At 56.6% G+C, this 115343-nt stretch carries 89 protein-coding genes (2 of these 89 running past the window's edge); 44 read left to right on the top strand and 45 right to left on the bottom strand.

Going from position 1 to position 115343, the window contains the following annotated elements; all coding sequences use genetic code 11:
- Window positions 1-275, top strand: partial view of a type I restriction enzyme endonuclease domain-containing protein gene (locus GGR28_RS15710; RefSeq protein WP_183496772.1) — the 3' portion only. 1600 nt of this gene lie to the left of the window's left edge; 275 of the gene's 1875 nt are visible here — the last part of the coding sequence; its start codon lies beyond the left edge, outside the window; it ends in the stop codon at window positions 273-275.
- Between the two features lie 279 nt (window positions 276-554).
- Here the strand turns inward: GGR28_RS15710 and GGR28_RS15705 are convergent, their stop codons facing one another.
- From GGR28_RS15705 to uvrA, 7 genes are all read right to left on the bottom strand, one after another.
- Window positions 555-1781, bottom strand: a complete 1227-nt coding sequence (locus tag GGR28_RS15705) for a hypothetical protein (RefSeq protein ID WP_183496771.1) — start codon at window positions 1779-1781, stop codon at window positions 555-557.
- Between the two features lie 1731 nt (window positions 1782-3512).
- Entirely contained in the window at window positions 3513-4712 is a 1200-nt protein-coding gene (locus GGR28_RS15700; protein ID WP_183496770.1) for a hypothetical protein, read from the bottom strand.
- A gap of 150 nt (window positions 4713-4862) precedes the next feature.
- Window positions 4863-5357, bottom strand: a complete 495-nt coding sequence (locus GGR28_RS15695) for a hypothetical protein (protein WP_183496769.1) — start codon at window positions 5355-5357, stop codon at window positions 4863-4865.
- A gap of 212 nt (window positions 5358-5569) precedes the next feature.
- The gene (locus GGR28_RS15690) at window positions 5570-6328 is read right to left on the bottom strand and encodes a helix-turn-helix transcriptional regulator (protein WP_183496768.1); all 759 of its coding nucleotides are present in this window, start codon (window positions 6326-6328) and stop codon (window positions 5570-5572) included.
- A gap of 669 nt (window positions 6329-6997) precedes the next feature.
- Window positions 6998-9019 carry an adenylate/guanylate cyclase domain-containing protein gene (locus GGR28_RS15685; RefSeq protein WP_183496767.1) on the bottom strand — a complete coding sequence of 674 codons (2022 nt, stop codon included), beginning with the start codon at window positions 9017-9019 and terminating at the stop codon, window positions 6998-7000.
- A 4-nt stretch (window positions 9020-9023) separates the two neighbouring features.
- Window positions 9024-14153: an MBG domain-containing protein gene (locus GGR28_RS15680; RefSeq protein ID WP_183496766.1), complete on the bottom strand. Its 5130-nt coding sequence runs from the start codon at window positions 14151-14153 to the stop codon at window positions 9024-9026.
- A gap of 816 nt (window positions 14154-14969) precedes the next feature.
- Window positions 14970-17792 carry an excinuclease ABC subunit UvrA gene (gene uvrA / locus GGR28_RS15675; RefSeq protein ID WP_183496794.1) on the bottom strand — a complete coding sequence of 941 codons (2823 nt, stop codon included), beginning with the start codon at window positions 17790-17792 and terminating at the stop codon, window positions 14970-14972.
- Window positions 17793-17932: 140 nt separating this feature from the next.
- On the opposite strand from uvrA, the gene GGR28_RS15670 reads away from it, so the two are divergent.
- Genes GGR28_RS15670 through GGR28_RS15650 form a run of 5 tightly spaced genes read left to right on the top strand, consistent with a single transcriptional unit; the run spans window position 17933 to window position 23610 of the window.
- Window positions 17933-18955: a zinc-dependent alcohol dehydrogenase gene (locus GGR28_RS15670; protein WP_183496765.1), complete on the top strand. Its 1023-nt coding sequence runs from the start codon at window positions 17933-17935 to the stop codon at window positions 18953-18955.
- An 18-nt stretch (window positions 18956-18973) separates the two neighbouring features.
- On the top strand, window positions 18974-20407 hold the full coding sequence (aldA, locus tag GGR28_RS15665; RefSeq protein WP_183496764.1) for an aldehyde dehydrogenase: 1434 nt from the start codon (window positions 18974-18976) through the stop codon (window positions 20405-20407).
- 22 nt (window positions 20408-20429) lie between these two features.
- Window positions 20430-21521, top strand: a complete 1092-nt coding sequence (locus GGR28_RS15660; RefSeq protein ID WP_183496763.1) for a mandelate racemase/muconate lactonizing enzyme family protein — start codon at window positions 20430-20432, stop codon at window positions 21519-21521.
- 33 nt (window positions 21522-21554) lie between these two features.
- Window positions 21555-22583, top strand: a complete 1029-nt coding sequence (locus tag GGR28_RS15655) for an aldose epimerase family protein (RefSeq protein ID WP_183496762.1) — start codon at window positions 21555-21557, stop codon at window positions 22581-22583.
- 10 nt (window positions 22584-22593) lie between these two features.
- Entirely contained in the window at window positions 22594-23610 is a 1017-nt protein-coding gene (locus tag GGR28_RS15650; protein WP_183496761.1) for an L-rhamnose/proton symporter RhaT, read from the top strand.
- Between the two features lie 133 nt (window positions 23611-23743).
- On the opposite strand, the gene GGR28_RS15645 is transcribed toward GGR28_RS15650, so the two are convergent.
- The 3 genes from GGR28_RS15645 to GGR28_RS15635 all read right to left on the bottom strand — a co-directional run bounded on the left by GGR28_RS15645 (window position 23744) and on the right by GGR28_RS15635 (window position 27982).
- A complete protein-coding gene (locus GGR28_RS15645; protein ID WP_183496760.1) occupies window positions 23744-25114 on the bottom strand; it encodes a hypothetical protein in 1371 nt (456 codons plus the stop codon).
- A gap of 368 nt (window positions 25115-25482) precedes the next feature.
- Complete coding sequence (locus GGR28_RS15640; RefSeq protein WP_183496759.1) at window positions 25483-27060, bottom strand: sulfatase family protein; 1578 nt, start codon at window positions 27058-27060, stop codon at window positions 25483-25485.
- Between the two features lie 34 nt (window positions 27061-27094).
- Entirely contained in the window at window positions 27095-27982 is an 888-nt protein-coding gene (locus tag GGR28_RS15635; protein ID WP_221233914.1) for a LamG domain-containing protein, read from the bottom strand.
- A 175-nt stretch (window positions 27983-28157) separates the two neighbouring features.
- Here GGR28_RS15635 and GGR28_RS15630 point away from each other — a divergent pair, with 175 nt between their 5' ends.
- Window positions 28158-29651: a sulfatase family protein gene (locus GGR28_RS15630; protein ID WP_319936738.1), complete on the top strand. Its 1494-nt coding sequence runs from the start codon at window positions 28158-28160 to the stop codon at window positions 29649-29651.
- A 315-nt stretch (window positions 29652-29966) separates the two neighbouring features.
- Window positions 29967-31595 carry a long-chain fatty acid--CoA ligase gene (locus GGR28_RS15625; RefSeq protein ID WP_183496757.1) on the top strand — a complete coding sequence of 543 codons (1629 nt, stop codon included), beginning with the start codon at window positions 29967-29969 and terminating at the stop codon, window positions 31593-31595.
- Between the two features lie 7 nt (window positions 31596-31602).
- Here the strand turns inward: GGR28_RS15625 and GGR28_RS15620 are convergent, their stop codons facing one another.
- Complete coding sequence (locus GGR28_RS15620; protein WP_183496756.1) at window positions 31603-32382, bottom strand: helix-turn-helix transcriptional regulator; 780 nt, start codon at window positions 32380-32382, stop codon at window positions 31603-31605.
- Between the two features lie 360 nt (window positions 32383-32742).
- Here GGR28_RS15620 and GGR28_RS15615 point away from each other — a divergent pair, with 360 nt between their 5' ends.
- The 4 genes from GGR28_RS15615 (at window position 32743) to GGR28_RS15600 (ending at window position 37319) form a co-directional block, all read left to right on the top strand.
- Window positions 32743-33135: a VOC family protein gene (locus tag GGR28_RS15615; protein ID WP_183496792.1), complete on the top strand. Its 393-nt coding sequence runs from the start codon at window positions 32743-32745 to the stop codon at window positions 33133-33135.
- A 75-nt stretch (window positions 33136-33210) separates the two neighbouring features.
- Window positions 33211-34980 (top strand): patatin-like phospholipase family protein, encoded by a 1770-nt coding sequence (locus tag GGR28_RS15610; RefSeq protein WP_183496755.1) that lies wholly within the window; start codon window positions 33211-33213, stop codon window positions 34978-34980.
- 527 nt (window positions 34981-35507) lie between these two features.
- Window positions 35508-35678 (top strand): hypothetical protein, encoded by a 171-nt coding sequence (locus GGR28_RS15605; RefSeq protein WP_183496754.1) that lies wholly within the window; start codon window positions 35508-35510, stop codon window positions 35676-35678.
- A gap of 6 nt (window positions 35679-35684) precedes the next feature.
- On the top strand, window positions 35685-37319 hold the full coding sequence (locus GGR28_RS15600) for an FAD-binding oxidoreductase (RefSeq protein ID WP_183496753.1): 1635 nt from the start codon (window positions 35685-35687) through the stop codon (window positions 37317-37319).
- 11 nt (window positions 37320-37330) lie between these two features.
- Here GGR28_RS15600 and GGR28_RS15595 read toward each other — a convergent pair whose 3' ends face one another.
- Window positions 37331-38131, bottom strand: coding sequence for a matrixin family metalloprotease (locus GGR28_RS15595; RefSeq protein ID WP_183496752.1), 801 nt, complete (start codon window positions 38129-38131; stop codon window positions 37331-37333).
- 237 nt (window positions 38132-38368) lie between these two features.
- Here GGR28_RS15595 and GGR28_RS15590 point away from each other — a divergent pair, with 237 nt between their 5' ends.
- Window positions 38369-39838, top strand: coding sequence for a sulfatase family protein (locus tag GGR28_RS15590; protein ID WP_183496751.1), 1470 nt, complete (start codon window positions 38369-38371; stop codon window positions 39836-39838).
- A 90-nt stretch (window positions 39839-39928) separates the two neighbouring features.
- Here the strand turns inward: GGR28_RS15590 and GGR28_RS15585 are convergent, their stop codons facing one another.
- Entirely contained in the window at window positions 39929-42907 is a 2979-nt protein-coding gene (locus tag GGR28_RS15585; protein ID WP_183496750.1) for a PKD domain-containing protein, read from the bottom strand.
- A 464-nt stretch (window positions 42908-43371) separates the two neighbouring features.
- On the opposite strand from GGR28_RS15585, the gene GGR28_RS15580 reads away from it, so the two are divergent.
- Both GGR28_RS15580 and GGR28_RS15575 read left to right on the top strand, forming a co-directional pair.
- Entirely contained in the window at window positions 43372-43794 is a 423-nt protein-coding gene (locus tag GGR28_RS15580) for a hypothetical protein (protein ID WP_183496749.1), read from the top strand.
- A 498-nt stretch (window positions 43795-44292) separates the two neighbouring features.
- A complete protein-coding gene (locus GGR28_RS15575) occupies window positions 44293-45579 on the top strand; it encodes a tetratricopeptide repeat protein (protein WP_183496748.1) in 1287 nt (428 codons plus the stop codon).
- Between the two features lie 2 nt (window positions 45580-45581).
- Here GGR28_RS15575 and GGR28_RS15570 read toward each other — a convergent pair whose 3' ends face one another.
- Window positions 45582-46154, bottom strand: coding sequence for a carbonic anhydrase (locus GGR28_RS15570; protein WP_246416759.1), 573 nt, complete (start codon window positions 46152-46154; stop codon window positions 45582-45584).
- 177 nt (window positions 46155-46331) lie between these two features.
- On the opposite strand from GGR28_RS15570, the gene GGR28_RS15565 reads away from it, so the two are divergent.
- Complete coding sequence (locus GGR28_RS15565; RefSeq protein WP_183496747.1) at window positions 46332-46820, top strand: VOC family protein; 489 nt, start codon at window positions 46332-46334, stop codon at window positions 46818-46820.
- Here GGR28_RS15565 and GGR28_RS15560 read toward each other — a convergent pair.
- Window positions 46805-47611 carry a glycoside hydrolase family 16 protein gene (locus GGR28_RS15560; RefSeq protein WP_183496746.1) on the bottom strand — a complete coding sequence of 269 codons (807 nt, stop codon included), beginning with the start codon at window positions 47609-47611 and terminating at the stop codon, window positions 46805-46807. The two genes, GGR28_RS15565 and GGR28_RS15560, sit on opposite strands and share 16 nt — an antisense overlap.
- A gap of 108 nt (window positions 47612-47719) precedes the next feature.
- Between GGR28_RS15560 and GGR28_RS15555 the strand changes: the two genes are divergently transcribed.
- Window positions 47720-49894 (top strand): MGH1-like glycoside hydrolase domain-containing protein, encoded by a 2175-nt coding sequence (locus GGR28_RS15555; RefSeq protein ID WP_183496745.1) that lies wholly within the window; start codon window positions 47720-47722, stop codon window positions 49892-49894.
- Between the two features lie 16 nt (window positions 49895-49910).
- On the opposite strand, the gene GGR28_RS15550 is transcribed toward GGR28_RS15555, so the two are convergent.
- Window positions 49911-50951 carry a proline iminopeptidase-family hydrolase gene (locus tag GGR28_RS15550; protein ID WP_183496744.1) on the bottom strand — a complete coding sequence of 347 codons (1041 nt, stop codon included), beginning with the start codon at window positions 50949-50951 and terminating at the stop codon, window positions 49911-49913.
- 377 nt (window positions 50952-51328) lie between these two features.
- On the opposite strand from GGR28_RS15550, the gene GGR28_RS15545 reads away from it, so the two are divergent.
- The 5 genes from GGR28_RS15545 to GGR28_RS15525 all read left to right on the top strand — a co-directional run bounded on the left by GGR28_RS15545 (window position 51329) and on the right by GGR28_RS15525 (window position 55611).
- On the top strand, window positions 51329-51760 hold the full coding sequence (locus GGR28_RS15545; RefSeq protein WP_183496743.1) for a VOC family protein: 432 nt from the start codon (window positions 51329-51331) through the stop codon (window positions 51758-51760).
- Between the two features lie 328 nt (window positions 51761-52088).
- A complete protein-coding gene (locus tag GGR28_RS15540; protein WP_183496742.1) occupies window positions 52089-52973 on the top strand; it encodes a sugar phosphate isomerase/epimerase family protein in 885 nt (294 codons plus the stop codon).
- Window positions 52970-54130: a mandelate racemase/muconate lactonizing enzyme family protein gene (locus GGR28_RS15535; RefSeq protein ID WP_183496741.1), complete on the top strand. Its 1161-nt coding sequence runs from the start codon at window positions 52970-52972 to the stop codon at window positions 54128-54130. The genes GGR28_RS15540 and GGR28_RS15535 overlap by 4 nt, the downstream gene beginning before the upstream one ends.
- A gap of 72 nt (window positions 54131-54202) precedes the next feature.
- On the top strand, window positions 54203-54706 hold the full coding sequence (locus tag GGR28_RS15530) for a VOC family protein (RefSeq protein ID WP_183496740.1): 504 nt from the start codon (window positions 54203-54205) through the stop codon (window positions 54704-54706).
- Window positions 54703-55611: a 2-hydroxyacid dehydrogenase gene (locus tag GGR28_RS15525; RefSeq protein WP_183496739.1), complete on the top strand. Its 909-nt coding sequence runs from the start codon at window positions 54703-54705 to the stop codon at window positions 55609-55611. Before GGR28_RS15530 ends, GGR28_RS15525 begins: the two co-directional genes overlap by 4 nt.
- Window positions 55612-55808: 197 nt before the next feature.
- Here GGR28_RS15525 and GGR28_RS15520 read toward each other — a convergent pair whose 3' ends face one another.
- From GGR28_RS15520 to GGR28_RS15450, 15 genes are all read right to left on the bottom strand, one after another.
- Window positions 55809-56699, bottom strand: coding sequence for a hypothetical protein (locus GGR28_RS15520; RefSeq protein WP_183496738.1), 891 nt, complete (start codon window positions 56697-56699; stop codon window positions 55809-55811).
- Window positions 56689-57702, bottom strand: coding sequence for a Gfo/Idh/MocA family protein (locus GGR28_RS15515; protein WP_183496737.1), 1014 nt, complete (start codon window positions 57700-57702; stop codon window positions 56689-56691). The genes GGR28_RS15520 and GGR28_RS15515 overlap by 11 nt, the downstream gene beginning before the upstream one ends.
- Before the next feature lie 369 nt (window positions 57703-58071).
- A complete protein-coding gene (locus GGR28_RS15510) occupies window positions 58072-59088 on the bottom strand; it encodes a DUF354 domain-containing protein (protein ID WP_183496736.1) in 1017 nt (338 codons plus the stop codon).
- Entirely contained in the window at window positions 59085-60245 is a 1161-nt protein-coding gene (gene wecB, locus GGR28_RS15505) for a non-hydrolyzing UDP-N-acetylglucosamine 2-epimerase (RefSeq protein WP_262890790.1), read from the bottom strand. The genes GGR28_RS15510 and wecB overlap by 4 nt, the downstream gene beginning before the upstream one ends.
- Window positions 60246-60283: 38 nt before the next feature.
- A complete protein-coding gene (asnB, locus tag GGR28_RS15500) occupies window positions 60284-62131 on the bottom strand; it encodes an asparagine synthase (glutamine-hydrolyzing) (protein WP_183496735.1) in 1848 nt (615 codons plus the stop codon).
- 1 nt (window position 62132) lies between these two features.
- Window positions 62133-62879 carry a formyltransferase family protein gene (locus tag GGR28_RS15495; protein ID WP_183496734.1) on the bottom strand — a complete coding sequence of 249 codons (747 nt, stop codon included), beginning with the start codon at window positions 62877-62879 and terminating at the stop codon, window positions 62133-62135.
- Window positions 62876-63730, bottom strand: a complete 855-nt coding sequence (locus tag GGR28_RS15490) for a polysaccharide deacetylase family protein (RefSeq protein WP_183496733.1) — start codon at window positions 63728-63730, stop codon at window positions 62876-62878. Before GGR28_RS15490 ends, GGR28_RS15495 begins: the two co-directional genes overlap by 4 nt.
- Window positions 63727-64692: a glycosyltransferase gene (locus tag GGR28_RS15485; protein WP_183496732.1), complete on the bottom strand. Its 966-nt coding sequence runs from the start codon at window positions 64690-64692 to the stop codon at window positions 63727-63729. Before GGR28_RS15485 ends, GGR28_RS15490 begins: the two co-directional genes overlap by 4 nt.
- Window positions 64689-65813 carry a glycosyltransferase gene (locus GGR28_RS15480; protein ID WP_183496731.1) on the bottom strand — a complete coding sequence of 375 codons (1125 nt, stop codon included), beginning with the start codon at window positions 65811-65813 and terminating at the stop codon, window positions 64689-64691. Before GGR28_RS15480 ends, GGR28_RS15485 begins: the two co-directional genes overlap by 4 nt.
- A 2-nt stretch (window positions 65814-65815) precedes the next feature.
- A complete protein-coding gene (locus GGR28_RS15475; protein ID WP_406603761.1) occupies window positions 65816-66850 on the bottom strand; it encodes a glycosyltransferase family 2 protein in 1035 nt (344 codons plus the stop codon).
- A 3-nt stretch (window positions 66851-66853) separates the two neighbouring features.
- The gene (locus GGR28_RS15470; RefSeq protein ID WP_183496729.1) at window positions 66854-68032 is read right to left on the bottom strand and encodes a glycosyltransferase; all 1179 of its coding nucleotides are present in this window, start codon (window positions 68030-68032) and stop codon (window positions 66854-66856) included.
- Window positions 68029-69300, bottom strand: a complete 1272-nt coding sequence (locus GGR28_RS15465; RefSeq protein ID WP_183496728.1) for a hypothetical protein — start codon at window positions 69298-69300, stop codon at window positions 68029-68031. Before GGR28_RS15465 ends, GGR28_RS15470 begins: the two co-directional genes overlap by 4 nt.
- The gene (locus GGR28_RS15460; RefSeq protein WP_183496727.1) at window positions 69300-70730 is read right to left on the bottom strand and encodes an oligosaccharide flippase family protein; all 1431 of its coding nucleotides are present in this window, start codon (window positions 70728-70730) and stop codon (window positions 69300-69302) included. Before GGR28_RS15460 ends, GGR28_RS15465 begins: the two co-directional genes overlap by 1 nt.
- A 14-nt stretch (window positions 70731-70744) precedes the next feature.
- Window positions 70745-73063, bottom strand: coding sequence for a GumC family protein (locus GGR28_RS15455; RefSeq protein ID WP_183496726.1), 2319 nt, complete (start codon window positions 73061-73063; stop codon window positions 70745-70747).
- Between the two features lie 29 nt (window positions 73064-73092).
- Complete coding sequence (locus GGR28_RS15450) at window positions 73093-73866, bottom strand: polysaccharide biosynthesis/export family protein (protein ID WP_183496725.1); 774 nt, start codon at window positions 73864-73866, stop codon at window positions 73093-73095.
- A 309-nt stretch (window positions 73867-74175) separates the two neighbouring features.
- On the opposite strand from GGR28_RS15450, the gene GGR28_RS15445 reads away from it, so the two are divergent.
- The 3 genes from GGR28_RS15445 (at window position 74176) to GGR28_RS15435 (ending at window position 79444) form a co-directional block, all read left to right on the top strand.
- Entirely contained in the window at window positions 74176-77421 is a 3246-nt protein-coding gene (locus GGR28_RS15445; RefSeq protein WP_183496724.1) for a VPS10 domain-containing protein, read from the top strand.
- A 122-nt stretch (window positions 77422-77543) separates the two neighbouring features.
- Window positions 77544-78602 (top strand): pyruvate dehydrogenase (acetyl-transferring) E1 component subunit alpha, encoded by a 1059-nt coding sequence (pdhA, locus tag GGR28_RS15440; RefSeq protein ID WP_183496723.1) that lies wholly within the window; start codon window positions 77544-77546, stop codon window positions 78600-78602.
- An 80-nt stretch (window positions 78603-78682) separates the two neighbouring features.
- Entirely contained in the window at window positions 78683-79444 is a 762-nt protein-coding gene (locus GGR28_RS15435; protein ID WP_183496722.1) for a tetratricopeptide repeat protein, read from the top strand.
- A 97-nt stretch (window positions 79445-79541) separates the two neighbouring features.
- Here GGR28_RS15435 and GGR28_RS15430 read toward each other — a convergent pair whose 3' ends face one another.
- Window positions 79542-80300: a T9SS type A sorting domain-containing protein gene (locus GGR28_RS15430; RefSeq protein WP_183496721.1), complete on the bottom strand. Its 759-nt coding sequence runs from the start codon at window positions 80298-80300 to the stop codon at window positions 79542-79544.
- 145 nt (window positions 80301-80445) lie between these two features.
- Here GGR28_RS15430 and pheT point away from each other — a divergent pair, with 145 nt between their 5' ends.
- The 4 genes from pheT to rny are packed head-to-tail and all read left to right on the top strand — an operon-like array spanning window position 80446 to window position 85201.
- Window positions 80446-82875: a phenylalanine--tRNA ligase subunit beta gene (gene pheT / locus GGR28_RS15425; RefSeq protein WP_183496720.1), complete on the top strand. Its 2430-nt coding sequence runs from the start codon at window positions 80446-80448 to the stop codon at window positions 82873-82875.
- A gap of 38 nt (window positions 82876-82913) precedes the next feature.
- Window positions 82914-83198 (top strand): hypothetical protein, encoded by a 285-nt coding sequence (locus GGR28_RS15420; RefSeq protein WP_183496719.1) that lies wholly within the window; start codon window positions 82914-82916, stop codon window positions 83196-83198.
- Between the two features lie 3 nt (window positions 83199-83201).
- Window positions 83202-83501 carry a cell division protein ZapA gene (locus tag GGR28_RS15415; RefSeq protein ID WP_183496718.1) on the top strand — a complete coding sequence of 100 codons (300 nt, stop codon included), beginning with the start codon at window positions 83202-83204 and terminating at the stop codon, window positions 83499-83501.
- A gap of 29 nt (window positions 83502-83530) precedes the next feature.
- On the top strand, window positions 83531-85201 hold the full coding sequence (rny, locus tag GGR28_RS15410; RefSeq protein ID WP_183496717.1) for a ribonuclease Y: 1671 nt from the start codon (window positions 83531-83533) through the stop codon (window positions 85199-85201).
- Here the strand turns inward: rny and GGR28_RS15405 are convergent.
- The 3 genes from GGR28_RS15405 to GGR28_RS15395 are packed head-to-tail and all read right to left on the bottom strand — an operon-like array spanning window position 85198 to window position 88469.
- Entirely contained in the window at window positions 85198-86433 is a 1236-nt protein-coding gene (locus GGR28_RS15405; protein ID WP_183496716.1) for a T9SS type A sorting domain-containing protein, read from the bottom strand. The two genes, rny and GGR28_RS15405, sit on opposite strands and share 4 nt — an antisense overlap.
- A gap of 8 nt (window positions 86434-86441) precedes the next feature.
- Complete coding sequence (locus GGR28_RS19380; RefSeq protein WP_183496715.1) at window positions 86442-87599, bottom strand: thioredoxin family protein; 1158 nt, start codon at window positions 87597-87599, stop codon at window positions 86442-86444.
- Window positions 87600-87644: 45 nt separating this feature from the next.
- Window positions 87645-88469 (bottom strand): sugar nucleotide-binding protein, encoded by an 825-nt coding sequence (locus tag GGR28_RS15395; protein ID WP_183496714.1) that lies wholly within the window; start codon window positions 88467-88469, stop codon window positions 87645-87647.
- Between the two features lie 344 nt (window positions 88470-88813).
- On the opposite strand from GGR28_RS15395, the gene GGR28_RS15390 reads away from it, so the two are divergent.
- The 5 genes from GGR28_RS15390 (at window position 88814) to rodA (ending at window position 95865) form a co-directional block, all read left to right on the top strand.
- Complete coding sequence (locus GGR28_RS15390; RefSeq protein ID WP_183496713.1) at window positions 88814-89833, top strand: phosphotransferase; 1020 nt, start codon at window positions 88814-88816, stop codon at window positions 89831-89833.
- Window positions 89834-89967: 134 nt separating this feature from the next.
- Window positions 89968-93288 (top strand): preprotein translocase subunit SecA, encoded by a 3321-nt coding sequence (secA, locus tag GGR28_RS15385; protein WP_183496712.1) that lies wholly within the window; start codon window positions 89968-89970, stop codon window positions 93286-93288.
- Window positions 93289-93395: 107 nt separating this feature from the next.
- Window positions 93396-94034 carry a deoxyribose-phosphate aldolase gene (gene deoC / locus GGR28_RS15380; protein WP_183496711.1) on the top strand — a complete coding sequence of 213 codons (639 nt, stop codon included), beginning with the start codon at window positions 93396-93398 and terminating at the stop codon, window positions 94032-94034.
- 3 nt (window positions 94035-94037) lie between these two features.
- Window positions 94038-94436, top strand: a complete 399-nt coding sequence (locus GGR28_RS15375) for an SPOR domain-containing protein (protein WP_183496710.1) — start codon at window positions 94038-94040, stop codon at window positions 94434-94436.
- A 10-nt stretch (window positions 94437-94446) separates the two neighbouring features.
- Window positions 94447-95865 (top strand): rod shape-determining protein RodA, encoded by a 1419-nt coding sequence (rodA, locus tag GGR28_RS15370; protein ID WP_183496709.1) that lies wholly within the window; start codon window positions 94447-94449, stop codon window positions 95863-95865.
- Between the two features lie 354 nt (window positions 95866-96219).
- Here the strand turns inward: rodA and GGR28_RS15365 are convergent, their stop codons facing one another.
- A complete protein-coding gene (locus tag GGR28_RS15365) occupies window positions 96220-99081 on the bottom strand; it encodes a coiled-coil domain-containing protein (protein WP_183496708.1) in 2862 nt (953 codons plus the stop codon).
- Between the two features lie 305 nt (window positions 99082-99386).
- Between GGR28_RS15365 and GGR28_RS15360 the strand changes: the two genes are divergently transcribed.
- Genes GGR28_RS15360 through GGR28_RS15350 form a run of 3 tightly spaced genes read left to right on the top strand, consistent with a single transcriptional unit; the run spans window position 99387 to window position 101779 of the window.
- On the top strand, window positions 99387-99944 hold the full coding sequence (locus tag GGR28_RS15360) for an RNA polymerase sigma factor (protein WP_183496707.1): 558 nt from the start codon (window positions 99387-99389) through the stop codon (window positions 99942-99944).
- A 10-nt stretch (window positions 99945-99954) separates the two neighbouring features.
- Complete coding sequence (locus tag GGR28_RS15355) at window positions 99955-100656, top strand: hypothetical protein (RefSeq protein WP_183496706.1); 702 nt, start codon at window positions 99955-99957, stop codon at window positions 100654-100656.
- Complete coding sequence (locus GGR28_RS15350) at window positions 100646-101779, top strand: DUF4097 family beta strand repeat-containing protein (protein WP_183496705.1); 1134 nt, start codon at window positions 100646-100648, stop codon at window positions 101777-101779. The genes GGR28_RS15355 and GGR28_RS15350 overlap by 11 nt, the downstream gene beginning before the upstream one ends.
- Here GGR28_RS15350 and odhB read toward each other — a convergent pair.
- Complete coding sequence (gene odhB / locus GGR28_RS15345) at window positions 101776-103053, bottom strand: 2-oxoglutarate dehydrogenase complex dihydrolipoyllysine-residue succinyltransferase (protein WP_183496704.1); 1278 nt, start codon at window positions 103051-103053, stop codon at window positions 101776-101778. The two genes, GGR28_RS15350 and odhB, sit on opposite strands and share 4 nt — an antisense overlap.
- A gap of 114 nt (window positions 103054-103167) precedes the next feature.
- On the opposite strand from odhB, the gene GGR28_RS15340 reads away from it, so the two are divergent.
- The gene (locus GGR28_RS15340) at window positions 103168-103869 is read left to right on the top strand and encodes a spermidine synthase (protein WP_183496703.1); all 702 of its coding nucleotides are present in this window, start codon (window positions 103168-103170) and stop codon (window positions 103867-103869) included.
- Window positions 103866-104225, top strand: a complete 360-nt coding sequence (locus GGR28_RS15335) for a hypothetical protein (RefSeq protein WP_183496702.1) — start codon at window positions 103866-103868, stop codon at window positions 104223-104225. Before GGR28_RS15340 ends, GGR28_RS15335 begins: the two co-directional genes overlap by 4 nt.
- Before the next feature lie 26 nt (window positions 104226-104251).
- Here the strand turns inward: GGR28_RS15335 and GGR28_RS15330 are convergent, their stop codons facing one another.
- Window positions 104252-104719 (bottom strand): SRPBCC family protein, encoded by a 468-nt coding sequence (locus GGR28_RS15330; RefSeq protein WP_183496701.1) that lies wholly within the window; start codon window positions 104717-104719, stop codon window positions 104252-104254.
- A 222-nt stretch (window positions 104720-104941) separates the two neighbouring features.
- On the opposite strand from GGR28_RS15330, the gene GGR28_RS15325 reads away from it, so the two are divergent.
- The 3 genes from GGR28_RS15325 to GGR28_RS15315 all read left to right on the top strand — a co-directional run bounded on the left by GGR28_RS15325 (window position 104942) and on the right by GGR28_RS15315 (window position 106525).
- Window positions 104942-105316, top strand: coding sequence for a TraR/DksA family transcriptional regulator (locus GGR28_RS15325; protein ID WP_183496700.1), 375 nt, complete (start codon window positions 104942-104944; stop codon window positions 105314-105316).
- Between the two features lie 103 nt (window positions 105317-105419).
- Window positions 105420-106025: a lipoprotein signal peptidase gene (locus GGR28_RS15320; RefSeq protein WP_183496699.1), complete on the top strand. Its 606-nt coding sequence runs from the start codon at window positions 105420-105422 to the stop codon at window positions 106023-106025.
- Window positions 106026-106081: 56 nt separating this feature from the next.
- The gene (locus tag GGR28_RS15315) at window positions 106082-106525 is read left to right on the top strand and encodes a hypothetical protein (RefSeq protein ID WP_183496698.1); all 444 of its coding nucleotides are present in this window, start codon (window positions 106082-106084) and stop codon (window positions 106523-106525) included.
- Window positions 106526-106528: 3 nt separating this feature from the next.
- Here the strand turns inward: GGR28_RS15315 and GGR28_RS15310 are convergent, their stop codons facing one another.
- The 4 genes from GGR28_RS15310 to GGR28_RS15295 form a co-directional block, all read right to left on the bottom strand.
- Window positions 106529-107770, bottom strand: a complete 1242-nt coding sequence (locus GGR28_RS15310; RefSeq protein WP_183496697.1) for a hypothetical protein — start codon at window positions 107768-107770, stop codon at window positions 106529-106531.
- Window positions 107771-107853: 83 nt separating this feature from the next.
- Window positions 107854-109197, bottom strand: coding sequence for a cryptochrome/photolyase family protein (locus tag GGR28_RS15305; protein WP_183496696.1), 1344 nt, complete (start codon window positions 109195-109197; stop codon window positions 107854-107856).
- Between the two features lie 100 nt (window positions 109198-109297).
- On the bottom strand, window positions 109298-109633 hold the full coding sequence (locus GGR28_RS15300) for a phosphoribosylpyrophosphate synthetase (protein ID WP_183496695.1): 336 nt from the start codon (window positions 109631-109633) through the stop codon (window positions 109298-109300).
- 54 nt (window positions 109634-109687) lie between these two features.
- Entirely contained in the window at window positions 109688-110320 is a 633-nt protein-coding gene (locus GGR28_RS15295) for a porin family protein (RefSeq protein WP_183496694.1), read from the bottom strand.
- 103 nt (window positions 110321-110423) lie between these two features.
- On the opposite strand from GGR28_RS15295, the gene GGR28_RS15290 reads away from it, so the two are divergent.
- Both GGR28_RS15290 and GGR28_RS15285 read left to right on the top strand, forming a co-directional pair.
- On the top strand, window positions 110424-111230 hold the full coding sequence (locus tag GGR28_RS15290) for a hypothetical protein (protein WP_183496693.1): 807 nt from the start codon (window positions 110424-110426) through the stop codon (window positions 111228-111230).
- A gap of 118 nt (window positions 111231-111348) precedes the next feature.
- The gene (locus tag GGR28_RS15285; protein WP_183496692.1) at window positions 111349-112095 is read left to right on the top strand and encodes a glucosaminidase domain-containing protein; all 747 of its coding nucleotides are present in this window, start codon (window positions 111349-111351) and stop codon (window positions 112093-112095) included.
- A 3-nt stretch (window positions 112096-112098) separates the two neighbouring features.
- Here GGR28_RS15285 and GGR28_RS15280 read toward each other — a convergent pair whose 3' ends face one another.
- The 3 genes from GGR28_RS15280 to GGR28_RS15270 all read right to left on the bottom strand — a co-directional run.
- Window positions 112099-112503 carry a DUF5606 family protein gene (locus tag GGR28_RS15280; RefSeq protein WP_183496691.1) on the bottom strand — a complete coding sequence of 135 codons (405 nt, stop codon included), beginning with the start codon at window positions 112501-112503 and terminating at the stop codon, window positions 112099-112101.
- A 38-nt stretch (window positions 112504-112541) separates the two neighbouring features.
- Complete coding sequence (locus tag GGR28_RS15275; RefSeq protein ID WP_183496690.1) at window positions 112542-114536, bottom strand: alpha-ketoacid dehydrogenase subunit alpha/beta; 1995 nt, start codon at window positions 114534-114536, stop codon at window positions 112542-112544.
- A 458-nt stretch (window positions 114537-114994) separates the two neighbouring features.
- Window positions 114995-115343 carry the end of a DUF5060 domain-containing protein gene (locus GGR28_RS15270; RefSeq protein WP_183496689.1) on the bottom strand. 1448 nt of this gene lie beyond the right edge of the window, so the window shows 349 of its 1797 coding nt (coding positions 1449-1797); the start codon falls outside the window, past its right edge; it ends in the stop codon at window positions 114995-114997.

The raw sequence follows: 115343 nt of genomic DNA, 5'->3' as shown, positions 1-115343 counted from the left end.
CCCTGGCCATCTTCGACCTACTCCGCGAGGGCAAGCAACTTGAGGGCGCCTATCGCTCCGAAGTCAGGGGCATCGCCGAGGACCTCCTCAAAACCCTCAAAGCTGAAGCCCTGTCCGTAGACCACTGGCGTAAAAGCCACCAGGTGACGGCCCAGGTACGCACCACCATCCACGACCGGCTGCTGTACCTATCCGTAGAGCTTTACTCCGATATCGAAGTGAACCAGCTGTCGGGGGCGGTTTATCAGCATGTGTTTAGTCGGTATGGGGGGTGAGGGTTAACTTCCACTGCTGTAGCAGCGAGATCGTTGCAAAAGGGGCTTTAACTAAAAGGCTTGTTTGGTATCATGGCATATATGGGTGCCACAATAATTTTACCGGTAAGGTTTATTTTGATCCAGTCATCTTGGCTATTGAGGGCTTATTTTACGACTGGTTTAGCTTTGGATGAATGAGTTAACGGAATAACTGGAATGCCCCCCGGTTGATATCTTTGAATTAAGAGAATAGTTGAAAATGACCGAAATAATTTCGAATAAAGTGAAATGCGTATATCATTTTTTTAATGAAAAGCTAAAAGAAATAATACCTAGAGTGAGGCAGCATACTGAACAAAAATAAACAAATAAATAATATATTGGGCTGAAGTAGACTGGTGTTGAACATACAGTGAAAACAAAGAAGAGTAGCGGGGCCATTACCCATAAGCAAAATCTCATTGCATGACTCCTCAAAACGACCTGAAAAACGTCTTCAGAAGCATAATCTGAAACAACATTAAATTGTAGTTTGTTTGACAGCTTTAACGAATCATAGAGCAAGTAATATACACTCAAAAGAATTAAGAACATTGCCACTGGGAACCACTTTCGCGAAATATCGAATCCGAGAACTGAAACAGAATCATGGCTCTTTTTTATTGCCTCAGACATAATTTCGTTTATTTTCATTATTTCGTAGTTACCATAAGTCGATTGCAGAAAATCAAGTTTCTTAGGGTTGTTTATGAGGTCATTGACGAGGTTTGTGTCTAATTCTGTAAACTTTAGTCTTGGTGGGAAAAGGATAGTGTCGGTGTTAACCTTTACGCAGATTGTATACGGTATCTTAACGTTAGATGTAGGAAGGCCTCCTTGCCCATTGCCTAGCGGTCCCGCTTCTGTAAAAAACATGAATAGGGAATCTTTAAACACCTTGATACGTAAAAACTTTATGTTTCCCAATAACCCGCTGCCTGAAGGTCCCCCAGTCCCAGTTGCTTTCTCTTGGCCCGCCCCAGGACCTTCAATCCATCGGCTTTCAGATGAATCTTCAGGCATGCTGAATGTTACCTCATCATTCTTAGAATTGGCATTGGCCTGAACAGCATCAAGACTACGAATAAGATCGATTGTGTCTATAGTGGTTATCAAATAGCCTTGTTCAGGTAACAAGTACTTTTTAAATTTAATGATCGCGCAATCAATTGTAGGTAATCGATAGTCTAATTTATTAAATGTAGATACTTCGTAATTCAAATCCACTCCATTCAAGGGCTTTTCTGTAAGCCTGGCCTCGTCATCGTTTGACATTAAAGAAAAAATGTTTTTAGATGCTCCCTCTCCTTTCATACTTCTATTAATAAGTAATCCATAATTACGTAAAATATTGATCAGCGAATTCCTAGCGCTGATGTGGGCAATAGCAAGGTTTGGATTCACTTTTTCAAGGTAAAATATACGTTCTAGCTCAAAATTTTCGAACTCCATAAATTTTTCATCCATGGTATATACGAATTTCATTAAGTTCAAATATTTAGCATTGTAAATCCTTTCTTGCATGTCAATATAATTGGCAAATGTAATAATGTTGATTATCGCAAAAGTTAATATCGTTTTGGTTGAAAAAATTACTCGTTTGCCGAATATGTGAGGGTTGCTTTTAAGGAATTGATTGTTTTCCATTCTGTATTTTTGTCTTGCCCCTAATTAAGTTGTGGAAATTTCGGAGAGTATTCTAGAAGTAAGGATTTTTAGCTAAGTTTTAATGCCAGAGGAGGTACCCAATGGCAGTTTTGTGATTGGCAATTTTTTCGGGAAGGATAGCCCTCTTTACTAGCCGACCTACCCCGGCTGTGGAACCACTAAAACAGCCTTAATAAAGTAGGTCAGCGTTTTCGTGGCTGTATGGTGATTTTTATTAAGGGTGGCGCAGTTAGCTTGTCAATCGGGATCGAAGTGAAAGTTGTATATGGCAGTGCATCAGCTACTTATTCATATTTGCTGTGCAATTTGTTTACCCTAATACGCCTATATGGTGGGTTATTACTTAATTGAACTCTGGCCAGTAGACTACCTATATCTTCGTTAGCGGTTTGACAGGTAAATTACCATTAAATTCAATCGGCCTATGAACGAATGAGTTGTTGGTCTTAGAGGTAGTTCAAGTGCAACATTTCCCGGAACATGCCCAAATCATGCAGTATCGATTCCCCTCGCTCAATGATCAAGTAGATTGGCTACAATCATGCTTGCCATCATCGCCATTAATAGGCTGCGCAGACTTATGCGCTCGCGCCACTGATCGAATAAATCTTTGCGACGTTCTTCAATTATGGTGTGCGCATAATAGCCGACAAATTGGCGACTACAATTATTGCACTTGTGGCTCCTTTTGCCGTATTGCGTCCATTCGTACTCAATAACCTCCTACTGTAACAGTCCGGGCAAACGAGCATTCCTATAGCGTTTCGTCATCTTCAGGATAGTAATTCCGCTCGGCTGCCTTCCTTATTTTAGCTCATTCACTTATATTCACTACTTCCCGAAGGATTAAATCATTTGTTTCACAATGAAAATTGTCATTCCCTATAATTTTGTCATTCTGGCTGTTTGTTGTTCGAGAACATAGACTAAATTCGAGTATTTTTTTATGTTTAAATCTAAACCTCCTTTTATATCCTTGTACAATTCATTTGGATATGGAATTCCATGTATATCACTAGTGTGAAATCTGCGATTGTTCCAGAGGGACAACTGTGCTTGTTGTTGTATGGCATGTCTGAGATAATTGTAAAAGCTATCCGGAAGTGAAGATCCCTCTATTAAAAACAACTTACTCTTTAGAATTCCATTGAACTATTTGTATAGTGGCATAAAATACTGTTCATGGAAAAAATTGACTATAATCTGTTTATCTTCTAAACTACGATTCTTGGAATTATTGATTTGGTAGAGAACGTGATTGCAAGTAATAATTTGATTAACAAGATTAAATTGTGGACCATAAAACAGTTCTATTTGCCTTTCAAGGTGCTTAGCCTGTTGATCGATTTTGCTTCGATTGCTGTTGCTCGTATTTTTTATATGCTCTGTTACAAACCAGCCAGTTATTGTTACTAAAGTTGTAAGAATTCCAAAAAAAATGCTTGCCTGCTAGGTGTTTTCGACTATGCGTTCACCGCTGGTAGACAAACCGAAAATTACGATTAGGGCATATGACAACCTCATTGTGAGCGAGAGAGTATTGTTGAGTTAAGCAATTTTAGATATAAAATCAGTATGCTTCAAGCTTCTCCACAAATCGTTTTCTTCAAGAGAGGTTGTGCGAGCCATTAATTTCTTGTCCCGGAATTTCAGAGCATCAAATTCCTCAGTTAGCACATCTAAGATTTGCTTGTTTGGTTCCTTGTCATCTTTAATTGAAGCATAGAAGGTCTTATTCCGCTCATTAAATTCGTTAACATCACTAGCCTCAATTGCGATTCTTGCATTTCTTAACAGGGTTAGAAATTCAGAACTCGCGACCATCGCATCTCTAAACGATAAAACAAAATCATTTCGAATGATCGAAATGAGTTCCATTATTCTAAATACAACATTGTCAGAGTCTTGTTCGGAAAGAGTAAGTTGTCGTAGTGCAACTTCACGACTAAGACCGCCAAGACTATAATTGTCAATCAAGTTTTGAATTAAGGTTCTAGTCTCTCGAGCTTTGTGAAACCAAGGTCTTACCCCTGAGTAGTGGTCCACTCTAGATATACGGAGTAAGATCCATACGCCATCTTCAAACGGCTTGTCATTGTAAAGAAGGTTGACTTTATGGGTGCCGGAGTATTCTAATTTGAAATTTTCTTTCTGGATGTCTGCTCCACGGTGCAATAGAATGAAGTTCTCGTTTCCTTGCAATTTAGATAGTTGATACGTATCTTCTATAATTGCAAAATCGACCTTTTTCTCACCTTTATTCAGTATCTCGGTAATACTGTTTGTTAAGCTTGTCCCAACACTTAACAGGGCACCAGCCGGTCCTGCAATCGTGGCGTTGGTTATAGCCCCATTTGCAACTTCAATTGTACTTTTACCGAGATCTTTCAAAATCTTGTTCAATAAAGTATCTCTCTTTATCGCCCCTAAAGAAGTGCTAACCGTCAGATCACCGCCGTTGTAAACTCTGTCTTCAATAATGGGCCTATTGAAAATAGGGGCAACTTTCATTCCTTTGGATAAATCAAAGGTACCTAAACCTAGATCAAAAACTTCATTGGCAATTTTGATCGTAAGTGTTCCGCTGGAAATGAAATTTTTCAAAAAATTTCCCTCTTTATTAACAAACCAACTTATTGCATCTATCCGAACATAGTGCTTTCTAGCTTCAAATGGGGGGGTGGTGTCTTCAGAATTTGACCGAAGATGAAAGGTATGGGGGCTGCCTTCGCCGGCATTAGTGTTCATAAAAGAGGAGTTTGACTGCTGTTTAACTGACATTGTTCAAGTCGTTAAGTTTTTAATATGATATGAATTGCCTTGTTGGCCCAATGATCCGCTTGTCATCAATTCGTGGCTTGGTCTGTTTTTGTAGAAATTGAGACATTAAGTGTTCTTTTAACGTGGAATATGGAGCAGGAGGCGTTTGTAGTAGTTAATATTCCTGATGTCACAACTTGTGCCGTCTCTAAGCCCATACATTACCGTTAAGCTTGTTGGAGTTCGAAGGTGCTGTTCACCGCAACTGTATTCTGCTGTGCCTGCATCTTCAGCGGACAGACGAATCCCGGATATACGGTTGTTTAAAATATTTGCAGCGTTCCGCAATTCATTTTTAATTACAATGGAGTCCTTTTGTGATGATATGTATTTGTCAAACTCTTTCTCTTGTGACATTCGATAGCTAGCTAGCTTTTGTTCTGATTGATCAATTTCAGATTCTAGAGAAGAAATTCTTTTGTTTGCTTCTCCAATTAAATAAGAAAAAGTGGCTGTACTGATTCCGAATACACCTGCAACTACAGCGACGACCCAGAAAATATTATATATTTTATCTATCCGATCCTCCAGGATCTTGAGCTGTGATTTCATTTCCTTTGTCGTCTCGTCCATGATGTTAGGTATGGTTTGTTTACGCGCAGATCAAAGCGTCCGGTTTCCATTGGAATTATACTATTAGATATTATCGATGACTATGCCATGCACGTATGTTTTTGTTCATTATAATGGAGTCTACAACGACATAGTTAGCCGTGGTTAGACGGCGGCTACACTCGAAGTTCTGTGTAGAAGGTGTAAACAAGACTACCTACTACTAGGTATTTCTACACCAACCCCACCCCCCGCCCCCAACCCACCAACTCCACCGGCGTCTTCACCCCCGCCTTCCGCAGCATATTCTTGCGGTGGGTACAGACAGTATGGTAGCTGATAAACAACCGCCGCGCAATCTCCTGGCTGTCGAGGCCCTGGGCGACGAGCTGCAGGATCTCGATCTCGCGACGGGAAAAGTCGACGGAAGGGGAGCAGGAGAAGACGACGGTCTTTTCGGCGGTGCCGTTGGCGTACTGGACAAGGAGCTGGCACTGATGGGGCGCTTTGAATGCCGTGATGTCCGATACCAGGGAGAAGTCGGCGAGGGGGCGGCCGTGGCCGTCGAAGCTGGGGAAGGAGAGGTGGTGACTCAGGTGGAGGTAGTGCCCCTGCTGGGTGCGCATGCGGCAGGTGAAAACGAAACTCAGGTCGCAACGTACTGTGATGGGTTGGTGTATCAGCTCGCGCTTGATCTCCGCGTAAATCTTGATTACGCAGTCCCGGTCGTCGGGGTGGACCTGCCGGAAGGCTTCCTGGGGGCCGCTGAATTGCCAGGTATCGCGGTTATAGCCGAGGAGGCGATAGATGCCCGGACTGACGTAGCGGAACCGACCGGTCTGGTAGTCCACCGAATAGCAGTAGACGTTGGTGTGAGCCATTAGCTCCTCAAAGGGGGAATCGCGACCTATGGGGGGAAGTGGTACGGCGGGTACTTTGATCGCCGCCGCAGCCCGCCCCCTGCCGGCAGGAAAATCGGTTGATGGGAGCATACGGATATGAGTCTTTGGTGTTAAAGTAAATTCCACTGAGCCGATCGGAGTAACCCGAACGGAAAACCTATTTCTTTACCTCATGGGTCAGCAAGCGCCGCCACGAACGACCGGGAAATCCCGGCATCCAGTTCGTGGAGTGCAGCAATTAAAATACGGGAAAACTAGCATTCACGCTAAGAAAGAATCCATGGACTGCAGTAAGTTGCTAAGCGCTATTCGGGTGAGTGCCGGATGACGCTGCTTTAGCTTTTTACATTGCACCTGCGGCCCCGCCCTTGATGCCTACCCGGCGTGCGAAATCGGTTGGGCTTATTAGTCGGCGGACGAGCCTCGTATCTCGGTCGGCCGACGACGAGCGAAGCGAGCATCCACGCCAATTTCAAATTTCAAATTTTCAATTTAAAATTATAGCCCCCGCTAGTCGGCGGACGAGCCTCGTACCTCGGTCGGCCGACGACGGGTCACGCCAATGGTGCATGGTACTTCAGAAATGGTATATGGTAAATTACCTGTTCCGTGCCTTAGTCGGCGGACGAGCCTCGTGCCTCGGTCGGCCGACGACGGGTCACGCCAATGGTACATGGTACTTCAGAAATGGTAAATGGTAAATTACCTGTTCCGTGCCTTAGTCGGCGGACGAGCCTCGTGCCTCGGTCGGCCGACGACCTAGAAGACCCCGGCAACTTCCGGATTTTCCACCAGCGGCCGGTCCACGAAGTACATTTTTAGTTGTTCTCCGTTCTTGGCTTCGATGACTCCGCGGTAGGTGCAGGCGAATTGATTGCGAATGAGTTCGTAGGTGAAGGCGGAAATGTTGATGCGGCCGGGCTCCGAACAGGTTTCCATGCGGCTGGCAATGTTGACGGTCGGGCCCCAAATGTCGTACTGGAACTTTTTCGTGCCGACCACCCCCGCGACCACGGGACCGGTGCTGAGGCCAACGCGCATTTCAAACGGAATGATCCCCTCCGGCTGCTCGATTTTGACGCTTCGGACAAATTCGGCCATCTCGAAAGCGGCGTAAATGGCGTCGGCGGGGTTCGTGTCGTTGATGACTGGGAGGCCACCCACGCACATGTAGGAATCGCCGATGGTTTTGATCTTCTCCAGTTCGTACTGGCTGGTGATCTCGTCGAAGGCGCGGAAGTAGAAGTCGAGGCTCTTGACCAGTTCCGTTGGCGGATAGTGTTCGGCGAACTCCGTGAACCGTTTGAAGTCCGTAAACAGTACGGTAGCCCGTTCGTACCGCTTGGCCTTTACGAAGCCGTTCTGCTTAAGTTCCTCGGCGGTATCGCTGGGCAAGATGTTGAGCAGAATCCGCTCGGAGCGATTGCGTTCCTTCTGAATGAGACGATTGCTTTTTTTGGCGAACCAGTACTGGTAGAATACCCCCGCAACGGTGCAGATCAGGAAAAGCGCGAGGGCATACAGTAAATTGCGTACGGTAAATGCGCGCTGAATCTGCACCTCCTTCAGCGCGTTGTCGATATTGAGCATCGCGATCTGGTTCTCCTTCTTTTCGATGTCGAACTTAAACTGCAGGCTCTGTATGCGATTGTCCTTTTCGATGGTGTAGAGCGTATCCCGGATAGAGTTGAGTAAGGATTGGTACCGGAAGGCTTCCTGGTAATCCGCCTGTCGGGCGTAGGCTTCGGTAAGGCCCTCGTACGCATCCTTCATGCGAACCAGGGAGCCTACCTCCCGGGCAAGGGAAAGTGCCCGTTTAAAGGTCTCCGCCGCCTGCTCGATTTGCTGGCTGAGTAGCTGCGTTTGACCGGTACCGACCAGCGCCGTCGCCATTTCCAGTCGGGCTTCCCGTCCGGCAGCCACGGTGTAGGCGCGCCGGTGGTATTCCAGGGATTTCCGGTACTCGCCCTTCGCGGCGTAGGTCTTTCCGAGATTGTACAGGGCGTAGGGTGCGTTTCCTCCCGACTGCTCGTAGGCCGCGAGCGCTTTTTCGAAGTAAAAGATCGCCCGCTCGAAGTCACGCTTGTCCTGATAGATCTCTCCCAAATTGACCGCCGACGTGCCAATGGCTTCCAAATCATTAACCCGCTCGCTGATGCTCAGCGCCCGCAAGTAATAGTCGAGGGCCCGGTCGTGGGTATTCTTGTTGTTGAAGTATACCGCGCCGATGTTATTCAGGGCGGTGGCAATGCGGAGGGAATCGTTGATTTGTTCGGATACCTGCAGGGAGCGCAAGTAATACTCCAGGGCTTTGGGGTCATCTCCCTGGTTGAAGTAGACCGCCCCGACGTTACTGGTCAGGTTGCTGATTCCCAGCCGGTCGTCGATGGCCTCAAAAATCTCCAGCGATCGCTGCCAGTTCTCCAGAACCTCGAAGTAATCCCCCTTGATGTAGTACGCCAGGCCGATGTTCTTCAGCGCATAGGCCAGGCTGGTCTGATCGTCGAGCTTGCCGGCCAGCTGCCGTGCCGATTCGGCGTACGCAATGGCGGCGTTGGGGTCCGACCGGAAGGTGAGTGTGCTCAATTCCAGTAGGGTCCTCAGCCGAAGGGTATCGCTTTTGGCCGTTTCGAGTATGGTCCGTAAGCTGTCCACGGGCGGGTCGGCAGCCTGCATGGCCTGCGTCAGCCCCAGGATCAGAATCAGCAGTAGGTATGCACGTTTCACTCCCGGTGCCAGTACCGCGCTGATTTTCCGACCGAGGGTTTTTGCAATTGCCATTTCGCTATTCCTTGACCACGACCACCGTTTGCACCGCCTCGCTATACTGCAGTCGTAAAATGAATGTCCCCGGCGGTTGATCCGTCAGATCAATGGTTGTCGTGCGTTCATCGATTCCTTCGAACTGCCCCGTCCAGACCACCCGGCCCAGTAGATCGATCAAAGTCAGGTGTGCGTCTCCCGTTTCGGGTAACGTAATTCTCACCCGAATCTCCCTTTCGGCCGGATTGGGGTAGGCCTCGAGGGTGGCGACAGCCGGCGGAGTATCCCGCAGGTAAGTTGAAGGCAGCACGGACGACAGACTGCTCACCGGCGCACAGGGATTGGCTTGCGAACCCGTGCGCGACTTATCCACGCAACCAAATGTTTCCAGTTCCCACTTTACCCGCTCGTTGTTCGCAAATACATCGAAGGTGTAGTGGGTATTGGCCGCAAATACCTCGGGGAGGGTAGCGGCGGTTTTACTGGCGGCCGAAGCGGGGGTCAATCGGTTGTCGGGACCGGCGGGCACGTAGTAGGGGTACGGGTTGCGGTTGGTGTAGCTGAAGCTAAGCCGTTTGGAATAGCTCGTGCCGTCGATGACGACCGGGGTCGCCAGGTCTTCTTTACACTCGATCTGCACCCTGATCTTATTTGCGCAGCCTCCTGCGGGATTGACGTACAGGAACCCTCCCGTCACCCTTGCGAGGTACGGACTGCCCGCGGCGAGCCGGGCTTCAATCAGGTAAATACCGGGCAGGACGGGGTTGGGCAAACTCACCGAGTAGATGATATCGGGTGCCGATGCTTCTCCACACCGCAAGCCGGTTACCGTGGCGGAAAAGGAAGCCGGAATCGGATCGCCGACGGTGATGACCTCATCTTGTACGCTAATGTCCAGTGTGGCCGGACTGATGGTCAGGGTGCCGGCGGAGTAGCTCACGGCGTAGTTATCCGTCAGTGGCGGATTTACAAACTCAATCTCAGTGGCAGTAGTGCATCCGTCAGTCGGTGTCGTCGTGAACCCTCCGGGAAATACTACGGAGGCATCCTCTCCCGCAATAAACCCATCGTACTGGAAAGTCGGCTGGATCGCATCGCCGTAGGTGACGCTTGCGTCTTCGATCGTAACCTTCAGCGCTTTGCGGTTCACGGTTAACTGTCCGTCGGTAAAGACCAGTTTGTAATTCTGGGGGAAGGGCGTCGTACTGGCCGATATGGTGTTGGTCCCCGCTACCGGACAGGGATGGGTGCAACTTGTCGTATAGGTCAAACCATTGGGGAAGACCGTGCTTGCGTCGTCATCGAGTACAAAACCTGAAATACCGGCTGAACCCACGGGCAACGCGCCGTACGTGATCGACTCATCATCTACGGATACCACCAGTGTGGCCCGGCTGATTTCCAGCGGCGCGGTCTCGTAACTGATGACGAGTTGATCGTTGATCAAAGCACCCGGAACGATGTACTGCGTGCCGACGGTCAGACCCGTCAGCAGCGTCACTGGAGCAAATTTCAGGGTGTCGGCAGGGGCCAAAATCGCATCGGCTGAATTCAGGGTGACCAAACTGCCCTCGAACGCGTCCAGGATGCGCGCTACCCGTCCCTGCGCTTCGGCATTGACGAGGGGGATGCCATTGACCATAGTCACGCCATTTACCAACGGAATTCCGTTGACGAGCGGAATGCCATTGACCAGGGGGATCCCGTTCACCAGCGGGATGCCGTTGACCAGCGGAATGCCGTTTACGAGGGGTATGCCGAAGAGTCGCGCCTGTCCATTGACCAGTGGGATACCGTTAACCAGCGCCGTACCCGGAACCAGTGCGGAATCATCGCCCTGTTCGATCGACGGTACGCTGAATACATCTACGCCGATACGGAAGAGCTTAGCCGTAGTACTGCCGTTGACCAGCGGAATGCCGAAGGATGCGGCGGTGGGGGCACCGCTCACGGTGTTTTCACTGACGTAGAAAGTGCGATTCAGCAAGGACACGCCGTTGTCGATTCCGTCGTCGCTGCCGTCGATGTAGGGCTGGCCGTTAACCAGTGGAATGCCATTCACGAGGGGAATACCGTTGACGAGCGGAATGCCGTTAACGATCGCTACCCCGTCCGTTCGCCCGAGCGCCGTCCGGTGCTGCTGCCGTACGGCACTGGCTACGACGGGATCTACCTCACCTTCGAATACATACTCGTATTCGATCGTAGGAATCGGGTCCCCGTAGGTCATTTCTGCAGCCTTCGGTTTGATGGTCAGGGGCAGTGGATCGATGGTCAGAATTCCAGGGACCGCCTGCAAGCGGTACAGTTCCATAACGGCCGGATCGAGGGCGGCCGGATCCCAAACCGGAGTGATGGCGTAACCGGCGTCCACGATCAGGCTACCGGTAGTAGCTGCGGTCTGGAGGCTGATCGCGGCTTCAAGTAGCGGCAATACGGCCGGGTCGATGGGACCACCCGTACTTTCGATGCGGTAAGTCAGTTCCGGTAGTGGGGCACCATATTTTTTGCGTTGGTTTTCGGCAACGATCCGTACGTCAGTGAGGGGAATATCCTCAAAAGTCAGCGTATCGGAGGCTCCGCCGTCGGTACCGTTGGTAATGGGCACATTGGGCGGGTTATAAACGTAGATCGGCGGATTACCAATAAAGGGGGGAACCACCACCTCGGCCCGCGTGCGGTCGGGGCTGATGGAGATGATGTCTAGTATCTGATCGCGGAAGAACACGATGGTCCCTTCATCGAAGTAGGCTCCCTCGAGAATTAAATTGAATTCGACGTCACCGGGTAGTTGCCCCTCCGCCAAATTCTGAATGTTGAGCGCCGTCAGCCGCGGGGTCGGATTAGAAAATTCATCCACGGCAGAAAAAGCGGAGATGAAGCCGTACCCGCCCTTGGGATCGTAAGCGCCGCCGTGTGATGCGGTTTGCCGCAATAGATTCCGCGCCCAGGAACTGGATGCTTGTCCCGCAGTAGCGAGCCCAAATTTTTGCCGCGCCTCAAGCAGTAAGGCCGCCGCGGCGGCAACGTGGGGAGCGGCAGCGGAGGTCCCGAAAAAATTGGGAATGCCGTCGCCCTCCACATCAAGCGAGCCGAACCCGACGCTGGTGTTCACGCCGTCGGGACCGGTAAAGTCCGGCTTTTCGCGTAAGGTGGATTCTCCCGCGATGGGCGTGCCGCCGGTCGAGGAAAAGCTTTCTACCGTGCCCGTATTGGTGTAGCGTGCGGCTCCCACGGTCAGGGCGTCGTCGGCGTTCGCGTGTCCCACGATCGTCGAATTCCCCGGATTCGGCGTGCTGCTGATGTATTCGGCATCGAAGACGCCCCGGTCGCCGGCCAGGAATACGACGTACTTAAATTTTACCGGTCCACCGCCACTCCCCGGACCCCGCTCGATCCGAATGTTAGTGGTGGTGGGGTTAACCACCTGGAAGGGCAGCACCTCGATCGGATCACCCCCCAGGTTGTTGCGGTTGAAACCGTACAGGATGGAACCGTCGTCCTCCGCGAGGTAAATGTCCAGATCGTTGACGGTCCCCTGCGCTGTCTCACCGATCGAGTAGAAGTTGTCGTCCCACTGCAGCACCAGCAGGTAAAAGCCGACGTCCAGGTTTACCTTTTGTAACGCGTCGCCGCCGCCGAAATCGTGAATACTGTTGCCGGCGGCCAGGGTGCCTTCGTAGGAGCGGGAGGCAAAGTTGCCGGCCGAGGTGACGTAGGTAACGTCCTCCTCCTGGGTCGCTTTCTGAATCGCCTGAGTTACCAACCCATCTTTCAAAAAAGGCTCGGTGATATAGGTCAGATCATCCACGATCACGTCGCATTGGTAGTTTTCGGCCAGGTCGGTTATTCCCGCGGCAAAATTCCCGGCACTGATGAAGCCGGTGCGAAAGAAGAGCTCGGCTTCCGGCGCTACGTCGTGAACGATCTGGAGCATGGCCCGTCCTTCATCGGAACCCGCCACCGTAAGCGGTGATCCGTTGACGATGACCGGAACTTCCGTGACCCCGTCGTCTCCGCCGGGCAGGTCGCCGTTACCGATATCGGCGTTGAACCCAGCTAGGTTGGTCCTATAGCTATCGGAGATTACCCCGATCTTCAGCCCGGCCCCGCTCAGCCCAAAACCGTCCCGCGCCGAAAAGGATCCCTGAGCGGTATCGCCCTGGCTGGTGATCAGTCCGGTATTGGAAATAGCCGGAAAGGCGGGGCGAACGTAGTTGATGATGCCGTCCCGCGAATTCAGCGACGTCAGGGCACTAATCGGGAAGTACACCGTGATGAGCAATTGATTCGCTCCGTTGTCGATAAAGGCGGCGGAAGGAATCCCGTAGGTGTCGTTAAGCAGATCAATGACCTGCTGCCGGAAGCCGTCGACGACAATGAGGTCGATCAGCACCTCGTTCGACTGAATCCGGTAAATGCGCGGCGAGGGAGGATTGGCGGGGTCGTAGTTGGCCGCCAGGGAGGTCAGTTCGGAACCGATGATCTCTTCCACCTTAGTGGTGGGATTGTACCCGGGCAGGATGTCACAATTGCCACTAACGCACCTACAAAATTGAATTACGCTGGCACAGTCTTCCGCGCCCGGGACCTCGGAAGTATTGCCGCTAGCGCAGTAAAGAATTCCCGTAGCGGGCCATTCCCCGTTGTTGTTGATGTTGCCGTTCTGCGTGGTGACCGTTCCCTCGCCCGCTAGCGTACCGTTGTTATTGAAGTTGCCGTTCACCAATTCCAAACAGGAATGGTCTAAGACGGTCGTGCCCTCGTTATTGAAGTTGCCGTCCTTGACGATAAAAGCGTTGGTGGCATTCAGGGTGCCGCTGTTGTTTAGCACCCCCGGCCCGATTTCCAACCGGCCACTGTTGATGGTGACTGCCCCGCCCGCCCTGACGTTCAGGTTCGACGATAGAAAGAGGGCCGCGCCATTCTGAATGGTAATCGACCCCGTAGCAGGCACCTCGATGGCTTGGTTCCGCGTATAGTTTATCGTGTGCCCGATGACCACCACCTGCCGGGTGAGCTGCCTCGTCGGAACGGGATTGGCGTTACAGCCACCACCACTACAGCTCCAGGCTGCGGGATCGAGCCAGTCGTTACTTCCGCCGGTGGTGGTATACGTGCGTACGTTCTGGGCCCCTACCGAACTACTCAATACGCAGCAGGTAACGCAAAAAAGTAGGGTAGTTAAAAGTGCCCGGAGGCCAGGGAAGGCAAATAGGGGAACAGAGCCTACTGTTCCTTGGTGGGTGTGAATGTTCATGTGTTCGTGTCTTGCGGTCAGCGACCAAAACCCCGCTGTGGAAGTTAAGCAGAATTCCCTTCGTTCGCAAACAACAAGTTTACACACGCTTCCGGGCCGGCTCTGCGGGCGACACAGGCGGGCGGCGGCGCGCAGGAGCCCAGAACACAGTAAAAGCAATGCGGGACCCCAGTCGGCCGACGACAGCCCCCTCGTCGGCCGACTGCAAGTCGTCCGCCGAGTTGGGGCAGGGGGAGTCGCTATTGCTTCCTCGGGCTTTTTGGTCTAGTCGGCGGACGAGCCTCGTGCCTCGGTCGGCCGACGACAGCCCCCTCATCGGCCGACTGCCCCCTCGTCGGCCGAGCCTAAGCTCGTCCGCCGAGTTGGGGCCTGGGAAGTCACTATTGCTTCCTCGGGCTTTTTGGTCTAGTCGGCGGACGAGCCTCGTGCCTCGGTCAGCCGACGACGACGACGACGACGACGCGCTCGGCGTACAACGCCTCGACCTTGCTTACCCGCCGGACGAACGTAGTGAGCATCCACGCCAATGGTACATGGTACATCAAAAATGGTAATTGGTAAATTACCTTTCCTGTCCTAGTCGGGGGACGAGCCTCGTACCTCGGTCGGCCGACGACGGCCACTCGGCGTGCAACGCCTCGACCTTTGAACGCACGAGCGGAGCGAGCATCCACGCAAATTTTAAATCCCCAATTTTAAATTTAAAATTCACAAATACCTCCCCGTATAACTCCCCTCCACCCCCTTCAACTCCTCCGGCCGCCCCTGAAACACCAGGTGACCCCCGTCGCGCCCGCCCTCCGGGCCGAGATCGATGACGTAGTCGGCCGACTTGATGACGTCGATGTTGTGCTCGACGATGAGTACGGTGTGGCCGTTTTCGACCAGCGCATTCATGGCGGAGAGCAGAATCTTTACGTCGTGGAAGTGCAGACCGGTCGTGGGCTCGTCGAAGATGAAGAGGATGTGCTCGCCCTTCTTTTCCTTGGTGAGGAAGCTGGCCAGTTTGACGCGCTGGGCCTCGCCGCCGGAGAGGGTAGAGCTCGACTGGCCGAGGGTCACGTACCCCAGTCCGACATCCTGCAGGGGCTGCAGCTTTTTCATGATATCCTTCTCTTCGGAGAAAAAGTCGATGGCCTCGTTGATGCTCAGGTCGAGGATCTCGGCGATGTTCTTGCCGTTGTACTGGACGTCGAGGATCTCCCGCTTGAAGCGCGCACCGTTACATTCCTCGCAAACAAGGCGGACGTCGGCCAGGAACTGCATCTCGACCACCTGCTCGCCCTCCCCCTTACAGGTCGGACAGCGACCGCCGTCTACGTTAAAACTGAAAAAACTAGGCTTGTAGCCCCGGATTTTCGATAGCTGTTGATTGACCATCAGATTACGGATGGCATCGTAGGCGCCGACGTAGGTGACCGGATTGGACCGACTGCTCTTGCCGATCGGGCTCTGATTCACCATCTCGACTTGCGTCAGCAGCTTAAGGTCACCGTGGATTTTAGTGAACGGACCCGGAGCCTGAGACGTACCCTCGCCTAGCTCCCGCCGCAGGGCGGGGTAGAGGATGCCCTTGATGAGGCTCGTCTTGCCGCTGCCGGAGACACCGGAAACCACCGTAATGGCATTCAGGGGGATCTGCACGTCAATCTTCTTCAGGTTGTGCATGCGCGCACCTTCGAGCCTGATCCAGTTGGTGAGGCGGCGGCGGTGCTCCGGTACCTCGATCTGCATGGTACCGTTCATGTACTTGGTGGTGAGACTTTCGGTCGCTTCGCCGTAGATCGATTCGTACGGTCCGGCAAAGACGATCTCTCCGCCGTGGACGCCAGCGGCCGGACCTACGTCGATCAGGTAGTCCGCGGCGGCAATGATGCCCTCTTCGTGCTCGACGACCAATACCGTGTTGCCCAGATCACGCAGTCGCCGCAGCACCTTCACGAGCCGCTCCGTATCGCGGGGGTGGAGTCCCACGCTCGGCTCGTCGAGGATGTACATGCTGGCCGTCAGGTTACTGCCCAGGGTGCGGGTCAGGTTGATGCGCTGGCTCTCTCCCCCCGACAGGGTATTGCTCAGCCGGTTGATGGTGAGGTAGCCGAGGCCGAGGTCCATCATACTCTGCAGCCGGTTGTTGATCTCCAGCAGGAGGCGGCGGGCGATGGTGGTGTCGTGGTCGTTGAGCTTAAGGTCCAGGAAGTGCTGCTGTAGTAGGTCGATGGGCAAATCCACCAGTTCCATAATGGCCTTCCCGTCGATCTTGACGTAGCCGGCTTCCTTGCGCAGTCGTCCGCCCTTACAGTTATGGCACAGCGTGCGGCCCCGGTACCGCGCCAGCATCACCCGGTTCTGGATCTTGTACAGCTTCTTCTGCAGTTCCTCGAAAAAGGCGTGAATGCCCTGGGCGTGGCGGTTTCCGTCCCACAGCTCGTCCTTCTGCTCCTGCGTCAGGTCGGCATAGGGAGCATGCACCGGAAACTGAAAGCGGTTAGCCGCGCGCAGAAAATCCGTCTGCCACTGCCCGTAACTGCTGCCCGTCCACGGGGCCACGGCTCCGTCGTAGACCGACAGGCTCGGGTTCGGGATCACCTTGTCCTCGTCGATTCCCATGGTCCGGCTGAAGCCCTCGCAGGTAGGACAGGCACCGTAGGGATTGTTGTAGTTAAAGAGAGCGGGGGAAGGCTCCAGGAAGATCATCCCGTCGAGCTCGAAACGGTTGTTGTAGGCGGCCCACTCGCCGTTTTCCAGGCTCACGATCACCTCGCCGTTGCCCTCCGTGAAGGCGGTTTGTACCGAGTCGGCAATGCGCTTGTTGTTCTCCTCATCATCGGCGCGGACGACGAAGCGGTCAATCAGCACCATCACTTCCTCCTCCGTCTCCAGCTGGTCGAGCATCTTGCTCAGGCTGGCCCGACCGCTCTCCAGCACATCCTCGATCTGCTGGGGCTCGTCGTCGATCAGTACCCGCGAGTACCCCTTCTGCTGCAGCAACTCGAGTTCGCGGCGCAGGGTACGATCACCGTAAGTGCGCGGTACGGGAGCGTACAGGTAGACCCGGCTGCCCTCCTCGTGACCGGTGATGTAGTCCACCACGTCGGTCACGCTGTGCCGTTTTACTTCCTTCCCGCTGATCGGGCTAAAGGTCCGGCCCACGCGGGCGTAGAGAAGCCGTAAGTAGTCGTAGATCTCGGTAAGGGTCCCCACCGTGGAGCGCGCGTTGGCCGTCGTCGTCTTCTGTTCGATGGCGATGGCGGGACAGATGCCGCGGATGTAGTCCACCTCCGGCTTTTTCATCCGCATCAGGAATTGCCGGGCGTAGCTGCTCAGGCTCTCCACGTAGCGCCGCTGCCCCTCCGCGAAGAGGGTATCCATCGTGATGCTCGATTTCCCGCTGCCGCTCACGCCCGTAACCACCACGAGCTGGTTCTTCGGGATTGTGAGATCGATGTTCTTCAGGTTATTGGCGTTGGCTCCCTTAATGAAAACGGCGGTACGCAGATCGGCTGCGCTCAGGTCTTGGCGGTTGGTGGACATGGGGTGGAAACGGCTGGGACGCCGCCTGGGTTTTGGCATTTCTCGATGGATTAATGCATATGTGATAGGTTTAGACCCGATAGTTTTCCTGCACTACCACCAGGAGTCGCTTCTTTACCCCCTCACAACATCAGATCGGCATGACCACCAAAGCCACCCGCTATACGGGCAACAAAACATTCGAAATCGTAGACGCTCCCGTCACTGCCCCGGAGCCGGGCGAGGTGCGGATCAAGGTAGCCTACTGCGGCGTCTGCGGCACCGACGTCCACATCTATCACGGAATGATGGACCAGCGCGTAAGCATCCCCCTAACCATAGGCCACGAGATGTCCGGAACGGTCGACGCCGTGGGGGAGGGCGTCACCGGCTTCTCGGTAGGCGAAAAAGTCGTCGTACGCCCACTCGACGACCGCGGTGCCAAGCCCTCCGATAAGGGCCATAACCACATTGCTTCGGCCCTCAAATTCATCGGTATCGACAGTCCCGGGGCCATGCAGCCCTACTGGAATGTCCCGGCATTCACCCTGCACAAATTACCCGATACATCGGACCTGCGCCTCGCCGCCCTGATCGAACCGCTTGCCGTCGCCTGCCACGACGTTCGCCTCAGCGGACTAAAGGAAAACGAATACGCCGTTGTACTCGGGGGCGGCCCCATCGGAATGCTCGTAGCCATGCGGGCGCGCAGCGCAGGAGCAAAGGTCCTAATTTCAGAAACCAACGAAACCCGCGTTGCCATGGCCAAAGAGCTGGGTTTCGCGGTGGTAAACCCGGCAAAAGAGAACCTGGTCGACTACGTCTCGGCCCAAACCGACGGCGGGCTGGCGGACGTGGTCTTCGAAGTAGCCGGCGTACAACCCACCATCGATGTCATGACGGACGTGGCCGGTATTCGCGGTCGCATCGTGCTGGTGGCCATCCACGGTCAGCCGCGGCCCGTCAACCTTTTCAAATTTTTCTGGAAGGAGCTGCAACTCATCGGAGCCCGCGTCTACGAACCCGAAGATTACGAAGATGCCATTCGCCTGGTTGCGGAAAAATCCCTGCCCCTGGAATCCCTAATCACCGCGGTGGCCCCCCTGACGGAGGTGCAGTCCGTATTCGAGCAAATAGACCGCGACCCGAACGGCATGAAGGTGCTGCTCGACTGCCAGGCATAACGCGTTAAACGTACCCCTATGAAAAATTTTAAGCTATACATTGACGGCAAGTGGACGCCCGGAAGCGGCGGCACCGATACGATAACGAATCCCGCAAACGGGGAGACGGTCGGCTCCGTATCCGTCGCTACGGCTGCGGACGTAACCAAAGCCCTGGAGGCCGCCAGGGTCGCCCAAGTATCGTGGCGGCGCATGCCCAATAAGCAACGCGCGGACCTGATCCGGGCCTTCAGCGAAAAGATCAAAGAGCACCGCGAAGATTTAGCCCGAACGATCGTTGCCGAGCAGGGCAAACTGCTTAAGGTAGCGCGTTTCGAGGTCGACGTCACCTCCTCCTTCCTGGAGTACGCCTGCGGCTGGGCGCGCCACATCGAGGGCGACATCATTCCCAGCGATAACCCCAACGAGCAACTACTCATTCACAAGGTGCCCAAGGGAGTAGTGGTAGCCATCACGGCCTGGAACTTTCCGCTGGCCCTTGCGGGCAGGAAGATCGGTCCGGCCCTCGTGACGGGTAACACCATGGTGCTAAAGCCCACCCCCGCTGCACCCCTCTCCACGATGATGCTGTGCGAGTTGGCTAAAGAGGCAGGTCTGCCCGACGGTGTACTAAACGTAGTGACCGGCGGCGTGGAGGCTGGTGTCGCGCTGGTGGAAAGCCCGCTGACCAACATGGTCACTATGACGGGCAGCACCCCCACCGGACAGGCCATCGCTCGCTCCGCCGCCAAAAATCTCACCCACGTCCAGCTCGAACTGGGCGGCAAGGCCCCCTGCATCGTGTTTGCCGACGCCGATCTGGACGAGGCCGTTGCGGGTGCCCTCCACAGCCGCTTCGACAACTACGGTCAGGTCTGTACCTGCAACGAACGGATGTACGTGGAGGAGGAAATCTACGATGCGTTCATGACCAAATTTCGGGAAGCCGTCGCCAAGCTAAAGGTCGGTGACCCCAGCGCGGAGGATACCGATCTCGGTCCCCTCACCGAAGCCGGCGTGGTCACCAACCTGGAAGAGTTGATCGCCGACAGCGTCAGCCAGGGTGCCCGCATCACCCGGGGAGGAAAACGGCCGGAAGGCAAGGCTTACGCCAGGGGGAACTTCTTCGAGGCTACGCTGGTCGAGGACGTTACCCAGAATATGCGCATCGTCCACGAGGAACTTTTCGGACCGGTCCTGCCCGTCATCAAGTTCAGCGGCTTCGACCAGGCGATGGAATACGCCAACGACTGCCGCTACGGCCTGGCCGCTATCGTATTCACCAAGGACCTCGCAAAGATCATGCGCCTCCCCGATGTACTGGAATTCGGCGAAATATACATCAACCGCGGCCACGGCGAACTCCACCAGGGCTTCCACAACGGACTTAAACTGTCCGGCAGCGGGGGCGAAGACGGTAAGTACGGCATCGAACAGTACCTCGAAAAGAAGACCACCTACCTCCGGTATTAGGCCGACGCTACCGCTATACGTTATGCACGAAATCACCTCTATCAACTGCCAACTCTTTAGGGTCCCCCTCCCCGAAGTGCTCTCCGACGCCAAGCACGGCGATCACTTCCACTTCGAGCTGGTCACCTGCACCATCACCCTGTCCGACGGCAGCGAAGGAACGGGCTACACCTACACGGGGGGAAAGGGCGGCCACGCCATCCGGGCCATGATCGAGCACGATTTGGCTCCCGCCCTGCTGGGGAAAGACGGTACTGACATTGCCGCCCTCTACGACTTTATGGAGTGGCACATTCATTACGTAGGGCGCGGCGGCATCGCCAGCTTTGCCATCAGCGCGATCGACATCGCCCTCTGGGACATTCGCGGCAAACGACTCGGCCAGCCGCTCTGGCAAGTCGCCGGTGGGGCGGGGAACAGCTGCCAGGCCTACTGCGGCGGCATCGACCTGATGTTCCCCCTCGAAAAGCTGCTCGGCAATATCTGCGGGTATCTCGCTCGGGGGTTTACGGCGGTTAAAATCAAGGTCGGTCGCCCCGACCGGGCGGAAGATGTCGAGCGCGTAAGGGCAGTCCGCGAATTGATCGGCCCCGACGTAACCTTCATGGTCGACGCCAACTACAGCCTGAGCGTGGCGGAAGCGATCGACTTCAGCAGGGCCATCGAGCCCTACGACATCACCTGGTTCGAAGAGCCCACCATTCCGGACGATTACACCGGCTACGCGGAGATCGCGGCGGCCACCAACATTCCCCTGGCAATGGGGGAAAACCTCCACACCATTCACGAATTTCAGTACGCCTGCGAACAGGCCGATCTGGGTTTCCTTCAGCCCGACGCATCCAACTGCGGCGGCATCACCGGCTGGCTGGCCGCGGCACAACTAGCGAAGCAGCACGGCCTCCCCGTCTGCTCCCACGGCATGCAGGAGTTGCACGTCAGCCTGGTCAGCAGCCAGGCGCACGGCGGCTGGCTAGAGGTGCACAGCTTTCCCATCGACGAATACACGACCCGCCCGCTGGTAGTCGAAAATGCCCGGGCGGTGGCCCCGGATGTACCGGGCACGGGGGTCGTTTTCGACTGGGATAAGCTGCTGACTTACCGCCAGCATTAATCCGCCCCCCTCACGCGAACAGAATCAACGATCATGCCTATCACCAAAACGCCCTTCGGTACCCATGAAAACCAGTGCGTACACCTCTATACCTTGGAAAACGCCAGTGGCATGCGGGTGAAACTGATGGCTTACGGGGCGGCCATCACCTCGATCAGCGTGCCGGATCGCGAGGGCGGCCGCGTAGAACTCGTGGCGGGCTTCGATAAGTTGGACGGCTATTTTTCTGATGCTTACCGAGCCAATGCACCCTACTTCGGAGGGACCATCGGCCGGTACGCATCGAGAATAAAGGACGGTAAGTTTTCTTTCGACAATCAGGACTATCTCCTCGCGGTCAACGACGGCAGCAATCACCTCCACGGCGGCATCACCGGCTTCGACAAACGAATCTGGACCGCGGAGGCGGTGGGAGAGGACACCGTCCGGTTTTCGCTGCACAGTCCCGACGGAGAAGAGGGCTATCCCGGTAACCTGGACGTCACGGTCACGTACCGGCTCACGGAAGACAACGCTCTGGAAATGACCTATACCGGTACCACCGACCAAGCCACTCCCCTTAGCCTCACAAACCATGCCTACTTTAACCTGTCTGGCTTTACCGAGACGATCCACGGACACACCGCCCACATCGACGCTCAGGAATTCCTGACCCCCGATGAAACGAATATCCCGGTCGGCGCCCGGACCCCCGTCACGGAAACCCCCGCCGACCTCCGGAATACCACTTCGCTCGACGATGCACTCCCGCACTTTCCGACCGGCTTTGAGCACTACTACGTCCTGGACCATTCCAATGGACCTGTTGCTGAATTTTCTCATCCGGTCAGCGGACGCAAGCTCACCGTGTTCACCACGGAGCCGGGTGCCCTTTTTTACACCGGCTACTTCACCTCCGACGAACTGCAGCGGGAAAACGGCGACCGCTTCGGCCGCTACCGGGCTTTCTGCTTCGAAGCCAGTCGCTTCCCGAACGGCCCGAACTTGCCGGAGGTAAACGATGCCGTGCTACGGCCGGGAGATACCTACGCCGCCACCACCACTTACCAATTCACTTTTTAGCACATCGATCATGACCATCGGAATCATTTCAGCCATCGCGGCCGGCATCATGCTGGGCCTGTACGCCCTGCCGGAGAAGTACGCCCGGGACTTCGAATTCGAGAACACCTGGGGACTGATGTTCCTCATCAATATGTTCATCGTACCGGTAATCGCCGGCTTCCTCTTGGTCGATGATTTTACGGCCATTCTCGGCTCCCTCTCCGGAGAGATCTTACTTAAGATGGGCATTGCAGGCATCCTGTGGGGCATCGGCGTGATGCTTTGGGGGAAGGCCATTAACTACATCGGCCTGTCGTTGGGCTTCTCGATCTTTATCGGCACCGTGATCCTCGTGGGGTCCTTACTTCCCTTCATCGTGGACGGACTGCCACCCCAGGGAGCCTTCCTGACCATCCTGGTCGGCATCTTTATCGTCCTCATCGGGGTGATCGCTAACGGTCGGGCGGGAGTCGCGCGGCAGAAGGACGAGCAGGAGCAAGCCCTTTCCACCCGCTCCGATGCAGCTATGAGCACGGGCATCGCCATCGCCATCGGGGGTGGACTGCTCGCGACCGGATTCAGCTACGCCAACGCCGCCGGGCGGCCGGCCATTCACGCCGCCTCCCAGGCCGCCGGCAATCCGGAATGGGTCACTGCTGTAGTGGTCATGTTCGTGATCTACCTTGCCGGCGGACTCTTCGTAGCCCCCTACTTCTACTATCAGTTAAGTAAGAAAAACTACTGGGGTAAGTTTAAGTCCCCCGCCCTGGGCCGCAACATCGGCCTCACCACCATTATGGCCGTCCTCAACTTTGCCGCCTCCGTCACCTTCGCCTACGCAGCCTTCCAGCTCGGACAGGCCGGCAATACCGTCGGATACGCCATTTTCAACACCGTCAGTGTGGCCGTAGCCATCGTCACCGGCCTCATCACCGGAGAATGGATCAGCGCCTCGGGCCGGGCCAAGGGCCTACTCTATGCCGGCCTTATCGCCATGATACTGGGCGTGGTCGTGATTGCATGGGGGAATAGTCTTGCGGTGTAGCCGTAGTGCTCGCATTCCGATGATCTGCTGCTCCTGCGTGCCCGCCCCCGTACGCTCGAACTTAAAGGGTTACTACCTGATCCGGTTCAAGCATCTGCCGGGCCCACCGGTGTGCCATCCAGATCTCGAAAGGCTACTCGGATAGACGAGAAGGATTGACCTGAACGCCTACCGTCGTTACCCTCAATTCGGGTATAGAACTCTTGGAAACAAAAAGCGGAAAATTTACGGCCAACCGAACGGTCTTGTCCACTTCCAGCCCAGCTGTAGCCCGGGCTATGCCGAATGGTTTATCGATATTCGGAAGGCTTGCATAAAATTTGGAATTGCCACTGACCCGTGTGTACTCACCATTGAAAAAGAAACTCGCCGGTTTTTTAATCGATGTGTTGGTCAGGGGCAATTGCACGTAAACGGAGGCAAAAAGTTCTCTAAAGAGAACGTCGTTTCCCTTTGTATCCTCCGTTCCGCTAGATAAGTTGTCATATGACAATTTTAGACCAATCGGAACATAGAACGAGGCGTAGTCTCCCGAGGCAAACAGCAGCGGGTACGAAATTTTGCCGTTCACCAGGGCACCGTATAGAACATTGTTATATCCGCTATTTCCTAGAGTATCAGCGTGTTTCGATACGGCCGTATAAATGTCGGTCCTGAAAACCAGTAGATTTCCGCTTAGTATGTTTGACTCTAAGGCGGTTTGGTCGAGGTTAGACTGTAAAATTACGTCCGAGACAAAACTGATCTGGTCGTGTGAAGTATCCCGGTAGAAAAAGTCGGCTTGTCCGGGGCGTATAATGGGAAATATATTGTCACCACCCCTCGGCTTGGGACCAATGCTATTCGCCTTGACAAGAATTTCCTTTATGGTGTCTAGTGTTAATATCTCAACTCGGAGGTCTGCTATTTTATTGTGCCTAAGGATGTAAGCATCAGGTCCCGCCAGATATCCTCTTTCGATTATAAGGCACTGTCTTTTTAGTCTCTTTTTGTGCTTACCTGTCTCCCTTTGCAACCTTGATGTGATGTCCTGAACGCTTCGATTGGTGCCAGATGTATTGGATTTAACTTGGAACGGTTGGCTGGATAATTTAATGCTGTCGCATATTGCCGCTATACTGTCTATTTGACGATTAAGAATTTCGCCTGGTCCGAATCTTGATGCTCTTAGGCTCTTAAGTTTATCTGATGCTATTTTTCGGTGCCTCCTTGCTTCTTTATAAAGTTCATAAGCATATGTAGTTTCTATTCTGTCAATAGTATTCTCGCTCTTACTGGTGTTCTTGCTGTCACTCGTATCCTTGCTTGTGATCGCATCCTTGCTGTTAAGCCATGCGTTAATAATCCTTTTCTCACTGTTCGTGTCTAAAATGTAAAAGTGCTTTGGGTCAGTATCAACAAAATCCGGAAACTGGGCCCATGCCTCTAAGGGCACTAATACAAAGAACAGTATTAGCATAAAGACTGACAATCCATAGTGACGACGTGTGGCTTTATTGTCCATGGCAGGAGAATTTGTATCACGTCTGCAGTTAAACTACACGTTGTTCTTCCCTTACTACTACTCAAAAGATTGTGCCTGATTCACATCGCGCAGTTTAAGTCGATCATGATATAAATAATAATAGTTTCACGCCTTGGTAGTGGCAACCATTTACCATTCCCCCTGTGGGGTTGTGGTTCACTGCATAAATAGAAGACTGCCTATTTACTGGTCAATACCTATCCGTAGGTACTTTATGGACTCTCTAAAATTGTAGGATCTCCCTAATGCCTTTCGCAGCCAATTGCCACCCTACGCCGGCCTCATCGCCTTGATCCTCGGCGTGATCGTGATCGCGTGGGGAAACAGCCTCACGGCCTAAGCGGGGCTTACTCCAGTTTCAGCTGCTCGGTCTCGGTATTCTCCGTTCCCCGTATCTTTTCGTAGGCCTTTACTAGCTCGGCCAGTTTATCGGGGTTTTCTGCGGCAAGATTCTGGGTCTGTCCGAGGTCGTCGGCGAGGTTGTAGAGCTGGTACTCCGCATCGTTACCTAGTTCGATGTTAACCTGAGCGTTGACCGCCCGGCCCTTGTAGGGTGGAATCATCAGCCAGTCGCCCGCCCGCAGGGCGGTGCGGGAAGTTGCTTCCAGAACGAGCTCCTCGCGACCCTGATCGCTTTCGCCCAGGAAAGAAGCCAGTAATTGTTGGCCGTCCATTGCCCCGCTAGCTCCTGCGTCCCCGCCCACGAGTTCCGCCAGCGAGGGCAGTAAATCCAGTTGGGAAACCAGTGCGTCGGATACCTTGGGCTCGATGTTGCCCTCCCAGTACGTGATGAAGGGAACGCGGGTGCCGGCCTCGTACAGGCTGTACTTTCCCCCACGCAGCGGACCCGCCGGCGTATGGTCACCAAGTTTTTCCACGGCATCGTCGTAGTAGCCGTCGTTGAGGACGGGGCCGTTGTCGGAGCTCAGGACAATCAAGGTGTTTTCCAGCAGCCCTTCCTCCCGCAACGTCTTCACGAATTCACCGATGGCCCAGTCAGCCTCCACGATCACATCACCGCGGGGACCCATGCCGGACTTACCCACGAAGCGGGGGTGGGGCGTGCGCGGAACGTGGGGTTGCTGCAGGGCGTAGTAGAGGAAAAAGGGCCCGTCCTTATGGTCGCGCACGTAGCGTTGGGCGTAATCCAGGAAGTGATCGGCCATGTCGACGTCGCTCCATTTCGCCTTCTCACCACCCTTCATGTAACCGATGCGGGGAATGCCGTTGACAATGGTGTTGTTGTGGCCGTGGTGCCACTTCATGGTGGTCAGCTCGGGGTTGTCCTTACCAGTGGGCTGGCCGGGGAAGTTGTTCTGGTAGTCGATCTCGATGGGGTCATTGGGATCGAGCCCATCGACCATCCCGTTTTCGAGGTAGACGGTGGGTACGCGGTCCTGGGTAGCGGCCATGATGTAGCTGTAGTCAAAGCCGATCTCGTTGGGACCGGGGCTCACGTGCTCGTTCCAGTTGACGTCGCCGGTGCCGAGACCGAGGTGCCACTTACCGACCACGCCGGTGTGGTAGCCCGCCTCCTTCAGCATACTCGCTACGGTAGTCTGGGCGGTATCGATGATGAGCGGCGCGGTGCCGGGCAGGATCTTGGCGTCGCTGTTGCGCCAGGGGTACACGCCCGTCAGCAGCGCGTAACGGCTGGGGGTACAGGTCGCCGAGGAGGCGTACCCGTTGGTGAACCGCACGCCGCCGTTAGCCAGGGCATCGATGTTGGGCGTCTCCAGTGAGCCGGCCTCGTAGGCGCTTACGTCGCCGTAGCCGAGGTCGTCGAGGTAAATAAATACGATGTTGGGCTTATTCTCGCCGGCGGTCGTGACGGCTCCGGTACCCGTTTCGGGTGCGGTGCCGCAGGAGGGGAGGAGAAGTCCGAATAACAGACTCAGCGCGAGGGGAAGTGCAATAACTTTCATGACGACAATTTAGTAAGGAATGCAGGAAAGGGCGTTACTTCCCGTCCGAAGTTGGAGCCTCCCCGTCCAGTTCCCATACCCGGATCCACTCGTACTCCGTGCGGCGGTCTTCGATGGGGGCATCCTTGATCACCCCTCCGTCGGGTGGGATCGGGTTCCAATCGTAAGTCTCGATGGCCATGTGCAGCCAGGCCTCGCGGTCGTGGTCTACGGTGGGCTCGATGGAGTAGACGTACTTCCCGTCGAGGTAAAAGCGCAGTTCCCGCGGCGATTTCCACCACACGCCGTAGACGTAAAACCGATCCGCATTCTGGGTGGGGGTCTTCACGCTGTTCTGCGACTGCACGGGTTCGGGGTTGCATTCCGTCGTCCGGTGAATAAAGTTGGAATGCATCACGTGGTCCCACTCGCGGGCCCATTCCTTGGCCAGGGGAGAGACGACCCCGACGCACTCCTGCACGTCCAGCTCCAGCTTGCGTTCGCAGTCGTACTTTGACATCAGCCAGAAGGTGGACGACATCTCCGTGCGATTGGCCTTCATCTTGGCCTCGGCGTAGTACCCTACGTGTGCGGGCTGCAACGAGCGCACGATCCCGCCGTAGTGGGTGAAGGTCTTGCCGTCGATGACCCGGGCTTCCGGGAGCACCCCGACTTCCACCGACAACTTCCCGTCGCGGATGCTTACGTTCTCCGCCTGAAACAATCCGGGAGCCCGACCGATCCAGGCCCAGTCGTTGCCAATGGGTTCGATCTGCCACTTACCGGTGTCCACTGTGGGGCCGTCGAAGTCATCCGACAGCTCGGGCACGGCTACCCATTCGCTGCCCGCGGGCGCGGGGTCTTCGCCGGGCGCAAAGGTAGGTTGGGCGGGTACGCGGGTGCAGGCAAACAGGGAAATAGCTAAGAGGGCAAGTATTCTCACGACGGATAGATTGAGTGGATTAACGGAAGTCAAATATCGGAGCGAAGTGGACCAGCGCGTGCCACGCTGGTATCGGGCTGCACTACGTATGGTTATTTGCCGCTTTTCACCTTGTGCGCCCCCGCGATGTACGATACATTGGTTGCTCCCGCCATCCAACCCGAAAGTCGAAACCGTGAAAGCCATTCTGTCATTTATCGCCTGCCTGCTTAGTCTTCCATCCTTCGCCCAGCTTCCCGAAAAATTACCAAACGTGGTCGTTGTTCTGGCCGACGACATCGGTTACGGCGACGTGGCGGGCTACCGGCGGCAGGCCGGACTGGAGGTCGTGGTGGAAACGCCGCATCTCGATCGCCTGATGGAACGGGGCCTGTCCTTCACCGATGCCCATTCCCCCACCTCTCTCTGCGCGCCGTCCCGCTACGCGGTCATGACCGGCAACAACCCCTACCGCAGCTACGCTCCCTGGGGCGTGTGGGGATCGTTCCAGCCCTCCCCGATCCGGGAGACCGACATAACGCTGGGCGAGCTGATGCAGAGAGCAGGCTACCAAACGGCCTTCCTCGGCAAATGGCACCTGGGCGGCGATTATTACCGGCGGGGCGACACTACCCAGATCTACCGGGGCGACCGGTCGCGGATCCAGCTCGATGTCGACATCAGCCGCATCGTCGGTGGCGGGCCGCTGCAACAGGGATTCGAGTACAGCCTCACCTTTCCTGCCGGCATCCAGGATGTGCCCTACGCCGTATACGAAAATCACCGTTGGATGCCGCTGACGCCCGATTCCCGCATCGGTGAGATCACCCAGGCGAAAATGACGCCGCTCAACATCACGCTCGACAAGGACGAAGGACTGGGGGACACGGCCTGGAATCCCTACTTAATGGGTCCGTTACTTGCCGGTAAGGCGGTGGACTATATTCGTGAAGCTCCGTCCGATCGACCCTTATTCCTGTACTATGCCGCACTCGCCGTCCACCTTCCCCATACCCCGGCCGACTCTCTAAACGGAGAAAGGATTCGGGGCACCACACCTTCTGCCCACCTCGATCTCGTCAAGGAGCTCGACGTACAGGTAGGTATGCTCGTTGATGCGCTGGAGGAAAAGGGTATTTACGACAACACCCTCTTTGTCTTCACTTCAGACAACGGCGGACTGCGAATAGCCGATACCGAGGCCGCCGGCCACTTTTCTCCCGGGTCCCTCCGCGGGAGCAAAAACCAGGCATACGAAGGCGGACACCGGGTTCCCCTTATCGCTACCTGGCCCGGTGAGATTCCCCCCGGTGAGACATCAGACGTGTTAGTCTCCGGCACCGACCTGCTCGCTACCCTCGCCGCCCTGACCCACCAACCACTGGCGGATCACCAGGCCATGGACTCCCACGATTTCCTCCCGGTACTCCTCCATCAACCCGATGCCAGCCGGCGGGATCACCTTCTACTCCAGAGCGGAACCGATCGCCGCGTCATCTACCGCGACGGAAACTGGAAGCTGATCATGCACCTCGCCAAAGACGACTCCCTCTCGCCCGTATCCCTATTCGACCTTGCCGACAACCCGGCAGAAGATCAGGATCGCGACCTCATCAATGCCCCCGATCAGCAAGAACGAATCACTACAATGCTGACCCGCTACACCGCCCAACGGTCAAGCGGCTTCTAGCCCGAGTACCGCCTAGGATCGCGGGCAAAATCTCAAATCCGTGGCCCTCCGTGGTGAAAAAGTATCTCGGACCAGAAACCGTTCGACCTGTGCCATCTCGACCTGCGAAAAAATCTGCGCCTTCTGCGTAATCCGCGGTGCAAAATGTCTCGGACCAATAACCGCTCGATCTGAGTGTAACCGAATCCGTGTCAAATCCGTGGCCCTCCGTGGTGATAAAACAATTCCCTACCTCGGCGTGCAACGCCTCGACCTCACTTAACAATAAGATCGGTAAATTGACGGTCCACCGTTCGTCATTCACTAAACCACGCCATGCAAGGACTGATCCAGCACTTCCCCCTCACCACCAACGCCATCCTCGAATACGGCAACCGGGTTTTTCACCACAAGCGGATCATCACCTACCTGCCGGGCGGCAAGCGCCACGAATACACCTTCGGGGAGATGTACCTCCGTACCAAACAACTCGCCAACGCCCTCACCGACACCCTGGGCATCAAACCCGGGGATACGGTAGGCACCTTTGCCTGGAACCACGGTCCGCACGTCGAGCTGTACTACGGCATCTCCGGTATCGGGGCCATTTGCCACACCATCAACATCCGACTGTCGAGCAACCAGATCGAATACATCATCAACCACTCGGAGGATAAGGTCATCTTCGTCGACGCCACCCTGGTCCCGCTACTGGAACGAATCGCCACTCAACTGGAGACCGTAGAGCAATTCGTGCTCCTCAATGCCCCCGCCGATTTTTCCACCACCCTTCCCAATACCCTCCACTACGAAGACCTGCTCACGGAGCAACCCGACGAATACGACTGGCCGGAGATCGACGAAAACGAAGCCTGCGGCATGTGCTACACCAGTGGTACCACCGGCCTGCCCAAGGGGGTGCTCTATTCCCACCGGTCGACCTACCTGCACGCCCTGACCATCATGACCCCCAATGCAGGCAATCTCAGCAGTAAGGATACCGTCTTGCTCATCGTCCCGCAGTTTCACGTAATGGCCTGGGGATACCCCTACCTGTGCGTCATGGCCGGTGCCAATATGGTGATGCCCTCCTCCAACCTCCAACCCGCCGCCCTCATCGACATTTTACAACGGGAGAAAGTGACCCGGGCCAACGGAGTGCCGACCATCTGGCTGGGCATCTACCACGAGCTGAAGCAGAACCCGCCCGCCGAAAAGCTGGCGCTGGAGGAATACGTCGTAGGGGGATCCGCCCTCCCCAAGAGCCTGATCGCCGGATTCGAAAAAGACTTCGGCATCCGGGGGGTCCACGCCTGGGGCATGACGGAAACCTCCCCCCTCGGTACCCTGAGTCGCCTCCAGTCAAAGCACGAAGAACTGTCCGATGACGAGCAGCTAACGATCCGTGCCAAACAGGGTATTGCCTTCCCCGGAATTGAACTGCGCATCGTAGCGGAAGACGGTACGCCCATTCCCCGCGACGGCGAAACCATGGGCGAGCTACAGGTCAGGGGAGCCTGGGTGATCAGCTCCTACTTTAAGACCCTAAACAAGGAAAGCTTCACCGACGATGGGTGGTTCCGCACCGGTGACGTCAGCACCATCGACGAAGACAGCTACATGGAAATCAAGGACCGCACTAAAGACCTCATCAAAAGTGGCGGAGAGTGGATCTCCAGTGTGGCCCTGGAATCCGCGCTCATGGCCCATCCAAACGTGAAGGAGGCTGCGGTAGTGGCCATCCCCGACAAAAAGTGGGTCGAGCGGCCACTCGCCTGCGTCGTACCGATAGACGAGAACAACGGCGTCACGGAGGAGGAACTGATCGACCTCCTCTCCCGTGATTTCGTCAGCTACCAGATACCGCACGACTTCGTTTTCCTCCCGGAGGTGCCCAAAACCAGCGTTGGTAAGTTTGATAAGAAAGAAATCCGACGGCGCCACGCGGCGGGGGAATTAAGCTAGCCACGGGTCACTCCAGCAAGCCCCCCTTCCGCGCGTACTGGAGCAGTTTGACCGTAGTTTTAGCACCGGTCTTACGCAGCAAATTTTTGCGGTGAGTGCACACGGTGTTGTAGCTGATAAATAGGCGGTCGGCAATCTTCTGACTGCTCAATCCCTTATCGACCAGCTTAAGCACTTCGAGTTCGCGGGGAGATACCTGAATGGGCGCGTTACACCGATAGAGGGTGGTCTGTCGCGACTTATCTCCCGCAGGTGTACGCTGTTTGATGTGTAGCAGGCAGGCGGTCGGGGCATTCATGGCCGTGATATCCGATACCACCACGAAATCGGTAAGGGGGTGACCGGCGGCATCGAAACTCGTGAAGGTGACGTGGTGGTTCAGGTGAATCACGCTACCGTCGGCGGTGATCATGCGGCAGGTGTACACGAACACCAAATCGTCCCGTTCGGCCACCGGGTGCCGGCCGAGCTCCCGGCTGATTTCCTGGTGGATCTTGCGGAGACACTCCCGATCGTCGGGATGAAGGTGGCGAAAGACGGACTGCAATCCGCCAAATTGCCATTCCTGATGGTCATAACCGAGCAGCCGTTCTATCCCGCGACTAAGGTACCGGTACCGCCCCGTGCTGTAATCAATCGAGTAACACCAAATGCCAGACCTCCCCAGCAATTCTTCAAATTCTGGATCGGGATCAATGGGGGACAGATCAATCCGCTGAGCGCTACCCGTAGCCGAAAAGGGGCGAAAAGCCGACTTCATCTGAAGTACGTCGTATTGTGTGTTCATAGTGTCAATAGGGAAAGGTGTATAAGAGCGTTCCTGCCAGTTGATACGCTTTAGTGGGGTGGGGTAACCCATATTGACTAAAATAGGGGTAAAAATGTGCTTCGCGTGCGTGACGACCCATTTTTTGACCCCCTAATGAGTTATTGGGTGTCCTAACAACATGCTTGCTACTTTACCCGTATGTAGCTACCCACAATCAGCCACGTACGACATGCGGGCGGCGGCGCGCGGGTGCAAAGTAAAAGGGGGCAGCAAGCCGGTCTGTTTGGGCCCCATATTTACCCTACAGGGCGTAATTTGAGTGGGTGGCGAAAGTGATTTCGCCGGTCTTACTAGTCACTTCCCTAAATGTCGATTGCCATGCAACTCGGAGCATTCTCCCTTAGTCTAAGCGTAAAGGACCTTTCCGCTTCCCGCGAGTTCTACGAGAAGCTTGGCTTTTCTGTCTTTGCCGGAAGTCTCGATCAGCAGTACCTCATCATGAAGAACGCGTCGGCCCTGATCGGACTTTTTCAAGGAATGTTCGAGGGCAACCTGATCACTTTCAATCCAGGCTGGAACGCCGACGCCTCCCCCCTCGCAGCCTTCGACGACGTTCGCGACATTCAGACAACCCTCCAGCGGCAAAACATCGAAATTGCTAATCCCGCCGATACTGAGGGAACCGGTCCCGCCAGCTTCCTGCTCACCGACCCCGACGGCAACGTGATTTTGATCGACCAGCACGTGAATCGGCCGACATCCGCGGGCTGAAGCAGGGTTACTAAGGTGTCACGAGCCGGATAAATGTGGTAGCACTATTTGCCAAACTTGGTAAAGTAACCTGCAATGGAAAACACCGAAGACACCTTTTATTTAGGCTTGTGCCTGGCCGGGGGCGTATCCGGAGGCGCCTATACCGCCGGAGTGGTAGATTATCTACTGGAGGCACTTGATGATTGGGAGAATCGCAGGGGAGCGAAAAACACACCTCGCCACCGGGTCATGATTCCGGCAATTGGCGGGGCCTCCTCGGGTGGTATGACCGGCCTGCTTACGGCTTCACTAGTAGATAGCAAGCATGTACCGGTAAGGGAATTCAACGGACAGCATAAGCAGACCAAGTCTACGAACCGCCTGTACCGGTGCTGGGTAGAGATGACCGAAGACGATATGTTCGGGCGAATGCTGGACACCAGCGACATCAAGAGTGGCAGAGTTCGGTCCCTACTGAATACTCAATTCATTGACGATATCGCAAAGGACGTATTTGAAGACCAGGGAAATGGAGTTGCAACCCGCCCTTACTTCAGCCGTAACCTGAAGGTGTTCGCTACACTTACTAACCTCAGGGGGTATACCTCGGATATTGCACTACAGGGTGCCCAGCCGGGCAGTAAGTACTACCTCACGCACCACAATGATTACGCGGCATTCGAACTGAATGCTCCGGAAAACGACAACCATAACGACGGATGGATCCCCCTTGATTTCACGAACCGGATCAATATCGACCTTGCGAAGTCCGCCGCAATGGCCACCGGCGCCTTCCCCGTCGGCCTATCCGCCCGCCGGGTGGAACGGAAGACCAAGTACCTACAGGCCCTCCAGTGGAATCACTGGAAGGGGCCGCTTTCGGTGAAGGAAGACGATGTGGACGATACCCTCTGCGTAGACGGTGGCATCATCAACAACGAACCCTTTAATCAGGTAAGGGACATGCTGAAGGCCGTTCTAGAATTAAAGACGAGAAACGACGACGATCCGCCCCTCCAGGAAGTCGAAAACCTGGCTGAAACGGTCGATCCCATCCGGGATTCCAAAGCGTTTAGGACCACGGTATTGATGGTAGACCCCTTTCCCAGTGAGGCACCGGAGAATGCACCGGAGCAGCTCCCGGACGATCTTCTCGGGGTTATCCGGAAGACCTTCGGTGCCATGCTATCCCAGGGCAGAATTAAGCACGAAACCCTCACCGCGGCTTACGACGACGACAACTCGGATCTCTACCTTATCGATCCGGTCCGTTACGTCTGGAGCGGAGACGAGGAGCATAAGGTGTACGGCGAACGGGCGCTCGCATCCGGGTTTCTGGGAGGCTTCGGGGGATTTTTGCACCGGGATTTCCGCATGCACGATTTCTTTATGGGCCGGGCAAACTGCGAAAAATTCCTCAGGGACCATCTGTACATCCCCCTGGACCGCATGAATCCAATATTCGAAAAAGGCTACAACGGACTGGACGAAGCCAGTAAGGAACGATTTTACGTACTGGATGAAGAGGGAAAAAAGAAAGGGCTGCAAATCATCCCCCTATTTACCGAAAGAAAAGAAGCGCCCTATATGCCGACCTTTAAAAATGGTAAGAACTGGCCAACCCTCCCGGAAGCTGAAGTACAAAAGTACTATAAGCCCATTCGGGACCGGGTCGAAAAGTTGATCATGCACTTCGGCGCGCAGAGCGTGAAAGACCGCGTTCTACTCTGGATCGGAAGCCGAATCATACTGCGCAAAAAACTAACAAACTCCATCATAAACACCATTAAGGATGAAATGAAAACATGGAAACTACTCAACAGTAGCGACGGCCTTCAGCCGTCCAGTAGCGACGGCCTTTAGCCGTCCAGTAGCGACGGCCTTTAGCCGTCCCGCTGATAGTAAAAAAGGTATCTAGGCAGCATGTCGGCTCAAGCGTCCCAGTAGCGACGGCCTTCAGCCGTCCCGCTGATAGTAAAATATGTATTCAAGCAGCATGTCGGCTTAAGCCGACGCTACTGTGCGACGGCCTTCAGCCGTCCCGTTGATGGTGAGAAAGGTATTCAAGCAGCATGTCGGCTCAAGCCGACGCTACTGTGCGACGGCCTTCAGCCGTCCCGCTGATAGTGAGAAAGGCATTCAAGCAGCATGTCGGCTCAAGCCGACGCTACGCGCAAAATAAATGTTCCATCGCACGTTACGAACGGCCCCCATACGGTATAAACCTACGTAACCGGCCGCTCCATCCTCCTATGTACCCCAAACTACTGATTTTCAGCCTGTACCTGCTGCTACAAACGTCCTGTATGACGACGCGCGTGGTGGGGACCTATGATTCTTCGAGTCCGGTACCGGAAAAGGCCACACGGTGGAACCTTTTCTGGGGGCTGATGCCACAGCGAGATCTCAAAACTACTCCGGACTGCCCGAGCATCTGCGTCTTTGAGGTCAAGACCAACATGGGGTACATCCTGCTCTCGACGATCTCGCTGGGAATGGCGGTGCCCACGCGCGTGAAGTACCAATGCTGCCCGATCGATGTTGAACCCGCTGAAATATAACTAGCAATGGACTATCCCGTTGGCGTCAAGGCGTGGAAGATCGACCACTTCCGTAATGCACACGATAATTACCTGCAATCCCTGTCGAAGAACGCTTCGTTCGACCTGCACATCGCCAACCCGGAATGGAACGGCCTGAGCCAACTGGAACGGTACAACCGCTGTACCCGAAACCTGCAGTGGGTCCTGCGTACCGCCCTCGACAACGACCTGAACTTGCGCGCCATGGGCAGCGGCTGGTCACTCAGCAAGGTGAGCGTAAGCGATGAGGCGATCATCAATACCAAACGCTACCGCCACAAATTTCTGTTGAGCGAGGAAAACTTCGCTTCCGGACACCTGGCCAATCACCGGGCGGAGGATTACCGATTTCTACAGTGCGGCAACACGATCATCGACATCAACGAACACCTCGAGAACGAGAGCATACCCCCAAAAGCCCTGCCTGCCTCCGGGGGCAGCAACGGACAGACCATCGTGGGGGGCTTTTCCACCAACACCCACGGCGCGGCAATTGGATTCGGCGGACTACCCGAGATGATCAAGGGAATCCACGTGGTGTGCGGTCCGGACCGCCATTACTACATCGAACGGGAAAGTGAGGTGGTGACCTCCCGCACGTTTCACGATAAGATCGGCGCGGTTGGAATCCGAGACGATGCACTGTTCAATGCCATTCTCGTATCGTTCGGCAGCTTTGGGATCATCCACGGCGTACTGGTATCGGTGGAGGATAAGTACCTGCTGCAGCAGAAACTGGCGCGCATACCCTATAATCAGCAATTGGAAGACGTGATTGTGCACGGTGACTTTTCCGGAATTGCGGCCCACTTATCCTACCCCCCGAACGATGCCGCACACCCGATCTACCACTTTGAGCTGGCGATCAATCCCCACGATTTCGCCTACGGGGATGCGGGAAAGGGGGCTTACGTGCGCGTCATGCATAAGATCCCCTACCGGAACGACTACCCCCGCATCGACTATCCGTCCCAGGGATATACCTACGGAGACGACGTGCTGGGATTAATGCAGACGGTGCTGGACAAAATAGAGGGCACTTTCGGGTGGCTGAATAAGCAGTTGATTCCCAAGATGGTGAACACCCTATTCGATACGGCCTTCGAGCGACCGGACGCCGCAATCGGCACCATCGGGGAGACGTTCCGGAATACGGTTTTTCGGGGCAAGCTATTCAGTGCGGCAATCGGACTTGATCGCCGCGACGTTCCCGCCGCGATCGAATGCTGCCTGAAGGTCAACGAGACGACCAAGCTAGCGGGTGCCATGGCCTTCCGCTTCGTAAAGGGGACCCGGGCTACGCTAGGCATCACCCGGTGGGACGATAGCTGCGTGCTCGAGCTGGATGGGGTCGATTCCCGCGTCAACCACCAGTTCTTTCACCGTCTCCTCGACCGACTGGAAACCCTGAACATCAAATACGCCATCCACTGGGGAAAAATTAACAAGCTGATCGACGCGCGGCGCCTGGAATATATGTACGGCAGCGAGGTGATCGAAGAGTGGAAAGCCCAGCGCTCCCGGATAATGGATCCGGAAGTGCAGCGACTGTTCAACAATGAGTTTATGGAGGGCTGTAACCTGCACGAATACGTGCCGTACCTGGCCCCCGTAGCCTGAGGGCAGCCCGGCTACACCGACTGATACGTTACCCCGCCGTGGTTGCAGTAGAGCAGGGTGCTGTAGGGGGTTACCTGCTGTACGGGCGTGCCGTTGATGGCCTGCCGCTGACCGCTCCACACTTCCTGGTAGAGACGCCGCAGGTCGTTGCGATCGGCATCGGTGAGTTGGCTGTTGGGGCCGTAGTTCATGATGGTGAAGGAGTTCTGCTCACCGAAGAGTACGCTGTTGCGTTGGGGCTCGTGGGTTTTGGCGAAAAAGTGACGCAGGCCGAAGACGTGGCCCAGTTCGTGGATCATGGTTTCCAGTTGCTCCTGCCGGCTCTGCTCAAAGAGGGTGGGGTAGAGCACCAATTCGTGCTGGCCGGAATCGGGAAAGAAGGCACTGGCGAGCACACAGCCCGCCGGATAGCATTTCGCGGCCGGATTGATGGCAATCTCAAAATCTACGCCGTGGGAACGCTCGGAAAACCGAACGGGTACCGCATCTCCCCAGGCGATGATGGCCTCGGTAAGCAAGTTTCGGACATACTGTTTGGCCGCTTCCGGATTACGGTAAATGACAAAGGAGCGTTCCTGGAACCGCCACATGAGGGTAGAATTGGGCTCCCAGAGGGGGATGAACCCATTGGGCGCGTCGAGCACGAGCTCGGTTGAGCTACGCCCATCGGGTTGTGCGTGGCCGATGCTGTCGGTATCGCAGAGGATGTTGTCGCTGATTTGGTGAAACAAGTAGGCGGTGACTTCCTGGAGTTCCTCCGTGCTCTTGGTCGCGAAGGGCTGGGTTGAGCTGAGTTGAAGCGGATCGTGCATGGGTCAGTGATTAAGGTGTTGTCGGACGGGTTTCCCTCTTTTTATGGATCGAGTCGGCGGACCGTTACGGAGGGGGCTTACGATTTACAATTTACCGTATTTAATGTACCCTTTCAAATTTGCGCGGCAGCTCGTCCGCCGACCGTGAATGCAAAAGCTCGGGGGATGCGCCTACCATGCCCCAACGGGAGGACTTATATTGCCCCCTTCCAGTAAGCGTCAATAATTTAGATACGTATGTACCGTTTTCTCTCCCTGCTGTGCCTGTTGGCCTTGCTCTCTTGCGCGAACCGCCCCGCACCTGCGTCCCCGCCCACCGCTGCTCAGCCTAACATCTTGCTCATTGTCGTAGACGATCAGGGCTATGCGGACTTTACCCCCTTTGCGGACCCGCAGGCCGATGTGCAGACGCCCAACATCTCCCGCCTCGGTCGCCAGGGCACGGTGTATACCCAGGCATATGTGACGGCACCGGTGTGTAGTCCGTCGCGGGCGGGATTGTTGACGGGGAAGAACCAATTTCGTTGGGACGGCCCCGCCAGCTGGGGTCCCGGTCTGCCCGATAGTGTGAAAACCCTGGCCGAATACCTGCGGGAAGCCGGGTACGCCACGGCGAAAATCGGTAAGAATGACCTCGGCCAAAAATTCCACCGCAACGACGTACGCGAATACCCGCTGCACCACGGCTTTGACGAATTTCTCGGATTCAGTGCCCACGCCCACGATTACTGGCTGCTGAGTCAGGACATCTACGACCGCACGCCCGACCCCCAGAATACGAGTGCCCTGCTCGGACCGCTGATGCACAACATGGGCACCAAGAGCTACGAAGAGGGGTACATCACGGACATCCTGACCGATGAAGCGGTGGAATACGTGCGGGCGGAACGGGAGCAGCCCTATTTTTTGATGCTTTCGTACAATGCCGTCCACCACCTCATTCACGAGGTTCCGCAGCGCTACTTGGACAAATACGACGTGGAGCCCATCGCCAACTACGATCCGGAGGCGGGAGTGGCCTTCGAGAATCGGGAAACCGGCTCCTACTCCGCCTACTACGACAAGTATTCCCGGCTCGGGGCCATTCAGGACGACGACATGCGGAAGTATTACCTGGCTAATCTGAATAACCTCGACGACAACATCGGTCGCGTGCTCGACGCCATCGATGAGGAAACCATCATCGTTTTTCTATCCGACAACGGCGGTTCACCCCTGACCGGCGCAAACAATTCTCCCCTTACGGGCGGCAAGTATTCCCTGTGGGAAGGGGGTATCCGCGTACCGCTGGCCATCCGCTGGCCGGGAGCGATGGCCGCCGGAAGTACGGAAGAACGCTACGTTTCCGCCCTCGATATTCTTCCGACGCTTGCCGCCGCTGCCGGGGTGACCGTTAACGATCCCGCCATCGATGGCATTGACCTGCGCGAACCGGACGCCGACCGGGTACTGGTGTGGAAGTGGCAGGAAAACTGGGCCATTCGCCGCGGCGACTACAAGCTTACGAACGCCCGGGAAAACCACTGGAAGAGCCGGCCGTACCGCGCCTACATCGCTCCCATTCGCGACGATAACTCGCTGAAACTGTTCAATGTCGCCGACGATCCGGGAGAGCGCAACGACCTGGTAAACGAGCGGCCGGAGTTGGTCGAAGAACTGCGGGCGGCCTACGAGGCGTGGGAAGCGCGCAACCTGGGCGTGTACTAGTACCGGCTGCCGTCGCAAAAAAAACTGCCCCGCCGGGAATATCCCAACGGAGCAGTACGTAGCCAGCGGCCGGTTAGTGTGAGTGTCCCCTTAGCGGCGAACGAAAGGCTTGGTCATCTGGCTGTCTCCCTCAATGACGCGTACCTGGTACATGCCGGTGGGTAGGTCGCTTACCCGCAGCTCGGTGCTGGTCAGGTTGGCTACTTTATCAATTTGCTGCTGCTGTACGCGGCGGCCGTGCATGTCGTAGACGATCACGTCGACCCGTCCGGTGTAGCTGCTGGTGAGCTGCAGGTTCAGGTGGTCGACGGCCGGGTTGGGGAATACGTCCAGCTGGGCTACCTCAACGATCTCCGTCTGGGTTTCTTCCACTTCGGTGGTGGTGGTACTCGTATTGTTGGTCGCAAACATGAAGGTCGAGGCGGACTTCGAGCAGGGTTCGGCGACCGGGCCGTTGCCGGTGGGCAGGTCGGAAGCGGTGGCAAGGAAGAGCTTGTCGATCTTGGTGCCCGGTTCGCGGTTGGCGATGGTTACGGTGTGGTGGCCGGCGGAGAGTTCGAAGGAGAGGTCGGTACCGTCGTGGTTTACCTTACGCCATTCGAAGCCTTTGGTGAGCAGCTGGGCGCCGCCGATTTCTTCCCAGAACTTGATCCAGGATCCGTTGTCGACCTTCACCCAGATGCTGTTGCGGGAGGGGTCGGGTGCGTCGAGGCGCAGGAAGAGGTGGTGGGTGCCGGATACGGCGGCGTTCACGTCGAAGGTGATTTCCTGAGCGGGGTTGGTCGATGTCGGTTCGCTGATGTTGCGGTCACCGGAGAAGACGACGTAGGAAGTTCCGGATGCGTCGCTGGAAGTTTTCTTCATCCAACCGCTGTCGAGGCTGGCACATTCGGCTTCCAGGGCCAGGGCGGTCTGGGTAATGCCGCAGTTGTTGGCATCGTGTCCGTTGCCCAGGGGCCGGTCGTCGGTGGTGGTGAGGAACAGCTTGTCGAGCTGGGTACCGTCTTCGCGGTAGGAGAAGTCGATGGTGTTGGCTCCGTCGCGGAGGTCGACGCTTACGGGCATCTTGTTCCACTGGAATCCGGCGCCTTGCTGCATGCCGCTGTTCCACTTGTACCACTGTCCGTCGTTGACCCGTACCCAGTAGGAGTCGTCCAGGTTGGTGGGTGCGTTGGTGCGGGCGAACAGTTTGAAGCTGGCCGCTCCGGTGGTGGTGAGATTGAAGCGTACGTGGTTGTCAGAAACGTTACCGGGGGTGTCGTTCTTGCTGCGGCGGTTGGGGACCACAACGTACTCTCCGTTCGAGGCATCGCTGCTGGTTTCGGTAATCCACTTCTGTCCTACGATGGCGCACTCGGCTTCCAGCCAAAACGTGCCGTCGGTATCAACGGTAGGGGGCGTGGGCTCGGGAGTAGGCTCTGGCTCAGGAGTGGGCTCCGGCATGGGCTCCGGCATGGGGGCTTCGGCGGTCACGGCGACCCGGTCGCTGTGCTTCGCTCCCTGGTTGTCGGTGACGGTGAGGGTGATCTCGTAGGTGCCGGCGGGGAAGGTGACCCGGGGAAGGTCGCCGCTGGCCGTTCCGCCATTCCACTTCCAGTCGTAGTTGACGATGTAGCCGTCCGGGTCGAAAGAGGCGCTTCCGTCGAGGGTGACGGCGAGGGGCGCATCGCCGTAGGGCATGCTCACGAAGGCACGGGCAATGGGCGCTTCGTTAGCGACACAGTTGCTGGCGGCACCACCGAATCCGGAGGGCTGCTCGCTGGTGGCGGTGAGGAAAAGCTTATCCAGGCGGGTATCGCTTTCGCGGTAGGCGATGTCGATGGTGTTGTTGCCTGCCCGCAGGGAGACCTGCTGCCGCATGCGGTTCCACTGGAACCCGCGGCCGACCTGGATTCCGTTGTTCCAGGTGTACCAGTTTCCTCCGTTGACCCTTACGTAGTAGGAATCGGTGAAGTAATCGCGGGAGTCGATGCGGGCAAACAGGTTGAAGTTGCCTTCCTTGGCCTCCCGTACGGTGAAGCTCAGGTAGTTGGCGGGTGAATCCGCGGGAACGGCACCGGTGGAAGTGAGCCGGGGGGACACGTACGCTCCGCCGGCGGCACTGCTGCTGTTCATGATGGTCCAGTTGCTACCGACTACGGCACACTCGGCTTCCAGGTAGTAGGTGGCGTAAATGGGGGCGGGGGCAACGTCGATGTTGATCCGATCGGTGCTCTTGGCGCCGGTGTTATCCATGACGGTCAGGACTACCTCGTACTTACCCTCGGCGAAGGTTACGGAAGGGTAGGCGCCGGTAGCGGAGCCGCCGTCCCACTTCCAGAGGTAGGTTTCGACGCGGCCGTCCGGATCGGAGGAAGTGCTTCCGTCGAAATTGACGGTCAGCAGAGCTTCCCCGCTGGTTTGATCGGCTACGATACGGCCAACGGGCAGCTGGTTCTTGCTGGAGCGCAGCAGGCAGTTTTCGATTTCCCGTACTTCGACGACGGCGCGGCGTGGGCAGCCGGCCAGTTCGGCTTCGTCGGTACTAAGGATGTAGAGACCGGGGGTGGTAACCTCCGGGCGTTGCTCGTGGGAAACGAATCCGTTGGGACCGGTCCAGTAGTACGCGTCGTTATGGACATCGCCCTCCAGGCGTACGGTGTCGCGCACACAGTCCAGGATTTTTCCCAGCCGGTCGGTGTTGGCGCGGACGCCGCAGTCGGGGCTGTTGTCGTCTACCATAAGGTAGAAGGTGGTGGCGGCTTTGGTACCACCGGCGTTGGTGGCCGTGACCTTTACCTGGTAGAGCCCGCCCATTGCTGCGGTGGGCGCTTCGATGATGAAGGTACCCGTGCGCCCGTCGAAGTTCATCCAGTTGGGGAGCGGCTTACCGTCGGATAGGGTAGCGAAGTAGGTAAGTTGCTCGCCGCGGAACGACCCGTTGACCACGAGGGCGTGGGGGGTGTTGGTGAGCACGGTCTGGGGGGGTATGGGAACCGCCGCCGGCCCCTCTACGGAGTTCGCCACGAGTGGGGCGGTAAAGAGGCCAGCAATGAGGAGGAAGAGGGTGAAAGCTTTCGGTAGGCGCATGGGTGTGACCCCTACGCATGCGATCGTATTAATAAATACCATCCTTGATAATTAACAATGTGAGAGAGAGAGACGCAAAACACAAATACAATACCGTGGTGAGACACGGTAAATCGTCACGAATAATCGTACGATTGATTTGTTAACGGGAAAGCAATAGCGGTATTGGAAAAAGCTAATTATTTTAACACTTAATCAGCGAACATCTGGCCAACCGCCTGAATATGTTGCCAAAATCCCCGAAATTCACTACCCGAGAAGAGGCTTATTGTAAGTGCATACGTCCGGGAAATTAGCCGGATGGGGCGATCGCCCACGTTAAATCGCGACCCCGACGGACCGATCGTTGGTCAATCTGGTACACACCTAGGGAAGATAATTAGAGCAAATGGGCGGGGACGCAGGTGCGGTGCCTCACCACAACAGCGAAGAAATTGGGTTATTTACCCAAATATCATCGCCGAATGCCAAAGTATTTCCTCCTTCTCCTGTTTCTCCAGGTTTTTTCCGCCTGCTCCGCAGACGAAGCGCCCGCCGAGGCGCAGGTAGAAGAAACAAAAGTGATCGATCCCTTACCGACCGCCACCGACAACACCGGTGAACTCCAGGGCAACTGGCGCAGTACCGACGACCGCATGAGCGTACTGCGCTTTGAGGGGAATAGCATGATCAGGAGCTACGACGGCAGCGACGAAGAGACCGGCGAAAACTTCATTCTCGGGCCGCAGTGCCCCGGTAGCCCCACTGCCGCCACCGACGACGCCACCGGGCGCTACCTCAGCATCCCCGATGCCGAGCGGTGCTACATTATCACGAAGCTCACCGCTACGGAGCTGGAACTCTCGGAGGTGGGAGGGGGAGATACGCTGCGCTACGTGAGGGAATAAAATTAAGGTAGGGGTGAGCCGGTCCGGTGGGTGGTGGATTAATAGGACAGCTCAACGCGGATTGGGAAGGGTGGAAAGGTTGAGCCCTTCTAGGGCGACCCTGTTTGACGGGCAGGGTACGTGCGTAGCGCTTTTATGTGGGGAGATTGCTTTTGGTGGCCGATGATGACCGCGGCAGGATGCCACGAACCGACCGCGGCAGGATGCCACGAACCGGGTGGTTCCCGGCATCTTGCCGGGGCGCTGTGGGTGTTGCTAGATAGTCGGGTTTGTAGCGTTTTGTATGGTGAGGGAATTGCTTTTGCTGGTCGATGATGACCGCGGCAAGATGCCACGAACCACAAGGCCGCGGCAAGATGCCACGAACCGACCGCGGCTAGAAGCCACGAACCAGTAGCCGCGGCAGGATGCCACGAACCGGCCGCGGCAGGATGCCACGAACCACCACGAACCACGATTTTACCAATCCTTACCTTACGTGTTCAAAAGTGACCCGACGTGCGTGATTTATTTGTTCTGCTGATTTTCTTGTCTTTCGGCCGGGGGGTGGCGTGCCAGTCGGTGTACAACGTGCGTGAGACCCTTTACTTACCGGAGCGGGCCGCCGCGGGCGTCATTTACACTAAACTGCCACTGGATGTGGAGGGGCAATCGGTAAGTCAGCTTCGCTTTTCGGAGCAACCGGCGGGTGGACAGGAGAACGCATACCGATGGGAGGTGGACCCCATCCGTCCCCGGGATAGCCTGCATTTGAGCTACCGGGTGCGGGTAACTTCTACTCCCGCCTGGGATCCGGATAATAGCGCAATGACCGATGGTGCGATCAACTGGCCGCCACTTGAGGAAGGTACGGTCGCACTTCAGTATGCCTTACCGCCGCTCGTGCGGGAAGACATCGACAAGACGGAATTCGGCACGCTGGAACCGGGGGATACCACCGTCGAAGCAGTAAACCGACTGATCCGCCGCCTGGGCCGGCGGGTCAAAACCGTGCGCAATCCCGAAGCATTCGATTACGACCGTCCACTGCTGGAGGATGTGTACCGCCGCAGTACGACCGCACGCCGCAAACATCTCCTGCTTTCCCTGGCCCTCCAGTACCTCGATTTGCCACACCGTGTGGTGGCCGGGAAGGTGCTCAGCTACGGCGAGGTGCGGGAGAATGAACTCTGGGTAGAAATCCCGGTCGGCGGACGGTGGTTTCGCGTCTACTACGGGGACGGGGTAGATCGCAGTGAGTGGGGTCCGCCCCTGGAGGCCGATCAGTTTCTGGCCTGTTCCTTTGACTGGCGCGACTACACCCTGGAAGTGGTGAGTGCTCCGGGCGAACCGTTTATCGAGACGACATTATGGGGAGAATATTCGAATGTCGTGCTGGATTTTTGGACGGCTAAGGATGAAGCTTTGGGGCGTAAGCAGTACGCACGGGCGGTCACTTACCTTGATTCCATACTCCAGTATTCACCGCAGAGCGTAGTCACTATAGCTGAGATCGGGCTGGTGTACACCCAAGCGGGGCGGCCGGAGGAGGGGCTTCCGTATTTGCAGCGGGCGTTCCAACTATCTAGTACCTCCGAAGATCGCAGCACGGCGATGCTGCAAATGGCGAAATACTTTTCCCTCCAGGACCAAACAGAAGAGGCCCTGAAGGCGCTCGCTCAGGCTTACCGGCCTTCACCGATCGACCTGTCAGTCATCTTTAGTGACGTGCGCTTTCAGAACCTCGCCCGGCTCGACCGACTCGAGCAGCGGCTGACTGCTTATTTACAGTCAGCGGGTGATTAGCCTTAGTTCAGTAGGTCGACCTTACCCGTATCCAGATTGTAGAAAGCGGGCACGATTTGAACCTTGCCCCCTTCAACGGCCTGGCGGATGATGCTGCTGCGGTCCTGGAGGTCCTTCGCGGTGAGCTTTGCGTTCTTCTTGACGACATCGTTGACGGAAGCGTCGTCGGAGGCGGAATTGATGGCCGGCTGGATGTGGGCTACCAGGTGGTTGAGGTTATAGCCGTTGTCGCCTCCCTTCATGGCGGCGGTGACGGCACCGCAGCTTTCGTGGCCGAGTACGACGATAACGGGTGAGCCGATGTGGGCCACGGCGTACTCGATGCTGGCGATGGAGGAGGTATTGGCGATGTTGCCGGCTACGCGCACGACGAATATTTCGCCGAGACCGGTATCGAAGGCCAGTTCGGGTACGACCCGGCTGTCGGCACAGCTCAGCACGATGGCGTAGGGCTCCTGTCCGGAGGTCAGCTCACCGCGGCGCGATGAATTTTGGAGTTTGCCGTCGAGTTTGTCGGATACGAAACGTTCGTTGCCCGCCTGGAGGCGGCTGAGTACCTGGTCGGAGGTCATCATAAGGTAAGTCTTTTGGTTAATGATTGTACGCCTTCTCAAATTGATGGAAGGAGGAAATGTTTATGACCGGACCCACTCAGCTCTTCTGAATTACACAGCACCCGCGCGCCGCCGCCCAAAGTGTGTGTAGGTACATCTATTTTGGCGGGCGTGTTGTTCTTCAGGAAACCCGCTGAAATGGCATCCAGTGAATACCGAATTCCCGCGCAGACCCGTATCGGTCATGTACACCTGAAAGTGGCCGACCTGGAGCGTGCCCTGGCGTTTTACTGTGGGCTGCTGGGTTTTGAGGAAATAACGCGGTACGGCACCCAGGCGGCCTTTATCTCCGCCGGCGGATACCACCACCACATCGGGCTTAACACTTGGCACAGTCTGGGCGCTCCGCCGGCACCGGTACGGGGAGTGGGACTGTACCATACGGCCATTTTGTACCCCGAGCGCAGTGATCTGGCAGTGGCCTACCGCAGACTACTCGCCGCGAAATACCCCCTAACGGGCGCGGCCGACCACGGCGTGAGCGAGGCGATCTACCTCAACGACCCGGACGGGAACGGGGTGGAGTTGTACTGGGACCGGCCGCAGGAAGCATGGCCGCGAACGGAAAGCGGGGAGATCGAAATGTACACGCGGCCGCTGGACCTGTCTGCCTATTCCGGGGCGTAGACGCGCACGTAGTCCACGAGATACTCCTGGGGAAAGACGGAGTCGTCTACTTCGGGGCCGCCAAAATTGCCGCCGATGGCGACGTTGAGCAGGATAAAGAAGGGCTGGTCGAAGGGCCAGACTTCTTCGGTGCGCTCCGCGGGGTCGAAGGTGTGGACCAGCTGGTCGTCAACGTGGAAGGTCATCCAGTCGGCGGTCCACTCGACGGCGAAAACGTGGTAGCCTTCCTCGATATTCGGAATGGGGAAGGTACGGGTAGTGGCGTTGCCCCCGTGGTTGGCGGCGGTGTGGAGAGTGGTGAAGATCTCGCCCGGGGCGCGGCCGACGTACTCTAGGATATCGATCTCCCCGGCCAGCGGCCAGCCGACCTCGTCGATGTTCTGGCCGAGCATCCAGAAGGCGGGCCAGAGTCCCTCGCCGACGGGGAGGTTCGCGCGGGCTTCGATACGACCGTACTTAAAGGCATGCTTGTCTTTGGTGCTCAGGCGGGTGGAGGTATAGGTATCGCCTTCCTTGCGGACCGTGATGATGAGGTTTCCGTCCTCCAATCGGTGATTGTCGGCCGTGTAGATCTGTCGTTCGTTGTTGCCCCAGCCGCAGAGGTTCGGGCAGCCGTCGCCAAGCAGGATGTTCCAGTTGGTGGTGTCGAGCTGGTTGCCGTTGAATTCATCGGACCAGAGGAGTTGGCGTTGCGAATTTTGCTCCGCGACGGACTGACCGGGTGTAGCGGTGGTCGAACAACCGGTGAAGAAAAGGGCAGAGACAATAGTTAACGGGAAGATCTGGTACATGGCGAAGCGAAGGCGATTGATCGCAACAAGATCAGAAAATATACGCTGATGGCGTGGACGAACAATCGTCCCCCCGGTTGCCATTGAGAACATACAAGCCGCCCGTTTATGCCCCCGCCCCTATTCACGTCTACTTACTACACCCTTCACGCCAACCGGATCGAACAGGGGGAAACCTACGCCGAGGCCCTTTCGGCCGCCCACCTGCGCTCCAACTACGGGGAGACGATCCGGGAAGACCGTGATCCCGCCACCGAATGGAAACTGGCCGAGGACGTGCCCCCGGGCCCCATGTACACCTCCGACCATCCACTAGTGGATGCCCTCTTCAATCTTGCCCGTCAGGAAGCCCACCGAAATGTGGAACCCGACGGTACCCTGCGCACCGGCGCAAAGTGGTCGGGCGTCTGGACCCGCGACGTTAGTTACAGCGCGTTGCTGGCCATGGCGATACACGATCCGGCGGCGGTGATGGCCAGCCTTCGGTCTAAAGTGAGGCGGGGGCGGATCGTACAGGATACCGGTACCGGCGGGGCCTGGCCCGTGTCTTCCGATCGCACCACCTGGGTGCTGGCTGCCTGGGAGGTATACCGGGTCACGGGCGACCGCGACTGGCTGGAGGAAGTGTTTCCGACCGTGAGGGATACGCTGACGGACGACGCCAAGACGCTGCCGGACCCCCGAACCGGCCTGTACCGGGGCGAATCTTCCTTTCTCGACTGGCGCGAACAGACTTATCCGCGCTGGATGGACAGTGCCGACATTTACGAATCCCTCTGCCTCGGTACCAATGCGGTGCACTACCGGGCCCACGATATTCTGGTGCGCATGGGGCAGGAGCTAGGACGATCGACCGGGGATACCGCGGAGGTCGCCGCCACGATCAAGCAAGCCATGAACGATCGTCTCTGGCTCCTGGATAAGGGGTACTACGGGCAATTTCTCTACGGACGCGATGAGCTGCTCGTATCTCCCCGCTTCGAAGCCCTGGGGGAAGCCCTTTGCGTTCTCTTCGGCATTGCGGACAGTGAACAGGCTGCGTCGATCATGGAGCGGTCGCCCCACACCCCCTTCGGCGTGAGTTGCATATATCCCCAGATTCCGGATATGCCCCCTTACCACAACAATGCCATCTGGCCCTTCGTGCAGGCATACTGGAACTGGGCCGCGGCGCGTACCGGCAACGGCGCCGCCCTGGAACACGGGCTGGGCGCCCTGTACCGCACCGCCGCCCTCGCCCTGAGCAATTACGAAAACCTGGTGTGCGAGAATGGCGGCATCGTCGGTACTGAGGTAAATTCCCACCGCATGCTCTGGAGTATCGCCGGAAACCTGGCCATGGCTTACCGGGTGTTTTTGGGTATGGAATTTCGGGCCGATGGACTGTACTTCCATCCCACCGTGCCGCGGTCCTTTGCCGGTAAGCGTACCCTCAGCGGATTTCGGTACCGTGGTGCTACCCTGGACATCACGGTACATGGCCACGGCCGCCGGATACGTACGGTGACCATCGACGGTGACCCGGCGGAGATGGCCTTTATCGGGGGAGGCGCAACGGGCCACCACGTCATCGACATTCAACTCGACAATCACGACCTGCCCTACCGCACGATTACGGAGGTACGGAATCAGTCCTCCCTGCCCACCCTCTGGGCCGGCCGGGTGGGGGATGTCCTGCAGTGGACCCGGGTGCTCGGTGCCAGCCACTATCACGTATACCGCAATGGAGAATTGCTGGCCGACACCACCGACAATCGTTTCCGGGTTACCCTGGGAACCTTCGCTTCCTACCAGGTGGCGGCCGTCGATGAGTTCGGCCACGAGGCCTTTGCCAGCGAGCCGGTTGCGATCACGCCGGTCGTCCACGTGTACCAGGCGGAGGCTTACGCACCTGCCTCCGGATTCCCGTCCGAAAATTATACCGGTAAGGGCTTCATCCGGCTAAGCCTCCACGAGAATCGGGAGATCGACTTTTCGATCGAAGTGCCGGCGGCGGGGACGTACCTCCTGGATGTTCGCTTTGCCAACGGGAGCGGACCGATTAACACCGACAATAAATGCGCGATCCGGAGCCTGACGGTCAACGGCAACTATGCCGGTGCGGTAGTCTTTCCCCAGCGTGGTGCCGGAGACTGGTCGAACTGGGGGCACACCAATGCGCACCGGGTTACGCTGAGGGAAGGTCCTAACACCGTGCGGCTGTACTTCGCCGACTGGAACCACAACATGGACGGCGAGGTCAACGTGGCCCTGCTCGATTACCTGCGGCTGACGAAAGCGTGAGTATGCCACCCACCGGTCATCGCTGATCTACAGCGTTGATGAAACGGATAACTCCTTCGAAGTAAGTTTCCTGATCGTCGTACATGGCCATGTGGCTGCCTTCGGGGCAGTAGAGGTATTCCCCGTTAGGGAACTCGCCGGCCATCCATTCCATATACTCCGGGTCCATGGTGTCGTGCTCGCCGCCGATGACGAGGGTGGGGACGGTGATCTTGCTCAGGTCGCCGCTGCGGTCCCAGTCTTCCAGAATGGCCCCCTTCATGATACCGAACTCGCTGGGGCCCTGCATGGCGAGGTAGATGTCGTAGTTGATGCCGCCGAGGCCCCGTAGTACCGGTTCCGGCCATTCTTCCGGGGGCATGCGCAGAACGTGCTCGGTGTAGTAGTTGTTGGTGACGAGCTCTTCGTAGCGGGGATTTTTATAGTCCTCCGCGGCTTCCAGGGCTTTGATTTCTTTAAGGACTTCCGGGTCCATTTTCGGGCCAAGGACTTCCTGGGCGTAGGTGTTGTACTCGGGTACCGAAGCCATCATATTCGAGATGATGAGTCCCTTCAGGTTTTCCTGGTGGGCGAGGGCATATTCCATAGCCAGGATGCCGCCCCAGGAGTGACCAAGCAAGTAAAAATTGTTCTGGTCAAGTCCGAGGGCGGTGCGTACCTGTTCTACCTCGCTGACGAAACGATCGGTGGTCCACAGGCTGCGGTCATTGGGGTGGTCGCTGTTGCCGCTTTCCAGTTGATCGTAATAGTAGTATTCGATGCCCTCTCCCGGGAAGTAGCTGTCGGCAGCCTCGAAGTACGCGTGGGTTGCGCCGGGACCGCCGTGTAGCAGCAGTACTTTTTTGCGGGGATTATTGCCGACCCGTTTGGTCCAAACCCGAAATTCCCCGACCGGCGTGGTGATGGGAATCATCCTTGCCCCGCCGGAGAGTATGTCGTCGCGGCCCTCGGTAGAGTAATAGCTTTCAGTCTGCGGGACGGGATCCGATTGCGCATCTCCGGCTGGGGTACAGGCAGCAATACAGAGGACGGATATAGCACTGAAGAGTCGAAGCATGGATAGAGAATTTGTACGTAAAGTACGAATCGGGGCACGGTGGACAAAGGTGGTGATGATGACCGCGGCGGTATCGGTTCGTGGCGTCTCGCCGCGGCATACTCTCAACCCGTAGTGACCGCGGCGGTATCGGTTCGTGGCGCCTCGCCGCGGATTATTCTCAAGCCGTAGTGACCGCGGCGGGACGCCACGAACCGCTATGCCGCGGTAGACTCTTGACCCATAGTGACCGCGGCGAGACGCCACGAACCGTGGGACGCCACGAACCGTTCGGCAAAGTCCTAAACCTCTATATTTAAGGCACTCCCTCACCCCTTCACTCACCCCTTCACTCACTCACTCCCTCACTCCTTCACTCCCTCACCCCCTTCTCCCCCATGGCCTCCGTATCCACCTACCTCAACTTCTCCGACCAGACCGAAGAAGCCTTTACCTTCTACCGCTCCGTCTTCGGCGGTGAGTTTCAGGGCGGGATTTCCCGTTTCGGCGATGCTCCACCGCAGGAGGGGATGCCCTCGCTGGCGGAGGAAGACATGCAGCTGGTGATGAACGTACAGCTCCCCATTATGGGCGGGCACCTACTCATGGGAAGCGACTCACCGCCGAGTATGGGCATGCCGGTGAAGGTGGGCAACAATTACCACATCACCCTTTCCCCCGACTCGCGGGAGGAAGTGGACCGCCTCTTCCACGCGCTCTCCGATGGGGGCAAGGTCACGATGGAACTGCAGGATACCTTCTGGGGAGCTTACTTCGCGATGTGTACGGATAAGTACGGCGTGCAGTGGATGTTCAACCACGATAGCTAGTACGATGCTGCCCCGTACGATGCTGCCCCGTACGATGCTGCCTCCGGCAGCGATGTACGATGCGGTCTCCGACCGCGGAAGTACGATGCGGTCTCTGACCGCGAAAGCAAAAAGCCGCCTCCGGCAGCGCTAATAATTTATTTCACCACGGATAGACTTCGTCTCCCACGGATTGGCACACGGATTTTGTGCCCCCGTACTGCCATTAAGTAGTCTCGCTCCTCGCCTATAATTCGGGTATCCAGTGGTCATTAATGGTGGTGGCCAAATTGCTTTGCACCCGCGCCCCGCCGCCCTATATTGCGACGCAACCGTTTAACCACCCACTATGCCACTTGCCATACACAACTGGATGCGCGCCGAGACGCTCGAAGCCACCCTCGCCCGCATCGCCCCGCTGGGCTACGAATACCTGGAAATACAGGGGACGCCCGCCGATTACGATACCGCGGAGGTGCGCCGTCTACTGAAAAAGTACCATGTCAACTGTTGGGGTTCCGTCACCCTGATGCTCGGCGAACGCAACCTGTTGGCGACGGACGAAGGCGAGCGCGCAAACTCCGTGCAGTACGTGAAGGACATCATCACGATGGTCAAGGAACTCGACGGCGAGATGGTTTCCGTGGTGCCCGGCACCGTAGGAAAAATTGTACCCGGTGCCCGCCCGGAAGAAGAGTGGGAGTGGGCCGTGGCCTCCATGCAGGAATGCTACGAATTCGCCCAGACCGCCGGCGTAAAGCTGGGCATTGAGCCGATCAACCGCTTCGAAACCTACTTCATCAACCGCGGCGACCAGGCCCTGGCCCTTGCCGAAGCTACCGGACCCGACTGCGGCGTGTGCCTCGACATTTTCCACATGAATATCGAGGAGGCCGATCCGCTGGCCACGATCCGGAAAGCGAAGGACCGCCTCGTCGGCTTCCACGTTGCCGAGAACAACCGCATGGCCCCCGGTATGGGCGCGATCGACTGGCCGGAACTGGTGGGTACGCTGAAGGAAGTCGGCTTTACGGGTCCCCTCTCCGTGGAATTCGCCGCTCCAGTCGACCGTACCCCCGCCAACCCTCACCCCGACAGCATCGACACCGATCCGCAGGGACTCACCGAGGAGGCCCGCAAATTCCTCGAAGACCACGGCAGCTCGGCCCTGACCGAGGAGTTCTACACCTTCCTGACGCGCAAATCCGCCGAAACCCTGCTGCCCCTGCTATGAAAATAAAACACATTAAAGCCTACTGGCTCCGCTGCCCCATCCCCGCCGGCCGGCAGTGGCGCTCCGACTACGGTCAGCTCACCCACTTCGACATGACGCTGGTAGAGGTCACCGACGAGGACGGCCACACCGGCTACGGAGAAGCGAAGGCCGCCGTCGGGGCCACCGGTGCCTGCGCCTCCATCGTCACCTGCATTGAGCAGGAACTGGCTCCCCAGCTCGTAGGCATGGAAGCCGGAAATATCACCGCCGTCTGGGAAGCGGTCTATAATGGCTCCCGCGATCACTACGCCCGCGATCGTGGCCGCGTATTCCCCATTCTGGGTAACCGGGGCACCACCATCTCCGCCCTCAGCGGCATCGACACAGCCCTCTGGGACCTGAAGGGCAAACGCCTCGGTGTGCCGGTCATCGAACTACTGGGGGGCAGCTGCCGCGAATCCATGCCCTGTTACGCCAGCGGGGGTTGGGCCGCGGTGGATAAGCTCGGCGACCAACTTAAAAGCTACGTCGACCACGGCTACGGCGGCATCAAAATGCGGGTCGGCGTGATGGACAATTCCGTCCGTGAAACCGTCGCCCGCGTGGAGGAGGCCCGCCGCGCCCTCGGCCAAGAGATCGACATCATGGTCGACGCCCACGGCACGTTCTCGGTTACCGAGGCCCGCCGCTTCGCCCGCATGACGGAAGATCTGGGCCTATACTGGTTCGAGGAGCCCGTCACCTCCGACAACAAGGCCGGCACTGCCGAGATCCGCCGCGGCACCACGACCCCCATCGCCGCCGGAGAGAGCGAGTTTACCCGCTTCGACTTCCGCGATCTGATCGAGCACAAGTCCGTCGACGTCCTCCAACCCGACTGCGCCATCGTGGGCGGCATCACCGAAGCCCGTCGCGTCGCGGCCCTCGCCGAAACCCACCAACTCGAACTGGCTCCCCACTGCTGGGGCTCCGCCTTCTCCTTCATGGCCGGCGTTCACCTGGCCTTTAGCAGCCCCTCGGCCGTGTACATCGAGCACTCCCTCGGCGGCAACCCCTTACTTTACGACCTCGTCAAGGAAGCCCCCCAAGTCGCCGACGGACGCATCCAGCAACCCACCCGCCCCGGCCTCGGCCTCGAGATCAACCCCGACTTCGTCCAAAAATTCAGGGTCTAGCTCACGGGTCAGTGCCTCCTCAATCCTTCCTCCCCTCACCTCCTCAATCCCTCACCCCTTCAACCCCTTCCCATGGGCAAAATAGCAGAAATCAACCACGTCACCCTCATCGTCGACCAGCTAGAGGAGGCCGCGCGTTTTTATGAAGAAGAGATGGGCCTGGAGCCGATTCCCGCCTTCGTTTTCGATTATCCGACGGCATTTTTTCGCATTACCGATACTACCCAGTTGCACCTGAGCGAATGGGAGGACAGTCGTAGCTTTCGCGGACATTTGTGCGTGCGGGTCGACGACTTCAGCGAGATGTACTGGCGCATGAAAGAGCAGGGGCGCATCGACATAGAGCCCTGGGGAAAGGTGAGGCGGCTGCCCGACGGTGCCATGCAGGCCTTCATTCGCGACCCGGCCGGTAACCTCATTGAGCTTACTTCCTTTCCGGGCGACGAGATCGATCCCAAGATCTTCGAGGAGGACAATTACGAGGAGGGCCTCTACGTCTCGGGGCGCAACGATTTCCGAGGCTACAAAGCCGAAAACGCCACCCTTTATCACCCGCCGAGCCAGGAGAAAGGATGAAGCCAGTCGTATACATTTTAGAATCCGTAGATGAACGCGCGCTGTCACGCCTTCCGACCGACCGGTTTACCATCGTGATGCCGGGGGAGGAGCCGGAAGATTTTGCCGCCGTCCGTGCCATTGTCGTGAGGGGCAAAGAGCAAGTCGACCGGGCGTTGATCGACCGCTGTCCGCACCTCTCCGTGATCGTCCGGAACGGGGTAGGGGTGAACAACATCGATGTGGACTACGCTACCGCACGCGGCATTCAGGTCCTCAACGTGCCGGGCGCCAATGCCGACACCGTGGCCGAGCACACCATCGGGCTCATGCTCATGCTGGTGCGCGGGATGTACCGCCTGGTCCGCGAAGTGAAGCAGGGCAACTGGAATTACCGTGATGCCTACGCCGGTCAGGAACTGCGCCAATTAAAACTGGGCATAATCGGCATGGGCGACATCGGACAAAAGGTGGGCGGGATCGCAGGTGCAATGGGTATGAAGATAAGCGGAGCAAGTCGGAATCAAATTCAGCGCGAACGGGTACTGGCGGATAGCGACGTAGTAAGCCTGCACGTCCCCCTCACCGATCAGACCCGTGACATGATCGACGCGGCCGCCCTGTCGCGGATGAAGCCGGGTGCTTTCCTCATCAATACGGCCCGTGGTGAGGTCGTGGATGCCCAGGCCCTACTGGAGGCCCTCGAATCCGGCCACCTCGGCGGCTACGGCAGCGATCTGATGGTCGCGGCGGACGATGACCTCCGCCAACGGCTACTCGATCACCCGAAGGTGCTGATCACCCCCCACGCGGCGAGTCTCACGGCGCTTACCTTCTTTGAGCTCTCGGACCGCGGGCTGCGGCACGTAGCGGACCATTTGGGCGGGGTGGAAGTTGAGGCGGTGTACCGGGTAAATGAGGTGTAAAAAACCAAGGTTGAGGCTTTCCAAGCCGACCCTGCACCGCCCGTCTTTCCGGGTTGTATTCCTTTTCGGGACAGTGTGGAACAATCTCAAGAGGACATTTGGGATGGAGCACTGAATGTAATACACCTAAGAGTAACACCAGTGCTCCATTTCGTTTACCGGTTGAGCGATTCGGGCAAATGATTTTGCCGCCAATGTTACACTTCCTGGGCGACCATAGAGGTGCTTTCGATCAATTCAATGTTTTCAGCAATGTGTTGCTTGGAGCTGGAGCCGAAGAGGACCGACTCGATGCGGGGAAATTGGGCGAGGTAGGCAAATGCTTCCTTCGGCCTCAGTGTACCCGCAGCCAGAACTTGCATAGCAATGGGGCGAAAGGTTTTTTCCCGGAGGTACCTTTCGTTGCGCTCAATTCCGCCGGACATGCGGAAACCCGCCTTATTGATGGAGGAACAGATGATGGGATTGTAGATTCCTACTGACTCCAGGGCATCCACCAGGTCGGGCATATTCATGGTGATGTACCCGGGTTCAGCGCCATATCTCTTCCGGATGTAGTCGTCGTAGTCACGGAATACATCGTACATGCCGAGGCCCAGGATCATGTCAACCAGTACGTTTTGGATGAAGATGACGGGTGTGTCGATTCCTGCAAACATCTTCATCTCCGCATCGATCAGGATCTGCATCAACTTGCTGTAGTTGCCTTGGACCATGGCCATGCCCCCCTTTGCGAAGGTTCCGAAAATGCTGCCGGGTACGTACTGATTGATGGTGCCCATGATTCCCAACTCCGTTACTGCATTCGCGTACTTATGGGCGTAGGGCATGCAGGGGAGGACCTTGAAATAGCGGTATCTATCGGGGTGTGTCCGTATGTGGTCACAGATGTTAGCAATTCGGTCGTGGGTCGTACACATGAAGGTGCGTACTCCGAGGTCGATGGCCTGATCTAGTACCCGGATGATGGATTGATCGTCTTTAAACCGCATGGCCTGAGCGCGGGATTTTTCATCCGAGGCATGGTTGACTCCGAAGAATTGATTATCTCCAAAAAGGACTCGGTCGAGGGAGGAATTAAGCTGCATTTTGTATCATTTCGATGACCTTATCGGTGTAAAGTCCTTGTTCAAAAGTGTTGATGGTACCGGGCTGCTGGCGCCGTACGTTGGCAACGAAGTACTCGATCTGGGCGCTGTACTCCTCACCGCGTAGGTAGTAGCCGACGGGGATGGCCAGATCGGTGATCCACTTGACCGTCCATCCGGCTTCGAGTCCTTCGGCGGCGTTGGCCTGCTTGAGGTAGATCTTGATCTCGGTGGCGTCGCAGACGATCTTACCGTTTTTACCCTGCACGGTGAGCGAAGTGGACATCTTGCGGTAGGTCTCGTCGCTCCAGTTGACGAGCAGGGTGCCCGTCAATCCGTTTTCCAGGGTAAGCAAGGTGTAGACGGCATCCTCCACTCCTTTCGAGTAGATCTGCTTGAGCAGGCTGCCGTTGATCTTTACCGGACGACCGACCACTTCCTGCAATAAATTAAGCACGTGGGAAGCATAGTCGAAGAGGCAACCTCCACCCTCGCTGGATTTCGACCGCCAGGTACCTACTTTTTCCTTGGTGACTACCGGTCCGTAGGCTTCACCGCTGAAGTGAACAAGCTCTCCGATGACCCCATTTTCCAACAGGCGCTTCATTTCCCGGAAGGTGCCGATAAAGTGGTTGTGGTAACCCAACTGGTTGACCAGGCCTTTGCTTTCGGCCAGTTGCACCAGTTCCTGACCCTCTGCGCTGTTCAGGCTAAAGGGCTTTTCGCAAAAGACGTGGACCCCGTGTTCAAGGGCGGCCCTGACCATGTCGTAGTGCAACTTTGTGGGCGTAGCAATAACTACAAGATCGAGGTTCTCATTTCTGAGCATCTTGCGGAAGTCACCGTATACCTTCGCCTTGCCGTACTTCTTAAAGGCACTGGTGACGATGACGGAGGTGTCGCAAACGGCCACCATATCTACCTGGGGCTGTGCGGTGAGAATTGCGGCATGGGAAAGGCCCATCTTGCCGAGGCCGACGATTGCGGCTCTTAGTGTGTTCATAGTGATAGTGTTCGTAAAACGTAAGGTTAAGTGTCAAATCCAGTCAACAACATATTTTCACATCATAAGCACGGGGGTATAAACGCAACAAGACCGCAACTTTCGGAAGCGACAATCCAGCCTTCAGTGCGTATCGGTTCACTTGTTAGGCAAAATCACAGGTGATCCGTATCGTTAAGTAAGATAATGATTCATATACTGGTTTTTATAAATATAAGGGCGTGAGGAGAAATTTTGTGGCAACTTCCACACAGCCTTCCAGACTACTCGTGCTTTTTCGGGGGTAATACGTATTTCCGGGACGGGAATTAGGCAAGATTTTCAACCGGGAAAGCTTGCCCTCAAAATCCAACCCGATCACCTGATTGACTAACGCAGATGTAAATTTATGGTGTTTTCGCAAATAAGATCGAACGCAATAGTGCCAGTTTTTAACACCGACTGGTCGCGTGGCTTCTCTTCCGACTCGCTCAGCAACTTCTGAATGCCTGGATAGTCTAGTGCCGGGTTCACGCGTAGCAGTCCCTTATGGACGAGGTATTCGTCTACGGCCAGCAAGTCCGCCTGGTAAATGGAGACGACGGGAACGCCCAAAACGGCCAGTTCCCGCGTCATCGACCCGCCCGCCCCGATGAAGAGCAGGCAACCGGAAACGATGTCGCGCAGCTTCAGCGGACCATCAGGTACCCGTAGTCCGGCAAATTCCGGCTTTCGGTAGTGGTCCGCCTGGTTTTTATCACGGGGCAGTACGACTACCTCGTATTTCCCGGCCAGTTGCCGCAGGGCTTCGTCGAAAAAATTGAGCGGACCGTCGTAGTACTCAGCCGACCACGGTTCGGGCCGGAAGTAAATCTGGTGCTTCGGTTCTTCGATGGCAGCCAGCAGTTCGGGTTGCTGAGAAAGGTAAATAGCCTCCTTTACGCCGGGGTAAAACTGTAACCGCTCCTTCAGGTAAGATTTATGGGTGATGGATGCGCCCCGCAGGGGTTCGGGCAGGAATACCCGCGTAGCGAAGCGGAAGCCGAAAAAGTTTCCACGCGCGTGCTCGTTGTCGTTGGTGTACAAACTCGGAATGCCCAGTAGCTTAGCAATCAAGGGTAAATAAAAGCTACTCTGTCCCGCCGCCACGTCCGGCTTGCGGGTACGCACGAAACGGAAAAGTTTCAGCATCCGACCGGCAAATTGCTTGCCCTTGTCGAACGTTCCCGTGCCGACTCGCTGGCCAACCACGTGGTAGATCAGCCCGTGCTGACGCAGCAGTCCGACGGTGTTTCCCGAATCCCGGCAAGTCAGCAGCAGCTCGTGCCCTTCACTTTCCCACCGTCGGATAAACGGCACGAAGAAAGCAACCTGGGGCGTGTTTATGAAGTCAAGCCAGATCTTCATGCGGCGACAACTTGCCGCGTGGTCGCCATGATGGCCGCTACGATCCGGTCCGCCGTTTTACCGTCCCAGTATTCGGGAGAAACGGGCCGATTCGGCAAATTGAGGGTAGCGTCAAGTTCCCTGCGAATGTGCTCCACGTCGTTGCCCACCAGTACGCTCGCCCCCCCGTGTTCGCGCAGCGTGATGGGCCGTTCGGTGTTAAAGCGCAGGGTTAGGCAGGGTGTTCCCAGCACACAACACTCTTCCTGAAGGCCACCGGAGTCCGTCAGCATGATTTTGGCACCCATGTTCAGGCGTAGCATGGCGTGGTAACCGATGGGCTCCAGCAGGAGCAGGCGGGGGTGGGAAAGGACTTCGTCCCAAAGGCCGAAAGCCTGTAGTTGTTTGCGGGTGCGCGGGTGCAGGGCCCATACGAGGGGCAACCTCTGAGTTGCCTCGTCCATCAAGAAACGCATCAGTGCCGTCAGAATCGGCCTGTGGTCTACGTTTGAGGGCCGGTGCATGGTCATCAATCCGTAGGTATTGTCGGCAAGGGAAATTTCCTTTTTTGGTTGGCCTCCGATGACGTTGGCACGGATGATCTCGCTGACGATGCCGCTGGCCGCCCCCTCCCGGCTTTTTTCCAGGGTGTCGATCATGATGTTGCCGACAAAACGGATCCTTTCTTCCGGGACTCCTTCTCGGGCAAGGTTCTCTCCGGATATCCGGTCTGGCGTAAGCAAGAGGTCGGAAAGGCGATCGGTTACCAGGCGATTGATTTCTTCCGGCATTCCTATGTCACCCGAACGCAGACCCGCTTCAATGTGAGCGACTTTTTTCTTAAGTCGCTTTGCGATTACGGAGCAGGATAGCGTAGCGTTTACATCGCCTACGACCACTATCCAGTCCGGATCGTGCTCCACCACTACGGGCTCGAAAGCCATCATGGTCTGCCCCAGCTGCACACCGTGACTGCCCGATCCTATCTCAAGGTTTACGTCCGGGGCGGGTATGCCCAGCGATTCAAAAAAGGAAGCCGACATCCGGTCGTCGTAGTGCTGCCCCGTGTGTACGAGTACGTGGTCAATTTGCTCACCCCCCGCCCCGTTGTGCCGGTCAATGGCCTGAATAAAGGGCGCGATTTTCATAAAATTCGGTCGCGCTCCGACTACTGACATAATTTTCATAGTGTTCTTGTTCATAGTTTGTTCCATATTTATTCCGGTTGCATTTCCAGCCAGAAATAAATGCTTAGTAGTAAAAATATCTGCTTCTCCCGGTTGTATCCCGACTGGTGCTGGGCGACAATCTTGCGTACTGCCGGCAGGTTAAAAATTTTTCCGAACGCGGAATCCCCGCTCAGTAAGAGGGATTCGATCTCGCCGATACCGCCACGGAACCAGTGTTGGGTTGGTGATTGGAACCCCTTTTTTTTACGCTGAATGATCCTAGCTGGCAGGCGTTCCTGGGCGTACTGCTTGTGGACCAATTTCCCACCCCTGAGATTCAGCTTGCTTGCCACGGGTAATGATTCAATGTACCGCACAAGTTCCAGATCCAACATGGGCACCCGGCACTCAAGCGAAAAGTTCATCGTTATTTTATCCGTGTAACTCAGCAGGTCGTCGGCGAGATTAAGTCGGCTATCCAGGGCCATCATTCTCTCGGCTCCGTCCACCCTGCTTTGACAATTGAGTAGGTCGTAGAAGTAAACCACCCGCTGTACACTCAATTTGTCATCGGTACCAATCAGTTCCATAATCTCCGCTGATGTAAAAACCTGGGAGGCAACCAGGAAGCGGGTCATTTCGTCGGTTTCAGCGAGCGCGGCGGCTCCCCGAAGAACTGTCTCGTTGCGAATGCCACTCTCGTTCAGCATTCCCGTGATGGGAGCACGCAAAAAACCGGGAATCTTTTCTCGGAGTAGTTCTGATTTATAGCGCGTGTACCCACCCAACGGCTCGTCGGCTCCCTGCCCCGTCAGAACAACCTTCACGTGCTGAGCGGCCAGTTCCGCCAGGTAGTACATCGGAATGATTGAAGTGGTGGCCAGGGGCTCTTCAACGATCCGGACACATTCACGCATCGAACCCAGAAAATCGGTGAAATCAATGCGCTTCACGTGGTGCTCCAGACCGAGTAGCTCAGCTGTTTCTGCTGCATCTTCGACTTCATCCTCCCGGTGCGCTCCCGAGAAGCCAACCGTAAATGCCTTCAGGGGCTTACCGCTAATTTCGCAAGCCAGTGCTGCGACTATGGCTGAGTCAACCCCGCCGCTGAGCAGTATACCTACCTCTACATCGGAGAGTAACTGCCGCTGGACCGCGTCGGTGATCTTTTCGCCGTAGTAGCTTACGGCCGCGCTATTGGACAACACGCGCGTTGGGGGCAGGGCATCCAGGTAGGCCACCTCGCGCGCCTCCATTTTTTCGCCCGTAAGGTCAAAATGATGATAATGTCCGGGCCGCACCTTACAGATATTAGCGTACAACGTTTCCGGCGCGGGATTGTAGCGCAATCTCAACAGAGTCGCTAATGCGTCCTTACGTATATCGTTGCGCCCGGATAGTGCCAGGAGCGGACGCATCTCCGAAGCAAAGGCGAGCTGGTTGTTCTCTACGGAATGGTAATAGTAGAGAGGCTTGACGCCAAAGGGGTCCCTCGCTATTTGCACGGTTTTAGCATCTCGGTCTACAAAACCCAGGGCAAAGATGCCGTTGAACGTCTTCACTCCTTCGATTCCGTGGGCGATTAGGTAGTGCAAAATAGTCTCGGTATCCGAATGCCCCCGGTACTTGATGTCCGACGGTAGCCGGTCCCTCAGGTCTTGGTGATTGTACAGCTCACCGTTGTAGATCAGGGAGTAACGGCCGCAGTTGCTGTTCATCGGCTGGTGCCCCGCCGGAGACAAATCGATAATCGAGAGCCGGCACTGCCCCAGGCGTACCACAGAATTGTTTACTGCTATGCGCTCCGTTCCCCTGTCATCGGGGCCGCGGTGCTCCAACATCTCTAAAACGTCGCCGCCGAACGGCATATTTACGGTTCCCAAAATTCCACACATGCTATTTCTTTTTCCAAATTCTATACTGCAGGGTCAGCCATTGCCTTAAATTCGGTAGGGTGTACACGTCACCGAATTCGACTATTTCCGGGGCTACAAACTCGGGGTCGGCTAGCCGCCGTAGCGCGGCGTGCAACATTGGTTCGCTGACCTTCAGCGCCCGGCCGGTCAGGCGGTCAACGTCGTCCCTCCTTTCGATACCGATTACTTCCTCTACGATTGGTCGGCCATTATCCAGCCCCGGTGTGATGAGCTGCACCGTTATGCCCATCTCCGTCTCGCCATTATACAGTTCCCACATCGCGGGCGGCATACCGCGGTAACGGCGCATGTCTCCGTGATGATAAGATAGTACCCCAAGCGGTGTTGCCTCAATCATTTTTTTTCTCACGATGCCAAACCCTCCTACCAGTACCAGGACATCGAGTTTACTATTTACGACAGTGGTAAGTGCTTCTTCTGCGTAAGGAGAGGTGGTCCGGTACACGGCAATATCGTGGCGGTCGCAGTAATCTTCGGAATTCTCTTGCGGGATCGCGGGAGCAAAAAGTCTACGTAGAGCCATCACCACCACGTAGCCCCCCCTGCCCCGCCGCAGGTTCTTTTTTAACCGGTTCCAGGCGGAAGCCTGTGGGCGGTCGTCAATGAGGGCCATCACCACCGTAAAGGCGGGGTCGGCGATGATCGACCTTAGCGTATTCTTGCGGAAATCGCTGATCGTGGGGTTCATTAGTAGTCCGATTCTCATGATCTTCGCAGTGCTTTGAGGTGTTGCCACAGCCCACTGGATTTTACCACCAGCTCGTGGATGTTGCAGGTGTCGTTGACGTCGAGGCGACGGAGCCGGTAGAGATCGGTCGTGTCGTCATTAAAACCATGGTCCACCGTTAGCCCACAGCGGTAGCCGGCATTTCGCGTTTCTTCGATGGTCGTAGCGTCATAGTCACCGTTCGGATAGGCCAACGCATAGATACTAAGCCCAAACTGTTCTTCGAGTTTTTGCTTAGCTCCTTGCAGGGTTGTCCGCACCCGCGCTTGCCGGCAATTAGTTAATATGGGATGGAAACGCGTGTGCGACTGAAAGTCGATCAACGGTCGCATCTCCCCGATCTCCTGTGCGGAGAGTGCCTGACGGGTCGCGTATTCTTTTTGCTCTTCAAAGCCAATTTCGGACAAGCGATCGAGCCGTTCCTGGTTAGATAACCCCTTGAGCTCCTCCACCGGCAACTGCCCCTCGGCCTCGAGAAACCAGAAATGGCGCTGGGTGTCCACGATAGCGGAGCAGAGAAATACGGTAGCGGGAACGCCATATTTTTTGAATACTGGAAGAAGTGCGTAGTTACCCTTGTGACCATCATCGAAGGTGATGACCGCGGCATAATCCGGTAATCCCTCGGTAGTTCCGGTTTTCCTGGCTTCCAGATAGGTGGCAAGACTGATAATACGGTAATTCTCCGTCAGGTAAGCCAGGGCCATTTCCATAGCAGCGGGCGATGGGTCGTGGAAGAGCAGGATCGTAACCGCCCGCCGCTGCTTCAGAGCGCGGAACAAACGCACCAGTCCACTCCGATCCAGTAGTTGAAAAATTAGGTTCTTCATGGTCTCACGGTTTGTTGGCCCACCCGCGTGTAAAGTTCCGCCCACCGGCGACTTATGGATTCATGATCGTAGATCCGCTTATCAATGAATGCCCGACGAATCCGCTCACGATCTCCCGTAAACGCACCCCCTACGGCCGCGGCCAGCACCACTGGATCCCGCGTTTCGGTCACCGTACAGTACGGTACGCCCTCGAGCATACTTGCTACGTCGCCAACGTTTACCGACACGACCGGCAGACCGCAACTGAGGGCCTCCTTCACCACCTGGGGCGACCCTTCGCTGACGGAAGTCATTACCAGGCAATCGGCACGGTTCATCAGATCCCTCACTCCGGTACGGGAAAGGTTTTCCAGGGTGGCATAGGCTACTTCCGAACCCGTCTGTTTTCTCACTTTTTCCAGTACTCGTTCGAACAGGGGAAAATCTTTGACCGGCACCCGCGGCGAACCCGGAAACAGCAGCAGTTTATCGGTCTGCGTTGCCTCCCGTTCGACCGGCCTGAATAGATCGACGTTGACGCTGCAGGGAAGCATCTCGTAGGCATCGGTGTACTGACTCACGATCGTATTCATTTCCTCATTGAGGGTGAATACCCGATCCATTGTGGGCAACAACTTTTTGGTGATGGCCACTTGTACGTGCCTCCCCTGTTTTTCTAGAATATCCGCCCCGTGTAGGGATAGAAATACCGGTACGTTTGGCCGGTAGAACAACCGCCATAGTCCCGAGAGGCCGAAATGGACGTGAATTAGGTCGTAATTGCCCCGCATGATCTTCCAGGGCACCACGAAGATTGCCTTCAGGTATTCCTTCCAGCCGTTCTCTACTCCGTTCATCAGGTATACCTCCTGGGACACATCCAGGTAACGCGCTGCGTCCTCGATCTGCTCCTTTACGAAGATCCCGAAAACCGGGTTGCTTTCCGTCGGATACATATTAGTGACGTAGAGTACTTTCATGGAGGAGAGATATTTTCCCGCCGCCGAGAGTCGGTCGCCGTAGTTGCTTTTTCCCCCAACACTGCACGGAGATAGAGCACCAAGCGGGTATCCACGATGTGCGCGTAAGAAAAATGCGCCGCTCGCGCGCGAATGACAGCGGCGGAATATTCACTACGCCGACGATAGACCTCTTCTAACCCCTCAGCAAATGATTCCGGGGTACTTTCTATAAGGACGCCGTTATGCGGTTCGACGATCAGCTTATGCTCGTGGGTTGCGGTGGCGATCACGGGCAGGCCCGCAAGAAAATACTCGTAGGTTTTGGTAACCGGCTGAAAGTTGTAGTAGTCGGTGATCGGCACATAGGAAACGCCCACGTTAGCGCGGCCTAGGTAGGTCCCTATCTTATCGCGCTGGATAAATCCGGTCATTTCTACGATTTCTTCCAGTCCGTAGCGGGCAATTGCCGTTCTCACCTTTTGCACGTCAGCCTCGGACCCGCTTCCCACGATGGTGTATTTACACGCGACACCGGTGTGACGCTGGTAAAACTTACCCAAGCCGACGATCGACTCATCAAGGTGCCGGCCCTCCAAAGTGCCTACGTAAATAAGGTGTAATGTATCGTAAGACCGTGGTGCGGCGGCAGTAATAGAGGCTCCGAGAGGTAATACATTAAATCGAGTAAACCCGAGGGACTTCCCCAAACTTTCGGAAATGAATGACTGGTAACGAAATGCTTTTACTTCTGCCTTTAGCAGAGTATTGAGGGAAAGTCGCTGGGTCACTTTCCCACTTACGCTGCCGGTACGGACGTCGCAGATCAGCCGATCCTTCAAGTGGCCCATACCGGGCAGCACGAGCGATGCTCCGGTGAAATAAAATATCAGGGTCACCGCGAAGTCCGGTATCCGGTCTCTTAATTCACGCAGAAACCGTAGGTTACGCACTACCAGGTTTCCGTTTCGATTGGAATAGATTACTTCAACACCGGGGGCTTCCACGCGTGGCCTACCGTAATCCCAACAAAAATAAGTCACCTCAAAATGACGGGTCAGCTCCCGCGCGTAGGCGTAGGGATCGACGTGGTAACCAAACTGGTCACGAGTAACTAACAGGATTTTTTTCTTATCCGGCATAGTTAGAACTTGTCGTAGCGAATTAGGCAGCGGAATACAAATTTCGCGAGTGGGGCGGGGCTCAAGTATAACAGGTTATGAGCAACAGCATTGCGCACGTAAAAAATCAGCGTTCGGATACCGAAAGAGGACGCTTTTTTGCTGATAAAATAAAAGCGGTTAGCTCCAACGCGGCGGAAAGCCGCTGGGTCGTAAATTTTATGTTTCTCGTTGTGGCGTAAGAGTAGCAGTAGCCAGCTAAGCGCTGCACGGTACTGAGAAAAGGTAGCAAAAAGCAAATCCGAATTAAGGATGCGGTGGGTTCTTAATTCCTCTTCGTTCACCTGCATCCCAAAACGTTCCAGTGCCCTTCCGTGCACAACTTTTGAAATGGCAAAGGCGGCTTCCTCTTCCGTATCCAGGCGTTGGGTAAGGCTGTTTTCTGTCACGCGATAGCGATAAAGGATTCGGGGTATAATACCAATGGGGAAGTGCTGGCTGCAGCGGAGCACGAAATCGTAATCCTCCGCAATTGGTAAGGATTCATCATAGCGTAAACCGAGTTTTTCAACCAGTTTAAGTCGCAACATCACCGTGGCGTTGGGTACGATTGGAGTAAAGAGCAATAACCCACGGATGATTTCTGGTGATTTCGGAAGCTGGGTACTTACTTCCTTGCCGCTACCAAAACGCTGTATCCAGCTCCCGCAGGCCCCTAGTTCGGGGTGTTCGTGCAGATAATCCAACTGAGCCTGGAGTCGATCCGGAGTGATTAGATCGTCACAGTCCAGCCAAGCAAGAAATTCTCCGCGGGCCGCTGCGATTCCTACGTTGCGGGTATATGCCACCCCCCGGTTGTTGGGATTGGCCAGTAAGCGGATACGAGGATCCACAAAAGTTGTGCGCACTAATTCCGGTCCGCCATCGGTGGATCCGTCGTCGATGACCAAGAGTTCCCAGTCCATAAACCTCTGTTGCAGCACGCTTTCAATAGCGGCGACTACGTACGGCCTGCCGTTATAGAGGGGCATGATTACGGAGATGACGGGCTGGTGCATCGGTTAGAGGGCTGCTTTGTAGTATTCGACCGTACGATCTACCTGGGTGGGTAGGGAAAAATGCGCTCTAAAAATGCTGTAGGACTTAGCTCCCATTTGCCGTCTCTTTTCTGTGTCGGTGATTAGTTCGTAGTAATACTTAGCTAAGGCTTTATCGTCTCCTGGTGTCATGAGGTAACCGTTTTCCCCGTGATGAATAATTTCTGGATTCCCGCTGACATTGCTACCTACGCAAGGCAAGCGGCAAGCGCAGGCTTCCATAACCGAAACCGGCAGGCCCTCCTTGCGGGAAGGCTGGGTGTATATGTCGAAGGCCGGTAGGATAGCGAGAATGTCGCTGCGTACCCCTAGCCAGTGTATGTGTTCACTGAGGCTCAACTCAGTAATCGTTTCCTTCAGTGTTTCCAGGTGCTGGCTCGTCTGCGCTCCACTGCGGAGACCACCGATGTGGCAAAACGCGAAATCACTCAGCCCGTATTCCGTTCGTAACCGGTGTAGGGCCAATAATATAGTATCGATTCCCTTGATATACTCGATTGCCGAAACATTTACGATCAGCACCTTCTCTAGTGGCAACCCCAATCTCCGGCGAATAGAATCAGGGCTCTCATCATTGCTTCCCGCCTCGACGCCCAGGTATAGTGCCTTCACGTTGCTTCGTTGCCCGGCAAAGTCGATATATTCTTCCTGCACTTTACGGGATACGCAGAAACAAAACGTGCTGCTCGAAGCAAGAAAGCGTAGGTAATTACGGAACAGAAATGTTTTTACCGCTCCCTTAGCCGCTCGGTAGTCCACGACGGAGTTGTAAGGAGTTATTTCCGAGTGTACACTGGTAATAAGGGGAACGCCGAAGCGACGGGCGCACACGGTGATCGCAACCTTCATTCGGTCGTCAAAGTGAGTATGTACCAGCGCGGGATGGTACTTTCTGAACAAGCGATAGATTTCCCTGACCTGCTTGACAAAGCCCCCTTCCGTTCTGATTATCTCCGTGATCAACCCAGCCGCACCGATGTCATCGGCTAGGGAGGAAGGTGCGCGATCCATTCCTTCTACATAGACCATTATGGTTTGGTAATTTTCTGCTCGCATTCTGCTGCCCAGGGCAATACTAAACTTATCAAATCCGGAATAAACGATCGGCTGATAATTCATGAATTGCAGTATATTTTGACTCATGGCTGATGGTAAACTGGTGAGATAGTAGAGTCTGTATCCTCTGACAGGTAGTATTTCCGCGTGTTTCCGTCATCCTCCTCCACCACAATGGTCCCCACCTGAATACGGTGGTAGATGTATAGTGCAAAGGCCGTCGCGATTACGTAGTGGTGGTGATAAACCGAAAACCAGGTCACGCTGGTGAACAACAGGTACCACAAATAATACTTTAAATACTGGTATTCCGAGGGCAATGGGACGGTGAAACTGCGGTACCACATCAGGGCAAAACCAAGAAGGGCAAGCAGGCCAAAATTGGCGTATACCGCAATGATGCCGACGTCGGAAAGAAAAAATCCCCTATGGATCCCGAGTGATTCTACGAAGCCGCCGTAGTACCCCTCTCCCCACCGTGAAACACCGTTTCCGAAAATACGAGCCGGCCACTCGGGAGAGAAATCAGTAAGAAAGTATTCCCCGGCCTTGACACGAATGTAATTTTCTCCAAGCTTAGTGTCGCGCTGTCCCGCTTCGACCAGGCCATCGATCTGGGTAATGTTGGCATTTAGCAAACTGATAATGAGTAAGCCCGCTGCTCCCAGGGTAGCGACCCGCAACAAAATATTCTGGGTGCGCAGCAGGTGGTAAACAAACAGCAACACCATACCAAGGACGAACTGCCTGGTCACCTGCATTACCGGAACTAATAAACCCATAACCGCCAGGACGATCCAGAGTAGCCGGCCCGGTGCGCGGGAAGTGAGCTTGTTGATTGCCATCAGCGCGCCAAGGATAAAGATCCCCGCTCCCGGAAAAACAATCCGGATGACCCCCCGATCCATCGAGAACGTGTCTCCCCAGAGCGACCGGCCAAAGTATATGGTAGGTGCCAACGCAACCTGGAGGAAATAAAGAACCAGGTAAGCCAAACTGAAACCCACGATCACTTTTTCAAGTGTTGCAATCGGGAAATTTAGCCGAATCAGCAGGAAAAAATAGATCCAGGAAAGGTAGGGGAGGGTTTCAAAAATGGACGTACTCAGCCCCTGTCCCCACACCAGGTAAGCCATGGGGATGGAGAACACAATCGCACCTATGATGAGCCGAACAACTGGGGAAAATCCACCCTTTACGCCAATCAATTGGGGAAATGAAATCAGAAAACTGCCGCCAATGAGCGCGTAATTCACGTAATTCAGGAACTTATCCGGAAGCAACTTTGCATCAAAGAACTTCAGCGAAAAAGCCGTTGCCGTAAGCACGAAAAGAATAACGAGGAACTTCTGCATCACCGTAGCGCCGTTTTATAGGTTCGCAAAGTGTACCAACCGATCCCGCCACTAACGATGAACCAAATCGCTCCCTTAGCTAACCACACCTGCTCGGTGACGAAGCGGTCCGCCGCGGTCGTTACCGCAAACAGGACGGTCGCCAACCCCCATACCCAGCCCGCTCCTTTGACCCGGATGGCGAGTTTGGTGCGAAAAACGTACCATAGGTAAAACTGGAATACGGCAAACGCAACTACGTAAGCGTACGCAAGCCCCACCGCCCCGAATTTGCTGCCGTAAAAGAGCAGGGGCGTGGCACAGAGCGAATTGACGATGCCAAGTTGCAGGATGTAACGCTCGTTGTCGGTGGCTCCCAGTATGGTGCCGACGCCGCTATCGATGGAGGTAAGGAAGAGGTACCAAATTTGCATCTGACATACCACTACGGCCGGAAGGTAACTGGCAGGGAACAACAAGTCCACAACCTCCCGGATGAACAGCGAAAAGGAAAAACACATGAACAGGCCCGCGAGCATGAAGAACTGAAAACTATTGCTTACGAGGGACTTCAGGCGACCACGATCGCTTACCCACAGCGAGGATAAATTGGGGAATACGGCCGCAAGGGCAAAATCAAGGACCAGGGAGACCGGACCGATCAACCGCTGCGCCAGGTTGAAGTAGCCAACCTCCTCATTCGTCGAGTTAATGTCCAGAAAATTATTGGAAAGCCGGGTGAAGGGCAACATGACGAGCAGCAGCAGAAAGTACGGCCAACTCTCGGTCAGCAGGGCACGTGAAGACACCCAAAAGTTATGTATTTGCCCTTTAAGTAGATTGTATCTGACCAGAAAGTAATAGAGGAACACCGCCTTACCCAGGTGAAGGCAGAGGAAAAGGAGAAAAAGTCGGTCGGGGTCGATATACTCCGCCGGAATGGTGAATACGGCAATGAACCAGAGTACACTGTGCGCAATGCTCAATATCGACGGCGGCAGCATCTTTTCGTGACCCAGGAAAGCATTTTCGAACAGGTTGCTGAAAACGTTCACAAAGGAAAAAGCGAATACCAAAAACAACTGCCAGCCCCCCAGCGTACCGAAGTAAAAATTGTAGACCAGGTACAGAAGTGACAGAACGACGAGCGATAGGGTGCGGAGAATGACGCCATTGAACATCAGGTCATTGGTTCGGTCCCCATCCCTGGCAATCGATCGGATGATGATGTTCCGTATGCCAAGGTCGCCCACGGTAATGAGCAGCATACCTTGTGCCGACAGAAAAGTAAACAGGCCGTAATCGTTCGGGGCCAGGAGGCTCGTTACCTTCAGTACGGTAAAAAAGCTGATGACCTGCGCCACGGCGTTGCCGACCGCTAAATAGGAGAAGTTCCTGACCACCTTATGGTTCAGCAGGCCCTGGATCCACGATGTGGGGGTGAACTTCACGCGTGTTGCATAGACTAGTGGTAGTAATCCTGCTTGGCTGATTTGGTAGAGTTTATAACCAGCATAGGACTTTTTAGGCGGTTCGAATCGATGGTCCGTCTTTCCCGTTTCAGGGACGCCTTCGTACTCACGCCGACCCGCACCACGTACAGCGAACCGGTGACGAAGCCGTTGAGCAGGACTGCATCGGCGAGTATGCCGATCGGCGGCATGTCCAGAATGATCACGTCGTAGCGCTCCCGAAGATGGGCGAATAATGTTGCTAACCCCTCCTCATTCGAGATCAGGTCGCCGGGGTTTTCGGAGTGGTCTCCGGAGGGGACGTAGTCTACGCACAACTCGTCTCCGGTAGAGTGAATGATGTCGTCTATCCCCGCTTCACCCTGCAGAAAGTTACTAAGTCCGGGTCCGTTCGCTTGATCCAGGTATTCGGCTACCTGGGGGTGGTAAAAATCAAAATCTACGACGACCGCCCGTTTACGGGCACGGGCGAAACTCAGCGCCAGATTGATCGCCACGAATGTTTTGCCCTCCCCCTTTCCGGCCGAAGTAACCAGGAAGGAATTACTGGATGCAGGGAACCGAAACAGAAGGTTGTTGCGCAGTGAGCGAAACTGATCGGAAACTAGGTTGCGCGAAGCATCGGCCACCGGCATTCGGTTCTTTCCGCGTAATTGACTGATCCTGCCTACGATTTCGCGCCGGGGAAATAGCTGCTCGACATCGCGAACCGACTCAACCTTGTAGTTGAAGATCTCCTCCCGGCCAACAGAATAAAAGAAGGGGATTGCCCCGCCACACACCAGGGCGAAGAAGTAAAATAGCTTCTTATTCGGGCTGACGGGATCGGGACTGACGTGGGCGGGGTCGATAATCTTAGCCGTAGTGACATTGTTGACGTAGGCAAGAGCGGTCTCCTCCTTCTTCTGCAATAAGTATACGTACAGGTTTTCGATGATCTGCTGCTCCCGCGACCGATCCTGCACCTGACGTTGCTTGGAGGGCATGCTGCGCAGTTGACCCCGTGCGCGATTGTACTGCGACTGGGCAAGCGACTGTCGTTCGTCGAGGTTCTGACGCAGGTTGGTAACCGAGCCTTCGATTGCCCGGCGCAAACTCGCAATTCGTTGACTGATGGAAACTACGGCAGGGTTGTTCGGCTGACCGGTAATCAGTAGCTCCTTACGTTCCAACACAAGTCGGTTGTAGAGCTCCAACTGCTCTGGTAGCTGGCCGGTGGGCAGAACGAAGTTGTCGATCGTGATCAGTTGTGGATCATCTTCACTCACGGCGAGTGCATTCTCCAGGGAACGTAGCGCGCTCAACTTTAGGGTTATGTCCTCTTTCTCCCGCCCGTACAGGTCGGCATTCTCGAGGGCGAGGTTGAGATTAGACGTCGACTGGTCGGCGATGTCATTGCTGAGTTTGTACTGCTCCAGGTTGGTTTCGACAAGTTGCAGCTGGCGGTTGGCCTTCAGTAGCCGATCGTCGATGAAGCTTAGCGTCTGGAGGGCAGCTGCGTCAGCCTCGGCAAGCTTTCCCTCATTGTAATTGTTCATTAGCTGGGTAAGGACATCTATCCCCCGGGCGGGGATGGCATCGTCGATTCGTAGCAGAATCGTGGTAGAGTTGATGCCGGTGAATTCGGCCTTCAGGCGGTCGAGGTACGCACTGGCCACTGTACGCAAATCGGAAATGGAAACATACAGCGGCGTTTCTCCCCCGTCGGGAAGCGCTCCGTTGAGGGCAATGCGGAAAACCCCGAATTTATTGGCAAACAGAGTGTCAAAGGGATAGGTGCCGACTAAGGTATCCTCCTTGTAGAGGCGAAAGCTTGCGTAATCTTCCGGTTCCAACCTGAAACTCAGGTCCACGGGTTGGGTGCCTATCGCTTTGAAGGAGTCAATCAGGACGGGGAAATCGCGGTAGCCATCCTTTTTCTTCAGCCCCGTTTTTGTCCAGTATCCGTACTGGAGCCCCAGGTCCTCGACCACCGAGTGCATCAGTTCGTAGGAGGTGATGCGCTCGATCTCGTTGTAAACGTTCTGGGAGGCGGAGAACAACTCGGTACTTCTACGTAGTAAATCGTCGGAGGCGCCGTTGTCATCGGCTTCCAGGATGGCGATACGGGCCGTGACCGCATACTCGTCCTGCTTGGTCTGAAGGTAGAAGTACATGGCAGCCACTGCGGCGACCACGAAAATCGGATAGAGGTACCACCGCCGCAAAAAGTAGCGATTCAGCATCCCGAGGTAGTCGACCTCGGTAACGGGGGAGATACTCCGGCCCGACCCGCCGACTAGATCTGTTTGCCCCCGTAAGTGATCGTTCATGCGTATAAGATTGTATGATGCCGAGCGGGTTAGTTGTTTCTCTGAGTAAGGTTTATGATGACGGCCATAATGGTGGCGGCAGCCGTAATGATTGGTACCGTCTTTGACGTCTGATCAAGGATGGCTCCGCTCTTCGCCCGTATGGGTTCTACGTACAAAAGATCGTTCTGCTTAAGGTAGAAATACTCAGAGCTGAAAACGTCTCCCGAGGTCAAATCTAAGCGTACATACTCTCGATCTTCACCAGTTTCCCTTACCAGCAGGATATTCCTTCGGTTGGCGTAATCAGTCAGGCCACCCGCCCGCGCGATCGCTTCGGGAATGGAAATTCGGTCGTTGAAGACATTGAACGAGCTTTCCCGGCTTACCTCACCGCTTACGGTGACGCGAAAACTCAACAGGCGTACATTCACTACCGGATCTTTCATGTATTGCTCCAGTAAGCCGGACATCATTTCCCTAATCTCGATGACGCTCTTCCCCTCCACCGCAACATTGCCAACCTGGGGAAATGCAATTTCCCCCCGGTCCGAAACCAGGTAACCGCCCAGCTGGATGGCATCGACGTCGATAATGTTGGAGGCCGTAGTTGTCTTATTGATGAACGGAGCAACGATCTTCTCATCGGGACCAAACACCTCGATGCTGATTACATCGTTTGCCTGTATCCTAATCTCGGGAAGCTTATCAATGTGTTGTGATGATTCCGTAATTCCCCGCTGGTAATTGACCAACTCACGATGGGGGACGCAGGAGGTCAGCAGGCACAGGGGCCCTAGCATCAAAAGAAGAAATATTTTCATTGCCTCTAATTAACATACCGAAAAATCCCACCGGCTGGGAAAGCGATACTGAACCAATCTAATAAATATTTTTGAGGAGCAATAGCCCAATCCAATCCAGGCCGAAGGTAAGATGAGGTGCCGGGGGATTAACCGGAGAAAAAGGGTGAGTCAATAAGTTGTAAGCAAATATACGGATGAGAGATGAAGCAATATAAAGGGCAAAACCCTTATCCCGCAAGGTAGCCCCGACATAATCCGCCGCGCCCGGGCGCCACCAACTTGCGGAAGTGGTCTTCAGTAGTATTTTAAGGCCCGTAAAACCGCGCCATGACCAAATATTTACTGCTCCCTCTCCTGATGTTTTTATTCTCCGGCATCCTCGCCGCCCAGGAAAAACCGGATAAACCCGACCAAATGACCGGTATGCCCCTCCGCAATGTGGGCCCTGCTTTCGTCTCCGGGCGAATCGCGGACATCGCCGTTGACCCCCAACACGAAAACACCTGGTACGTGGCCGTCGCTTCCGGAGGGGTCTGGAAAACGAAAAATGCGGGCATTACCTGGGATCCCGTCTTCGACGAGCAGGCATCCTACTCCACCGGCTGCGTTACGGTCGACCCGAACAACTCCGCCACGGTATGGGTCGGTACGGGCGAAAACGTCGGCGGTCGCCACATCGGCTTTGGCGATGGGGTGTACCGCAGCCAGGACGGCGGCAAGAACTGGACCAATATGGGACTGAAAAACTCGGAGCACGTATCCAAGATCATCGTCCATCCCGATAACTCCGATGTCATCTGGGTCGCCTCGCAAGGCCCGTTGTGGAGCAAGGGCGGCGAGCGCGGGTGCTATAAAAGTACCGACGGCGGTGCCACCTGGAAGCGTACCCTCGGCGACGACGCGTGGACCGGCGTAACCGATCTCCTCATCGATCCCCGCGACCCCTCCGTCCTCTACGCGGCTACCTGGCAACGGCACCGCACGGTAGCGGCCTACCTCGGCGGCGGACCGGGCACGGCCATCTACCGCAGCCGCGACGGCGGAGAAAGCTGGACCAAATTGACCACCGGACTGCCGACCTCCAATATGGGCAAGATCGGTCTGGCCATCAGCCCCCAGGATCCCGACGTAGTCTACGCCTCCATTACCCTGGATCGCACGAAGGGGGGCGTCTTCCGCTCCTCCGATCAGGGCGCGAGTTGGACGAAAATGAGCGATGTCGTACCGGGTGGTACCGGTCCGCACTACTACCAGGAGCTGTACGCCAGCCCCCACGCCTTCGACCGCCTGTACCTTATGGCCGTACGCGTACTCGTAAGCGACGACGGCGGCAAAAACTTCCGGGAGATGCAGGAAGAGCGCAAGCACTCCGATAATCACGCCCTGGTCTTTCGGGAGGACGACCCCGACTACCTCCTCATCGGTACCGACGCCGGACTGTACGAAAGCTTCGACCTGGCCGAAAACTGGCGCTTCATCGACAACATGCCGATCACCCAGTACTATAAGGTGGCGGTGGACGATCGCAAACCCTTCTACCATATTTTCGGCGGTACCCAGGACAACGGCAGCCACGGCGGGCCCAGCCGCACCGACAGCGAAAGCGGCATCCGCAACGGCGACTGGTACAAGACCCTCTTTGCCGATGGCCACCAGTCGGCCACCGAACCCGGCAATCCCGACATTATCTACGCCGAAACCCAGCAGGGCGGCCTACACCGCGTCGACCTCAAGACCGGCGAGCCCGTCCTCGTGCAGCCCCAAGCCCGCGAGGGCGACCCCCACGAGCGCTTCAACTGGGATGCCCCGATCGTAGTGAGCCCCCACGACCCCAAACGCCTCTACTTCGCCAGCTACCGCGTTTGGCGCAGCGATGACCGCGGCGACGACTGGACGCCCATCAGCGGGGACCTCACCCGCAACGAAGAACGACTGGCCCTACCCATCATGGGCGGAATCCAGAGCTGGGACAACCCGTGGGACGTGCGCGCCATGTCGAACTACAATACCATCACCTCCCTCTCCGAGTCCCCCGTAAAGGAAGGCTTGCTCTGGGCCGGTACCGACGACGGCATCCTGCAGGTGAGCGAAGATGGTGGCGACAACTGGCGCAAGATCATGGTCAGCAGCCTACCCGGTGTGCCCGAACGCGCCTTCATTAACGACGTCAAGGCCGACAAGTACGACGCAAATACCGTATACCTCTCCCTCGACAACCACAAGGAAGGAGACTACGCCCCCTACCTCTACAAAAGCACCGATCTAGGCCGCAGCTGGACCGACCTCGGCAGCAGCCTGCCCGCCGGCACCCTGGTGTGGCGACTCGTGCAGGATTTCGAACAGCCCAACCTGCTCTTCGTCGGTACCGAAAACGGCATCTACACCTCCCTCGATGGCGGAAAGGCGTGGAAAAAACTGGCGGGTACCCCGACCATTCCGTTCCGCGACCTGGCCATTCAGGAGCGGGAGAACGATCTGGTCGGAGCCAGTTTCGGACGGAGCTTCTGGATCCTGGACGACTACAGTCCCCTGCGCGAGATGAACGACGCCAACCTGAATCGGGAGGCCCACCTCTTCACCCCCCGGGATGCGTGGTGGTATAGTCCGCGCGGCAACGATCCGGAAGTAGGCGCGAATATATACGCCGCCGAGAATCCCCCCTTCGGGGCGGTGATCACCTACCACCTCAGGGACGGCTTTGTAAGTAAGGAAGAGGCCCGTAAGGAGGCGGAAAAGAAAATGACGGAGGCCGAAACTCCCCTGACCTTTCCCGGCTACGCCGCCCTCGACGCGGAACAGAATGAGGTAGCTCCGAAGGTGTGGCTTACCATCTTTGCCGCGGACGGTTCGGTCGTGCGCAAACTGGAGGTTGATGCTTCGGAAGGAATACACCGCGCCACCTGGGATTTGCGCTATCCATCTACTCGTGCCATTCGCCCCGGGCAGACGGAAGAGGGTGGGGGAGGCCGCTGGTCCGCCGGCGCGCTGGCGGCACCGGGGACGTATACTGCTACCCTAGCTATGGAAGAGCGCGGCGAGGTTCGTGAGCTTGCCGGACCGGTAAGTTTCGAAGTGAAACCGCTCCATGAACCCACGGTAGCCGGCCCCGATGCCCAGGAATACGATGCCTACCGCAGCGAGGTGAGGGAAGTGCAGGATCAACTGGCCACGGTGCAGGAGTTTATGGACGAGGCTGAGGACCAGCTCCGTGCCATGGAAACGGCCCTGTCGCGTGCCGCTATCGCACCGGGTGCCCTGAACGGAAAACTCTACTCCCTCCGTCAGGAACTCACCGAGCTCCAGTACCAAATAAACGGCAGTCCGAGCCGGGCGGAGATCGGGGAGAAGAATCCACCCGACATATCCGACTTCTTCAGTGCCGGTGCCCGTGGACTGTCCACCACCTACGGACCGACCCCCAACCACCGCCGCAGTCTTGGAATCGCCGCCGGACGCCTGGAGAAACTACTGCCCGACATCGAGCGGTTACGCGACCGGACCATCCCCGCCCTACAGCGCGAATTACGGGAGGCGGGCGCCCCCTACCTCATCGGCACCGCCCCCCGGGAATAACTACGACCCCTAAACTATGCCCCCGCCACGTCGTTTTGTGTACGGGCAAATTCGGATTGCCTGCCTTGACCTATATTTAGGAGGTAAACCCTCCGCAAACAGCGAAATTTCGCCTTTTCCGCATGAATACAGCTCAGAAAGACACCACTACGGCCCAGCGATCTTCTACGACCGCCAAGAAGAACGGTTCCGCTAAGGAATTGAACTACAGTAAGGAACAGTACCTGGAATGGTACACCCTGATGCTGCGCATTCGTCGATTCGAAGAGCGTGCACTAATGGCTTACGGACAGCAGGACGTGCGTGGTTTCTGTCACGTTTACATCGGTCAGGAGGCCGTTGCGGCGGGTATCGAGAGCGCCCTCACGAAAGATGACGGAATAGTGACGGCCTACCGCCAGCACGGAACGGCCATCGGTCGGGGTGTCGAGACGAAAAAAGCAATGGCCGAGCTCTACGGCAAAGCTACCGGTATCGTAAAGGGAAAAGGAGGCTCCATGCACTTCTTCAGCCGTGAGAACAACTACTACGGTGGCAACGGAATCGTCGGTGCCCAAATACCCATCGGTACCGGCATCGCCTACGCCGAGAAGTACAAAGGCACGAAGAACCTCTGTGTGGTCATGTTCGGCGACGGTGCCGCCCGCCAGGGTGCCCTCTGGGAAAGCTGGAATATGGCCATGACCTGGAAAATCCCCGCCCTCTACATCTGTGAGAACAACGGCTACGCGATGGGCACCAGCGTCGAGCGTACCAGTAACGTCACCGATTTGAGCAAGCTCGGGGCAAGCTTCGATATGCCCAGCGAAAGCGTCGACGGCATGAGCCCGGAGGCCGTACACGAAGCCGTCAGTCGTGCCGCCGAACACATCCGTTCCGGAAAGGGGCCGTACTACCTCGAGATCAAGACCTATCGCTACAAGGGCCACTCGGTATCCGACCCCGCCCGCTACCGGGAGAAGGACGAAGTAAAGAGCTACCAGCAACGCGACCCCGTCAAGGTGACCGAAAAAGCCATCCTCGAGAATGGTCTGGCTACCGCCGAAGAAATCAAGGAAATTAAGGATAGCGTAAAGGCGGAAATTGCCGAAGCCGTCAAATTCGCCGAGGAAAGCCCTTACCCGGACGGAGCCGATCTGTACACCGACAACTACTCCACCCCCTATCCTTTCCTGACGTAGGACAACTTTTGCGGCTTTGACCTATCTTTGCGCGACTTTTCCGGCCGCGCTACCCTGCGGTGGGCAGAACTTAGAGTAATATGGCAAGAAAGAATAACATCGGTCGTCGTCCAACCGGCACCCCCAGCAAAGGTCGCGCGGCCAACACCAACACCGGTATCGGCGGGGAATCCGATGGCGACGATACCCTGGTCGACTTCGTAGAAGTACGTGACCAAGGCCTCGACTTTTTCGAACGCAACCGCAAGCCGATCATCATCGCCGTAGTGGCGCTTATCGCCATAGTAGCGGGTGCTTTACTCTACCAGACCTTCATTGCAGCACCGGCCGAACGCAACGCCGCCGAGCAGATGCAGCAAGCCCAGTTCCAGTTCGATCAGGACAGCTTCAGCCTGGCCCTGACCAACCCCGGACAGGGGTACCCCGGTTTCCTCGACATTGCCGACGAATACTCCGGCACCAAGGCCGGTAACCTCGCCAACTACTACGCCGCCGTAAGCTACCTCAACCTCGGCAAGTACGAAGCCGCGATGGACTACCTGCAAGACTTCGACGCCGAAGGAGAGCTACTTCCCGCCATGAAGGCCGGCGTAATGGGTGACCTACACAGCGAACTCGGCGATTTCAGCGCCGCCATCGACAGCTACCGCGAAGCCGTAGACGAAGCGGGCAACAACTACGTCACCGGAGGATACTACCTCAACAAACTCGGTCTCCTCCTCCGCAAAGAAGGACGTACCGAAGAGGCCCTCGCCGCCTTCCGCCGCCTCAAAGCCGACTACAGCGCCAGCGCCGAAGCCGCCCAGGCCGACAAGTACATCACGGCACTGGAAAGCAAGTAAATTGATGGTACGCTACCCTGCGAAGCAGAGTAACGTCAGCTGTCAAAGAATCCGCGAAATCTGCGACAAAAATCTGCGCTTAATCTGCGTTGAAAAATTACGCCCCAAACTGCCGGTGCAACAACCGCAAGGTCTTCAACTTCTTCCCCCCCTCATCAAAGATCGAGATCAGGTACAGGCCATCCGGTAGCTCGCGAATATCGTAGCCGTCCGGTCCGGATTCTCCGCTGAACGAACGAATCTGACGGCCCAGTGTATTGGTCACTTCCACGCGACCGACCCGGGTGCCGCGGGGAGATTCTACGAAAAACTTGTCCACCGCCGGATTGGGATACAGCCGAACCGTAGTAGGGGAGGGCCTGATCTCTACCTCCGGGATCGCGGGAGCGGCGGCCGCCCGCTGGGTCAGGGTAGTGCTCACCGTCGCACTCGCTAGAATAGTGCCGGGAATGGTCAAGTCCGAAAACTTCAGTTCCGTCGTTCCCTTTCCGGTGACCCCGTCGGGTTTGAGTACGATATAAAAAGTAGCCGACTGCCCCGGAGAAAGGGGAATGTGCCGCCCGTTGCGCTGTTCGTTTTCCGACATGACGTAGGGGGTAGACCTACTCAGGCGGTCAACGGTCTCGTACCTCCACGAGCGCGGCTGCCGGCCCTGCACCGCCTCCCGTACGAGCTGGATGGTGCGGGTGGAGTTGTTGGTAACGACTACGGAGGTTACATCCTCGAAGTGCTCGTCCAGGTTGTCCACTACGATCTCCTTACTTACCTCCGCCGGTTCCACCCTCAGAATACTTCCATTCTGCGCCCAGAGGGGAGAAACGAGAAGCAGGGAGAGGGAGAATAAGGCGGTTTTCATTCCGTATTGGATCAGTAGCTGTTGTTTAGGAACCGGGATTAGGAGCCAAGGTTAATCGCTCAACAATAATAATCCGGGCAGAACAAGTTTTTAGGCCCCCAAGGCCAGAATTAACATTTAATTACTTCCCTACCTTTGCCGCCCTATGAAAGTATCGCTCAACTGGCTGCGTGACTACCTCGACCTCGATCTGCCCCCCGAACGGATCGGCGACGTGCTCACCGGCACCGGCCTGGAAGTGGAAGGAATCGAAAAGGTAGAGTCCGTCCCCGGCGGACTTGAAGGAATTGTAGTCGGCCACGTTGTCACCTGCGGCAAACACCCCGGCGCCGACCGGCTCTCCCTTACCAGCGTCGACGTGGGACGCTCCGAACCGGTCTCCATCGTCTGCGGAGCCCCCAATGTTGCCACCGGCCAGCACGTGCTCGTGGCTACCGTAGGCGCTACCCTGCACCCGACCGGTGGCGAGCCGTTCACCATCAAGAAGGGAAAGATCCGCGGCGAAGTCAGCGAGGGCATGATCTGCGCCGAAGATGAGCTCGGGCTGGGGTCGGACCACAACGGCATTATCGTCCTCGACCGGGCCTATCCGACCGGCACCCCGGCCGCCGACGTCTACGACCTCGAAACCGACTACGTCTACGAGATCGGCCTCACCCCCAACCGCTCCGACGCTACCAACCACTTGGGCGTTGCCTTCGACCTGGCGGCCGCCATAAGTGTGGAGAAGGAAGGAAAAATATCGGTACGGAAGCCAGACGTCTCCGCTTTTCGGGAAGGCACGGCACCCGCGTTCCCCGCCCGAGTGGATAACCCGAAAGACGCGCCCCGTTATGCCGGACTGGTTATCGAAGGGCTGAAGGTAGGAGACAGTCCCGACTGGCTGCGCGCACGCCTCAACGCCATTGGGGTAAGGCCCATCAACAACGTGGTGGACGTGACCAACTACGTACTGCACGAACTCGGCCAGCCGCTACACGCCTTTGACCTGGACAAGATCGGCGGCAAAGAGATCGTCGTGGAAAAATTACCGGAGGGTACCGTCTTTCGTTCCCTCGACGGGATCGACCGCACCCTCACGGAAGACGACCTGGTGATCTGCGACGGCAACCACCGCCCAATGTGTATCGCCGGCGTGTTCGGTGGAGCCGATAGCGGGGTGACCGACACCACCACCCGCATCTTCCTCGAGTCCGCCCACTTCGCTGCCGGCACCACCCGCCGCAGCAGCATGCGCCACACCCTGCGCACGGATGCTGCCCGGATCTTCGAAAAGGGAAGCGACCCCAACGTAACCGTCTACGCCCTGAAGCGCGCCGCCCTCCTGCTGGAGGAACTGGCGGAAGGAAAGGTAGCCGGAAAACTGCTCGACCTCTACCCCTCACCGATCGAGCCCCTACGGGTCACCGTCCGCTACCAAAAAGTCGATGACCTCATTGGTGTCTCCCTGGGTCGGGAGCGCATCCACTACATACTGCAGACGATGGATATGGAGATCGTAGAAAACAACGATCGGGAATTCGTCGTGGCGGTGCCCACCAATAAAGTCGACGTGACCCGTGAGGTCGACGTCATCGAGGAGCTGCTGCGGGTGTACGGATTCAACAACATCCCCGAGCCGGACATGATCACCACGGCCATGGTCGTCGCTCCCCGGCCCGACCCGAATGCCCTGCGCGAACTCATCGGCGACCTCCTTGCCGCCAATGGGTTTTACGAAATGATGGCCCTGAGCCTGGGTGAAAGTCGCCACTACGCAGACCGGGAGGATCTGGTGGCCATCAACAATACCAGCAACGTGCACCTCGACGTGATGCGTCCGGAGCTGGCCATGTCGGCCCTGGAAGCCGTGCGCCACAACCAGGCCTTCAGTCAGCGCGACCTGCGGCTGTTCGAGTTCGGTCGCAGCTACCACGTCGACGGCGATGCCTACCGCGAGGTCAATCACCTCACCCTTACCCTGACCGGTCGCCGCACCGCGGAATCCTGGCACACCGCCGATCAAAAAACGTCGGAGGCCACCTACTTTACCCTGAAATCGGCCGTGGAGCTCGTCCTCAACCGCCTCGGCATCGACAACTACCGCACCGAAGAAGCGCCCGCCGACACTTTTGCCTACGGCCTTCGCTACCGTAAGGGGCCACTGGAGCTCGTAGATTTTGGCGGGGTCGCGGGAGCAATGAAGGAACGGGCAGCGGTGAAATCCGGTGTATTCTTCGCCGACTTCAACTGGGACAACCTACTGCGGGTGCTGCCCCGTAAGCCGGTCCAGGTCGTTACCCCCGGAAAATATCCCGGCGTACGGCGCGATCTGGCGCTGGTGGTAGCGAACGGCGTAAACTTTGCCGATGTGGAACGGCTTTCGCGGAAGGCCGGAAAGCAGTTGCTCACCGAGGTCAACCTCTTTGATGTGTACCGCAATGAGGAGCAGCTCGGCGGCGGCAGGAAGAGCTACGCCGTGAGTTTTCTCTTCGCGAGTCCGGAGCGTACGCTACAGGACAAGGAGGTTGACAAGCTGATGCGCGGCATCGAAGGCCTGCTCGGCAAACAACTGGGCGCTGAGGTTCGCCGTTAATTCATAACTTCGCCCATTCCTTTAACCGCTCATCCAATATGCAACCGGCAGCCCAAATTGACGGTCTTGAGATCAAACTCCGGCAACTCGCCGCTAAAGTGGACCGCCAACGGGCGCAACACGAAGCCCTCGTTACCGAAAACGAAACCCTGAAGCGGGAGCTCGATCGGCAGCTCGGCATCGTAAGTTCACTCCAGGGCAAGCTGGACCGAACCCCGCAAGCCGCCGTCGCGGAACCGGCCGACCGAGACGCCCAGCGCGAAACCATCCGGTTTTGCCTTCAGGAGATTGATCGCTGCCTCGACTGGCTCCACCGCAATTAAGTTATGGCCAACGAACAGGACAACAAGCCCATTACTGTGGTCATCGCCGGCCGCCCTTATCCCATTCGCGTCGGCGAAATGGAGGAAAAGGGGCTACGCGCCCTGGTCGGTGAGATCAACGATCGCTTCAATGATTTCCAGATCAAGTACCGCGACCGCGACAAGCAAGACTGCCTGGTCATGACCCTGCTCACCTACGCCAGCGAACTCCGCAGTGCCCGGGAGCAGGCCGACAACGGTTCCGACCAGGAGCTGAGTAAGCGACTGGCCCAGTTGAATGATTTGGTTGAGGGGATGCTCTAGAGGAGCTTCACGCTTTAATTAAACGTACAATGGAAATTATCATCGGGCTCGTGATCGGGCTCCTCATCGGTGCCGCAATCGCCTACTTCATCTTCGGCGGTAAGGCCAAGGAGCAAAATCAGGTCCACCAACTCGAAGCCGAGAAGCTACTCGCCGACGCCAAGCTGAAGGCCGAAAAGATCCAGTCGGAGGCCGAACTGAAGGCCGAAAAGACCTTCGCCGAATACCGCGATAAGCAGGAAGCCTTCAAAAAACAGAAGATTGCCGAGAGCCGCGAAAAATTCGCTCGCTACAAGGAAGAATTTAAGCAGGAGAAGGCCGAAGAACTCGTAGAGCTCCGCGAAAAGCGGGAGGCCCTGAAGGAAGAACAGGCCGCCATGAAGGAGGAGCGCGCCGGCTTCAAGGCCGAACTCGACGAAGTGCTGAAGGCCAAGGAGGGGTTCAAGAAGCGGGAGGAGGAAATCCAGACCCGCAAACGCGAACTCGAAGAGGAAATCGAACGCACCCGCGAAAAGCAGACCGAACTCGAAAGTCAGCACGAACGCTTCACGGTCGAACTCGAACGCATCTCCAACTTAAGCCAAACGGAAGCCAGGCAGCGCCTGCTCGAAGACGTACGGGCCAAGACCGAGAACGACGCCCTGAGCCTGCGCCGTGAACTCCTGGAGGAGGCCAAGGAAGACGCCGCCAAGGACGCGCGTAAGGTGGTGATCAACACCATCCAGCGTATGTGCGCAGAGATGACCATCGAAAACACCGTCTCCGTCTTCAGTCTCGACAACGACAACGTAAAGGGGCAAATCATCGGTCGCGAGGGCCGCAACATCCGCGCCATCGAAGCCGCCACCGGTGCCGAACTGGTGGTCGACGATACCCCGGAGACCATCGTGATCTCCAGTTTCGACCCCATCCGCCGCGAAGTAGCCCGCCTGTCGCTCAAACGGCTGGTCAGCGACGGTCGCATTCACCCCGCCCGCATCGAGGAGGTGGTCGCCAAGACCCGCAAAGAACTCGACCAGGGCATTAAGGAGATCGGCCAGAAAACGGTCATTGAGCTCGACATTAACGGATTGCCGGCCGATTTGGTCCGCATGGTCGGCCGCATGCGCTACCGCAGCAGCTACGGTCAGAACCTCCTCAAGCACAGCATCGAAACGGCCCACCTATGCGCCGTGATGGCCGCCGAAATGGGCCTGAGCAAGAAGCAGGTCAAACTGGCCAAACGCGCCGGACTACTCCACGACATCGGCAAGGTCGCCGATGAGGATAGCGAGCTCAGCCACGCCCTCTATGGTATGCAGCTGGCCGAGAAACTGAACGAGCACGCCATCGTAGTGAACGCCATCGGTGCCCACCACGACGAGATCGAGATGACCAATATCATCTCACCCATCGTACAGGCGTGCGACGCCATCAGCGGGGCCCGACCCGGCGCGCGCCGCGAGATCCTGGAAGGATACATCAACCGCATTAAGGAGCTGGAGGACATCGCCAAGAAAAACGAGGGCGTCAATTCCGCCTTCGCCATGCAGGCCGGCCGCGAGCTGCGGGTGATGGTCGAGGCCGACAAGGTCAGTGATCAGCACGCCGACGAGTTGAGCTTCAAGATCAGCCAGGAAATTCAGGAAACGATGCAGTATCCCGGTCAGATCAAGGTAATGGTGATCCGGGAAACACGCTCGGTAGCCTACGCGCGCTAGCGCACAATTACCCGGCCGCTGAATGCCCGACTGCCGCCATCGGGAACGAAAAGGGTATACAGACCCGGAGTAAGCCCGGTAACGTCCACTTCGGCCGAAATGCGCTCCCGCGAAATATCGACCCGTCGGACCTCGCGGCCATCAGCAGCGTAGAGCACGGCTACCGTTGGCGAAAGCACTTCCTCCAGGGGTAGCGTAAAGCTGTAATTGGCCGGATTGGGGTAAACGGTAAGTTGTCCCGCGATCATCTGTCTGGTGGAGGTAAGATCGTAGCGCAGGGGCCAGCCGAGATCCTCCAGTATGCCGAGGGTGACCGGTCCGGGATCCCGTATGGCCTCCCCATTGGCAACCGAGGGGGTCATGAGTGCATTGATGGTACCGGTCCGGTAGGTTCGTTCGTCCAAATGGCTTACGCTGCTGCCTACGTCGAAAGTCTGGGGAGCGAAGAGGGGCACCAACTCGCCACCGTTTTCGCGGACGGCGTTATCACCGGCAAAGTCCAGCCGCTCGATGACGGCGGCCAGCAATTCCTTTGAGGGAGTAGTGAATAAGGAGGTGTCGGAAAGCGATTGCCCGGGCGGCGTTTCCAGAAACAGGTCATAAATGATGAGGTAGTCATCGAATCCAATGCTTACCGTGGAGTCGGTGGTGCTGTCGATGCTACTCAGAAAACCGAGTCCGTGACCGAGCTCGTGCAGGATCACCGTAGCCAGGTCGATGCGGTTGCGGGGTACGGTGCCTTCGGTATCGTAGTTCCAGTTAGCGGTACTATTGACCACGATGTTGATATCGGGAGCGTCCGAATCATTGAGTTCCTGACCAAAAATGGCTTCCGCCAGCGCTACGGGATACCAAACGTTTCGCTCAGGCGCACCATCAAAATCGCGGAACAGGAAGCTCGGGCCCGCGCTTGCCAGCAGTCGTTCATCGCCCTCGTCCCGCCAGTCTACGTTCACGCGAACGGGAACCGTGGATTGCAGGTAGCTTCCCCAGACGTCGGCGGCGAACCGGATGCTCGCTTCCGCGGCTTCGGGCACGCTGTCGGTAAAAATCAGTTCGAAGGGCGTCAGGACACTCAAGTTGGCGGCGGCGAACTCTACGGGGGCCGACTTGGGTAGAGAAGCCGTGGCGCCATCCGTCCAGCAGGTGATGGTATGTCCTTTGCTCTTGGTCTGAGCGGTGAGGGCGAGGCAGAAAAACAGGCTCAGAGTGGCGAGTAAGGCTTTGCGCATAGCGGAATCTAGTTCAGAATTTTTTCGGTTTCGCTGAAGTCGAGGTCATCGGCTTTGGCGTATTCGATGGCCCGGCGGGCGGCTGCTTTTGCTTTTTCCAATTGTCCCGTCTTCTGGTAGAGCCAAGCAAGCGTATCGAGGTTGGGATAATCCGGTCGAATTTCCACCGAGCGTTCGGCCCACGAAATGGCCTGAGCGAGGTGCTCCGGATCGTCGGCGTTCTGGTAGAACGTCCAGGCCAGGGAGTTCAGCTCGGCGGGATCGTCGGAGGGAAAGTCGCGGTAGTACGCCACTGCGGCCGGCAGGTACGCCTCCATTTCATTCAGCCGCTCGTGGTACATCATGGTATACTGGGCCAGAAGTTGGTCTTTCAGTAACGGAGCGTGCTGAATGTAGTGGTCCTTGATTTCGGCCGGCGCTACGAGACTCCGTTTGCGGTTGCTGCGGTGGTAATCGTTCACCAGGGCCCGTTGGATCACTCCCATGGCGGTGCCGTCACCGAGCACTTTCTCGATCTCGCGGGCGTGCTCGATGAGGTAGCTCATTCGTTTGTCGCCGAGATTGCCGGGACTGGCCAGGATCAGGTGCAGGTTTTCGGGACTTGACCAGTCTTGCTGTCCGTCGAGGTACCCACTGACTACCCGGTCGGCGCGCCCCTCTTCGTAATTGGCGGTCAGGACCTCCGCATACATCTTGACGAAGGCCGGGTCGCGGTCGCCCGCTTCGTAGCGATCGCCCAGGGCACCCAGGCTATTCTCCGAGATGGCTACGTCCGCCAGGTTCAGAAGGGCCGGTTTGGGAATGTATCCGAGTCCCTTATGAACGAGATCCCCCTCCCCGTTCACGAAGAGGTAAGTCGGGTAGGCGGAAACGGAATACCGGCGGGCGAGCCCGGGGCCTTCGCCCTTCTCCATATCGAACTTAGCGTTGATGAACCGCGCGTTGTATACGGCTCCTACGGCCGAATCCGGAAACACCTTGGCTGTCATCATCTTGCAGGGTCCGCACCAGGTAGCGTATGCATCGATGAAGATCAGCTTGTCCTCCTGCCTGGCCTGGGCGAGCAACTCGTCGAAGGGTTTTTCTTCGAAGCGGACACCGCCCTCCTGCTGGGCGAGTAAGCCGAGGGAAGAAAGGAAAAGTAGAGCGAGTAGGGACTTGGACACTTGGTTTGAATTGTGGCGTTAGCGGAACTCTACGGTAACGGACCGCTATCCTGCAGTGTTGCTCTTAGAATATACGGTAAGATCATCATAACAGGGTTCCCACCCGAGGGCCCGTATTTTTGCGGAATTTATTTGCTTATCGGTCGCCCCGCCGGGCAAATAAGCTTTAGCGGAGCAGCCGGCGGCGCGCAGGAGCGAGCCATAAAAATCACCCTTCGACGGATGGGTGACGGCACTGAGGTTGTAAATTCCGGTAGCCCCGGTAGAAATTACCAGGCGGATCGCAGTTAGTACGTCATCCCGGTGAACGAGGTTCACCGGAGCTTCCGCCCGGGAAATCGCTTCCGCATTCCGAAAAAAGTTGGTTGGGTCGCGATCGGGACCAAACAATCCGGCAAGCCGAAGTACCGTGAGGCGGTCGGTCTGGTCATCGAGCCACTCTTCCGCCGCCATTACCGCGCGACCGGAATGCGTATCGGGGAGGGGCCGGGTCTCCTCGGTAACCTCACCCTGAACTTGCCCGCCGTAAACACCCGTACTGCTGGTAAAAATGACGTGAATGCCGGAAAGCAGGCCCCGGAGCGGGCCAAGAGTAGATAGGTAATTGGCGGGGGCGGCCTCCCCTAGTGCTCTGCCGCGGGGGGGAAGGGTAACAACGAGCACTTCCACTTGGTGAAGGAAGGACTCGAGGACGCTGCGATCAACGGGCAGGTCAAGCAAAAAGGGGTCGGCACCGGCGGCGGTTAGCGCATTGCGCACCTCGCGGCGACGGTAACTAGCAGTGAGCGAATAGCCCTGATCGATGAGGTAGCCAACAAGGGGTAATCCGAGCCATCCGGCACCCAGAACGGCTAATTTTTTACTGGTCATGGAACGCAAAAGTAAGGCAACGGACAGTTCATCACAGAATGTAACCCTATTGATTACAAACACCAATTTATGGGAAACATTGAATCTATTTGCTTGTCTAATTATCGGAAATTGCTTATTTTTGTAGCAGGAAAAGAAGCGGTTTCCGTCCAAGAATTTACATGTTTTGAGTGAGTATTTACGGGAGGAGGGCAGATGGTCCTCCTTTCTTTTTTGCAACCTGTTTCGGGAGTCTTGACACTTGTTGTCAAGGCTCTTTTTTAGGTGCTGTCGGGGCCGTGCGGCGGCAGGGAACAGTAGTTTGTTATCATTGCGGCACAGAACGTTAACAAACTGGTTCCGGTATGAAGAATAAACTCTCCCAGCGATTCACTCAGGAGACGGGAAGTCACCACTACCTGACTGCGGGCGACGTGGAGGAGGTAACCCACTACCTGAACGAGCGGGCTTACCTGATTCCGGGGGAGGAAGTCACCACGGCAGAACCGGCCGGGGAGAGCAATATGAACGTCGCCCTGCGGGTGACCACCACACGGCGCAAGTTTATTCTGAAGCAAAGCAGGCCGTGGGTCGCAAAGTTTCCGGAACTGGCCGCACCGGTAGAGCGTGTGCTGATCGAGCGGGATTTCCACCAGGCGATCGTCAACGACCGCTTCCTGTCGAGTCACATGCCCGAACTTCTGCGTGCCGATCCGGAGAATTACGTCTTGTTGCTGGAAGATCTCGGGCAGGCCAGTGATATGCGGTTCGTGTACTCCAGCGATGCCTCGCTGACCCGCACGCAGTTGTCGACCCTCCTCCGGTTTGCCAGCGAGTTGCACCACCTGCGGCCAGTCGACTTTCCCAATAACCAGGGCCTTAAGCGGTTGAACCACGCCCATATTTTCGATCTGCCCTTCCGGCCGGACAATGGCTTCCCCCTAGATGCCATCTACCCCGGGCTCGCGGCGGCGGCGCTGCCGTTCCAACACGACGACGCGCTGCGGGACGTCACCGCGGAACTCGGCAAGGAGTACCTGGCCACCGGCGATCGTCTAATCCACGGCGACTTTTACCCGGGCAGTTTCCTCACCGTGGACGATACGGTGTTCGTGATCGACACGGAATTTGCCTACCTCGGCCGACCGGAATTCGACATCGGGGTGCTCATGGCCCATTTGCTCCTGAGCCGGGCACCGGAGAAGCGTATTTTACAGATCGACAGCCACTACGAAAAGCCCGCGAAATTTGACGTGGAGCTGGCCCGCAAGTTCTGTTACGTGGAAATTATGCGGCGAATCATCGGTATCGCCCAACTTCCGATTTCGCTTACCTTGGATGAGCGGAAGCGACTCCTCGAACGGGCGCGTGCCGGACTGGTGTAATTCAACCGGTCCGGGTGTCAGCCCGTTGTTAAGGGCGGTGACAGATTGGCGGTCTATGCCCACTGGCTCGGATTTCGCCTAAATACCTTGCACCCGCGCGCCCGCCCTCCTTTAATTGAAAAATATATACAGCTATGCTTAAGGCCCTAAAGAAATTATTCGGTTCGAAACAGGACCGTGACGTTGCCGCCTACCAACCGGTCGTAGATGAGATCAACGAAGTATATAAGGGCCTGGCCTCGCTTTCCAACGATGAACTACGGCAGCGTACCGACGAGTTTCGCAGCCGTATTGCCGAATACCTCTCCGGAATCGACGAGGAGATCGAACGCCTGCGCGTAGAAGCCGAGGCAGAACCGGACTTCCGTAAAAAGGACGAACTATTCAAGGAGATCGACCGCATGGGTGACCAGCGGAACGAAGAACTGGAAGTGGTGCTCAGGGAAATCCTGCCGGCCGCTTTCGCTACCGTCAAAGAAGCCGCCCGTCGCTTCACGGCCGGACCCCTCACCATGACGGCTACCGATGCCGACCGCGAACTGGCGGCCGAAAAGGAGTACGTCACCATCGACGAATCCGGACAGGCCACCTACAACAACAAGTGGCTGGCCGCCGGTGGGGAGATCGAGTGGCAGATGGTGCATTACGACGTGCAGTTGATCGGCGGACAGGTGCTTCACGACGGCAAAATCGCCGAGATGCAAACCGGTGAGGGTAAGACCCTGGTGGCTACGCTGCCGGCCTACCTCAACGGACTCAGCGGCCGCGGCGTGCACGTCGTCACGGTGAACAACTACCTCGCCCAACGTGATGCGGAATGGATCGGGCCGGTAATGCAGTTCCTGAAACTTAGCATCGACTGTATCGACCGCTACCGCCCCCACAGCCCGGAACGGGTGAAGGCCTACTCGGCCGACATCACTTACGGCACCAACAACGAATTCGGCTTCGATTACCTGCGCGACAATATGGTGCGGGCCACGGCCGATAAGGTGCAGAAGCACCACCACTTCGCCATGATCGATGAGGTCGACTCGGTACTGGTCGACGATGCCCGTACGCCACTCATCATTTCCGGCCCCGTAACCAACAATGCCGACGACCAGGACTACCTCGAACTCAAGCCCGCGATCGAAAAGCTGATCGCCCAGCAGCAGCGGGTGGCCAACAAATTCCTGACCGAAGCCAAGCGGCTATTCAAGGAAGGATACATCGGTCCGGAGGAAGGAGAAGCCGGCCTGGCCCTCTTCCGCTCCTACCGCGCCTTCCCCAAGAGCCGGCCACTGATCAAGTTTCTCTCCACCGAAGGAGTCCGGGTGCTGCTGCAGAAGACGGAGAACACCTACATGTCGGAGAACAACAAGCGCATGCCGGAGGTAGACTCCGAACTGTACTTCACCATCGACGAGAAGAACCGGCAGGTAGACCTGACCGACCTCGGTACTGAATTTCTGAGCAAGTACAACGACGATCCCCAGTTTTTCATCCTCAACGACCTGGCCACCAGTATGGCCGACGTAGAGAAGCGGGACAACCTCACGAAGGAGGAAAAAGCCCTGGAGAAGAATAAACTGGCCCAGGAATTCGGGGTCAAGTCGAAGCGCCTGCACGCCATCTCCCAGTTGCTCAAGGCTTACGCCCTCTTCGAACGCGACAGCGAGTACGTTGTGATGGACGGACAGGTGAAGATCGTGGACGAGCAGACCGGTCGTATGATGGAAGGCCGCCGCTACTCCGACGGGCTCCACCAGGCGCTCGAAGCCAAGGAAAACGTGAAGGTGGGCGAGCTCACCCAGACCTACGCCACGGTGACCCTGCAGAATTACTTCCGCATGTACCACAAACTCGCGGGCATGACGGGTACGGCCGAAACCGAAGCCGGCGAATTCTGGGAGATCTACAAACTCGACGTAGTGGTCATCCCCACCAACCGGCCCATCGTGCGCGACGACCGCAACGATAAAATTTACAAGACGGACCGCGAAAAATTCAACGCCGTCATCGACGACATCGTCGAACTGAGCAACGCCGGCCGCCCCGTACTGGTGGGTACCACGGCCGTCGACATCAGTGAGAAACTGAGCCGGATGCTGCAACTGCGCGGCATCGACCACAACGTACTGAACGCCAAGCAGCACCAGCGGGAGGCCGACATCGTCGCCGAAGCCGGGCGCCCCGGCAAGGTGACCATCGCGACCAACATGGCCGGCCGGGGTACGGACATCAAGATCAACGACCAGGTGAAGAAGGCCGGGGGACTGGCCATCGTCGGTACGGAGCGCCACGACAGCCGGCGGGTCGACCGTCAGCTCCGCGGTCGTGCCGGTCGCCAGGGTGATCCCGGATCGAGTATGTTCTACGTGAGCCTCGAAGACAAGTTGATGCGGTACTTCCAGAGCGACCGCATCGCCAAGTGGATGGACCGTGCCGGCCACAAGGAAGGCGACGTGATTCAGGCGGGCATCGTGACCAAATCGATCGAGAACGCCCAGAAAAAGGTGGAGGAGAACAACTTTGGCATCCGCAAGCGACTGCTCGAGTACGATGACGTGATGAACATCCAGCGCGAGGCCATCTACCGCAAGCGCGACAACGCACTGAGCGGACAACGCCTGAACCTGGACCTGAACAACTCCTTCGAGGGGCTCATCGACGACATCGTTTACGCCCACAAGCAGAATGGTACCTACGATACCTTCCGCCTCGCTACCCAGCGCCTGCTCGGCTTCGAATCCGACATTCAGGCAGCCGACTTCGACCACAAGGACGTCAATGACCTTGCCGACCAGCTGCTTGAAGAATTCCGCAGTTTCTACGAAAAGAAGATGCTTACACTGATCGACCGCGTGATGCCCTTCATTCGCCGGGTCGATGAGGAGCAGCCCGGCCGGTACCGCCGGATCATCGTCCCCTTCACCGACGGCAGCACCCATCCGCTCAACATCACGGCCGACATCAAGAAGGCCATTGAGACCAACGGGCGGAGCATCAAGTCGGACATTGAGAAGGCCGTCACCCTGGCGATCCTCGACGAAAACTGGAAGGAGCACCTGCGGAGCATGGACGAGCTGAAGACCTCCACCAATATGGCCTCCTTCGAGCAGAAGGACCCGCTGGTGGTGTATAAGATGGAGTCCTACAATCTTTTCGAGGAACTCATCAGCCGCATCAACGAAAAGACGACCACTTACCTCGCCAAGGGCGACCTGCAAATCGCCGAGCCTTCCGACATTCAGGAGGCCCGCCCACCCCGTCGCGTGGTGACGGCCCCGACTCAGGTCAACCGCAGCAGTGATCCGGAGCCCGCCGCCGCTGCCGCGCGTCAGGCCGCCGAATCGGTCAGCAAGCCCGAAAAGGTGCAGACCTTTCAGCGGGAGACGGCCAAGGTGAAGCGCAACGACCCCTGCCCCTGCGGTAGCGGGAAGAAATTCAAGCACTGCCACGGCAGTAAGTAACCCGCTTCGGGAGCGATCGCAGGTTTGTATTGCGCGCCCGGTGATAACATCGCCGTATATTGGCGTTCGTTTTACGCCTAGCCCGTTTTTCACAGAATATCCCCGGTTTGAATCAGATCATAGATCATACTTTCCTCAGTCCACAGGCAACTGTTACTGACATCAAGCGGCTCTGCCGGGAGGCCAGTGAACAGGGCTTTTATGCCGTGTGTATCCCCCCCTTCTTCGTTTCCCGGGCCGAGATCGAGCTCCAGGACACGCCGGTCAAAGTGGCTACGGTCATCGGGTTCCCGTACGGCTATTCCGAAACGCCGATCAAGGTCGCCGAGGCGCGTCGCTGCATCGAGGAGGGGGCCGACGAACTCGACATCGTCATCAACATCTCCGCCGTGAAGTCGGGAGAATGGAATTACGTCAAGACCGAGATCGAACAGATGGCCACCACCGTCCGCCTGAAGGGGAAGGTGTGTAAGCTGATCCTGGAAATGGGGGTGCTGACCGAAGAGGAGCAGCAGCGGCTGGTCGAAATTTGTAATGCCGTTCGCCCCGATTTTGTCAAGACTTCTTCGGGCACCCAGGGGGGGGCTACCGTAGAGCAGGTTCGTTACCTGCGAGCTAACTTACATCCCGAGATAAAAATCAAGGCCAGCGGTGGTATCCGAACCTCCGAAGAAGCCCGCGCCCTCCTGGATGCGGGGGCCGACCGCATCGGCACTTCTTCAGGTCTCGCCATCGTACAATCGTAAAGCATGCGTCAATACACCGTCCTTATCGCACTTTTGCTGGCCTCCGCCGCCGGAATGGCCCAGCGCAACTTCATCGTTACGCCCGATCCGGACGTAGCCAGGGTGCTCGACATCTTCGCCGAGGTAAGCGAGCGGGAAGACAAGGTCGAAGGATGGCGCGTGCAGGTGCTCGCCACTACCGATCGGCGCAAGCTGGAAACGACCGAATCAGATTTCCGCGTCAATTATCCCAGCGTGCCGGTAGATTGGGTGCACAACACCCCCTACTACAAGCTCCGCGCCGGAGCCTTCTTCACGCGTCAGGAAGCCGACCGGCTGCGGCAAACCCTGAGTAAGGAATTCGAAAGCGTTTACCTGGTGAAGGACGAAGTGCTTGAAACGGAACTCCTGAAGATGTACTAGCAGCGCCCTTATGCCCAGAATTTCCCTGAAGCGGACCCGGACGGACGTTGCCACGATCATTCTCTACATCTTTCTGGTTTCGACCGGATTGATCATGATCAACTCGGTAGGCGCTCCACCCGAAGGGTACGACCTCAGTCTGGCCGGTCGCCTGGCTACCCCGATGGGCAAGCAGCTGGTCTGGGTAGTGATCTCCGCCGGCGTCTGGCTCTTCATTAATTACCTGATCGATCGCAACGTTTGGATCGTCGGGGCTTACCCGATTTACATCTTTACCGTGGTGCTTCTTTTTCTTGTCCTGGTTGCGGGCAAGGAAATCAACGGCGCCAGATCGTGGTTCAGCATCGCGGGACTCACCTTTCAACCGAGCGAGTTGGCCAAGTTCGGTACCTGCCTGGCGATGGCCGCCTTTCTGGGGCAGTATTCGGGGAGGCTCGACAGCCTGCGCGCCGTAGCCTACGGTTGCTTCATCTGGCTCCTGCCCGGAGTGGTCATCCTGGGGCAACCCGACATGGGGTCCACCCTCGTATTTGCCGGTTTTTTGTTGGTGATGTACCGCGAGGGACTCAACCCGCTTCTCTTCGTACTGGGTGGGTTCACGGCCTTTATGGTCGTCCTGGGCATCCTTTTTCCGTTCGATGCCTTACTGGCGGGCCTGCTCGTGATCGGTCTGGCGCTGTACACGTTTTTGCTTCCCCGGCGTGCGGCCGTTTGGACACTGGGGGCGGTAGCCGCAGGTGCGGTGTCTTTCTATACGGTGCAAGCCGGGTATGGTTGGCAAACCAATGCCGTACTCGGAACCGCATTGATCGCCCTGATGGGTTTTCACCTAATGCAGCGCAACACGAAGCTGGTCGGCATCAGCTTCTTTTTCCTGCTTTGGGGCCTGGCCCTCACCTTCACCGCCAACTACATTTACACCAATCAACTCCTTCCTTCCCACCAGCACGAACGGGTAATGGTGTGGCTGCATCCCGAAGACGCCGATCCACGGGGTTCCTACTATAATCTGCTGCAGTCTAAACTCGCCATTGCCGCCGGCGGGGTCAGCGGCCGGGGCCTGCAGCAGGGTACGATGACCAAGTACGATTACGTACCCGAACAACAGACCGATTTCATTTTCTCGGCCGTCGGCGAAGAACAGGGATTCATTGGCGCGGGTACCCTCATCATCGTTTTCTTCCTGCTTCTCTGGCGGATCACCGTGATCGCCGAACGACAGCGGCGCACCTTCGCCCGGGCCTACGCCTACGGGGTGGCGGGGATACTGCTCGTCCACTTTCTGGTCAATATTGGTATGACGATGGGGCTTATTCCCGTCATCGGCATCCCCCTTCCCTTTATTTCCAAAGGCGGTTCTTCCCTGCTCAGTTTCACGATGATGATCGCCGTGCTCCTCAAGCTGGATAAGCACCGCGGCGAAGTGTAGCGACGGCTTTTAGCCGTCCCGCTGCCTGTTTGGGTTGCAGCATGACGGCTGAAGCCGTCGCTACTTTGAGGAGCTGTAGCGACGGCCTTCAGCCGTCCCGCTGGCTGTTTGGATTGCAGCATGACGGCTGAAAGCCGTCGCTACTTTGAGCTGTAGCGACGGCCTTTAGCCGTCCCGCTGGCTGTTTGGATTGCAGCATGACGGCTGAAAGCCGTCGCTACTTTGAGCTGTAGCGACGGCCTTTAGCCGTCCCGCTGCCTGTATGGATTGCAGCATGACGGCTGAAGCCGTCGCTACTGAAAATCCCCCGCTGGCGATTGCCGGCGGGGGATTCTTTAACTAGGTTAGCTAAGCTTAGAAGTTAAAGCGGTATCCTCCAGTCAGTTGATTCACGCTGAAGAAGTTGCGGGTAGAGAAATCCACGAATACGCGTCCTCCGCCTACGGGCAAGTAGGTACCTAGGAGTAGGTTGATGGCGGGGCGGAAATTAAGCTCGTCGGTGTTTTCGTCGTCCTTGATCTGCATGGCACCGATGCCGATGCCGGCGTAGGGAATTAAGCCCTCAGTCTTAGCTTCATCAGTGATGATGGGGTAGACAATATTACCGAAGATGCCGAAGGTAGTGGGGCTACCGATACCAAAGTATGCTTCGGGCATAAACTCGGCCCGTTGGTCGGGACCCAGTTTGTAGTGCCAGCGCAGGCCTAGTCCGAGTCCCGTAGCATCGCCGAAGTTGAAGCCAGCGGTTCCCGACATGCCAGTGTAGGTGAAGTTCGAGAAGAAGCCCTCGGTATTTTCGTCGGCCAGATAAACGCCACCGGTATTGACCGTAATGTCCTCCAGTTTACGGGTACCCGGTACGATCACCTTATTGCCTGCCGAGTCGACTGCAGTATAGGTGGAAGCGGCCTGACGGGCAGCACGGCGCTCCTGACGCAGCTGGTCACGCTCAAGGTCGATGCGTTCGTCGATGGCATCCTGCTGTGCTTCACGGCGAGCCAGTTCGCGATTGGCGCGGTCCAGGTCATTCTGCAGGCTACGAATTTCCTGCATCATTTCGCTCTGGTAGTCGGTCATGTCGCGCATCATCTCATTGCGGAGCTCCTGGGATTCGGTATCGTTGGTGTTGTTACGAATATTGTCGATCCGCTCCATCATACGCTCCTCGAGTTGCCGAATGCGCTCCTCACTGTCGCCGCTGTATTCCATGCGGTCGTTGGTGTTGTTTCCACTTTCACGGCTTTCGCGAAGTTGGCGCTCCAGGTTGTCGATGCGCATCTGGGTAACATCGGGCCGCCTGCTGCTGTCTTGCTGAACACGGCCATCGGTCCGGGAGTCGTTACGGTTATCAAATTCCCGCTCGATAATTATCCGCCGATCTTCTTCGATTCGGTCACCATCGTCAAAACGGGCTACGCCGCGGCGTCCCATCCTTGGTGAGTTGTTCATCTCGAACATCATGTTCTCCATGCGTTCGATCCTGCGGTTGATCTGATCCAGTTGATCGTTTCCGGAAGTCGCCGGTTGCATCTGCTGTTGAGCCTGGGGTTGGGCGTTGCGCTGCCCGATTGCCTCGATGAGCTTATCGATCTGGGCGGACTGCAAAATGATCACGCTACCGTCCTGGTTGTAACGCTGGGGGGCGGTGGCCCGCTGAATGGGTTGTACCTGACGACCCAGTGCGGCATCTACTTCGGCACGTTCCAGCTGTTGCCGTTGGACATCGGCCTGTAGACCTTCATTCGTCAGTTGATTCTGGCGGGTGTCGAGTTCTTCGACTACGGCTACGGCATTTTCACGTTCCGCCTTGATGACGGCGGCGGTTTCTACATCACCGGCATCGAGAGCATCGATCAGTTCCTGGTCCAGGCTCGCAATGCTATCCTGGTACCGTTGACGCAGTTCGGCAATTTCGAGTTGGTTAGCGGTGCGGATGCTATCGGCGCGGCGTTCGAAGTCACGCTGCTGCACGGCCAGACGATCCTCAAGGGTCGACTGACGGACGACATCGGGGTTCTTCCGGTTATTCCCGCCGAGGACAAAACCAAGACCGGCATTGTACATGTAACTGGTCGTGATTTGGTCTTTGCTGTTCAGGTCTTCCAGATTGGAGCCACTGGTCAGCAGGGCGCGGACGCCGCCGTTAAGCTTTACCCGCTCGCCGAACTTGAGGTAAATGCCGCCACCGCCGGAGGCAAATCCCTGGCTGGATGCGAGATCCTGTACTTCAGTCACGCCGTCGTTGTAGCCATCACTCAGGTCGATGTACCCACCACCGAGATTGAGGTAGGGAACGATGCCCGAACTGGCCTGGCTGAGATTGAATCGGAAGTCCGCACCGTAGAGCGAAATATCGTCGAAATCAAAGTTGATCTCGTCGTCCTTCATGCCGCGGTAGTAGAATCCCCGCAGGCTGATGAGGGGTCCGAAGGCAAATCCCGCAGTACCGCCAGCGAAGTACGCATCGCGGTAGGGGAGTGTTTCGTCCCAGTTTACCTGAGCAAGTCCTAGCTCGATGGGTAGCGAAAGGCCACTGATCCCGCCCTGAAAGTTTTCCAGGTACTTCTGGTCGATCTCGCTCAGCTGACCGGGCCGCCGGCCGCCGAGATAGAACTGGAGGTTCGCGGCAACCGCGAAGGTTCCAATGTTCTCGTTATTAAAATTGTCGAAGTTCTGGTTGTTGATTACCTCGTCGACGTCGCTGAACAGGTTGCGTACGGAGTTGCCGGAGTAGGTGATGTACTTGCCCTCCACTCCGAAAGCGTAACGGTCCGCGGCGCTAAGGGTCAGCCCGAGTCCCAGCGTACCGAATATATTCTCCGCCTTGTCTAATCCTTCGCGCTTGGTATCCTGAATACCACCACCCAGCACCAGGTAGGGCAGCAGGGTGCCACGGCCAATGTTAAGTTTAAGCTCGGCACCATAGCGACTGAGATCAACGCCCTGATTGGCGAAAGTGGAGTCAACGTTTATATTAAGACCCGCGATGTTGGTCTGCTGGTCGATGGTCTGGAGATACGTAGCACGCAACTCAACATACTCACCAAATCCAAACCCGAGGCGGCCGCCAAACATGAAGGCATCGTCGAGTCCGGAATCGTCACCGAACCAGTTGTAACTGACGGATGGCGCAATGGTATAGCTCACGCCCCGCACCTGGCCTGCTACCTGACCGACGGCCAGTAGAGTTAGTAATGAGAGTAGATAATTTCGCATAATATTTGGGTTTTCTGAGGCAGTTTATACTACCGTATTTATGTCAATTAGGCGGGTAAATGTTCGATTTACCACCCCTGCGGAGACGTTCGTGTACGACATTCCGGGCGGTTCGAAAAGGCACTTTCTCCCACGCGAACTGATCCTCAAGACGGGATAATTGCGGTAGGTCACAAGTGGCGAATATCTTTCTGATATTTTAGCGAAGGCAGTGCTGATCTGCAACCCCCCGGCCGCCAACTCGTCCTTTGGGGTACACAGCAAGAAGAAAAACCCTAGTGGGAAGTCATCCAATCACACCAACCATGCCGACTGCCGCCGATTACCGCGATACCCACCGCGCTCTCGTTCTCGGATGTCAACGTAGGGACCGCAACGCCCAGCGGCAGCTCTATGGACACTATGCCAAACCCATGTACAACCTTTGCCTCAGAATGCTGAGGCATACCCACGATGCCGAGGACGTGCTCCAGGTTGCCTTCGTACAGATCTTCGCCAAGATCCATACGTTCAACTTCGAAGCGTCCATCAGCGCCTGGATCAAGCGAATCGTAGTAAACCGGTGCATCGACCACCTGAAGAAACGCCGGTTGCTCACTACGGACTTCGACCCGGTCCGCCACGAATCCGTTGCCGTAGAGCATCCCGAAGACCAGCGGGAGGAGGAAAGCAACTACACGGTCGAACGTATCCGGGAGGGGGTGATGAAACTGAGCGAGGGATACCGGGTCGTGCTCACCCTCTACCTCTTTGAGGGGTACGATCACGAGGAGATCGCCCAGGTCATGGGCATCAGCCCGGGAACCTCAAAATCCCAGTACAGCCGCGCCCGCAAGCGATTGGCCCAACTGTTAACCGAATAAATGAACCGTCATGGAAAACGATAAGCTAAGAAACTTCATCCAGAATCACCGGGAGGAGTTCGACGTAGACGCTCCACCGACCGGTCTCTGGAACCGAGTCGCCGCCGCAATACGGCAGGAGGACTCCGCCGTCGACCCCCTCGAGGGGTTCGTCGCCACCCACCGCGATGCATTTGACAACGCCACCCCCCCGCCCCAACTATTTGAGCGGATCGTAGATACTACGACCAAGGAGCCGCGAAAGCTGATGGCCGTCACGGGCGGCGGCCTGCGCATCATCCGCTACTTCAGCGCGATTGCCGCCTGCCTGTTGCTGATGTTCTTCGCCTACAACTTCGGCAACCGCGCCGGATACCAGGCCGGACAGGAGGAACGCATCGCGCAGCAACTCGAAAAAATGGATCCCGAACTGGCCGAGGCCGAACGCTTCTACCGCCAGCGGATCAACAACGAGTTCGTGAAGGTGAGTCAGGTGAACGACGACCCCCAACTTCGCCGTGATTTGAACCAACTCGACGAGACGACCGCCCAAATTCGGGCCGAACTGCTCGAGGTTCCCGTAAGCCAGCGCCCCATGCTGGTCAATAAGTTAATCGAGACGTACCGCACCAAGCTCGATATCCTGCTGCGCATTCAGCAGCACTTCCCCAATCCCAATTCTCCCGATGGCGGCTACACGCCCCGTCCAACTCAATCAACTCATGAAAGTTAATTTTACCACCGCATTGCTGATGCTTTTTCTGCTGCTGTCCCTGCCGGGCGCGGCTTCCCATCCGGTGGGCGATTTTGAAAAACGAATCTCCGAAACGTTCGCCATCCGCAACGACGGCCGCGTAAGCCTCGATAACCGCTACGGCGAAATAAAGGTCGTAACCTGGAACCAGCCCAAAGTCAAGATCGACGTCCTCATCCGGATCGCCGCCCGCAACGAAGAAGACTTTAAAAAGGTACTCCAACGCATCGACGTCCGCCTTTCCGGAGCAAACAATGCCGTGTCCGCCATTACCTCGGTCAACTCCGGCGGAAAGGGAAGCAGTTTCTGGAGCTACTTCACCAACAGCTGGGGCAGCAACGACGATTTTAAAATCTACTACACGGTCAGTATGCCGGAGAGCGTCAGTCTGGAAGTGGAAGCCAAGTACTGCGACGTCGAACTTCCCAACCTGAGCGGAGAGATGACCCTGGGTGTAGCCTACGGTGACCTGGTCGCCGGCCGACTGACCAACCGCGGCACGGTAAACGTGAGCTACGGCTCCGCCAGAATCGAACAACTCGGTACCGAAAGCACCGTCAAACTACGCTACAGCGAAGGGGCCATCCGCAATGCCGGCAACCTGCGCTACGACGGGCGGTACAGCGAAGTACGCTTCGGCAAAGTAGGCGTGCTGCGGCTCGACGTGGGCTACGAGGAGATCGAGGTCGAATCCGCCGACGAAGTATACATGGACGGAAACTACAACGACCTCTCCGTAGAGTATACGAACCGGATCTTTGTCGACGGAAGTTACACGGACTTCAATATCGGTACCGTCACCAAAGTGCTCGAAGCCAGTTGCAACTACGGCGATATCGAAGTCGACAAGCTATCCGCCGGCTTCGAACGGATCACCATCCGGGCCTCCTACACCGACGTTCAGATCGACGTGGACGACGACGCGGGTTACACCCTGGATCTCGACGCCAAGTACGGCGACATCGACGTTCCCACCAGTGGACTCAGCCCACGCAACATCGGCAGCGAAAGTGGCCGCGATTACGTGAAGGGGACTAAAGCGGGTAGGGGGAACGGAACGATTAAGGTCTCGACCAGCTACGGGGATATAGAAATCTACTAAAGGCCCAGCAACAACAGCGTTGGATCTTCCAGTAGCTCCTTTACCTTCACGAGAAAGGTAACGGAGCTGCTGCCGTCAATAACCCGGTGGTCGTAGCTGAGGGCGATGTACATCATGGGGCGAACGACGACCTCACCCTTGACCGCGATGGGCCGCTCGATGATGTTATGCATACCGAGAATGGCCGACTGGGGCTTGTTGATGATGGGCGTACTCATCATGCTGCCGAAGACGCCTCCGTTGGTGATCGTGAAGGTGCCGCCGGTCATTTCCTCAATGCTCAGCTTGTTGTCACGGGCCTTTGCGGCGAGTTCCTTAAGCTTGGTTTCGATGTCGGCGAAGTGCAGCGATTCGACGTTGTGGATGGGCGGAACGACCAATCCGGTAGGGGTGGAGACGGCAAAGCTAATGTCGACGAAGTCGTGGTAGATCAGCTCCTTCTCATCACTACTGATCTCGGCGTTGACGTCGGGCATCTCCATCAGGACCTGGGCGCAGGCCTTAGCGAAGATGGACATGAAACCGAGCTTCACGCCATGCTTCTTCACAAATTTTTCCTGCACCTTCTGGCGCAGTTCCATTACCGCGCTCAGGTCTACCTCGTTGAAGGTGGTGAGCATGGCCGTTTCGTTCTTGGCACTCACCAGGCGGCTGGCGATGGTGCGGCGCATGCGGCTCATCTTCTCCGTGCGGGTGTTGCGGCTGAAGGATTCCTGGCTGGTGGCGGCGGGTTTTGGTTGGGGGGCGGCGGCTTTCTTTTCCACGGGGGCAGCAGCGGGAGCGGGTGGGGCAGCGGCGGCAGTCTTCGCGTCCTCCTTGGTGATGCGACCGTCGCGGCCGGTACCGTTGACCGTTTTGGGATCTATGTTGCCTTCGCGGAGGATTTTCCCGGCGGCCGGGCTGGGGGTACCGGAAGCGTAAGATTCGGACTGGGGCGGGGCCGCGGGTGCGGTGGACTGCGGCTGAGTAGCGGAGCTGGCGGGTTGTGACCCGGAGCCGGACGGGGCGGCGGGGGCACTTTCCGCTTCTTCCTGGACCGAGGTGTCGATCTTGGCGACCAGTGCTCCGATCTTGAGGTCGTCGCCTTCGGCGGCTACGTAGATCAGTTTACCGGAGGCCTCGGCGGGGAATTCCAGGGTGGCCTTATCCGATTCAAACTCACAGATGGGCTCGTCAAGCTCGACGTAATCGCCGTCGCCCTTCAACCATTCGGAGAGGGTGACTTCGGTTACGGATTCCCCGATGACGGGAACTTTCATTTCGACGATACTCATGCTGGGAAAGACTTTTGGGTGGGTTAAATCTCCTGGGATAACGCCGCAAGATATTGCGGGTTGAGTTAGCGGAATGAAAATGGGCGGGTGTCGCCGTTGTATTTTGGTGCCGGAATGAGCAAACCCGCCCACATTTCCCGGCTGCGCTACTGGCTCAGCTACCTATGGGAACAACGCCTGGAAACCACCGCCTCCGTATACAATGACTACCTCGAGGTATGCGTCGTCCACGGGCGGCTGCAACTGGTGGCCGAAGATGCGATCTACAGTTTCGGTGACTACTACCTCAATTTCCGCAAACTCTTCGAGATCTTTGATTTCGAACGGCTGCCGGAACGGGCCAGCGTACTCGTGCTGGGGCTGGGACTGGGGAGCATCCCGGAGCTGCTGGAGAAGTACATCGGTCTGGAGTACAGCTACGTTGCCGTGGAGATCGATGCCGCCATCATCGAACTGGCCAGCAAGTACAGTTTGCCCGCCCTTGACTCCCCGATCGAGGTGGTAGAAGCCGATGCGTTCGCCTTCCTGCAGCTCGACGAGCGGCGGTTCGACCTGATCTGCGTGGACGTATTTCAGAATGCTAACGTACCCGATCACCTCAACGGGACAACGTTTATCGAGCTATGCCAGGAGCGTTTGCTGCCCGGAGGCGCCCTGGTTTATAATCGGCTTGCTTCGAGTATCCCGGATCGGAACGCCGCGCGGAGCTACTTCGAGGACGTCTTTGCACCTGCGTTCCCCGCCCCGAAATTGCACGACACCGGCGGCAACTACCTGCTGCTGAACGACGGCAGTTTTCTTAATTTGCCGGCATGAAACGGATTTGTCCCGAATGCGGGGAGGAGTACACGGGCCGCTCCGACAAAAAATTTTGCTCGGCCCCCTGTCGCTCGGCCCACCACAACCGCCAGAACGCGGAGGAACAGGGATTCCAGCGCGCCATCAACAATATCCTGCGCCACAACCGCAACGTGCTGGCGGAGCTTAATCCCGACGGCAAGGCCAACGTGCGCCGCGATCGAATGATCGACCGGGGATTCAAGTTCCGCTACTTCACCAACGAGTACACCACGCGCAACGGCAAACTCTACCACTTCTGCTACGACTACGGCTACCGGGTGGAAGACGGCGACTGGGTATTCCTGATCAAGCGGCAGGAGTATGTGGAGTAGCAATTTCAAATTGGCAATTTCAAATTTTAAATTTCTGGAAACAGCCGCTGGATCGCCCTCTCCCGCTCGGTGAAGATCTTTTTGACCTGACGGTGTACGAATAGCTTATCGGCGATGGTGCCGAGGAAGCGGAGGGGTGCCTGGTAGTGGAGGATGTCCCGCATTTCGGTCACGTTGGCGGAGACGGAACGGAAGTGGTGCTGGTGGTGCCAGAGGGCGAAGGGGCCGACGCGCTGGTCGTCGATAAAGTGCTCGTGGTGGCGAATGTGAGTGATCTCGGTGACCCAGTCGGCGGTGAACCCGGGAAAGGGCGTCACGCGGTACTGCACGATCATGCCCTCGTACATCTCCTGGCCGGCGACGGGAGAGACGATTTCGAACTTTACTTCCGGCGGCGTGAGCTTCTCCAGGTTTTCGGGGCGGCTGAAGAAATCCCAGGTTTCCGCGAGGGGGCGTGGGACGGTGGTGGTACTCTCGAGGCGGCGTGGGGTCACGGGTATGAGTTGTTGGGACGAAGCTGGCGAGGTAACGGGGCGGTGGCGGTTCGGTTGCTGAGACTGCCATAAAGTTTTACAGAACTAATTGCCGGGTGGAGGGTGATCTTCCGTATATGATTTGTATTAAGTTAAAACAAACGAAGATATACCAGGTCTTGCGTATTACCGGTATATTTGTGCGCACCTTGCGAACGAAGATTTAACTTAATTACAATCACCATGCAAACACAACAACTTCACCAAACCCGGTACAGCGACGCTGAGCTGGCCGAGTTTAAAGTGATCATTGACACCAAGCTTGCCGAGGCCCGTCGGCAGCTCCAGTTCTACCTGGACCAGCTATCGGAGCAGACCAACAGCGAAGACGGTAAAGTACGCGGCCTCGACGATGGAGTTGGCACCATGGTCAACGAGGATACCCACCGGCTCGCCAGCCGACAGCAGCAATTGATCCAGCACCTGGAAAACGCCCTGCTGCGCATCGACAATAAGGTGTACGGCATCTGCCGCGCCACCGGGGAGCTAATCAGTCCCGAGCGGCTACGCATCGTACCCCATACTACGCTCAGCATACACGCCAAGCAGAATCGATAGTGCGTAGCGCGACTGCGTACTAGGCCGATTTCGTAAATTGCCAGCCTCCTTCGCCCATGGCGTGGAGGTTGCTTTATTTAGGAGCAAGCCTATTCCCAGCCGAATGACGCGAAAGCTTACCCTCTTCCTGATCCTTTTAAGCGTCCTGCTGCTCGACCAGGCCCTGAAATTTTGGGTCAAGACCAATATGTTCTACGGGGAGGAGTTCGGTATTCTGGGAGCCGACCGGGCGCTGATTCACTTCGTGGAGAACAACGGCATGGCCTTCGGGCTCAGTTTCGGCGGACGGGAGGGGAAGCTGATCCTGAGCCTGTTCCGTATCCTGGCGGTAGTGCTGCTGGGATACTATCTGGTGGACCTGCTCCGGCAACGGGTTTCCGGCCTGCTGCTGGCGGCCTTCACCTTCATCGAGGCGGGCGCGCTCGGCAACATCATCGACAGCGTGTTCTACGGGGTGCTGTTTTCGGAGTCAAGGCCAAATGGTCAGATCGCGGAATTCCTACCCGCGGGCGGTGGCTACGAGTCGCTGTTCTTCGGGCGCGTGGTGGATATGTTCTACTTCCCGCTGGTGTACGGCGTTTATCCGGACTGGCTGCCGCTGGTCGGCGGAAACTCTTTTTTGTTCTTCCGGCCGATTTTTAATGTAGCCGACGTATCCATTAGCGTGGGGGTGGTGTTGTTGTTGGTGTATTATTATAGGAGGGATTGAGGGAATGAAGGACTGAGGGGGGGAAGGATTGAGGGATTGTACATAAACTACTTGGTTTGCTTAGACTGTCTTCTAATTTGACGCTTTTTCTGAAGCTCTTCCTTCCGGTGTTTTGGACCACCGTGATGATCGGGACGGCCCTGGTGATCTGGTTTGCACCGGAGCACTACTTTGGGGGGGTGCCGCTACAGTCGTTGCGCTGGGGTATTCTCTTCGTCTTGCTTACGGGGCTGGCGACCTTCTGGTTCGTGTTCTGGCCACTGAAGCGGGTGGAGACCGACGGGCGGGCCGTGTACGTGAGCAACTACTTCAGGACGGCGCGGTACGATCTGGCGGAGGACGTAGCCGGCTTTTATGAAGCCCGGTGGTTGTTCTTCAAAATATGTACCCTGGAGCTACGGGGTAAGGGCACCTTCGGGCGGCGGATGCGCTTCGTGGCTTCCCGGAAGCAGTTCGACAACTTCCGGCGAGAATTTTCCGGGGAGGTTACGTTCGAGTAGGCCCTACAGTCGGGTATTGATCACATTATTGTACAGGGAACCGAAGGTGTAGCTGAAGCCTACGCTGACGTCGGCACTGAAGCTGGTGGCCAACTGGGTAAGGCCCAGTAGGCGATCCGAATCGGAAATTTCTCCGGCCGGGAGGCTGATCTGGTCGTTGATGATGTCGTAGCTGCCGCCGACGTTGAAGGATAGGCCCTTGATGAGACGTACGTCGGCTCGCATATCGAGGGAGAGGCGGTTCTTCTTGAAATCATCTAAGTAGTTTGCCGCGGATATACCGGCGAACACCTGTCCCCACCGTTGGCGTAAGCGCAGGTCGATATCCAGGCTCTGGCGGGCGAGGCTCTCTTCCGTCTTCAGAAATACGGTGGTATCGGTGTAGACATTCTTGACCCATCCGAGGCGGTAGGCAATGGTGAATTCCTTAAACGGGACCTGATTATAGTCGAAGATATTGTACTCCACGGCCGGGGCGATAAAGATGCCGAGGTCGATGTTGCGGTAGGTGGACGAATTGGCGCTGCTGAGGATGCCCACCGACCAGTGGTTGCCGATGCTCTTGACCACCTTGCCGTCGAACCACTGATCGCGACGTACCGAAGTGATGGGTTCGCCCTGCTGTTGCTGGATCTTCTCGATGCGGTAGAAAAAATTGGGGCTGAAACGGATGCGCCAGTCGGGGGTAGTGCGATCCGCTTCGAAGCCGAGCCGGATCTGGGTCTTACTGCGCTGGCTTTCCTGGTTGGCGCTGAAGCTGGCACTGGTCTCGAAGATCCAACTGTTCCAGCGGTCACCGGCCATTTCCGGATCTACTACTTCCTGTTCGGTGGGTTCCGGAGGGGCCTGGGCGGTTAGGTCGACCAGGTCCGCGTAGTCAGTGCCGGCGAGGAATCCGGCCAATCCCAGCTCGATACGTTTGTTCAGGTATTCATCTCGTTCGAGATTCGTCATGACGGCCGTGGTGGACACCTTGAAGCTGAGGCTGTTGCCCGCGAGTTCTTGCTGTCCCTTAAACTGGAGATCGTACACGCGACCGCCGTTGCTGAGGTAGTTGGTGACGATGAAGAGGTTGACCTGGGCGTTGACCGGGTCGATGGTGTGGTTGACGTAGTTGAGTTCCTGCTTCAACAGCGTCCTATTGCAATCACATTCCGTAAAGAGGTTCAGTCGTTTTTGCCCGTAGCCAGATTGGGAGACGAGTAGACCAATCACCACCAGAGTGGCGGTTAAAAGAAATTTCATTGGCGCGGGTAGTTAAAAATCCCAAAAATAAAGGGGTTGCCGGTCGTCCCCCAACCCCATGGCTACCACATGCGGGTATAAATCTAGGTCTCCCGGGCTTCTCTCAGGGCTTCTTTGTACACCCTCAACGCCCGTTCGCGGCCAAACTTGTGCTCCACGAGGGGTTCTGCAGGATATTTATCCGTCCCGTATTCCGGTACCCAACGTTTTACGTAGCGGTAATCTTTGTCGAATTTACGTTGCTGGCTCTCGTAGTTGAAGATACGGAAGTAGGGCTGTGCATCCACTCCGCTGCCCGCCGCCCACTGCCAGCCGCCGTTGTTGCTGGCGAGTTCGTAGTCGAGAAGTTTGTCGGCGAAGTATCCCTCTCCCCAGCGCCAGTCGATAAGCAGGTGCTTGGTCAGGTAACTCGCCGTGATCATCCGCACCCGGTTGTGCATCCAACCGATCGCATTGAGCTGTCGCATGCCGGCATCGACGATGGGTACGCCGGTCTTCCCTTCGCACCACTTTTCAAACTGCTCCTCGTCGTTGATCCAGGGAATGTTGTCGTACTCCCTGCGGTAACTCTCGTTCACAACCCGCGGAAATTCCTGCAGGATGTTGGAGTAAAAATCCCGCCAGATCAGCTCCTTCACGAACGTCTCGTTGAGCTTCATGGCCCTTCGCACCTTAGCCCGAACGCTCACCGTTCCGTGCCGCAGGTGGTGACTGATCCGACTGGTTCCCTCCTGTCCGGGGAAGTCGCGCGTCTTATCGTAATGCTCGATCACTTCGGCGGGCGCTTCCTTCGGTGGTATCTCGATGTCGGTGGGTTTAAAGCCCATATCGGCCAGCGTCGGCACGGGGTGGGGCGAAGATTCCTTCAGCAGGTTGTCCGCATACGTCTCGGTCGGGTAAGGCTTTAGGTAAAAGCTGATCTTTTCGCCTGCAAAGCTGCTCATCCGGGTGTCGAGGGTCTTCTTCCACCGGCGCATGTATGGGGTGTATACCGTGTACGGTCCGCCCGCTTGCTTCTGTACCTCGTCGCTCTCGAAAATGACGTGGTCCTTAAAGTGGCGAAAGGGGATGTCGTGCTCGTCCAGCAACTCCTTCACCGCCAGATCACGCGCGATCGCGTAGGGTTCGTAATCGCGATTAGTGTATACCGCCGTCGGGTTCAGCTCATCGCGCAACTGCGCAAAAACCTCGATGGGCTTACCGTAGAAGGCGCGCAAGTCACTGCCGTGCGCCCGGTACGCTTCCGCCAGTTCCTCCACGCTCCGCTGAATAAATTCTACCCTTACGTCGGCCTTATTCGGCAGCTTATCCAGAATATTCCGGTCAAAAATGAAAATCGGAAGGACGGGGTCACCAGTTTTCAGTGCCCGGTAGAGTCCCGCATTGTCGGTAAAGCGGAGGTCACGGCGGTGCCAGAAGATGGTCATGGGGGAGGGGGTTAGTACGGTAGTACGATAGTTGGGTAGTACGGTAGTCGAGCGGTACTACCGTACTACCGTACTACCCAACTACCGTAATACTCCACTCCTAAACCTTATCCGGATCCTCATACTCCACCCGAAACTTCTCGATCATTTCTGGAGAGAGGCTGTCGGCATAGACGCCATAGGCATCGACCAGTAGGCCCTTGGTACCGTCGGCGGCTTCGATTCCGTAGAGCACGGAGTTGTCGTCGGTGCTGCTCATGCCCTCGAAGCGGTAGGTATGGGTGATGGTGAAGTCCTCCGGGTTGTAGTGCTTCTCGTTCTGGGGGCACTCGAGGTGTTTCTCCTTCTGGTTGAAGTCGAATTCGTAGCCCTTGCTCTTCAGGTCTTCGATGGCGAAGGAGAGGCTTTCGTATGGATTGTCGTGCAGGATCGGCATGGGCGTGAGTTTATGATGTACGGGTATAAGTCCGCACGGCCCTCGCCGGTTCGCTCAACGGATGGCATAAAATAGGCCCAGATTTCCTCCGTACGCCTGCCGGATGCTCGTGGCCACCTGACTTTCCCCGGGTTTAAGCAAGTTACTGAAGCCCTGCAAAATGCGTCCCTCCAGTTGCAAAGTCAGGGGTCCCGCTTCTACATTTAGGCCCAGACCTGCCCGCAGGCCGTAATTCAGGCGGAAGGGAAGCTCCCGGCCCCGGTAAGTGTTAGCGGGCTCCTGATCCGGGTCGAAGCTGGCCGGCAGGGTCTCGTTATCCTCCAGCGGTACGGACAGGTACGGCCCAAGCTGCAACAGTGGCTGGATAAACCCGCGGCCCACGCTGAATTGAGTAAGCAACTGGATTTCGGCGTAGTCCAGCCGCCGTTCGTAAAGCTCGTCGCCGTAATTTTCCTGCCATCCGGCACTGGCTAGGCTTGCTTCCGCCTGGAACCCGACCAGTTGCTTGTCGAAGTAGCGGATCGCAATTCCGTAGCTTTGGCCGGGCAGCGTCAGCACGTCTACCGTAGGCGTAAAATCGACCGTGTGCCACATTTGTCCCCCCACAAGGCCGACCTGTAGCCGCCGAAAATCACTGCTGTCACGTTGTGCCCACAGCACCTGCGGAAGCGCAAAAAAAAGAAGCATGCGGAGCAAATATGTCATGGGGCGGGGTCGCGGGTGCAAGGTAAGTCGCAAGGTGCAAGGTATACCGGACGGACCAATATTGCCATTCCTGCGTTTAAGCGGTATGACCTTGCGCTCTTTGGTAGTGGTATTCCTGTTCGTAAGTTGTGCCGCGAGCCGCTCGCAAACACCGATAGGCGTAGCGGACTTTTTCATCGACCCGATGGGGAAGGCCTACTTCCTGCTAGACGATGACCGGCTCGTAACCGGCAATCAACTCGGCGCAAATACCTACAGTTTTTACGACAGTAGTCTCGGCTCTCCCGATTACGTTGACGTTGCCAATCCCTTCCAGATTCTGGTGTACTACCGGGCCTACGGTACCGTACTGGTGCTCGACCGCACCCTCAGCGAACTCGACCGCATCGATCTGTTTGCCAACCAACACATCCGCCAGCCCGGTGCCATCGCGCGCAGCTACGACAACGGCATATGGGTCTTCGACAACTGGAACTACCGCCTGCTGCGGCTAAACGAACGGGGAGAACCGGACCAGCAAACCAACAACCTCCGCCTACAACTGGGAGAGGACAGCGAACCCGCGGCGATATTCGTCGACCGCACTACCGTGATGCTGTACTTCAGGGAGAGTAGCCGCCTGGCGGTTTTCACCAATTACGGGGAATTTCGCGGGTGGGTGGCGGTTCCACCCCACTCCCGGCTCTCCTGGAATGCGCCTTACCTTCTGGGGATCAAGGACGACGGAACGGTGTGGAACTACACTTCCGGCCAAACGCAGACAATTCCCCTGGGCAGCCTTCCTGCCGCACTTACTGGGATGAGCAAAGTCATGGCGGGCCCGACCGGTTACCTAAGTGTAGGGCCGGGAGAATTATTGGTCACTACCACGGAGTTTCCGGAAAAAAACTAATCAAACAATTTGTTTGATAAAGGCGTGCGACCTAACTTTGCCGTACACCGGTGCTTCGGCTACCGGGGGGTTACACTCAGGACCGATCACATTTCGTCCTCGTTAAAGGTTGCAAAAAATGAAAGTCTTACTTACTCGCCTGACGGCCTTCGTCGGCAGGCACTGGCTGCGCGTCGGCCTGATCGGCTGTGCCCTTCTCCTCCTGTCCCAGAAGCAGGTGAACTTTAATCTTCGGCTCGGGCACCCCGCGTCGGAACCCTTGCCGGCCACTACTTTACCGGAGCGTCCGATTGAGGCGACCTCATCCGCTGAGCCCCTCTACTATACGGATGAGCGCACGGCGGCGGCTTCCAAAGACAGCGGTGGTGGCTTCTTCTCCCGGTTCAACATATTCGCTAGCAATTCCGAGGCTGACCAGTTCAGTCTGCTGGAGAAGGTGGGCGATGCGCAGGTGGCGGCTTACCTGGAGCGGTTCGGACACGTGGCGCAGGCCGAGCAAAAAAAATTCGGTATTCCGGCCAGCGTCATTTTGGCTACCGGGCTGCTGTACAGTCGGGCGGGGCAGGCTGCGGGAGCGCGGGATTTGAACAACTACTTCGGACTAGGCTGTACGGCCGACTGGAACGGCGCTACCGGACGCTCCGGCGGCGAGTGCATGCGCCGTTATGAGACGGCCTGGACCAGTTTCCGGGACTTTAGCCTACACGTGACCAGTGGCTCCTTCAGTCGGATGACGCAGTTCGATGCTCGGGACTACCGGCGCTGGTCGGCCGGGCTACAGGAACTCGGACTCAATAACGACGGTACCCTGGCGGCCCAACTACAGCGTACGATTGATCGCTACGAGCTGGCGCGGTTCGATTAGGGCTTACTCTTCCTCGGAGAGGTCGGCAAACAGCTGGTTGTCCAGCATGAAGTGATACCACTTGAGTAGCCGCTTTACGTCACTGGCGTGTACCCTTTCCTTATCGTAGGTGGGCAGGACGTCTTCGAGGTAATCGAACAGCCGTTCCTTGCTTTCATTCGGTGCCGGAGCGGGGTTGTCTTCGTGCTGCTCCTGCATCCGGTCAAACACCTTGCGCAGGGGCTCCGCGTCTCCGTCGTCGGTGTACACGGCCATGCTTTCCAGCGGAGCGAATTGGTGCTTACGGGCGGGGGCGAAGCGGCGCTTCTTGCTGCGCATGTCTTCGACGATGATGCCTCCCTTGCGTTCGGTCACAACGGTATATAATCCGGGTAAGCCGCTGACGGCGATGATTTCACTGAATTTCATGGCGCGAAGGTAATGTGGGGGGGTGGTAATGTGGTGGGTTAGTAGGCAAGCAGTTGTCGAATAGCGGTGGTGAGTCGATTTTTGGGGAGGTACTGCTCTTCGAGGGCGGGAGCGAAGGGAACGGGGGTGTCCAGGCTGGCGACGCGGCGGACGGGGGCATCGAGCAGTTCGAAGCAGTGTTCCGAGATCCAGGCCGCTAGTTCGCCGCCGAATCCGCCGGTAAGGGAGGCTTCGTGGAGCACGATGGCGCGGCTGGTTTTGGCTACCGATGTCCGAATGGCATCGTAGTCTAAGGGTGTCAAGCTGCGGAGGTCTATGATTTCAACATCGCCACCTACCGAGTCTACCGCCTCACTTGCCCAGTGTACCCCAGCGCCGTAGGTGACAATGGTGAGGTCGTTGCCCTCGCGCACCATACGTGCCTTCCCTATTTCCCCGGGCGTATACCCTTCACTGACCGGTCCGCTGAGCGAACGGTAAAGCCCCTTGTGCTCGAAGAAGAGGACCGGATTAGGATCCGCGATGGCGGCAATCAGTAGTGATTTGGCGTCTTCGGGCGTACTAGGGTATACGATCTTTAAGCCGGCCACCGAAGTAAACCAGCTTTCCATCGTCTGGCTGTGGAAGGGACCGGCTCCGACGCCCCCACCTACGGGAAGTCGGATCACCACGTCGGCATTCTGCCCCCAGCGGTAGTGTAATTTGGCCAGGTTGTTGACGATCTGGTTGAAGCCTACGCTCACAAAATCGCCGAACTGCATCTCCACCATGGCCTTTCCGCCGGCGATCGCGTAGCCCAGGGCTGCACCGATGACGCCGCTTTCACAGAGGGGGGTATTGCGGACGCGTTCCTTTCCGAACTCCGCCACGAAGCCGTCCGTGATCTTGAATACACCGCCGTAGTCGGCAATATCTTGTCCCATCAGCACGAGTTGGGGATGCGCGTGCATGGCTTCTCTGAGGCCATCACTAATGGCGTCAACAAAACGTTTTTCCACCGAGTTGCCCGGCTGCGATGTCCGAAGCGCGGGCGTAGGTGCGAAGAGGTCTCCTATCTCATTTTCGGTGGAGGCCGTCACGGCGGGCAGATCGGCGGCGGTGGTGAGGGCGTCTTCGATGGCTTGTTTAATCTCCGTTTCCCACTTCAGTTGTACGGCATCATTAAGTAAGCCCCGGTGGCGCAGGAATTCACCGAATGAGGTGACCGGGTCGCGGGCTTGCCAGCTTTCGATCAGTTCGTCGGGTACGTACTTGACGCCGCTGGCCTCCTCGTGACCGCGGACGCGGAAGGTGCGGCATTCTACTAGTACCGGTTCGGGGTTTTCCCGCATTTCTTCGGCAAGTTGCTTGATGGTGGAGTACACCTCCAGAATGTTGTTGCCATCGATGGACAGCGATCGCATGCCGTAACCCTTCCCCCGGTCGGCCAGGCTGTCGCAGGCATACTGTTCGCTGACCGGTGTGGAGAGGCCGTATCCGTTGTTTTCAATTACGAAGAGCACGGGAAGTTTCCATACTGCCGCAATGTTGAGGGCTTCGTGGAAATCTCCCTCGCTGGTGCCGCCGTCGCCGGTGAAGGCCAGGCTGACCTTTGGTTCTCCCCGCATTTTATGCCACAGCGCAACTCCGGCGGCCAGGGCCAACTGCGGTCCGAGGTGGCTGATCATACCGACGATGTGGTGTTCGGTGCTGCCGAAATGGAAGCTGCGGTCGCGGCCCTTGGTGAATCCGCCGGGCTTTCCCTGCCACTGGGCGAAGAGGCGTTCGAGGGGCACTTCCCGACCGGTGAATACCCCCAAATTTCGGTGCATGGTGAAGATAAATTCATCCGGTTCCAGGGCAAGGGTACAGCCTACGCTGATGGCTTCCTGTCCGATGCCCGAGAACCATTTGGAGATCACGCCGCCGCGGAGCTGCTTCAGCATCTTTTCTTCGATGAGGCGGGGACGCAGGAGCTCGCGGTAGAGGCGGAGCAGCGTTTCGTCCGATAGGTCGTAGCCGGTGTAGGTGAGGGGGGTGGTGGTGGCCGTCATGGTGTAAAAATACGGCAAGGGTGGGGTGTGGTGGTTGCTGCGCAACGGGGGAGTGGTCACCGCAGATTGCGCAGAAGGCGCGGATTTTTTCGCAGATTGAGTTGCTGCGCAGCGTAAGGGCAAGGTCGAGGCGTTGCACGCCGAGGGGGGTGTGGTGGTTGCTGCGCAACGGAAAAAGTCAACCACGGATTACACGAATTTGCACGGATTCATTCACGGATAGAAGGATAGAAGGTGTAAGGTCGAGCGACCTCTGGTCTGAGATGGTAGGGGTTGCTGCGCAGCGTAAGGGCAAGGTCGAGGCGTTGCACGCCGAGGGGGGTGGTGGTGGTTGCTGCGCAACGGGGGAGGTTCACCGCAGATCACGCAGAAGGCGCGGATTTTTTCGCAGATTGAGTTGCTGCGCAACGGGTTATTTTGGTCGAGGCGTTGCACGCCGAGTCAGCATAGATGGGTCATTACTTCGCTACGGCTTTTACCAAAATCACCCAGTCCATCATTGGTTCGGCGGGAGGGGGGGCAAGGGTGAGCTGATCGGCACTGCTTTGGGTGGCGACTGGTTGGGTGAGGTCGCCGGTGCGGGGGTTAAGGTAGCGAATAGTGTAGGCGCCGGGCTTTACCTGTATCGTTTTCGGGGCCGGCTGGTCGATCTTTTTTAGGATGAGGAAGTGTGCGTCGTCTTTTGTTGCCAGTATCCAGTCGTTGTCTGCGGGGGTGCGGTCATTGGCGGGGGACATCTGGTCGAGGGGCACGGCCTGTTCGCGGAGGAAGGTGAGGGCTGCGCGGCACTGGTCCCAGAAGAGGTCG

The organism is Neolewinella aquimaris, assembly GCF_014197245.1.
GTDB classification, from domain to species: Bacteria; Bacteroidota; Bacteroidia; order Chitinophagales; family Saprospiraceae; genus Neolewinella; species Neolewinella aquimaris.
Note: the sequence above shows the minus strand (reverse complement) of the source record. Positions and strands in the feature narration are given on the sequence as shown.

Coding starts and splice junctions, on each gene's coding strand:
- GGR28_RS15375 (WP_183496710.1), top strand. CDS start 94,038: ATGCGTCAATACACCGTCCTTATCGCACTTTTGCTGGCCTCCGCCGCC.
- GGR28_RS15585 (WP_183496750.1), bottom strand. CDS start 42,907: ATGCGCCTACCGAAAGCTTTCACCCTCTTCCTCCTCATTGCTGGCCTC.
- GGR28_RS15620 (WP_183496756.1), bottom strand. CDS start 32,382: ATGAACACACAATACGACGTACTTCAGATGAAGTCGGCTTTTCGCCCC.
- GGR28_RS15660 (WP_183496763.1), top strand. CDS start 20,430: ATGCACGAAATCACCTCTATCAACTGCCAACTCTTTAGGGTCCCCCTC.
- wecB (WP_262890790.1), bottom strand. CDS start 60,245: ATGTCAGTAGTCGGAGCGCGACCGAATTTTATGAAAATCGCGCCCTTT.
- rny (WP_183496717.1), top strand. CDS start 83,531: ATGGAAATTATCATCGGGCTCGTGATCGGGCTCCTCATCGGTGCCGCA.
- GGR28_RS15455 (WP_183496726.1), bottom strand. CDS start 73,063: ATGAACGATCACTTACGGGGGCAAACAGATCTAGTCGGCGGGTCGGGC.
- uvrA (WP_183496794.1), bottom strand. CDS start 17,792: ATGTCCACCAACCGCCAAGACCTGAGCGCAGCCGATCTGCGTACCGCC.
- odhB (WP_183496704.1), bottom strand. CDS start 103,053: ATGAGTATCGTCGAAATGAAAGTTCCCGTCATCGGGGAATCCGTAACC.
- GGR28_RS15565 (WP_183496747.1), top strand. CDS start 46,332: ATGGCATCCAGTGAATACCGAATTCCCGCGCAGACCCGTATCGGTCAT.
- GGR28_RS15560 (WP_183496746.1), bottom strand. CDS start 47,611: ATGTACCAGATCTTCCCGTTAACTATTGTCTCTGCCCTTTTCTTCACC.
- GGR28_RS15480 (WP_183496731.1), bottom strand. CDS start 65,813: ATGCCGGATAAGAAAAAAATCCTGTTAGTTACTCGTGACCAGTTTGGT.
- GGR28_RS15295 (WP_183496694.1), bottom strand. CDS start 110,320: ATGCTTCTTTTTTTTGCGCTTCCGCAGGTGCTGTGGGCACAACGTGAC.
- GGR28_RS15520 (WP_183496738.1), bottom strand. CDS start 56,699: ATGCAGCTTAATTCCTCCCTCGACCGAGTCCTTTTTGGAGATAATCAA.
- GGR28_RS15405 (WP_183496716.1), bottom strand. CDS start 86,433: ATGCGCAAAGCCTTACTCGCCACTCTGAGCCTGTTTTTCTGCCTCGCC.
- GGR28_RS15695 (WP_183496769.1), bottom strand. CDS start 5,357: ATGGACGAGACGACAAAGGAAATGAAATCACAGCTCAAGATCCTGGAG.
- GGR28_RS15280 (WP_183496691.1), bottom strand. CDS start 112,503: ATGAAATTCAGTGAAATCATCGCCGTCAGCGGCTTACCCGGATTATAT.
- GGR28_RS15490 (WP_183496733.1), bottom strand. CDS start 63,730: ATGAAGAACCTAATTTTTCAACTACTGGATCGGAGTGGACTGGTGCGT.
- GGR28_RS15355 (WP_183496706.1), top strand. CDS start 99,955: ATGGAAAACGATAAGCTAAGAAACTTCATCCAGAATCACCGGGAGGAG.
- GGR28_RS15570 (WP_246416759.1), bottom strand. CDS start 46,154: ATGATGACCTCCGACCAGGTACTCAGCCGCCTCCAGGCGGGCAACGAA.
- GGR28_RS15650 (WP_183496761.1), top strand. CDS start 22,594: ATGACCATCGGAATCATTTCAGCCATCGCGGCCGGCATCATGCTGGGC.
- GGR28_RS15470 (WP_183496729.1), bottom strand. CDS start 68,032: ATGAGTCAAAATATACTGCAATTCATGAATTATCAGCCGATCGTTTAT.
- GGR28_RS15475 (WP_406603761.1), bottom strand. CDS start 66,850: ATGCACCAGCCCGTCATCTCCGTAATCATGCCCCTCTATAACGGCAGG.
- GGR28_RS15445 (WP_183496724.1), top strand. CDS start 74,176: ATGACCAAATATTTACTGCTCCCTCTCCTGATGTTTTTATTCTCCGGC.
- GGR28_RS15525 (WP_183496739.1), top strand. CDS start 54,703: ATGAAGCCAGTCGTATACATTTTAGAATCCGTAGATGAACGCGCGCTG.
- GGR28_RS15605 (WP_183496754.1), top strand. CDS start 35,508: ATGCCACAGCGAGATCTCAAAACTACTCCGGACTGCCCGAGCATCTGC.
- GGR28_RS15390 (WP_183496713.1), top strand. CDS start 88,814: ATGAAGAATAAACTCTCCCAGCGATTCACTCAGGAGACGGGAAGTCAC.
- GGR28_RS15550 (WP_183496744.1), bottom strand. CDS start 50,951: ATGCTTCGACTCTTCAGTGCTATATCCGTCCTCTGTATTGCTGCCTGT.
- GGR28_RS15360 (WP_183496707.1), top strand. CDS start 99,387: ATGCCGACTGCCGCCGATTACCGCGATACCCACCGCGCTCTCGTTCTC.
- GGR28_RS15625 (WP_183496757.1), top strand. CDS start 29,967: ATGCAAGGACTGATCCAGCACTTCCCCCTCACCACCAACGCCATCCTC.
- secA (WP_183496712.1), top strand. CDS start 89,968: ATGCTTAAGGCCCTAAAGAAATTATTCGGTTCGAAACAGGACCGTGAC.
- GGR28_RS15690 (WP_183496768.1), bottom strand. CDS start 6,328: ATGCTCCCATCAACCGATTTTCCTGCCGGCAGGGGGCGGGCTGCGGCG.
- GGR28_RS15420 (WP_183496719.1), top strand. CDS start 82,914: ATGCAACCGGCAGCCCAAATTGACGGTCTTGAGATCAAACTCCGGCAA.
- GGR28_RS15435 (WP_183496722.1), top strand. CDS start 78,683: ATGGCAAGAAAGAATAACATCGGTCGTCGTCCAACCGGCACCCCCAGC.
- GGR28_RS15325 (WP_183496700.1), top strand. CDS start 104,942: ATGCAAACACAACAACTTCACCAAACCCGGTACAGCGACGCTGAGCTG.
- GGR28_RS15395 (WP_183496714.1), bottom strand. CDS start 88,469: ATGACCAGTAAAAAATTAGCCGTTCTGGGTGCCGGATGGCTCGGATTA.
- GGR28_RS15305 (WP_183496696.1), bottom strand. CDS start 109,197: ATGACCATCTTCTGGCACCGCCGTGACCTCCGCTTTACCGACAATGCG.
- rodA (WP_183496709.1), top strand. CDS start 94,447: ATGCCCAGAATTTCCCTGAAGCGGACCCGGACGGACGTTGCCACGATC.
- GGR28_RS15510 (WP_183496736.1), bottom strand. CDS start 59,088: ATGAAGATCTGGCTTGACTTCATAAACACGCCCCAGGTTGCTTTCTTC.
- GGR28_RS15335 (WP_183496702.1), top strand. CDS start 103,866: ATGAAACGGATTTGTCCCGAATGCGGGGAGGAGTACACGGGCCGCTCC.
- GGR28_RS15640 (WP_183496759.1), bottom strand. CDS start 27,060: ATGAAAGTTATTGCACTTCCCCTCGCGCTGAGTCTGTTATTCGGACTT.
- GGR28_RS15615 (WP_183496792.1), top strand. CDS start 32,743: ATGCAACTCGGAGCATTCTCCCTTAGTCTAAGCGTAAAGGACCTTTCC.
- GGR28_RS15450 (WP_183496725.1), bottom strand. CDS start 73,866: ATGAAAATATTTCTTCTTTTGATGCTAGGGCCCCTGTGCCTGCTGACC.
- GGR28_RS15580 (WP_183496749.1), top strand. CDS start 43,372: ATGCCAAAGTATTTCCTCCTTCTCCTGTTTCTCCAGGTTTTTTCCGCC.
- GGR28_RS15530 (WP_183496740.1), top strand. CDS start 54,203: ATGGGCAAAATAGCAGAAATCAACCACGTCACCCTCATCGTCGACCAG.
- GGR28_RS15645 (WP_183496760.1), bottom strand. CDS start 25,114: ATGGACAATAAAGCCACACGTCGTCACTATGGATTGTCAGTCTTTATG.
- GGR28_RS15610 (WP_183496755.1), top strand. CDS start 33,211: ATGGAAAACACCGAAGACACCTTTTATTTAGGCTTGTGCCTGGCCGGG.
- GGR28_RS15430 (WP_183496721.1), bottom strand. CDS start 80,300: ATGAAAACCGCCTTATTCTCCCTCTCCCTGCTTCTCGTTTCTCCCCTC.
- GGR28_RS15685 (WP_183496767.1), bottom strand. CDS start 9,019: ATGGCAATTGCAAAAACCCTCGGTCGGAAAATCAGCGCGGTACTGGCA.
- GGR28_RS15310 (WP_183496697.1), bottom strand. CDS start 107,770: ATGAAATTTCTTTTAACCGCCACTCTGGTGGTGATTGGTCTACTCGTC.
- GGR28_RS15670 (WP_183496765.1), top strand. CDS start 17,933: ATGACCACCAAAGCCACCCGCTATACGGGCAACAAAACATTCGAAATC.
- GGR28_RS15655 (WP_183496762.1), top strand. CDS start 21,555: ATGCCTATCACCAAAACGCCCTTCGGTACCCATGAAAACCAGTGCGTA.
- GGR28_RS15540 (WP_183496742.1), top strand. CDS start 52,089: ATGCCACTTGCCATACACAACTGGATGCGCGCCGAGACGCTCGAAGCC.
- GGR28_RS15290 (WP_183496693.1), top strand. CDS start 110,424: ATGACCTTGCGCTCTTTGGTAGTGGTATTCCTGTTCGTAAGTTGTGCC.
- GGR28_RS15545 (WP_183496743.1), top strand. CDS start 51,329: ATGGCCTCCGTATCCACCTACCTCAACTTCTCCGACCAGACCGAAGAA.
- GGR28_RS15300 (WP_183496695.1), bottom strand. CDS start 109,633: ATGCCGATCCTGCACGACAATCCATACGAAAGCCTCTCCTTCGCCATC.
- GGR28_RS15365 (WP_183496708.1), bottom strand. CDS start 99,081: ATGCGAAATTATCTACTCTCATTACTAACTCTACTGGCCGTCGGTCAG.
- GGR28_RS15555 (WP_183496745.1), top strand. CDS start 47,720: ATGCCCCCGCCCCTATTCACGTCTACTTACTACACCCTTCACGCCAAC.
- GGR28_RS15320 (WP_183496699.1), top strand. CDS start 105,420: ATGACGCGAAAGCTTACCCTCTTCCTGATCCTTTTAAGCGTCCTGCTG.
- GGR28_RS15465 (WP_183496728.1), bottom strand. CDS start 69,300: ATGCAGAAGTTCCTCGTTATTCTTTTCGTGCTTACGGCAACGGCTTTT.
- GGR28_RS15590 (WP_183496751.1), top strand. CDS start 38,369: ATGTACCGTTTTCTCTCCCTGCTGTGCCTGTTGGCCTTGCTCTCTTGC.
- GGR28_RS15600 (WP_183496753.1), top strand. CDS start 35,685: ATGGACTATCCCGTTGGCGTCAAGGCGTGGAAGATCGACCACTTCCGT.
- GGR28_RS15700 (WP_183496770.1), bottom strand. CDS start 4,712: ATGAACACTAATGCCGGCGAAGGCAGCCCCCATACCTTTCATCTTCGG.
- GGR28_RS15350 (WP_183496705.1), top strand. CDS start 100,646: ATGAAAGTTAATTTTACCACCGCATTGCTGATGCTTTTTCTGCTGCTG.
- GGR28_RS15495 (WP_183496734.1), bottom strand. CDS start 62,879: ATGAGAATCGGACTACTAATGAACCCCACGATCAGCGATTTCCGCAAG.
- GGR28_RS15275 (WP_183496690.1), bottom strand. CDS start 114,536: ATGACGGCCACCACCACCCCCCTCACCTACACCGGCTACGACCTATCG.
- GGR28_RS15340 (WP_183496703.1), top strand. CDS start 103,168: ATGAGCAAACCCGCCCACATTTCCCGGCTGCGCTACTGGCTCAGCTAC.
- aldA (WP_183496764.1), top strand. CDS start 18,974: ATGAAAAATTTTAAGCTATACATTGACGGCAAGTGGACGCCCGGAAGC.
- asnB (WP_183496735.1), bottom strand. CDS start 62,131: ATGTGTGGAATTTTGGGAACCGTAAATATGCCGTTCGGCGGCGACGTT.
- GGR28_RS15705 (WP_183496771.1), bottom strand. CDS start 1,781: ATGAAATTCGTATATACCATGGATGAAAAATTTATGGAGTTCGAAAAT.
- pdhA (WP_183496723.1), top strand. CDS start 77,544: ATGAATACAGCTCAGAAAGACACCACTACGGCCCAGCGATCTTCTACG.
- GGR28_RS15415 (WP_183496718.1), top strand. CDS start 83,202: ATGGCCAACGAACAGGACAACAAGCCCATTACTGTGGTCATCGCCGGC.
- GGR28_RS15285 (WP_183496692.1), top strand. CDS start 111,349: ATGAAAGTCTTACTTACTCGCCTGACGGCCTTCGTCGGCAGGCACTGG.
- pheT (WP_183496720.1), top strand. CDS start 80,446: ATGAAAGTATCGCTCAACTGGCTGCGTGACTACCTCGACCTCGATCTG.
- GGR28_RS15485 (WP_183496732.1), bottom strand. CDS start 64,692: ATGAAAGTACTCTACGTCACTAATATGTATCCGACGGAAAGCAACCCG.
- GGR28_RS15515 (WP_183496737.1), bottom strand. CDS start 57,702: ATGAACACACTAAGAGCCGCAATCGTCGGCCTCGGCAAGATGGGCCTT.
- GGR28_RS15595 (WP_183496752.1), bottom strand. CDS start 38,131: ATGCACGATCCGCTTCAACTCAGCTCAACCCAGCCCTTCGCGACCAAG.
- GGR28_RS15535 (WP_183496741.1), top strand. CDS start 52,970: ATGAAAATAAAACACATTAAAGCCTACTGGCTCCGCTGCCCCATCCCC.